Source organism: Paraplanobispora siamensis (assembly GCF_016863175.1).
GTDB classification, from domain to species: Bacteria; Actinomycetota; Actinomycetes; order Streptosporangiales; family Streptosporangiaceae; genus Planobispora; species Planobispora siamensis.
Window position 1 is genome coordinate 1 of sequence record NZ_BOOJ01000037.1, and the last position, 113450, is coordinate 113450.

The window sequence follows — 113450 nt, forward strand, 5'->3', positions numbered from 1 at the left end:
AAGGTGCGGGGACTCGCCCCGCACCAAGAACATTAGCAGCCTTTCCGACAGGCTTGAGCCATTCGCCGGTAACGAGTAAGTCTTCCCTCCCTTCTACAGCCCCAAACATGAGACCCCGGAGTCAACGGACTCCGGGGTCTCACTCAAGGACCGGCATGCAAGAACCCCAAACATCCGGGGCGTGCCGTGCCACGGCGTGTCAGCTCGCCGGCAGGGCCTCCAGCTGGGCCGTCAGGCGTGCGATGTCCTGCTCGGCCTGCTCCGCCCGGGCGCGCACCTTGGCCACCACGTTGTCCGGCGCCTTCGCCATGAACTGCTCGTTGCCGAGCTTGGCCGCGACCTGCTCGGCCTCCTTGCGCGCCGCGGCGAGGTCCTTCTCCAGCCGCTTGCGCTCGGCGGCCACGTCGATCGTGCCCGCGGTGTCGATCTCCACGAGGACACCGCCCACGTCGAGGCGGGCCGTCGCGTTGAACGACTCGGCCGGCTCGTCCAGGCGCAGCAGCGAGCGGATCGCGCTCTCGTGCGCGGCGAGAGCCGTACCGGCCAGGGACAGCCGGGCGGCGACGCGCTGGCCGGGCTTGAGCCCCTGGTCCGAGCGGAACCGTCGGACCTCGGTCACCAGCGTCTGCATCGCGAGGACCTCCTCCTCCGCGGCGCGGTCGCGCAGGGACTCCTGGACCGTGGGCCACGGCGCGACGGCGACGGACTCGCCACCGGTGACGGCCCGCCACAGTTCCTCGGTGACGAACGGCACCAGCGGGTGGAGCAGCCGCAGCAGCGCGTCGAAGACGTGCCCGAGGACCAGGCGGGTGTGCTCCTGGCCGGCGGCGAGCTGGACCTTGGCCAGCTCGACGTACCAGTCGCAGACCTCGTCCCAGGCGAAGTGGTAGAGCAGGTCGGAGACCTTGGCGAACTCGAACTCCTCGAAGGCCTCGTCGACCGAGGAGACGACCTCCTGGAGGCGGGAGAGGATCCACCTGTCGGCGGCGGTGAGCTCGGCCACCGGCAGCTCGCCGACCGCGGCGCCGTTCATCAGCGCGAAGCGGGTCGCGTTCCAGATCTTGTTGCAGAAGTTCCTGGAGCCTCCGGCCCACTCCTCGCTGATCGCGACGTCGGAGCCGGGGTTGGCCCCGCGCAGCAGCGTGAAGCGGGTGGCGTCGGCGCCGAAGCGCTCGATCCAGTCGAGCGGGTCGACGACGTTGCCGAACGACTTGGACATCTTCTTGCCGAACTGGTCGCGGACCATGCCGTGCAGCGCGACGGTCCGGAACGGCGGCTGGCCGTCCATGGCGTACAGGCCGAACATCATCATCCGGGCGACCCAGAAGAACAGGATGTCGTAGCCCGTCACCAGCACCGAGGTGGGATAGAACTTCTCCAGCTCGGGCGTGCGCTCCGGCCAGCCCAGCGTGGAGAAGGGCCACAGGCCGGAGGAGAACCAGGTGTCGAGGACGTCGGGGTCCTGGACGTAGCCCTCGGGCGCCTGCTCGTCCGGGCCCACGCAGACGACCTCGCCGTCCGGGCCGTACCACACCGGGATGCGGTGGCCCCACCACAGCTGGCGCGAGATGCACCAGTCGTGCATGTCGTCGACCCAGTCGAAGTAGCGCTTGGCCAGCTCCGGCGGGTGGATCCTCGTACGGCCGTCGCGGACGGCGTCGCCCGCGGCCTTGGACAGCGGCGAGACGTTGACGAACCACTGCAGCGACAGCCGCGGCTCGACCACGGTCTTGCAGCGCGAGCAGTGCCCGACCGAGTGCAGGTACGGGCGCTTCTCGGCGACGATCCTGCCCTGCTCGCGCAGGGCCGCGACCACGGCGGGCCGGGCCTCGAAGCGGTCGAGCCCCTCGAACGGGCCGTGGGCGGTGATCACACCGCGCTCGTCCATGACCGTCAGCGACGGCAGGGAGTGGCGGCGGCCGATCTCGAAGTCGTTCGGGTCGTGCGCGGGGGTGACCTTGACCGCGCCGGTGCCGAAGGACGGGTCGACGTGCTCGTCGGCGACGATCGGGATGCGCCGGCCGGTCAGCGGGAGTTCGACCTCCTGCCCGACCAGGTGGGCGTAACGCTCGTCGGAGGGGTGGACGGCCACCGCGGTGTCGCCGAGCATGGTCTCGGCCCGGGTGGTGGCGACCACGATGGAGTTCTCGCCGTCGCCGTAGCGGATCGAGACGAGCTCGCCCTCGTCCTCGCTGTGCTCGACCTCGATGTCGGACAGCGCGGTCAGGCAGCGCGGGCACCAGTTGATGATGCGCTCGGCGCGGTAGATGAGCCCGTCGTCGAAGAGCCGCTTGAAGATGGTCTGCACCGCGCGGGAGAGTCCGGGGTCCATGGTGAAGCGCTGGCGCGACCAGTCGACGCCGTCGCCGAGCTTCTTCATCTGGCCGAGGATCCGGCCGCCGGACTCCTCCTTCCACTGCCACACGCGCTCGACGAACGCCTCACGCCCGAGATCGTGGCGGGACAGCCCCTCCTTGGCGATCTCGCGCTCGACGACGTTCTGGGTCGCGATGCCCGCGTGGTCCATGCCCGGCAGCCAGAGCGTCTCGTAGCCGCGCATGCGGGCGCGCCGGGTCAGGGCGTCCTGGATGGAGTGGTCCAGGGCGTGGCCGATGTGCAGCACGCCGGTCACGTTCGGCGGAGGCAGGACGATGCTGTACGGCTCGCGGTCGCTGCCCGGATCCGCGCCGAAGTAGCCCTCGGCTACCCAGCGCTCGTAGCTACGGGTCTCCACATCGGCGGGTGTGTACTGGGTGGGCAGCTCTGACATCGTCACGGTGTCCAATTCTAGGGACGTTCGAATGGGTCGAGGTTCCGGTGGGTCGGTGTTCTACCTACGGCAGCGCCCCCGCGGAGTGTCTCCGCGGGGGCGCCGGCCGTACTGGTGTGTGAGGCCTATGCCGACTTCTCGCGCGGAGTGCGCTGCTTGGCCAGCTGGTCGCGAGGTACGAGCGTCGGGTTGACGTGCTCCAGGACGGACTCCCGGGTGATGACGACGCGCGCCACGTCCTCGCGGGAGGGTACCTCGTACATCACCGACAGGAGGACCTCCTCCAGGATGGCCCGCAGGCCGCGCGCGCCGGTGCCGCGCAGGATCGCCTGGTCCGCGATGGCCTCGAGGGCGTCGTCGGTGAACTCCAGCTCGACGTTGTCGAGTTCGAACAGCCGGCGGTACTGCTTGACGAGGGCGTTGCGCGGCTCGGTCAGGATCTGGATGAGCGCGTCGCGGTCGAGGTTGTGCACGCTCGTGATGACCGGCAGACGGCCGACGAACTCGGGGATCATGCCGAACTTCAGCAGGTCCTCGGGCATGACGTCACCGAAGATGTCGGAGGCGTCGATGTCTTCTTTGGAGCGGATGACGGCGTTGAAGCCGATGCCCTTCTTGCCGACCCGGGACTCGATGATCTTCTCGAGGCCGGCGAAGGCTCCGCCGCAGATGAACAGCACGTTGGTGGTGTCGATCTGGATGAACTCCTGGTGCGGGTGCTTGCGACCGCCCTGCGGCGGCACACTCGCCGTGGTGCCCTCCAGTATCTTCAGCAGGGCCTGCTGCACGCCCTCGCCGGAGACGTCGCGGGTGATCGACGGGTTCTCGCTCTTACGGGCGATCTTGTCGACCTCGTCGATGTAGATGATGCCGGTCTCGGCCTTCTTGACGTCGTAGTCGGCGGCCTGGATCAGCTTGAGAAGAATGTTCTCGACGTCCTCGCCGACGTAGCCCGCCTCCGTCAGGGCGGTGGCGTCGGCGATGGCGAACGGAACGTTCAGCATCTTCGCCAACGTCTGGGCGAGCAGTGTCTTGCCGGAACCGGTCGGGCCCAGGAGCAGGATGTTCGACTTGGCCAACTCCAGGCCGTCGTCACGCCCGCGCTCTCCGGACTGCACCCGCTTGTAGTGGTTGTAGACAGCGACCGACAGCGCCTTCTTCGCCTTGTCCTGACCGATGACGTAGGCGTCGAGGAATTCGTAGATCTCCCTCGGCTTGGGCAGGCTGTCCCACTTGAGTTCGGAGGACTCGCTGAGCTCCTCCTCGATGATCTCGTTGCAGAGATCGATGCACTCATCGCAGATGTATACGCCGGGTCCGGCGATGAGCTTCTTGACTTGCTTCTGGCTCTTCCCACAGAAAGAGCACTTCAGCAGGTCTCCCCCGTCGCCGATGCGTGCCACCCCAGATACTCCTTTGCGTGGGACCGCCCTGGCTGCCGCGGTCCGTTTCTTCTGACCGGCCCGATCCCGGTACGAAAAGCCATCCCGCTCAGGTTTCGACGTTACCGTCTTCTGAGCCCTCAGTGAGCCCCCTGGCGGCGAGTCGCACCGGAAGGTGCCCAATTGGGCACCGTTCCGATGCAATCTACCTCCCTCAGGAGGCGACAGCCTTGGCGAGCTTCTTGCGTGACGGGATGATGTCGTCGATCAACCCGTACGCCTTCGCTTCCTCGGCGTCAAGAATCTTGTCGCGTTCGATGTCCTTGCGGACCTCGTCGGGCGTCTTGCCCGAGTGCCGCGCGACGAGGGTCTCCAGAAGCGCGCGCATCCGCAGGATCTCACGCGCCTGGATCTCGATGTCGCTTCCCTGACCGCCGCCCTCGGTGGAGGGCTGGTGGATCAGGATGCGGGCGTTCGGCAGCGCGAACCGCTTGCCCGGCGTGCCGCCGCCCAGCAGGATCGCCGCGGCCGAGGCCGCCTGCCCGAGGCAGACCGTCTGGATCTCCGGCCGGACGAACTGCATCGTGTCGTAGATCGCCGTCATGGCGGTGAACGAGCCACCCGGCGAGTTGATGTAGATGCTGATGTCGCGGTCGGGGTCGAGCGACTCGAGCGTCAGCAGCTGCGCCATGACGTCGTTGGCCGAGGCGTCGTCGATCTGCACCCCGAGGAAGATGATGCGGTCCTCGAACAGCTTGTTGTACGGGTTCATCTCCTTGACGCCGTACGACGTGCGCTCGACGAAGGAGGGAAGAACATATCGGCCGTTGATGTCTCCCGGCCGGATCAACTCACTCACCTTGTGCCCCTTCAGGAGACGGCGCCCGCTGAGGGCACCTGCCGAGCGCTGCGCACGACGTGGTCGATGAAGCCGTAGTCCTTGGCCTCCTCGGCCGTGAACCAGCGGTCCCGGTCGGAGTCGGTCTCGATCTGCGCGAGTTCCTGTCCGGTGTGGAAGGCGATGCGCTCGGCGAGAGTCTTCTTCACGTAGAGCATCTGCTCGGCCTGGATGGCGATGTCGGCGGCGGTTCCTCCGATCCCGCCGGACGGCTGGTGCATCATGATGCGGGCGTGCGGCAGGGCGTAACGCTTGCCCCGCTCACCGGCGCACAGCAGGAACTGGCCCATGGAGGCGGCCAGGCCCATCGCGACGGTGCACACATCGTTCGGCACGTACTCCATCATGTCGTAAATCGCCATGCCGGCGGTCACCGATCCGCCCGGCGAGTTGATGTAGAGCCAGATGTCCCGTTCGGAGTCATCGGCCGCCAGCAGCAGCAGCTCGGCACAGATTCGGTTGGCGATCTCGTCGTTGACCTGGGTGCCCAGCACGATGATGCGCTCACGCAGCAGCCGCTGGTAGAGCTGGTCTTCGAGCCTGAACGAGCCGTTCGGCTGGCTCATCGACTCGGGCCCGGAGCCGGTCGGCTGGTAGAAGGTCGGCGGGCTGGTCACAGCGTCACCTTCCGATGCGTCGTTATCGATTGGCTTTGCTTGTGACCTTAACGCGCGTCGCCGACCGGACATGCCCCCTCCACGGGGTGTTCGCCGACAGCGCATGATGGCCGAGATCGTCTCCGGTCGTCCCGGGGGGCGGTTTTCCCGGCTCCGCCGGACCCCCGGAGGAGCCTGCGGGCCCCTGAGAGCCCCGCAGGCCTCCCGGGAGCCCGCGGGTCCCGGGACGGCGACGCCCCCGCCGTGCGGGGCACGGCGGGGGCGTTCGGCGCGTTCTCGGACGTCTCGGGCAGGCCTACCGCTTTCCGGTCTCCTCGCCCTCCGTCCGGGGCGGATCCGCTACTTGTCGGCCTCGGCGGTCTCGTCGCCCTCGTCCTCGTCGGCGGGGACCTCGATCGGCTCCTCACCGTTGATCTCGGTGTAGATGGCCTTGAGGTCGACCTCGTTGCCGGCCTCGTCGGTCACCTTGGCGGCGTCGCCGATGACGCTCTTGGCCTTGTCGCGGACGATCTCGACCATGGCGAGGGTGAGCTGGTCGTTGTCGGCCAGGTGCTTGGCGAGCACGTTCGGGGCGACGTTCATCTGCATGGCGCGGCGCACCACGAAGTTGGTCAGCTCCTGCTCGCTGACGCCCAGCTCCTCGGCCTTGACGATCTTGTCGAGGACGAAGCCGGTCTTGAGCGCCTTGGCGGCGGCGGCGTCGAACTCGGCGTGACGCTCCTCCTCGGTGGTCTGGTAGAGGCGGAAGTACGCCTCCTTGCTCAGGCCACTCTCGGCGATCTGGTGCTCGAGGTTGTGCTTGCGGCTGTCGACCTCGACCTTGAGCGCGCTCTCCGGCAGCGGGATGTCGATCTTCTCCAGCAGCGCGTCGAGGGCGTTCTCGCGGGCCTGCACGACCTGGTCGACCAGCTTGTTGCGGCGGGCCTGCTCGCGGATGCTGTCCTTGAGCTCGTCGAGGGTGTCGAACTCGCTCGCCAGCTGGGCGAACTCGTCGTCGAGCTCGGGGAGGACCTTCTCCTTGACGCTCTTGATGGTGATGGTCACCACGGCCTCCTCGCCGGCGTTCTCGCCGCCGACCAGGTTGGTGGTGAACTCCTTGACGTCACCGGCGGACATGCCGGCCAGCGCGTCGTCCAGGCCCTGCAGCACCGAGCCGGCGCCGACCTCGTAGGAGACGTCGTTGGCCTGCTGCTCCTCGATGTTCACGCCGTCGATCGCGGCGGCGAGGTCCATCACCACGAAGTCGCCGTTGGCGGCGGGGCGCTCGACGCCGGTCAGCGTCGCGAAGCGCTGGCGCAGGCCGTCGAGCTGCGTGTCGACGTCCTCGTCGGTCACCTCGGCGGTCGGGACGGTGACCTCGATGCCCTGGTAGTCGGGCACCTCGAAGTTCGGGCGGATGTCGACCTCGGCGGTGAACTCGACCTGCTCGCCGTCCTCGATCTTGGTGACCTCGATCTCCGGCTGGCTGACGGGGAAGATGTCGCTCTCGTCGACGGCCTGGCCGTACAGCTTCGGCACCGCGTCGTTGAGGGTCTCCTCCAGCACCACCGCGCGGCCGAAGCGCTGCTCGATGATGCGGGCCGGAACCTTGCCGGGGCGGAAACCGGGGACGCGCACCTGCTGCGCGACCTTCTTGTACGCCGCCTGCATGCTCTCGCCGAGCTCCTCGAACGGCACCTCGACAGTGAGCTTGACCCGGGTCGGGCTGAGCTCCTCGACAGCGGTCTTCACGGGGTGGTCTCCTTGATCAAGCTTCGAGTGATCGCGGGCGCGCCAATTTCGTACGGCTACCGCGGCAAGCTCGCGCGCCGCGCCCACATGAGCGGCACCGGGCACAGCCGTCGAGACATGCGAGCTAAGGGCATGCTCCACTGTGGCGGGTGTCCAGCGCCGCATGTCAGTCTAGGGCAGACGCGCACCTCGCAGCGACCGGCGCCCGCCTCAGATCTCTTTGATTATCCGGCGGAGGATGTCGACGGTCTCGTCGGGAGTTGTGCTCACCGCGCACAGCCGCTCCATGACCTCGCTGTATCTGTCGACATCCTCACGTTTGTCGAGATAAAGCGCGCTGGCCAGCTGCTCGACGTAGACCACGTCGGGCAGTTCCCTGTCCTGGAAGCGCAGGATGCTGAAGGCGCCGCCCTCCGCGCTGTGGCCGCCGAAGCTGAACGGCATCACCTGGATCGTGATGTTCGGCTGGCGCATGAGGTCCATCAGGTGCTCCAGCTGGGCCCGCATCACGTCCGCGCCGCCGATGGGACGCCGCAGCGCCGCCTCGTCGATGACGGCCCAGAAGAACGGCCCGTCGGGCCGCTCCAGGACGCGCTGGCGCTCGATGCGCAGGTCCACGCGGCGGGAGATCTCCTCGGGCGCGATGCCGGCGCCCCCGGCGGTGATGACGGCCCGGGCGTACTCCTTCGTCTGGAGCAGGCCGGGGACGAACTGCACCTCGTAGGTGCGGATGCGGGAGGCCGCCTCCTCCAGGCCGACGTAGGTCTGGAACCACCCGGGCAGCAGATCGTTGAAGCGGTGCCACCAGCCGGGCTCGTTCGCCCTGTTCAGCAGGTCCATCACGGCCGCCCGCGCATCCTGGTCCTCGACGCCGTACAGGGTGAGCAGGTCCGCGACGTCGCGTTCCCGCAGGCCGACCCGGCCGAGCTCCATCCGGCTGATCTTGGATTCGGAGCCTCGGATCCGTTCGCCGGCCTCCTCACGGGTGAGCCCGCGCTCCTCGCGAAGTCGACGCAGTTGGGAGCCCAGGAGGATACGCAGAGCAGTGGGACCCGAGCCCGGTTGAACCTGCGTCACTTCGCCTCCCTCTCCCATTGGGGCCAGCGCACACAGTGTCACCACTTCCGGCCTTCGTGACAAGGTCTCATACCGATGACCGAATCGCCGATTCCCCTACGCAGTCGCCCATGCGGCTGCACGTGGCACTTGCACGTGCATTTGGGTCTTGCAGAGGACGTTCCGGTGACCCATGATGGCCTAGTGCATATTGGGCTAATGGTGCACAAGCTCTAAAAACTCGCAACCAGCACGGAGACTCACCATGACAGCGGGAGGTACCGGCAGGATGGTGGAGGAGCCAAAATCGGCTGCCGACTGCCTGCAGGCGACCCGCGAGGTCGGCTTCGACGAGTTCCTGCGCGCCGACCGTTCTGACGCGACGGCGTGCCCGCTCCCCCGGCAGGCCGACTCGGTCAAGACCGCCAGAGACGTGACCCGCTCCACCTTGAAGTCGTGGGGCCTGTCCGAGCTCAGCGATGACGCGGCACTGGTGGTCTCGGAACTGGTGACGAACGCGGTCCGCTATGCGCTGTGCCCGCCCAGCAGGGTCGAGGCCAAGCCCATCACCCTGATGCTCCTGCGCCTGTCGCCCCACGTGCTCCTGGCCGTGGCCGACCCCAGCGACGAGGCGCCCACCCCCAAGGAACCCGACTTCATCTCCGAGAACGGCCGCGGGCTGTACATCGTGGAGACCTACAGTCAGTGCTGGGGCTGGGACCACCTCAACCGCGGCGGCAAGGCCGTCTGGGCCCTGTTCAGCGGAACCACCGCCTGAGGCGTCCGAGGCTTCCCCGTACGGCTGCGCGCACCGGCGCGGCCTCCGGCGTCCGCCCGGAACCGGGCGGGCCACCACCTATCGGGAGAACCAGCGCATGTCCTCTGCCCTGACGCCCCGTCCCTGGGTTCCCGCCGCCTCCGAGGAGCGCGTGCGCTCCGTCTCCGCCGCCGTGGCGGACCTGCCCGCCTCGGCGGCGCAGAAGGAGATCGAACGGCTGGCGGCCGACAACCACCGCATCCACGACGTGGAGTCGGTCAACCTCAACCCGGCCACCAACATCATGAACCCGCGGGCGGAGGCGCTGCTCTCGGCCGGTCTGGGCTCACGGCCGTCCCTGGGCTATCCCGGCGACAAGTACGAGACGGGCCTGGAGGCGATCGAGCAGATCGAGATCGTCGCCGCCGAACTGGCCGCGCAGGTCTTCGGGGCCGGCTACGCCGAGGTGCGCGTCGGCTCCGGGGCGCTGGCCAACCTCTACGCCTTCATGGCCGCCTGCCGGCCCGGTGACACGATCATCGCCCCGCCGCCGAGCGTCGGCGGCCACGTCACCCACCACGGCCAGGGCGCGGCGGGGCTGTACGGGCTCACCACCGTTCCCGCCCCGGTGGCCGCGGACGGCTACACCGTGGACGTCGATGCCCTGCGCTCGCTGGCCGAGGAGACGCGGCCCGCACTGATCACCGTCGGCGGCAGCCTCAACCTCTTCCCCCACCCCGTCGCGCGGATCCGGGAGATCGCCGACTCCGTGGGCGCCCGCGTGCTCTTCGACGCCGCGCACCTGTGCGGCATGATCGCCGGCCGTACCTGGCCGCAGCCGCTCGACGAGGGCGCCCACCTGATCACCATGAGCACCTACAAGAGCCTGGGAGGCCCTCCCGGCGGGCTCATCGTCACCGACGACGCCGAACTGGCCGAGCGCCTGGACGCGATCGCCTACCCGGGCCTGACCGCCAACTTCGACGCCGGCAAGACCGCGGCGCTGGCCATGACGCTGCTCGACTGGAAGGCCGCCGGTCAGGCGTACGCGCAGACGATGGCCGCGACGGCGCGACGCCTGGCGGAGGAACTGCTCGCCCTGGGCGTCCCGGTCTTCGCGGCCGAGCGCGGGTGCACCCGGTCGCACCAGTTCGCGATCGAGGCCCACCGCTACGGCGGCGGCCAGCGGGCCGCCCGCAGGCTGCGCCGGGCGAACATCCTGGCCTGCGGCATCGGCCTGCCGGCCGGCCCGGTCGAGGGCGACGCCAACGGGCTGCGCGTGGGCACCCCCGAGATCGTCCGGCTCGGGATGACCGAGGAGGACATGCCGGTCCTCGCCTCGTTCGTCGCCCGGGGCCTGGACGAGGACGTGGACCCGGCCACCGTGGCCGCGGAGGTCACCGCATGGCGGGGACGCTTCTCCGGCGTGCACTTCACCGCCGACCACCCGGCCTGAGACGGCTCAAGGCCACTCCCGATCTCGGGGAGTGGCCTTGCATTGTCCGGAGAGTCGGGGCGACAGGATTTGAACCTGCGACTTCTTGCTCCCAAAGCAAGCGCGCTACCAAGCTGCGCCACGCCCCGTCGCGCCGGGTACGCGCACGCTCCGGAACTCCGGTACGATTACGCCCTGACGACCGGAAGAAGTCTAGACCAGACCAACACCGGATCGCGCGGACGTAGCTCAATGGTAGAGCCCCAGTCTTCCAAACTGGCTACGCGGGTTCGATTCCCGTCGTCCGCTCTCACAGTGAAGGGCCAGGTCACCGGGCATCCGGGGACCTGGCCCTTCGGCATTCAGGAGATTTTTCCGATCTTCCGTACCCGTCGCGTCCCGCCGGCCCGGGCGAAGGAGAATTCCTTGCGCCGCCGAGGGGCGGGCTTGAGTCTCCAGCAAGGGGAGACGGGAGGGTGGGGGCATGGACGGCGACACGCTCTACTCGATCGGTGACCTGGCCCGTCGGACCGGGCTCACGGTCAAGACCATCCGGTTCTACTCCGACCGCGGGATCGTGCCGCCGGCCGAACGCGGCCCCACCGGTTACCGCCGCTACGGCGTCGACGCCGTAGCACGCCTGGACCTGGTGCGCACGCTGCGCGACCTGGGACTGAGCCTTCCCGCGATCCAGAAGATCCTGGAGCGGGAGGTCGCGCTGACCGAAGTCGCCGCGGCGCACGCCGCGGCCCTGTCGGTGCAGATCCGGACCCTGCGCCTGCGGCGTGCGGTGCTCATGGCCGTGGCGAAGCGCGGTTCCACCCCTGAGGAGATGAGTCTCATGCACAAACTGGCCAAGCTCTCCGAGGACGAGCGCCGACGTCTGATCGACGATTTCCTCGGCAGCGCCTTCGACGGACTGGACCCCGATCCGGGATTCGCCGGAATCAGGCGCTCGATGACCCCGGAACTGCCCGACGACCCCGATCCCGGGCAGGTCGAGGCGTGGGTGGAGCTGGCCGAGCTGTCCCAGGATCCGGATTTCCGCGTCCTCATGCGCCGTACGGCCGAGCAGTACGCCGCCGAGCGCGCCATGGGCGGAACGGCGGGCGTGCGGCCCGACAGCGTCGCGATCGTCCGTGACCGGGTGGGCCCGGCCCTGGCCGCCGGCGTCGACCCCGTCTCCTCCCGGGCCGATCCGATCGTCTCGGCCGTGACGACCCGATGCGCGGACATCGCCGGCCGGCCCGATGACGCCGATTTCCGGCGCCGGCTGCTGGCCCGGCTGGAGACCGCCGGCGACCCTCGCCGGGAGCGATACCTCCGCCTGCTCGCCGTGGTCAACGGCTGGCCCGCTCCGGAGAGCCCGGCACCGGCCTCCGACTGGTTCGCCCGGGCCCTGCGCGTCCGGCTGGGGGGCGAGGGCCCGGAGGCGGACGCCTCGACGACCGGCTGAGCCCGGCCGCCTCCACGTCCGCGACCAGCGGGAACCGGCATCCGCTCCCGCCGGTTCCCGATGATCGCAAGGGCCCCGCAAGGGGTCTGCGAGAAGGACAGCACAAACGGGCAAAAGGGCAAGCCTCTCAAGGGTGGACTACACGGGGTAATGCATCGGATACTGAGAGCACCGAGACACCGTGAGCGCTCGATCCCCCCGGAGGCGAACCGTGTCCGCTCAGACCCGCACGCCGACCCGCGGCCGGACGCCGCGCGCCGAACCCCGGCGCCCGCGTCACCGCCCGGACGCCCCCTTTCCGATCCGCCCCGATCCCCCCGGCGACCCACCCGCATCTGACAAGCGCGCGTACCCGGTAGTCAATCTCTCTGACGCTCGGGGAGCCCCGAAAAAATCAGGAAATATAGCGGCTTCTCCGGCGAACGGGACCCCTGACCGTAGATCGTTCTTTACGCTCTACTCAGAGCCGTAGTCAAGGCGAGCGGAGAAGACCGTGACCGAGTTCGACGGCATCGTCATCGGCGGAGGGCACAACGGACTCACCTGCGCCGCCTATCTCGCCCGGGCCGGGCTGTCCGTCGCGGTGGTCGAACGCAACGACGTGGCGGGCGGCGGCTGCACCACCCAGGAGCTCACCCTCCCGGGCTTCCGGCACAACACCCACAGCAACTACCACTTCCTTGAGGAGGGGCCGGTCCCCGCCGACCTCGAGCTGCACCGCCACGGCCTGCGCTACGTCTATCCCGAGGTCCAGCACGCCACCCTGTTCAGGGACGGCCGGGCGATCACCGTCTACACCGACCCCAAGCGCACCTCCGACTCCTTCGCCCGCTTCTCCGCCGCGGACGCCGAGCGCTGGCTGGAGCTGCACGAGCGCTACGCCGAGGCGGCCCGGGGGCTGATGAACGGCTTCCTGTACTCCAAGCCGCTGCCTCCCCCCGTCCTGGCCGAGCGGCTCAAGGGCAACCTCGGCCGCGACCTGCTCAGCTACGTCCCGCTGTCCATCTACGAGGCCGTCGACAGGAACTTCGAGAGCGACCAGGTCCGGGTGCTGTTCAAGTCGTTCCTGCACGCGATCTCCATCGAGAACGTCCCGGGCACCGGAGGCTTCTTCCCCCGGCTCCTGTCGCGCATCGCCAGGCTCGGCCTGCCCGTGGGCGGCGCGGCGAACGTGGCGCTCGCGCTGCGCCGCGCGGTCGAGGAGCACGGCGGCACGGTGATCACCGGCCGGCACGTCGAGCGGATCCTGGTCGGCGACGGCCGGGCCACCGGGGTCGGGCTGGCCGGCGGCGGCGTGCTGACCGCCCGCCGTTTCGTGGTCAGCGCGGTCGACGCCCCCCAGACGGTACGGCTGGCGGGCCCCGACGTCTTCGGCGCCGAGATCGCCGCCAAGGTCGCCGCCTACCGGTGGGCCGGGCACAGCCTGGTATCCCTGCACCTGGCCCTGGACGAGGCGCCCCGCTACCGGGCCGCCGCGTTCGAGCCGGACGTGGACCGGGCCTTCCTGTTCGTGCTCGGCGCCGACGACAGCGAACAGCTGGGCCGTACCTTCGACCGGATCCACCAGGACCGGCTGCCGGACCGCCTGGCGGGCAACGGCGCCTGCCCCACGCTGTTCGACCCCTCCTACGCGCCGGCCGGCAAACACGTGGCGTTCTGGTGGCCGTGGGCCCCCTACGACCTCGACGGCGACGCGGCCGCCTGGGACGCGCGGCGCGAGGAGATCGGCGAGCGGCTGCTGGCCGAGTGGGCGGAGTACGCGCCGAACCTGACGGGCGCCGTACTGGGCAAGAGCGTCTTCTCCCCCCTCGACATCGAGCGGCACTGCATCAACATGGTGCGCGGCAGCCACCACGTCGGCGCCTACGAACCCGCCCAGCTGGGCGGCAACCGGCCCGTCCCCGAACTGGGCCGCTACCGCACCCCCGTCACCGGCCTCTATCTGTGCGGCGCCAGCAGCCATCCCGGCGGCTCGGTCTCCGCGGCCCCCGGTTACAACGGCGCGAACGCCATCGCCGAGGACCTCGGGATCACCCCGTGGTGGACGCCGGTGCCCGCCCCCCGGTGGGACGAATGAACCGTCGTTTCGTGACCGCGTCACCGGGGGCGGGCGAGCCGCGGGTCGGCAGCCCCGCCTCGCTGCACGAGCGGCTCTCCCTGCTGAACGCGGCGAGCACCCGGATCGGCAGCACCCTGGACCTGTTCGAGACGGGCCGGGAGCTGATGGAGGTGTGCGTACCGCGCTTCGCCGACGCGGCGGGCATCCTGGTGCAGGACCGGATCGTCACCGAGGGCGAGTTCCCGCACCGCACCACCGACGGCTCGGCCCTGGTGCGACGCATCGCGGTCGGCGTGGCGGCCCCCTCGGCGGGGCAGTACGCCGAGGCCTTCCCGGTGGACGAGGTCGTCGTCTACGAGGCCTGGACGCCCTACGCCACCTGCATGGCGACCGGCACCTCGATCCTGTACCCCCGGCTGGACTCCGGGACCGCCGCCAGGATCGGGCGGTTCTGGAAGCGCGACTCGGTGGCCCGCGTCCTGCAGGACAGCTCGTTCCTGGTGGTCCCGCTGAAGGCGCGCGGCCAGGTTCTGGGCTTCGTCGTCTTCACCCGCACCCCGCAGAGCGCCCCCTTCGACGAGCAGGACGTGACGCTCGGCGAGGACCTCGCCGCCAGGACCGCCGTCTGCCTGGACAACGCGCGGCTCTACGGCCGCGAGCGCCGTACCGCGCTGACCCTGCAGAGCAGCCTGCTGCCGTCCGACCTCTACCGGCCGCTGGGCCTGTCGATCGCCTCGCGTTACCTGCCGGCCAGCGATCTGGCGGGCGTCGGCGGCGACTGGTACGACGTGATCCCGCTGCCGGGCTGCCGGGTCGCCCTGGTCGTCGGCGACGTGATGGGGCACGGCATCAGGGCCGCCGCCACGATGGGCCAGCTCCGCACCGCCGCCCGCACGCTCGCCGGCCTGGATCTGGGCCCCGGGGAGGTGCTGTTCCGGCTCAACCGGATGAGCCAGGATCTGGACTCCGCCCAGATCGCCACGTGCGTCTACGCCACCTACGACCCGGTCACCCGGCTGTGCTCCCTCGCCAGGGCCGGGCACGTGCCGCCGATCATCGTGCGGTCCGACGGCGGGACCGAGGTGGTCGAGCTGCCCTCCGGCCTCCCCCTGGGCATCGGCGACGCCCCGGCCGAGACGGTCGAGACCGTCCTGCCGCCCGGCGCCGTGCTCGCGCTGTACACCGACGGGCTGGTGGAGAGCCGCGACCGCGACATCGACGAGGGCATCGGCGAGCTGCGCCGGCTGCTCGCCGAGAGCACCGCGGATCTGGAGGAGGTCTGCGACCGCACGATCGGCGCGCAGCGCCCGGGACACGAGCGCGACGACATCGCGCTCCTGCTGGCCCGGGTCAGCGAGCTGTCCTCCGAGGAGGTCGCCGAGATCACCCTCCGTCCGGAGAGCGGGTCGGCGGCCGGCGCCCGCCGCTTCGCCCGCGCCACGCTCTGCGGCTGGAACCTGCGCTCGCTCGCCGACACCACCGAACTCATGGTCAGTGAGCTGGTCACCAACGCGATCCGGCACGCCGGGGAGGGCCCGATCGGGGTGCGGCTGCTGCGCGGCCCGACGCTGGTGTGCGAGGTCACCGACGCCTCCCCCGTGGCGCCGGTCATCCGCCAGGTCTCCGGCGCCGAGGACGGCGGCCGGGGTCTGCGGCTCGTCAACCGGGTCGCCCGGCGCTGGGGCTTCCGGCCGGTCGCCGAAGGAAAGATCATCTGGGTTGAGCTGAACCTGCCGTGATCCCTCCCGCCGTGTCCGCGACGCCCCGGGCCGGTGGTGGGCATCCCGTACGGCGCGCGCCGTACGGTCATGCCCAACGAGTGCGCTGACTACTGGCCGCCCAGAGGTTACGGTCGGATTGACGACTCGGGAGGGCACGATGATCATCGACATCCGCGAGGCATACCGCCGCGCGCTGGACGATTTCGGCGCTCTCGTCCACCGGATCGCACCCGAACAGTGGGAGAACGCGACGCCGTGCGTGGACTGGAACGTCCGCGCCCTGGTCAACCACGTGGTGGGCGAGAGCCTCTGGGTCCCCGAACTCCTCGCCGGACGCACCGTCGCCGAGCTCGGCGACACCTACGACGGCGACCTGCTCGGCGACGACCCCGGCAAGGCCTTCGACGCCGCGGCCTCGGCCGCCGTGCACGCCGCCAGCGCCGACGGCTCCCTGACCTGCGTCACCCACCTGTCCTTCGGGGACGTGCCGGGCAGGGAGTACATCACCGAACTGTTCGCCGACGCCCTGATCCACACCTGGGACCTGGCCCGCGCGATCGGCGCGGACGACCGGCTCGACCCCGAGCTGGTAGAGACCTGCGCCGACTGGTTCGCCGGGGCCGAGGACGGCTACCGCCAGGCGGGGGTCATCGGGGAGCAGCAGCCGCTGCCCCCCGATCCCGACCCCCAGACCAGGCTCCTGGCCTCCTGGGGCCGCCGCACCTGAACCGCCGCACCTGAGCCTGAGCCTTCGCGCGGCCCGGGGCCCTCTCACACGCCCGCCTTCACGCGGTCACCGCCGCGCGGCGCCTCAGCGTGCCGCGGGGCGCTTGCCGTGGTTGGCCTTCCTCTTCTTGCGGGCCCGGGCCTTGCGTGCTCGTCTCGCCATTCTCGGCCGCCTCTCGTCCAGGGGGATCAGGTCTCCACCGTCCTCCCGGCGGGCATGCCGTACAAGGCCCAAACCGGCGGACACCCTAAGCTCCCGCCATGAGCTCACAGTTGCTGGAACGCTGGCGGGAGCTGGCCGGCCCGGAGGCCGACCATCTGGGACTGGATCTGATCGCCCGGTACGGCGAACCGCACCGCAGATACCACACGACCGCCCACCTGACGGCGGTGCTCGACCACGTCGACGCCCTGGCCGGGCACGCCGGCAACCCCGACCTCGTACGGCTCGCCGCCTGGTTCCACGACGCCGTCTACGACCCGCGGCGCAGCGACAACGAGGAGCGCAGCGCGCGGCTGGCCGAGCGGGCCCTGCCCGAGCTGGGCCTGGACCCGGAGGCGGTGGCCACGGTGGCCCGGCTGGTCAGGCTCACGGTCACCCACGACCCCGAACCGGGCGACGCCGACGGCGCCGTGCTGTCGGACGCGGACCTGGCGATCCTGGCCTCGCCGCCGGAGGTCTACGCCGCGTACGCGGCGGCCGTACGCGAGGAGTACGCCTTCGTGCCCGACGAGGCCTTCCGCACCGGCCGCGCCGCGGTACTGCGCTCGCTGCTCGACCTGCCCGCCATCTTCCGGGTGGCCGGTCTGGAGGAGGCGGCCCGGCGCAACCTTCACGCGGAGCTTGACCGGTTGTGAGGGATTATTCCGCACAATCAAACACGACTCTCGGGATCGTTTGTGGTAATTTGGAGGAAGATGTTTGATTAAGGAGTGGGTGGATGCTGGCCCAACAGCGGCAGCAGGCGATCCTCGAACGGGTGCGCAACCACGGGGGTGTGCGGGTCGCCGACCTCGTGCGCGACCTCGGCGTCTCCGACATGACGATCCGCCGGGACCTGGAGGTCCTGGCCGAGCGCGGCCTGCTGGAGAAGGTCCACGGCGGCGCCACGGCGGCCGGTCCCGGTTCGACCGAGGAGCCCGGCTTCGCCGCCAAGTCGGTGCGCCAGCAGGCGGAGAAGGAGGCGATCGCCCGGCAGGCCGCCACGCTCGTCCGGCCCGGCACCGCCATCGCCCTGTCGGCCGGGACCACCACCTGGACGCTGGCCCACCTCATCGTCGACGTGCCCGAGCTGACCGTCATCACCAACTCGATCCGCATCGCCGACGTCTTCCACCGCTCCCCCCGCCCGGACCGCACGGTCGTGCTGACCGGCGGCGTGCGCACCCCCTCCGACGCCCTGGTCGGCCCGGTCGCCGTGGCCGCGATCCGCGGGCTCCACGTGGACACGCTCTTCCTGGGCGTGCACGGGATGAGCGTCAGGGCCGGGTTCACCACCCCCAACCTGCTGGAGGCCGAGACCAACCGCGAGCTGGTCGCCTCGGCGCACCGCCTGGTGGTGCCCGCCGACCACAGCAAGTGGGGGACGGTCGGGATCAGCACCATCGCCGGACTGGACGAGGCCCACGTCGTCATCAGCGACTCCGGCCTGCCGGAGGAGGCTCGCGAGGAGCTCTCCGCCCGGGCCGGGGAGCTCATCATCGCCGAGAGCGCACCGGAGAGCCGGGTGGCGGAGCAGTGAAGCGGACCCTGACCCACCTGGCCGACGGCCGGGAGCTGATCTACTTCGACCGCGACGACGGCGCGGACCGCGGCGCGGTCGACACCCGGGAGCTGCCCGCCCGGCCGGTCGCCTCCGAGCTGCGCTACGACCCGCTCACCGAGGAGTGGATCGCGATCGCCGGGCACCGGCAGGGCCGCACCTTCCTGCCCCCCGCCGACGAGTGCCCTCTGTGCCCCTCCTCCCCCGGCCGCCTCACCGAGATCCCCGCGGCCTCCTACGACGTGGTCGTCTTCGAGAACCGCTTCCCCTCCTTCTCCGCCCAGATCGGCGACTACGAGCAGGCAGGCGGGCTGAGCGAGGTCCGCGCCGGCATCGGGCGCTGCGAGGTGGTCTGCTTCACCTCCGACCACGACTCCTCCTTCTCCCGGCTCTCCCCCGAGCAGGTCGAGCTGGTCATGGAGGCCTGGGCCGACCGTACGGCGGAGCTGTCGGCGATCCCCGGCGTGGAGCAGGTCTTCTGCTTCGAGAACCGGGGGGCGGAGATCGGCATCACGCTGGCCCACCCCCACGGCCAGATCTACGCCTACCCCTATGTGACGCCGCGCACCAAGCTCACCCTCGGGGCCGCCGAACGCCACCGCGACCGGACCGGGCGCAACCTGTTCGCCGACGTGCTGGCCGCCGAGCGGGAGGCGGAGGTGCGGGTGGTGGCCGCCAACGAGCACTGGACCGCGTTCGTCCCGGCCGCGGCCCGCTGGCCGTTCGAGGTGCACCTCTATCCGCACCGGCGGGTGCCCGACCTGGGCGGGCTGGAGCCGGAGGAGCGCCGCGCCTTCGGTCCCCTCTACACCGAGGTGCTGCGCCGCCTGGACGGGCTGTTCGGCGTGCCGATGCCGTACATCGCGGCCTGGCACCAGGCGCCGGTGAACACCGGCAGGGACCTGGCCTACACGCACCTGGAGCTGTTCAGCATCCGGCGGGCGCCGGAGAAGCTGAAGTACCTCGCCGGCTCGGAGTCGGCCATGGGGGCATTCGTGAACGATGTCCTGCCGGAGGAAGCAGCACGGCTTTTGCGCGTTGTTGTCACAAGCTGATCACTGCTTTGTATCGGCTTGAAGTCGCATGACCATCGGTTTACCACTACTATCCTTCAGCACGTCGGCTTTAACAGCCGATATGCCTAATCTTGGGCACCTTGCCCAAGAACCGGGGAACCACCGCAATTGGGGTGAACCACGCATGTGGAAGGACTTCCTCCAGTCCGAACCCGTCAGCTAACCCGGTCGGCTGAAGGAGAGGAGAGTTCGTGGCGGCTGCGTCCCCCGCGTCCCCCACGTTCCACCGGGTCGCCGTGGCCGTCTGCCTGCTCTCGGCACTCGGGTTCACCCTCGGGATTCCCACCGAGGGCAGCGCGGCGCCCAAGCCCACCGAGGCCGAGCTGCGGAAGGAACTGTCCAAGCTCAACAAGCGGGTGGACAGGCTCATCGAGGCCTACGCGGCCAAGCGCGAGTCCCTGCGCAAGGCGCAGAAGGCCGAGGGCGTGGCCAAGGCGAACCTGCGCAAGGCCGAGGAGACCTACGCCACCGCCAAGCAGGAGGTGGACTCCATCGTCCAGCTCCGCTACCAGAGCAGCTCCGGCGGCATACCGGCGCTGCCGTTCGGCGGCGGTGAGGGCGACATGAGCGCCGCCGCGGTGATGGAGCAGCTGACCGCCCAGCAGAGCGCCTACCTGGAGGGCTTCGCGCAGAGCCGCGACCGCAGGAAGCAGGCCGCCGAACGGGCCGCCGACCTCACCGAGGAGATCCGCCAGGAGGCCGACGAGGTCGAGGGCCAGCGCGAGGACGCCGAGGACCTGATCCAGGAGATCAAGCGCAAGCTCGACAAACTCGTCCCGCTGGGGTCGGGCCGCCGCTCCGACGGCAGCTGGCTCCCGCAGCTGCCCAACGGCGCCGACAACATCACCGACCGGACCAGGAACATGCGCGACGCGATCATGCGGCGCTTCAACCTGCCGTACGCGGTGGGCTGCTACCGGCCGGTCAACGACGGCGGCGAGCACCCGCTCGGCCGCGCCTGCGACTTCATGATGAGCACCGGCGGCACGATGCCCACGGCCGCCAACATGAAGCTCGGCGACGAGATCGCCGCCTGGGCGATCAAGAACAAGGGCAAGCTGGGCGTGAAGTACGTCATCTGGCGTCAGCGCATCAACCACGGATCAGGCTGGCGTTTCATGTCCGATCGCGGCGGCGTCACCGCCAACCACTACGACCACCCGCACATCTCCATGTACTGAGACGCGCCGAGATGCGGCGGCGAGCGCTCCGGGCCGCCGGGACCTTGATCGTTTCTTCTTGCCCGCCGGTGCTAGACTGGCCGGTGATTCCGACAAAATGCCATAAAAGGTCGCATAACAGTCGATCGGGATAGTCGGCCGGGCGGTGGACCCGCCCGGCCCGTGACGGGTCCCGGAGGAAGGAACGACCGAGCCGCCCGGCCTCTCCGCGAGAGGCGCCCGTACGCGACCCGGAAGACATGGATGGGTCTCCACCATGACCGAGTACCGCGATTCCAGCCAGCTCATGCTCCCCGCCTACCTGCTGCGCGCCGCCGCGGGCGTGGCCCTGGTCGCGGGAGTGGCCCCCGTGGGCATCCCCGCGCTGGGGCCGGACACCCTCGCCCGGACCTCGGCCGAGACCCGTCCAGCGGCCGCGGCCTCCGCCGCGACGCCGGCACCCGCCCCCGGGAAGCCGCGCCGTACGGGCGCGACGGCGGCGGACATGATCCGGGTGGCCGAGGGGAAGATCGGTGTCAAGGAGGACGCCGACGGCGGCGGCACCGAGTTCCACGCCTGGTACATGGACTCGTCCCGGGCCTGGGAGACCCTGGCCCGCGACGGCGGCGTCATGGAGAAGTACACCAACGCCCCCTGGTGCGCGATGTTCATCTCCTGGGCCGGCGCGCAGCTGGGCCTGCGGCGCACGGTCGGCGCGGACGCCTACGCCGTGGCCTGGGCCGGATGGTTCCAGGACCGCGACCGCTGGGGCGACACCCCCAGACCCGGCGCCCTCGTCTACTTCGACCTCGACGACGACGGCGGTTCGGGCATCTACCGCATCGACCACATGGGCCTGGTCAAGCACGACAACGGCGACGGCACCATCACCACGGTCGAGGGCAACACCGACCGCGGCCGGGTCGAACACCGCGTCCGGGACGCCTCCGAGGTCATCGGCTACGGCTACCCCGACTACCCGGGCAACCGCCCCCGCCCGACCACCGGCCCGCCGTCGCGATAGACCGCGGGCTCCCGCCGCCGGAGGGCGTGGCGGAGCGGGAACCGGCAGCGGCGGGAGCAGTGGAGCGAGAACCGGCAGCGGCGGGAACGGCGGAGCGGGCACGGTCAACGACGGCGGGCGCGGTAGGTCAGGGCCGCCAGGGCGACGGCGGCCAGGAGCACTACGGCCACCGTGTACGGCGGGCGCCACCAGGACTGCGCCGGTTCGACGACGGCGACCGTGGTCGTGTCACCGGTCACCCCGGCGGCGTCCGCGGTGTCGCCGGGCGGCTGCGCGGCGCCTCCGGCGGGGGTGGCGGACGCGGTGTCGGAGGCCGCGGGGGTGGCGGCCGGCTCCGGCGACACCGAGGCGCGCGGATACTTGCCCGGGGGGATGCCCGGCGGGCGGATCACGCCCCAGTAGTCCGCGCGGTGGCTCTCCTGGCCCTCGATCATCCGCTGGATGTCCGCCGGGAGCGGAGCGATCTTCAGATCACCCGGCACCGTGAGGGTGCCGATCTCGTGGGGCGCGAACCAGCCCTGGATGGCCTTCACCTGCCAGGTGCCCGCGGGCAGGGAGACAGCCGCCGCGTAATGGGCCGGCTCCGCGAGCTCCGTGCCCGCGAAGCGGACGGTCTTCTTCTCGCTGGTGAACTCCAGGGCGACCTCGCCCAGGTCGTCGCCGTAGTAGGGGTGCGTGCCGTGCTGGAGCAGCCAGAACCCCACCGTGTAGGTCGTGTCCGGGCGGACCCCCGTGGGGACGGGGTCCATGAGGGTCAGCGCCCATCCGCCCGCCTGCGCCGGCGCCCCCAGAGCCAGCACGGGGAAGACGATCGCCAGGATCAGCAGAATTCTTCTCATGCCCACAGGTACACCGCCCGCTCCCATCGGGTTCCCGTACCACCCGATCCCGTCGGAGGGATCTCACCGCCCGAACAAAAGAGACTCCTCCGCCAAACAGGGAGAAATGACATGACAGAGGACAGCTGCTGGGACAGGATGGGCCCCCATGACTGACAACCGCGTAGATCCGCCCTTCATCGCCGACGAGGCGTCCACCCTGCACTCCTTCCTGGACTGGCACCGCGAGACGCTGGCCGTCAAGTGCGAGGGCCTGTCGGAGGAGCAACTACGGCTCCGCCCCTCCACGCCCTCCACGCTCTCCCTGCTCGGCCTGGTCCGCCATCTGAGCGAGGTCGAGAGGCACTGGTTCCGCAACATCCTCAACGGCGAGGGCGTCCAGGCGCTCTACTGGACCGACGACAACCCCGACGGGGACTTCGACGACATCGCCGACGCGTCGGCCGATGAGGCCTTCGCCCGCTGGCGGGCCGAGATCGAGAACGCCCGCGAGCTCTCCGCCGGGCTCTCCCTGGACACGGTCGGCAAGTCCCTGCGCCGGGGCGAGGAGGTCTCGCTCCGCTGGATCCTCGTCCACATGATCGAGGAGTACGCCCGGCACAACGGCCACGCCGACATCATCCGCCAGCAGATCGACGGCGTCACCGGAGAGTAGGCGCCGGCCGGGGATCACCTCCCGCGAGCGCGCCCGTCGCCTTCCCGGGTCCCGCCGGCATTCACACCCTCGCCGGCCTCCGCGACCTCGCCGATCTCCGTGACTTCGCCGGTCTGCGCGGTCCCACCCGCCTGCGCGACCTCGCCGGCCTCCGCGGCCCCGCCGTTCCGCAGGGCTTCGGCGATCACGCGGTCGAGGCCGGTGAGGTCCGCCGGGCGGGCGATGGCCGCCTCGGCGAAGCGGGTGAGCAGGCGGGCGAAGTCCTCGCGGTCGGCCCGGTCCCATTCGGCCATGAGGCCGTCGAGGTAGGCCCGCCGATAGCGGACCACGGCCTCCAGCACCCGGCCGCCCGCGCCGGTCAGCACCAGCCGGGCCCGCCTGGCGTCGACGGAGGACTCCTCGCGCTCCACCAGGCCCGCCGCGATGGCGTCGTTGACCAGCCTGCTCGCGGTCGAGGGGTCCACGTCGAGCTGCTCGGCGACGGCCCCCACGGTCACCTCGGGGACGTCCAGGCTCAGCTTGTGCACGGCGTGCACGACCATCACGTTGGACATCTGGACCGGCCGCTGCGGTTCGGCGGCCTTGCGTGCACGCAGGGGACGCGCCCAGATCCGGCGTAACCGGAACAGTGCCACATCGATCGCCGCCCCCGGCGTGCCCTCTTCCACGGGGCAACCATATCGGCGGGTACGGCGTGCGCGCCGTACCCGCCGGAGGATCAGCCGGCCAGCCGGATCGGGTTGACCAGGTCGGCGTACATGAGCAGGCCGGCCATGATGATCATGGTGAAGGCCAGCGCGTAGGTCAGCGGGAGGACCTTGGCGATGTCCACGTGCGCCGGTTCGGGCCTGCGGGTGACGCGGGCGAAGCCGCGCTTGACGCCCTCCCAGAGGCCGCCGGCGATGTGCCCGCCGTCCAGCGGGAGCAGCGGGATCAGGTTGAACATGCCGATCGCCAGGTTGAAGCTCGCCAGCAGGCTGATGAAGATGCTGATCTTGTTCTCCAGCGGGGCGTCGGAGGCGGCGATCTCCCCGCCGATGCGGCTGACGCCGATGACGCCGATGGGGCCGTTCTTGTCGCGCTCCTCGCCGGAGAAGGCCGCGTGCCAGACCCCGACCATCTTCTCCGGGAAGCGCAGCAGCGCGGCGGCGGTCCGCGAGGTGAGGTCGCCCATGTGCGCGACGACGGCGCCGAAGCTCTGCCGCTCGATGACCTGCGTCGGGCTGACGCCGAGATAGCCGACCCGCTCCATCTTGCCGGGCTCGTCGAGCGACTCGCGGTCCTGGGCGATGAGCGTGGCGTTCAGGGTCATGTTCTGCCCGGCCCTGACGATCCCGATCTCGACCGGGCCCGCGCCGTTGCCGCGGATGGCCCGGGTGGCCGCCTCCCACGTGGTGACGGGCCTGCCCGCCACCGCCACGATGACGTCGCCGGGCCGCAGCCCGGCCGCGGCGGCGGGGCTGGCCTGGTCGGCGGAGGTGCAGTTGGGGTTCTTGGCGTACTCGGCGGCGGTCTTCACGCACTCCGGGACCGTGGAGATCTGCGGCTTCTGCACCGTGACCCCGAAGCCCATGAGCACGATCGCGAACAGGATGAAGGCCAGCACGAAGTTCATCGCCGGACCGCCGGCCATGATGATGACCTTCTGCCACCAGGGCTTGCGGTAGAAGACGCGGTTCTCGTCGCCCGGGCGGACCTCCTCGAGCGCGACCTCCCGGGCGCTCTCGATGAGTCCCTGCCAGGGACCGGTGGAGACCGAGCGGACCGTGCCGGGGGCGTCGGTGCGCCGGGGCGGCAGCATGCCGATCATCCGGATATAGCCGCCGAACGGGATCCACTTGATGCCGTACTCGGTCTCGCCCTTGCGCCGCGACCACATCGTCGGGCCGAAGCCGACCATGTACTGCGTGACCCTGACGCCGAACCTCTTGGCCGGAACCAGATGGCCGATCTCGTGCAGGCCGATCGAGACCATCAACCCCACGAGGAAGATGACCACTCCGATCAGGAAAGGCCAGTCCACAGGTCCCCCAGTAGCGGATTCATCAACAATGCCCCATAAGAGACTAGCCGACATACCGACCTCTCCACCGGCCTTCACTTCAAGCCTTCCAGCCGGGTGACTTGCGCACGCTTTGCCGAATGGAGACACTTTGTTAACGGTACGCAATCACACGGTCACCACGTGACACATCACCCGGGAGGGTGCCTTGATCGGGATCCTGGTCGCCCAGCAGCTTCCCCTGGTCCGCCTCGGTCTGGTGGCGTCACTGGACGGCGAGGCCGACCTGAAGGTGGTGGCCGACCTGGACACCGGTGACGACGTCGTCTCCGCCGTGCTGCGGCACGAGCCGGACGCGGCGATCATCGGACTGGATCTGCCCGGCGCCGACGGCTTCTCCACCGCGCTCCGGCTGCACGAGAGGGTCCCCTCCTGCCGGGTGCTGATCCTGTCCCGGCAGCCGACCCCGGGCCAGGTCCGCCGCGCCTTCGCCGTCCACGCCCTCGGGCTCATGAGCCTGGAGGTGGGGGCGCAGGAGGTCGCCGAGGGCGTGCGCCGGGTCGCTGCCGGGCGCCGGGCGGTGGACTCCGACCTCGCCGTGGCCGCCCTGGGCCCGGAGGAGACTCTCCTGACCCCGAGGGAACTGGACGTGCTCCGGCTGGCCGCGCGGGGCGCGCGGTCCGATGAGATCGCCGAGGAGCTCTTCCTGTCCGTGGGGACGGTCCGCAACCACCTGTCACGCATCATGTGCAAGACCCGGGCGCGCAACCGGCTCGACGCGGTGCGCATCGCCGGCGAGGCCGGCTGGCTGTGACGGCCGGCCATGCCGCGGCGGCCGGTCACACCGTCGGTCGTACCGTGACGACCGGTCACAGCGTCGGTCGTACCGTGACGACCGGTCACAGCGTCGGCCATTCTCCGAGAGGTGAGGATCGGTCACGCCGTGCCGTACCGGCCGGATATCCGCTGACGAGCGGTCGCGACAAGGGGTGTCCCGATCGGTCGTGAGCACGGATATCGGCGAACGCACCACCTGAAAGCTTCGCGCGTGAAAGAGTGTGAGCAAGGGCACACCGGCCGCGGCCGGTGCGACCACTGAAGATTCCGGACTCCGGAACAACCGCGCCGTTCCCCGGAGCCCGGAATCTTCAGTGCTCGCACCATCAGCGATGTGATCGTCGGCTATGCGGAGGCCGGCAGGTCGTGACGGGCGTCCTCACCGTCGAGATCGGCCACGAAAGCCCACCCGCTCCTCCGGTCGGTGGAGTCGATGCGCCGCTTCGCCTCTCCGGGGACGCGCTCGGGCAGCCCGTTCAGGCCTGGCACCCCGTGCCCCGCGACATCGTGAGATTCCACGAGACGACAGGGTCCGGATCGTCTGTCCACGGTATGCGGTTCCTTTTCACCCCGTTGCCGGAGAATCCCCCGGGTCTTCGGCATTCATCTGGATAACTGATACGAGAATCTCAGTCAGGTTCCGCACTCGCCAGTGACCAGCTGCACGATGACACCCATGTGGTTTGTCACGGTGCGCATTCATCCGAACACCGTTCGTGTCCGGGCTCAGGGCCGCCAGATGAGGATCAGGGCGCAGTCGTCGTTGTGCCCGGCCGACATGGAGTTCACCAGGGTGCGCGCCCCGGCGGAGAACCCGGAGGGCAGCAGGCGCTCGGCCTCGCCCAGCAGGCGGTCGAGACCGGCGTCGATGTCACGGCCGGGCTGCTCGATCAGCCCGTCGGTGTAGAGCATGAGCGCCTCGCCCTTGCGGAGCACCCCCTGGTCGGGCTCGCAGTGCAGGTCCGGGACGACGCCCAGGACCACGCCCTTGGCCGGGGAGACCCGCCAGGTGCCGGTGCCCGCCTCGAACTTGACCACCGGCGGGTGACCGGCCGAGGTGATGACGTACTCGCCCGTGGCGAGGTTGAGCCGGACGTGGACGGCGGTGACGAACCCCTCGGCCTCGCGCTGGCGGTGCAGGTAGGCGTTGCACACCGGCAGGAAGTCGCTCACCGAGCCGAGCAGCCCGCCGAATGCCCCCGAGAGCATCAGCGCCCGGGTGCCGGCGTCGACGCCCTTGCCGGAGACGTCGACCAGGGCCAGCTCCACCGTGTCGCCCTCGCGCGAGGAGACCAGGAAGTCACCGCCGAAGGAGGAGCCGCCGGCCTGCTTGAGCACCACCTTGGTGCCCCAGTCCTTGGGCAGCTGGGGCAGCTCGCTCTGCTTCTTGAGCCGCTCGCGCAGTTCGAGGAGCATCACGTCGCCGCGCAGCCCCTGCACGCCGAGCTTGCCCCGGGTGCGGGCCATCACCCCGGCCAGCACCGAGGTGAAGCCGAAGGCCGCCAGCAGACCCGGGCCGATGTAGCCGAAGCCGCCGGTGACGCCCACGTAGACCAGCGCGACCGCGATCGCGGCCAGCAGTACGGCGAGGCTGCGCAGCCGGAGCTGGAGGCCGCCGACGAGAATGATCGGGATCATGAGGGCGGGCGAGAACCACTCGACCGAGACCCGGGCGGCCAGGATCCCGAGGGCCAGGCTCAGCACGATCAGCGTGATCATGAGGTTGCGGTCGCGGGCCAGCGGTCCGCGCCGGAGGAACCGCACCGTGGGCACCAGGAAGGGGACCCGCACCAGGAACGCGCGGAGCCCTGGAGGGATCAACGGCACCGGACGGGAACTCATGATGCGCCTGACTGTAGCGCTCCACCCCCGCTTTGGGCAGCCCACTTGACCAACGCCTAGATCATCCGGCACGGATATTGAATGGCCGCCGTGGTACGGCTCACCTACCGTGGGGAAGATGACTTTCACCCTGCGCCCGATGACCGAGGCCGACTGGTCCGACTGGCTGGCGGTCGACGATGAGGCGTTCGGCAGCACCATCCCCCCGCACCGCGCGGAGCTGTTCAAGGGCAACACCGAGTTCGAGCGCTCCCTGGGCGCCTACGACGGTGACCAGCTGGTGGGCGTCACCGCGGTGTGCAGCTTCACCATGACGGTGCCCGGCGGGCCCATCCCGGTCGGCGGCGTCACCGCGGTCGGCGTGCTCCCCTCGCACCGCCGGCGGGGCGTACTGTCCGCGTTGATGAAGCGTCAGCTCACCGACCTGCACGAGCGGGGCGAGGCGGTCGCCGCGCTCTACGCCTCCGAGGCGGTGATCTACGGGCGGTTCGGCTACGGCAGGGCCGCCGACAGCCTGATCTTCGACATCCCCCGGCACGGTGGCGCCCTGGCTCCGCACGCCCCGGCCGACCCCTCGCTGCGGCTGCGGATCGTCAAGCCCGCCGAGGCCAGGGGGATCTTCGAGAAGGTCTTCGACGCCGTGCTCGGCAGCCGTCCCGGGCTCTACGCCCGCACGCCCGCGCGCTGGGACGCGGCGCTGTCCGACCAGGAGGCCGACCAGGGCGGCGCCGGGCCGCTGCGCGCCGTCGTGGTCGAGGACGGCGACGGCCCGCGGGGTTACGCGCTGTTCCGGATCAAGGCGAGCTGGAACGACCAGGGCCTGCCGGACGGCGAGCTGCGGCTGCGCGAGCTCTTCGGTCTCGACCCGGCCGCCTACGCGCTGCTCTGGCGGCACGTGCTCGACCGCGACCTGGTCTCCCGGATCAAGTCCTGGAACCGCCCCGCCGACGACCCGCTGATCCACCTGCTGGCCGACCCCCGCCGGCTCAACGCGACCTGGGTGGACGACCTGTGGATCCGGGTGGTGGACGTCGACCGGGCCCTGACCGCGCGCCGCTACGCGGCGCCCGTGGACGTGGTGATCGAGGTCGACGACCCGGTCTGCCCGTGGAACGCCCGCAGCTGGCGGCTGTCGGCCGACGCCTCCGGCGCCCGGTGCGTGCCGGTGGACGACCCGGCCGACGTCGCGCTCCCGGTGAGCGCCCTGGGCGCGGCCTATCTCGGCGGGCGACCGCTCACCCCGCTGCAGGAGGCGGGCGTGGTGCGCGAGGCGCGGGCCGGAGCCGTACGGGAGCTGTCTACCGCGCTGTCGTGGGAGCCGGCGCCCTGGGCGGGCCTGATGTTCTGACGGAGCCCGGGCTCGCCGGACCGGACCGCGGGAGGGAAACGTGCCCGCCGGCGCGGCGGGCAGGCCCGCAACCTTCGAAAGGGGTGTGCCCGCGGGTTATCGTGGCGGCATGGCACTGCAGAGCTTGCAGATCACCTCGCTCACCGCGATGCGGGCCCGGGACGTGTCCCGGCCCTCCCAGGAGCAGCAGGAGGCCGCGGACCGGCGCCCCCTGCGCGATGAGACCCCGCGCAGGGAGCAGTCGCGCCGCGGCCGCGACAACAACAAGTGAGCCCCGCCGGCCGGGCCCCTGCGTAGGAGCGGCCGGCCGGGACGGTCAGGGCGGCCGAAGGGTCAGGGCAGCGGCGGGAGCTCGCCCGTCGTCTCGTACGACGACAGCTGGTCGATGCGGCGGGTGTGCCGGTCGGCGCCGGAGTACGGCGTGGCGAGGAAGATCTCGACGAACCGGGTCGACTCCTCCTGCGGGTGCATCCGCGCGCCCACGCTGATCACGTTGGCGTCGTTGTGCTCCCTGGCGAGCTTGGCGGTGTCCTCGCTCCAGGCCAGCGCCGCGCGGATGCCGCGCACCTTGTTGGCCGCGATCTGCTCCCCGTTGCCCGAGCCGCCGATGACGACCCCCAGGCTGCCCGGGTCATTGGCGACGCCCTCGGCCGCGCGCAGCACGAACGGCGGATAGTCATCCTCGGCGTCGTAGACGAAGGGACCGCAGTCCGTCACCTCGTGACCGCGCTCCTTCAACCAGGAGACGAGGTGGTTCTTGAACTCATAGCCGGCATGGTCGGCACCGATGTAGACACGCACCCGCCCAGTTTCGCAGGTATGGGTGGCCCCCTCGACGCCCACCCCGGCTAAAGTAATAGCCGGTCCGCTATTGGAACCCTTACAAGAGAGAGCCCCACATGCGTGACATCCGAGTGATCGGGGATCCCGTCCTGCGCACGCCCGCCGAGCCGGTCACCGAATTCGACCGCGACCTGCGCCACCTGATCGACGAGATGTTCGCCGCGATGTACGCCGCCGACGGCGTGGGGCTGGCGGGTCCGCAGATCGGCGTGTCCAAGAGGTTGTTCGTCTACGACTGCAGCAACCGCAAGGGCCACGTGATCAACCCCGAGCTGACGATCGACGACGACACCGTGGTGGTCGACGAGGAGGGCTGCCTGTCGGTCCCCGGCCGCGACACCGGCAAGCCGATCTACGCCAAGACCCCCCGGGCCGCCGGGGTCACCGTCACCGGCGTGGACCGGCTGGGCCGCCCGGTCCGGGTCAAGGCCCGAGGCCTGCTGGCCCGCTGCTTCCAGCACGAGACCGACCACGTGAACGGCTCGCTCTACGTCGACCGGCTGGCCAAGGACGCCGCGCGGAAGGTCCTGCTGCAGACGCCCTGACCGGCGCCGCGGGCCCTCACATCTGCAGGGACTTGGTCTCCAGGTACTCCTCCAGGCCGAACTCGCCCAGCTCGCGCCCGATGCCCGACTGCTTGTACCCGCCGAAGGGCGCCAGCGGGTTGAACCGGCCACCGTTGATCGCCACCTGGCCCGTGCGCAGGCGCCGGGCCACGGAGACGGCGTTGCTCTCGTTGTCCGCCCACACCGCGCCCGCCAGGCCGTACGGCGTGCCGTTGGCGATGGAGACGGCCTCGTCCTCGCCCCGCGTGTAGGGGATGACCGCCAGGACGGGACCGAAGATCTCCTCCTGCTCGATCACCATGCCGGGCTCCACCCCGGCGAAGACCGTGGGCTCCACGTAGAACCCCCGGTCGAGCGGGCGGTCGGTGCCGCCGGCCACCAGCCGCGCGCCCTCCTCCTGGCCGCGGTTGATGTAGCGCACGACCCGGTCGCGCTGCACGGCCGAGACCAGCGGGCCGAGCCTGGTGCCCTCGTCGAAGGGGTCGCCCACGGTGTACTTGGCCGCGGCCTGGACGGCGAGGGCGACGGCCTCGTCGTACTGGTCGCGGTGGACGATCATGCGGGTCCAGGCGGAGCAGGTCTGGCCCGAGTTGATGAAGGCGTTGGCCACCGTCGCCTTGACCGCGGTCTGCAGGTCGGCGCTCGGCAGGATCACGCTGGCCGACTTGCCGCCGAGCTCCAGCGCCACCCGCTTGACCGTCTCGGCGGCGATCGCGGCGACCCGGCGGCCCGCGCGGGTGGAGCCGGTGAAGGAGACCATGTCCACGTCGGGGTGGGCGGCGATGGCCTCGCCGATCACCGGCCCGTGACCGCTCACCATGTTGAACACGCCGGGGGGCAGACCGGCCTCGTCGAAGATCCCGGCCAGCGCGAAGGCCACCAGCGGCGCCACCTCGCTGGGCTTGAGCACGACCGTGCAGCCCGCTGCGAGCGCCGGCGCGACCTTGCACACGATCTGGTGGAGCGGGTAGTTCCACGGCGTGATGGCGCCGACCACGCCGACCGGCTCCCGCAGCACCCAGGAGTTGCCGATCCGCTTGGTGTCGAAGTCGTAAGTTTCGGTCAGGCTCGCGTAGGAGGCCAGGACCCCGGCGGGCATCAGCGTCTGCACCTTCATCGCCAGGCCGTACGGGGCGCCCATGTCGGTGGAGATGATCCTGGCGATCTGGTCGGCGCGCTCGTGCAGCAGGTCGGCGGCGGCGGCCAGGAACTTGCCCCGCTCGGCGGGGGCCGTGGCGGACCACATGGGCAGGGCGGCCCTGGCGGCGGCCACCGCGGCCTCGACGTCCGCGGGCGATCCCGCCGGCACCCGATCGATCAGCTCCTCGGTGGCGGGGTTGACCACGTCGATGCTCTCGCCCGAGGCCGAGGCCTGCCAAGCTCCGTTCAGGTAAAGGTGACGCATGCCTTCATCCTTGCGCGCGGAACGTGAGAAGGCGAGAGCTCCATTGATTACTCAGCGTGTCGTCTGCATTACACACAGTAAGTACGCCCCTCGCCGAAGCGGACCCGTGGCCGCCTCCTGACAGGAGCGTACGACGAACTGTCCAGATCCGGAGGAAATGCCGAGGATCCTTAAAAAGTCGTAATGTCCAGACCTGCACCGTGGCGGGGCGGACGCCCCGCCACGGCCACGCGGCTCAGTCGAAGATCGGCGGCCGGGTGCGGGAGCGCTTGAGCTCGAAGAAGCCGTCGAAGCCGGCGACCGTGTGGACGCCGTCCCACAGGCGACCGGCCTCCTCGCCCTTGGGAGCGGGCGAGATGACGGGACCGAAGAAGGCGACGTCGCCGACCGCGATCACCGGGGTGCCGACCTCCTGGCCGACCCGGTTGATGCCGTCGTTGTGCGAGGCGCGCAGCGACTCGTCGTAGTCCTCGGAGTCCATGGCGTCGGCGAACGAGCGGTCCAGCCCGGCGGCCTCCAGGGCCTCCTCGACCGTCTCGCGCAGGGTGTCGAGCTGCTTGATCCTGCCCTGGTTGTGGAAGCGGACGCCGAGCTCGGTGTACAGGCGGCCGACGGTCTCGGAGTCGTACTTCTCCTGGACCGCGGCGACCACGCGGACCGGCCCGATCGCCTTGGCGATCATCTCGCGGTAGGCGTCGGGGACGTCCTTGTCCTCGTTGAGGATGTTCAGGCTCATGATGTGCCAGCGCGGCTCGACGGGCCGCACCTTCTCCACCTCGAGCAGCCAGCGCGAGGTCATCCAGGCGAAGGGACAGAACGGGTCGAACCAGAGGTCGACCGGCGTGCGCTCAGTCATGTGTCCAGCTTCCTCGTCAAGGAGACATTCCGCCTCGCAACAACCTGAGGGCCTCGGCCCGTATTCCGCGTCGGATTATTGCCACGTCCCTCCCCTTTATCCTCATATGTAGTGATCAATCGGTGGGTACGCCTCCGGGGCGGCGTTCTCCCGCCTCCCATGGCAGGATTCAGGCAGCCCTTCGCAAGGGAGCGGAGGACGTCGTGACGAGGGAGCGGTAGTGGCAGGCAATCTGACCCGTGACGAAGCCCGCGAGCGCGCACGGTTGCTCAGCGTGCAGTCGTATGCGGTGGAGCTCGACCTGACCGAGGGCGAGGAGCGCTTCGAGAGCATCACCACGGTCCGCTTCACCAGCAGCCGTGCGGGTGCGGAGACGTTCATCGACCTGGCCGGCGCCAAGCTGCGCAGCGCCGTGCTGAACGGCGTCGAGCTGGACGTCGCCACCTACGACCTGGAGACCGGGCGGCTCCCGCTGCCGAACCTGGCCGAGGAGAACGAGCTGCGCGTCGACGCCGACTGCTCCTACATGCGCACCGGCGAGGGCCTGCACCGGTTCGTCGACCCGGTCGACAAGAACGTCTATCTGCACAGCCAGTTCGAGACGGCCGACGCGCACCGGATGTACGCCTGCTTCGACCAGCCCGACCTGAAGGCGACCTTCGAGCTGACCGTGCTCGCGCCCTCCTACTGGGAGGTCGTCTCCAACGCCGCGGCCGACCGGATCGAGGATCTGGAGGGCCACCGCGGCAAGCACGGCGCGCTCCAGGACGCCAGGCGCTGGCACTTCCCGCCGACCCCGGTGATGTCGACCTACATCACCGCCCTGTGCGCGGGGCCGTACCACAAGGTGACCTCCGAGCACGACGGCATCCCGCTGGGCCTGTACTGCCGCGCCTCGCTCGCCGAGCACCTCGACGCCGACAACCTCTTCGAGATCACGCGGCAGGGCTTCGACTTCTTCCACCGGATCTTCGGCATCCGCTACCCGTTCGGCAAGTACGACCAGCTGTTCGTGCCGGAGTTCAACGCCGGCGCGATGGAGAACGCCGGGTGCGTGACGTTCCTGGAGGACTACGTCTTCCGCTCGCGTGTGACCGACGCCGTCGTCGAGCGCCGCGCCGAGACGATCCTGCACGAGATGGCGCACATGTGGTTCGGCGACCTGGTCACCATGCGCTGGTGGGACGACCTGTGGCTGAACGAGTCCTTCGCCACCTACGCCTCGGTGCTGTGCCAGGCCGAGGCCACCCGCTGGGGCCAGGGCGCCTGGACGACCTTCGCCAACGTGGAGAAGGCCTGGGCCTACCGCCAGGACCAGCTGCCCTCCACCCACCCAATCGCCGCCGACATCGTCGACATGCACGCGGTCGAGGTCAACTTCGACGGCATCACCTACGCCAAGGGCGCCTCGGTCCTCAAGCAGCTGGTCGCCTACGTGGGCCTGGACAACTTCCTGGCCGGCGTGCGCGACTACTTCAACGAGCACGCCTGGGGCAACACCGAGCTGTCGGACCTGCTGTCGGCGCTCGAGCGCACCAGCGGGCGCGACCTGTCGTCGTGGTCGAAGGAGTGGCTGGAGACCTCCTGGGTCAACACCCTGCGCCCGGCCTTCGAGGTCGACGACGAGGGCCGCTTCACCAGCTTCTCCGTGCTGCAGGAGGCCCCGGCCGACTACCCGACGCTGCGCTCGCACCGCGTCGCCATCGGCCTGTACTCCCTGCGGGACGACGCCCTGGTGCGGGTCAAGCGGGTGGAGCTCGACGTGGTCGGCGCCCGCACCGCCGTGGCCGAGCTGGTCGGCGAGGTCCAGCCCGACCTGGTCCTGCTCAACGACGACGACCTGACCTACGCCAAGATCCGGCTGGACGAGCGTTCGCTGCGCACCCTGGTCGAGGGCGGCATCGCCAGGTTCACCGAGTCCCTGCCCCGGGCGCTGTGCTGGTCGGCCGCCTGGGACATGACCCGGGACGCCGAGATGTCCACCCGCGACTACGTCGCGCTGGTGCTGTCGGGCATCGAGTCCATCAAGGACATCACCGTCGCCCAGACCGTGCTCCGCCAGGCCCGCCAGGCCACCCAGCAGTACGCCGACCCCGCCTGGCGCACCGAGGGCCTGGCCCTGCAGGCCTCCGCGCTGCGCTCCCTCGTCGAGAGGGCCGCGCCCGGCTCCGACCACCAGCTGGCCTTCCTCAACGCCCTCACCGCGGTGGCCTCCTCCCAGGAGGACCTGGCGTTCCTGAAGGGCCTGCTGGACGGCACGACGGTGCTGGAGGGGCTGACCGTGGACGCGGACCTGCGCTGGACGCTCACCCAGGCCCTGGTCTCCGGCGGCGTGTTCGGCGACGAGGAGATCGCCGCCGAGCTGCTGCGCGACGCCACCGCCACCGGCGAGCGCTCCGCCGTCCTGTCCCGGGCCGCGATCCCGACGGCCGAGGCCAAGGCCGCCGCCTGGCAGACCATGACCGAGGGCAAGCTGAGCGGCGCCCTGCTCCGCTCGACGATCCTCGGCTTCATGGACCCGCGCCACCCGGAGCTGCTGGAGCCGTACGCCGACCGCTACTTCGCCGAGATCGGCCGCATCTGGGAGGCCTGGACCTCCGACAGCGCCCAGAACTTCGCCAACGGCTGCTACCCGGCGCTGGCGATCTCCCAGGAGACGGTGGACAAGACCGAGCGGCTGATCGAGGAGAGCCGGCCGCCGCACGCGCTCAAGCGCCTGCTCGTGGAGGGCGCCGACGGCGTGCGCCGCGCCCTGCGCGCCCAGGCCAAGGACGCCGCCTCCTAGCGCAGGACAGGGAGGACAGGACAGTGTGACGCCCCCGCCGCCGACGGCGGGGGCGTCGCCGTTCCCGCATAGCATTCCCGGTGACGGGCGCGGGGAGGCGGGCCCGCTCTCCCCGTGAGGACCTCGGAGAACGTGAGATCGTGAACTCGGTACAGGACCTGCTGGTCACACTCGCCAGACGACACGCCTTCGCCGACCTGGAGGTCCTCACCGAGGACCTGGAGATCATGGCGGTCTGCGAGTTCGGGCAGCGGCTGCTGTCCCTCGACGCGGAGGACTTCGCGGTCGAGGCGCGTGAGGTGCCGCCCGCCCTGCGGCGCCGCGCGCGGGCCTGCACCATGCCGCAGACGCCCAGGGAGCAGCCGCGCGGCGCGCTGGAGTCCCTGCGCCCGGCCTACGGGCTGCTGCTGGAGGTGATCGCGGTCCGGTGGCACCGGCGCGAGCTCAGCCCCATGGTCGCCGCCCTGCACATCGCCAGCGAGTATCTTCCGCTGCTGGCCTTCGAGCCGGTGCTCGGCCACGCGGGCGACCCGGTCCGCTGGCCGGTGGGGCTCGGCGCGCCCGGCAGCCGGTTCGGCGTGATCGGCGACCGCGAGTGCGACCACACCAAGGCCGAGCAGTCGGCCGCCAACCGGAGCCTGCGGGTGGCCGGGGAGCCGGCCGAGGGCTGGCGGGCCTACTTCGACCGGCAGCACAGCCAGGTGGCCGGGGCGCTGGCGACCTGCGTCGCCTCCTGCCGCAACCCCTGCTCCGCGATGGAGTGGGTCGCGCCCGACCTCCGCGACGACCTGTCCCTGCGCGCGCGGGTGGCGCTGGCCTTCGCCGACACCCCTCTGGTACGGCTGCGCCACGCCGCCCCGGTGGGGCACGGTTTCGGCGTCCCCTCCCCCGAGGAGGTCCTGGAGGCCTGGGAGCGCAGCCGGCTCGCGCTGGCCAAGACCGAGGTGGGCAAGGCGGCCGCGGAGGAGGACGGCTTCCCCCTTCCGGGGCTGCCGAGCCTGTTCTCCGCCGTGGCAGGCGCCCCCGTCCCGGTCTCGACCCTGCTGGACGACATCGCCGCCCACCTGGTGACCCTGCTGCGGGCGCGGGTGCCCTGACCCGGTCCGCCCGCGGCGGGGGCCGGTTCACCAGGCCGGCGGCCTGCGCCCCTTCCAGAAGCCTCCCCTGGCCGCCTCGACCTGGGCCGACAGCGAGATCAGCGTACCCTCCTCACCGAAGCGCCCGGCCAGCATGACCCCGATCGGCAGGCCCTGCTCCGTCCAGTACAGCGGGAGGTTCACCGCGGGCTGGCCGCTGACGTTGTAGATGGCGGGGAAGGCGGCGAAGCGCTTCATCCGCTCGAAGGTCTCCTCCGGCCCGTCCACGTCCTCGAACCAGCCCACCGGCCGGGGCGGGGCGGTGACGGTCGGGGTGAGCACCGCGTCGTACTCGTTGGTCACCATCAGGCCGAACCGGGTGGCCAGCTGGAGCGCCGACTGGGCCTGGAGGAAGTCGGGCGCCGGGGTCGCGAAGCCGCGCTCGCGCAGCCAGGCGGTCAGCGGGCGCAGCCGGTCCTGCTTGGTGAGGTCCACCGGGTGCATGCACGCGAAGGCGTACCAGAGCGTGACGAACTGCGGCACCGTGTCGGTCGAGAACGGCGGCGCGATGTCGACCACCTCGTGCCCCAGGGCGGCCAGCTCCGCCGAGGCGTGCTCGTAGGCGGCGAGCACCTCGGGGTCCAGCTCCGCGCCGGGGACGACCGACTCGCAGTAGCGGGCGATCCGCAGCCGGCCCGGGTCCCTGCCGGCGTAGGCGGTGAAGGAGCCGAGCTCCGGCGGCGGCGCGTGGTAGAGGTCGCCGGGGTTGTTGTGCGTCATCACGTCGAGCAGCGCGGCGGCGTCGGCGACGTTCCTGGCCAGCGGGCCGTTGGTCGACAGTCCGGCCAGGTCGGGGATGATCGGGGCGAAGCTGATCCGGCCTCTGGTGGGCTTGATGCCGTACAGCCCGCAGACCGAGGCGGGGATCCTGATCGAGCCCGCGCCGTCGCTGCCCTGGGCCGCCGGCGCCAGGCCCGCCGCGACCGCGGCCGCGGCGCCGCCGCTGGAGCCTCCGGCCGAGCGGGACAGGTCCCACGGGTTGCGGGTCGGCGGCGAGACGGAGGTCTCGGTGTAGCACGGCATGCCGAACTCGGGTGTGGCCGTCTTGCCCAGCATGATCGTCCCGGCGTCCCTGAGCCGCTCGACCACGCTGTCGTCCACCGGGGCGACGAAGTCGTCGTAGGTCGCCGAGCCGAAGTGGATCGGCACGTCCTTGACCAGGTTGAGATCCTTGATCGGGATCGGCACCCCGAGGAGCGGCGAGGCGTCGTCCCCCGCCTGCGCCCTGGCCTCGGCCTTGTGCGCCTGCTCCAGCGCGAGCTCGGGGGTCACGGTCACGTAGGCGCCGACCTCGGGGTCCAGGCGCGCGATGCGGTCGAGGTAGTGCTCGGTGATCTCGACAGGCGAGATCTCCCTGTGCCGTACGGCCGCCGCCTGCTCGAGGGCGGTAAGATCATGTATGTCAGCCACGCTCCGCACAGTAGGCGCAGGCGGCGAGGTTATCTAGAGAGATATGTATAGATACCCGCTCCCGTGCACTGGCATGCGGGTGACAGTGGTCACAAAAGTGTGAGTTGCGGAGTACTAGGCACTCGGTTTAAGGGTCAGCTACCGTGAGTTACGTGGATTCCGGTCAGGTGCCAGAAGACGGTAACACTACGTCACCGATTTGGGCCGGTGACCGCTCGGCTGAAGCCAAGCCGACGGCTCGCCCCGCCGCGCCCGCGTCTACGTACGCGCCCGTCGAACGCGTCTCTCTGCTGAGTCTGCTCGGCCAGCCCCGATACCGCCCCCTGCTGCGCCGCGTCGTCATCGCGGTCGTCGCGGGGATCGTGGTCGGAGTGCTGCTGAAGATGTGGCAGGCCGGCGTCACCGCCGCCGTGGTGGCCGCCATCGCCGACACGGTGGTGCGCGCCCGCTCGCACTCGACGGTCCCCGCCTGGCGGCGGGCCTCGGTCGCGGAGCGGCGCACGGAGGCCCAGCTCAAGAGCCTGGAGCGCAAGGGTTACCGCACCCTGCACGCGCGTGCGATCCCCGACAGCGACGCCCAGATCGACCACCTGGTCATCGGGCCCACCGGGGTCTACGCCGTCGACTCCGAGAAGTGGGACAAGCGGCTGCCGGTGCGCGCCCAGTCGCACCGCAAGCTGTTCCTGGGCCCCTTCTCCCAGAAGGCCCGCCTCGACGAGGCCCGCTGGGAGGCGAGCCGGGCCGCCGAGCTGATCGGCGAGCTCCTCGGGCGCGAGGTCATGATCATTCCATCGCTGGCGATCTACGGCCCCTCCATCCCGTGGAAGGTCCTCAACGTGCGCGAGGTCGACGTCTTCGACGGCAGCCACGTCCGCAAGTGGATCACCAAGCGGGAGCGGTCGCTGACCGAGGAGGAGATCGAGAAGATCTACGAGATCGCCGACAAGGTCCTGCCCGCCCGCTATCCCGAGTCCCCGGCGCCTGACGCCCCGGTGCGGGCCCGGCGCGGCGCCGAGCAGGTCTCCTCCGACCGCTGACCCGACTTCCCCGACTTCCCCGAGAACGCCCGGCGGCCTGCCCGCCGGGCGTTCCGCGTGTCTCCGGGCGTCCGATGGATGGACTCCAGGTCTCAGCAGGCGGGCGGTGGCCGTACCATTTGAAGACTCAGCTGAAGACTCAGCGCCGATGATGGGAGAAGCGTCATGCCCGCCCTCAGGTCTCGTACGGTCACTCACGGCAGGAACATGGCCGGAGCCCGGGCCCTGCTCCGGGCGACCGGTGTAGCCGGCAGCGACTTCGGCAAACCCATCATCGCGGTGGCCAACAGCTTCACCCAGTTCGTCCCCGGGCACGTGCACCTGCGCGAGGTCGGCGACGTCGTCGCCGGGGCGATCCGCGAGGCGGGCGCGATCCCGCGCGAGTTCAACACCATCGCGGTGGACGACGGCATCGCGATGGGCCACGGCGGCATGCTCTACTCGCTGCCCAGCCGCGAGCTGATCGCCGACGCGGTCGAGTACATGGTCAACGCCCACTGCGCCGACGCGCTGATCTGCGTCTCCAACTGCGACAAGATCACCCCGGGCATGCTGCTGGCCGCCTTCCGGCTCAACATCCCCACGGTCTTCGTCTCCGGCGGGCCGATGGAGGCTGGCAAGACGCCGGGCAAGAAGCTCGACCTGATCGACCCGATGATCGCCTCCGCCGACGACAGCGTCTCCGACGAGAAGCTGCTGGAGATGGAGGAGAACGCCTGCCCGACCTGCGGCTCGTGCAGCGGCATGTTCACCGCCAACTCGATGAACTGCCTGGCCGAGGCCATCGGCCTGGCCCTGCCGGGCAACGGCACGATCCTGGCCACCCACAAGGCCCGCAAGAAGCTGTTCCAGGACGCCGGGCGGCAGCTGGTGGAGATCACCCGCCGTTACTACGAGCAGGACGACGAGAGCGTGCTGCCGCGCAGCATCGCCACCAAGGAGGCGTTCGAGAACGCCATGGCGCTGGACGTGGCGATGGGCGGCTCGACCAACACGATCCTGCACATCCTGGCCGCGGCCCGCGAGGCCCAGGTCGACTTCGGCCTCAAGGAGATCAACGAGATCTCGCTGCGGGTGCCGTGCCTGAGCAAGGTCGCCCCCGCCACCGACAAGTACCACGTCGAGGACGTCCACCGGGCCGGCGGCATCCCCGCCATCCTCGGCGAGCTCGCCCGGGGCGGCCTGCTCCACCTGGACGCGCGTACCGTCAACGGCGGCACGATGGGCGACTATCTCGACGCCTGGGACGTGCGTTCGCCCAACGCGCTGCCCGAGGCGCTGGAGCTGTGGCACGCCGCCCCCGGCAACGTCCGCACCGTCAAGCCCTACTCCCAGGACGCCCGCTGGGACTCCCTCGACCTCGACCGCGAGGGCGGCTGCGTGCGCGACATGGAGCACGCCTACACCCGCGACGGCGGCCTGGCCGTGCTGTACGGCAACATCGCCGTCGAGGGGTGCATCGTCAAGACGGCCGGCGTCGACGAGTCCATCTGGAGGTTCTCCGGGCCCGCCGTGGTCTTCGAGTCCCAGGAGGACGCCGTCGAGGGCATCCTGAACAACCGGGTCAAGGAGGGCGACGTCGTCGTCATCCGCTACGAGGGCCCCAAGGGCGGCCCCGGCATGCAGGAGATGCTCTACCCGACCTCGTTCCTGAAGGGCAAGGGCCTGGGCAAGGCCTGCGCCCTGATCACCGACGGCCGCTTCTCCGGCGGCACGAGCGGCCTGTCCATCGGCCACGCCTCCCCCGAGGCCGCCGAGGGCGGCACCATCGCCCTGGTCGAGGACGGTGACATCATCGAGATCGACATCCCGGGCCGCTCGATCAAGCTGAAGGTGGCCGAGCCCGACCTGGCCGCCCGCCGCGAGAAGCTCCTGGCCGACCTGGGCGGCTACCGCCCGCGCGACCGCCACCGCCCGGTGAGCGCCGCGCTGCAGGCCTACGCCGCCCTGACCACCTCCGCCTCCACCGGCGCCTCCCGGGACCTGTCCCAGCTGTCCCGCTGAACCAGCCGTCCCGCTGAGAACCGTCGGCTCCCGCCGTACCGGCCCGTCCAAGACGCCGGTACGGCGGGAGTCTTCACCCGTCCCCCCATCACCACGGGGACGGGAGACACCCCGTTCCTCTTATCGAACACGGGAACGAGAAACACCGCACCCGCCGACTTGCCGCGCCTTCCTCACGGCGCCGGCACGGAGAGCGGGTTCACCTGGGGTTCCGATGCCGTCGTACGGCGCGCGGCAGGCTCCGCCGGGCATGTTGCCGCGGAGCCACAATCCTGAGAACCCGTCATCTTTGTTCGAAAAATGTCGGTGCTCGTCCGTATTCTGTGGGTATGGCTAACGTCATGAAGCCCTCCGCCAGCCCGTTGACGACCGCCGAGATCGCCGCCCTCGCCCTGTCCCTGGCACACCTGGGCTCGGGCCCTCAGGCCAACGCCGCCCGGCACGGCCTGCGCCACGCCTTCGAGCACCTCGACCTGGACGACGACGTCGTCGCCGCCACCCTGACCACCCTGACCGCCCCGCTGCCCGACGAGGTCGCCGACCGGGCCAGGACGATCGCGAGCTGCATCACCTCACGGCTCGTGATCCGCCTGCACTATCGCGACGTCTCCGGCCGGGTCACCGTCCGCGACGTCGACCCGGTGACCTGCATGGTCCACCGTCAGCACTGGTATCTGGTCGGCATGTGCCGCATGCGCAGGGCGATCCGCGCCTTCCGCTTCGACCGGATCATCGCCGCGGAGCAGACCTTCCTGCCCGCCCGGCCGCATCGGCCCGAGGGGTTCCTGCCCTTCCAGGGCAAGCGGGCGGCATAACGCACGACGAGGGACGGCGGTCGCGCGCCCGCCCCTGAAAGGACGGGCGCCGCACCGATCAACCGCAGCAGCCGCCCCCGCAGCAGCCGCCGCCTCCGGCGGGCCTGGGCGCGGAGGCTCCCCCGGTCACGGCGATCGTGGACAGCAGGCGCACCGTGTCGTCGTGGCCGGCGGGGCAGGGGGCGGGGTCGTCCGACTGGGCCATCGGACGCGACAGCTCGAAAGTGGAACCGCAGGCACGGCAGCGGAAGTCATAGCGCGGCATGGCACCAGATTACCCAGCCGCACCGCCGGAGAACGACAGGTGCGGCGGTGCGTGCCACGGAGGAGGACGGGTGCCGCGGAGGACGACGGATGCCGTCCGGACTGGCAGGACCGAAGGAATCCTGCCGGGGCCGGGCGCCGGCCATCACCGGCGCCCGGCCCGCCGGGCTTCAGGCCTGACGGCCGGGGCCTCGGGACACGCTCCCGCCGAAGCGCCGGCCCCCGGAGCTCGGGCCCGTGGACTTCAGGCCGCGCTCTCCGCCAGGTAGGGCGCCCACTGGGGGTCGCCGACGACGTGCGCGCCGATCAACCGCCAGTGCACTCCCCTCGGCACGACCGGGGCGACGTTCAGCGTCCACCCCAGCTCCTCCAGCAGCCGGTCCGCCTTGCGGTGGTTGCACGTCGTGCAGGAGGCGACGCAGTTCTCCCACGTGTGGGTGCCACCGCGGGAACGGGGGATCACGTGGTCGATCGTCTCGGCCTTCTGACCGCAGTAGGCGCACCGGTAGTCGTCCCTGCGCATCAGGGCGGTGCGGGTCAGGGGGATGCGCGAACGGTAGGGGATACGGACATAACGGCGAAGCCTGATCACCGACGGCACGTCCAGGGTGCGGCTGGCCGAGCGGAGCACGGCGCCGCGCCCGTCACGGTGGACGACGTCTGCCTTCTCCCTGAGCACCAGCACGACGGCGCGGTGCAGGGAGAGGGTGGTCAAGGGCTCGTAAGTGGCGTTGAGTAGCAGGACTTGGCGCATCAGCGGGCCTTTCCCCGCACGCTGTGCGTCTGGGTCGGGGGCACGATGTCGCGTGCCCCGGTTGGCGGCCCCTCTTGGGGCCCGGGCGCTTCCGTCACGATGACCTCCGCCGGACGGCCCAGCGGATGGTCACCACGGCACCGTCCTGGACCAAGTTTGGCTTCTCCGTCGGCATGCCCGCCACCCATAAATGACTGGAGGGACTCCTGATGTGTTTTATGCCCGCATTACCTGTTCTTCACTCCTCCGAAGCACGCCTCACCTCGCCCTCTCGTGACAGGCGCCCCACCGTCGGCCGGAGGCCGTAGGGTTCGAGCCATGACGCGACAGCCGTACCCACCCGCCCGCCGTGACGACGTCGTCGACGAGTTGCACGGCACCTCCGTCCCCGACCCCTACCGCTGGCTTGAGGACTCCGACGATCCTGTGACCAAGGAGTGGCTGGAGGCGCAGGAGTCCCTCTTCGCCGCCGAGGTGAAAGCGCTTCCCGGCCGTGAGCGGTTCAGGGAGCGGATCGCCGAACTGCTGAAGTCGGGCTCGGTTGGGGCGCCGGTCTGGCGGGGCGGGCGGCACTTCTTCATGCGGCGCACCCCTGAGCAGGAGCACGCCGTGCTGTACACCGTCGATCCCGACGGCACCGAGCGGGCGCTGCTGGACCCGATGCGGCTCGACCCGACCGGCCTGACGACCCTCGACGCCTGGCAGCCCGACAAGGAGGGCCGCCTGCTGGCCTACCAGATCTCGGTGGGCGGTGACGAGGAGTCCAACCTCTATGTGATGGACGTGGCCACCGGCACCCGGGTCGAGGGGCCGATCGACCGGTGCCGCTACTCCCCCGTCGCCTGGCTGCCCGGCGGCGAGGCGTTCTACTACGTGCGCAGGCTGCCCGCCACGGAGGTGCCTCAGGGAGAGGAGCAGTTCCACCGCCGGGTCTACCTGCACCGCGTCGGCGTCTCCACCGAGGACGACGTCATGATCTTCGGACACGGCATGGAGAAGACCAACTACTACGGCGTCGCGGTCTCCCGCGACGGCCGGTGGCTGCAGATCTCCGCCTCCCGCGGGACGGCGCCGCGCAACGACCTGTGGGTCGCCGACCTGCACGCCTCCGCCCACGAGGCGCCGGAGCTGGTCGTGGTCCAGGAGGGCGTGGACGCGCAGACCGGCCTGCACTTCGGCCGCGACGGCCTGCTGTACGTCTTCACCGACCGCGACGCCCCGCGCTCCAGGATCTGCGTGACCGACCCCGCCACCCCGCAGGTCGAGCACTGGCGCGACCTGATCCCGCAGGATCCCGAGGCGGTGCTGTCGGACTTCGCGATCCTCGACGACCTCGACCGGCCGGTCATGCTCGTCGGCTGGACCCGCCACGCGATCAGCGAGATCTCCGTCCACGACCTGCGCAGCGGGGAGCGGATCGGCTCGGTGCCGACCCCGGGCCTGGGCACCATCGGCGGCATCAGCGAGCGCCCCGAGGGCGGCCACGAGGCGTGGTTCGGCTACACCGACAACACCACCCCGCCCACCATCCAGCGCTACGACGCCCGCACCGGCGAGACCACGCTCTGGGCGGCCTCCCCCGGCGCCGTCGAGGTGCCCCCCGTCACCGCCGAGCAGGTCGTCTACCGCTCGGCCGACGGCACCGACGTGCGCATGCTGATCATCTCCAAGCCCGGCACCGAGGGTCCCCGGCCGACGATCCTGTACGGCTACGGCGGCTTCGGCATCTCCATGACCCCCGGCTACTCGGCGTCGATCCTGACCTGGGTGGAGGCGGGCGGCGTCTACGCCATCGCCCAGCTGCGCGGCGGCGGCGAGCGGGGCGAGGACTGGCACCGGGCCGGGATGCTCGCCCACAAGCAGAACGTCTTCGACGACCTGCACGCCGCGGCCGAGCACCTGATCGCCACCGGCGTCACCGCCCCGGACCGGCTGGCCATCTCCGGCGGCTCCAACGGCGGCCTGCTGGTCGGCGCCGCCCTCACCCAGCGGCCCGACCTCTACGCCGCGGTGGTCTGCTCGGCCCCGCTGCTCGACATGGTCCGCTACGAGCAGTTCGGTCTCGGCGCGACCTGGAACGTCGAGTACGGCTCCGCCGAGAAGCCCGAGGAGTTCGCCTGGCTGTGGTCGTACTCCCCGTACCACCACGTCCGCGAGGGCGTGCCGTACCCGGCGACGATGTTCACCGTCTTCCAGTCCGACACGCGGGTCCACCCGCTGCACGCCTGGAAGATGTGCGCCGCCCTGCAGCACGCCCAGGCCGCCGACCGGCCGATCCTGCTGCGCAACGAGGCCGAGACCGGCCACGGCGCCCGCGCGGTCAGCAAGACCGTCGAGCTCGCCGCCGACCAGCTCGCCTTCCTCGCCCGCCACACCGGCCTGACCGGCTGACCCTCCGGACGGCCCGCCGCCCCCGGCGCCTTCGCGCGGCGGGAGGTTGTCGGTCGCGGTGGTTACCATCCCTTCCGTGGACGATGCCGCCGTGGCCGACGGCCTGACCTTCACCCCGGGCAGGCCGAGCGCCCTGCTGCGCCCCTACGTGACGGAGCTGACGGCCTACACCGAGCGCCACGAGGAGCCGCGGACACGGCGGCAGCCGCCGTTCTCCGGGGTGGTGGTGATTTTCGGGTTCGGTGAGCCGCTCGGGCTGAGCGGGCCGGGCACCCGGGAGCGGCTGGCCTCCTTCTGCGGAGGGCTGCACGACGTCTACGTCGACACCACCACGGCCGGGGTCGCCGAGGGGGTGCAGGTCAACCTCACCCCGCTCGGCGCGCGGCGGCTGTTCGGGATGCCGATGAGCGAGCTGGCCAACCGGGTGGCCTCCCTGGAGGACGTGCTCGGCCGGTGGGCGCGGGAGAGCGTCGAGCGGCTGGCCTCGACCCCCGCCAGGCACGACCGGCTCACGCTGCTGGACGACCTCCTCACCCGGCGGATCCGGGCCGCTCCCGATCCCGACCCGCGGGTCGGCCGGGCCTGGAGGCGGCTGCGCGTCTCCCGGGGCGCGCTCCCGATCGCGGAACTCGCCGGAGAGCTGGGGTGGAGCCACCGTCATCTGGTCTCCCGGTTCCACGACCAGATCGGGATGGCGCCCAAGGCCGTCGCCCGGGTGCTGCGCTTCGAGCACGCCGCCGGGCGCCTGCGGGCCGGGCTTCCCCCCGCCGACACCGCCGCCGTCTGCGGTTACTACGACCAGGCCCACATGAGCCGCGACTTCCGGGCGCTGGCCGGGGTCACGCCCCGCGAGCTGGCCTCGCCGCGGCACCCGATCGCCGTCGCCGGCTGAGGCCGGAGCCGCCGGTCGAGGTCAGATTTTTCGAGGTCAGATTTTTCCAAGCCTCCACCCCCTCCGCCGGGAGATCGTGGTCCCACCGGACAGTGCCACCAGGCGGTGGTCCACCAGACAGGGAGAGGCGAACATGCGAACGGTGTATCCACTGGTCCGCTATCGGGACCCCGATGCGGCGATCGAGTGGCTCGGCAAGGCGTTCGGGTTCGAGGAGCACGGGGTCTCCAGGGACGAGGCGGGCGTGGTCAAGCACGCCGAGCTCACCGTCGGCACCGGCATGGTCATGCTGGGGAAGGGCGACCCCGGCGGCCCGGGGATCTACGTCGCCGTGGACGACCCGGACGCCCACAACGACAGGGCGGTGGCCGCCGGAGCCCGCATCACCATGGAGCTGACCGACCAGTCCTACGGCTCACGCGAGTACGCCTGCGAGGATCCCGAGGGCAACATCTGGTACTTCGGGACCTACCGGCCCTGACGGCACCGCACCCGCCCGCCCGGACGGCCGGCACGGAGCCCGCACAGGCGGGCGGAATCCGCCGCGCGGGATCCGCCCTGACCGGACAGGGGCCGGACAGGAGCCTGGTAAGAGCCGGACAGGAGCCTGGTAAGGGCCGTTCAGGGGCCGGACAGGGCGGGGGCGGCGTGCAGCAGCTCGCGTGCCAGCCCGGCGTCCCCCTCCACCCCGGCCGCGAACCCGCCGGGATCTCCCCTGCCTCCCACCAGGAAGCAGAACTCGACCACGTCGCAGGTGACCGTCGCCTCGGCCGGGCCGTCGCCGCGCACGGCCCGGCCGCCGAGGTGCAGCGGCACGTGCCACAGCCCGCCGCCGGGACCGGTCAGCGCGAGCCGCACGGCCCGGCCCTCCGGAACCCGGTGCCCGCTCAGCCGCATGGCCAGGGGCATGAGCCGCGCGCACAGGTCGGCGGTGACCTCGACGTGGCCGGGGACGGGGTGGGGCAGCGAGACTCCCAGCACCCCCGCGGCGTCCGCGGTGTGGATCCAGGTCTCCAGACCTCTGGCCAGCAGGTGGTCGACCACCGGCATGGTGAACCCGCCGGTCTCCGAGGGGGTGTCGGGCGCGACGGAGGCGAGGTGCCGGCAGAGCGCGTCGGCCTGGGTCCGCCAGTCACGGCGGGTCTGGTCGGGCGCCCGGCGGCGTTCGTACTCCTGCAGCTCCGCCGTCCGGGCCAGCCCCTCGTTCACCGTGACCGGCGGGCCGAGGACGGGGGCGTCCACCGACAGCGAGACCAGCCCGTCCTTGGCCGCCAGGTGGGCCAGCAGCTCCTGGAGGGTCCAGCCCTCCACGACCTGCCGACCCCAGTCCTGATCGGTCGCCTCACCCAGGACGGCGTCCATGGCGGCGATCCGGCCGGCGAAGGGGGCCGTCCAGCCCGACGTCGCGGCGGCGGGCCGGCGCCGGGCACGGGCCGCGGTGAGCACCAGCGGACGCAGAGAGGTCTCCGGCGGCTCGGTCCCCTCCATCAGTGCGTCGAGATACAGACGCCGCGTCGGGTCGTCGTTCATGCTCCCTCCTCGGCCAGCGCGTCGGCGAGCCTGCGCAGTCCCATTCTGATCCTGGACTTGGCGGTGCCCTCCGGCAGCCCGAGGTCGTCGGCGACCTGACGGTAGGTGCGTCCCCGGTAGTAGGCCAGCTCGATGACCTCCCGCAGGTCGTCGGGCAGCTTGCCGACGGCCGTTCGCACTCCGTCGGCCTCGTACCGGGACAGCACGGCGTCCTCCAGCCGCTCGGGCTCGGGCTCCAGCAGGCGCGGGCCGATGACCGAGGCCTTGCGGCGCTCCTGGGTGCGGACGTGGTCCACCGCCCTGCGGTGGGCGATGGTGGCCAGCCAGCCGCGGAGCGACCCCCGTCCGGGGTCGAAGGCCAGCGGGCGCTCCCAGAAGGTGATGAACACCTCCTGGGTGATGTCCTCCGAGACCACGCGGTCCCGGGTGATCCGTACGGCGAGGCCGAAGACCAGTGGCGCGAACCGGTCGTAGATCTCGCCGAGCGCCGTCTCCTCCCCGCCCACGACCCGCTGGTGGAGCAGGCGGTCGTCCTCGACAGGTGCCTCCATGGCACCACACTCCCGACAGTCGGCTGGAAATCTGAGCCTCTCACCATCCGGACCGGATGTGGAGAGGACGGCCGTCATCGGGAAAGCCCGCGCCCGCCGCGTCGGGCAGCACCGCGCAGGTGAAGAGGTGGTGCTTTCGCATCGGGTTCCTCCGGTGCCGGATATTTGAGACTTGTCAGGCGGCTGTCTGTCATTCGCCCCCGGACCCGGCCCGGATGTCCCCGATGCGATCGGTTATCGGGGGAAGATGATCGTCTTGTGCCCGTCGAGCACGACGCGCTGCTCGGCGTGCCACTTCACGGCCCTGGCCAGGGCCACGCACTCCAGGTCACGGCCGATGGCGACCAGGTCCTCCGGGGAGTGGCTGTGGTTGACCCGGGCGACCTCCTGCTCGATGATCGGGCCCTCGTCCAGGTCGGACGTCACGTAGTGGGCGGTGGCGCCGATCAGCTTGACTCCGCGGGCGTGGGCCTGGTGGTACGGCTTGGCGCCCTTGAACGACGGCAGGAACGAGTGGTGGATGTTGATCGCCCGGCCGGCCAGCTTCTCGCACAGCTCCTCCGACAGGATCTGCATGTAGCGGGCCAGCACCACCATGTCGGCCTGGTAGTGCTCGACCAGCGTCATGATCTCCGCCTCCTGGCGGGCCTTGCCCTGCGGGGCGATCGGCAGGTGGTGGTAGTCGATGCCGTACGACTGCGTGAGCGGGCGCAGGTCGGGGTGGTTGGAGGCCACACCGACGATCTCGATGTCCAGCAGGCCGGAGCGGACCCGGTAGAGCAGGTCGTTCAGGCAGTGGTCGAACTTGCTGACCAGGATGAGCGCGCGCGGCTTGACCGCCGCGTCGCGCAGCCGGATCTCCATGCCGAACTCGGGGGCCAGGGCGGCCAGGCCCGCGCGCACCTCGTCCTCGGGGATCGGGGCGGAGAACTGCACGCGCATGAAGAAGCGCCCGGCGTCCCGGTCGCCGAACTGCTGGCTTTCGATGATGTTGCAGCCCTTGCCGGCGAGCAGCCCGGAGACGGCGGCGACCACGCCGGGGCGGTCCGGGCAGGACAGGGTCAGAACATACTCGGCAGAACTCATGTCTTCACCCTTGGGGAGATCGGGTCGTACGGCGCCGCGAGGCTGGTCTGGGCAGGGTACAGCGTCCTTCGCCCGAGGCGGGATTCACCTGCGGCGGAGGTCCATCATCCGTCCGATCGCGGGTAGGTACAACGACATCGACGCCTTACGGGGGTGATCGGCGCGACGACCGTCCGCCTGCGGCCTCCTCGGCCGGATTCGGTTCCGCCGTCCCCCCGGAGCCCGCTGAGATGGAGGATTGTGAGCTCGCTTGCCCTGACCGCGCTCGCCGGTCTGTTCGCGGTCGTCTGCGGGATGAACGACGGCGGGGCGCTGCTCGCGACCGGGCTGAAGATCCCCAGTGTCCGGCCGGTCACCGGCGTGCTCATGATGATGGCCGCGCTCACCCTGGTCCCCCCGGTGGCCCACCAGGTCGCCCTCACCTTCACCACCCGGCTGACGACCATGGACGGTCCGGAGGGCCGGCTCGTGATGGCCATCGCGGTGCTCTCCGCGCTGGCCGTCGTGATGTTCCTGAGCAGCCGGGGGCGGCCCACCAGCCTGACCCTCGCCATCGTCGGCGCCCTGACCGGCGCCGACCTGGGCTGGGGCCTGCCGGTCGCCTACGAGTACGTGCTGTTCGTGCTCGCGGTCGCGCTGGCCGCGCCGTTCGTGGGGGCGCTGCTGGCCGTCCCGGCGGGCATCCTGCTGGTACGCGTGGCGCGCGGCCGCCGGCTGCGGCACTGGCACCGTGCCGGTTTCACCCTGCAGTGCCTGGCCTACGCGGCCAACGACGGCCAGAAGATGCTGGCCGTCTTCATGCTCGCCCTCGGCATCTCGGGGGCGCCGCTGTCCACCTGTTTCGCGATGGCCGGCCTCTTCGGAGCCGGTGCCGTGTACGGCCTGCCGCGTGCCGGCCGCCTGCTCAGCCGGGAGATCATCGTCTCCCGTCCCCTGCACGGGGTGACGGCCGAGCTGTCCACCGGCACCGCGGTGATCGGCTGCGCCGCGCTCGGCGCGCCGGTGAGCATGACCCAGACCATCGCCGGGGCCCTGATCGGGGCGGGGATGACCGAGAGCACCGGCCGGGTGCGCTGGCACGCCGCGACGAAGATCGTCATGGCCTGGGCGCTGACGTTGCCGGTGAGCGGGCTGCTCGCCGCGGCGGCCGCGCTCATCGTCCGAGGGTTGATCGCTTGAAGACCGTCAGAGGAGTGATCTTTTGAAACGGCTCCGCCGGGTTCGGGACCTGATGACCGGCCAGATGGACAGCGCCCTCACCGAGGCACTGATCGGGCAGCTGGAGGCCACCAAGGAGGGCGCCTGGCTGGCCATCGCGATGATCGGCGGGGACACCCGCCGGGCCGACGCGCACGAGGAGATGCGGGAGATCGAGCACCGGGGCGACACCCAGCGCGCCCGCCTGGTGGAGGAGCTGTCCGGATCCCTGATCACTCCCATCGACCGGGAGGACATCTTCCGGCTGTCCCGCTCGATCGACGACATCCTCGACTCCCTGCGCGACTTCGTCCGCGAGTCGCACCTGTACAGGGTCAGCGAGCAGCACCGCTTCGCCCCCATGCTCGACCAGGTGATCATCGGCATCGAAGCACTGGAGACCGCCGTCCACGACCTGGCCTCCGGCCCCTCGGTGGTCGCCCACGACGCGCTGCAGATCAAGAAGGCCGGCAGCACCCTGCAGCGCATGTACCAGTACGAGATCGCCCGGATCTTCTCCGGGGAGATCACCTCCGAGTCGATGAAGGAGCGCGAGCTGGTCCGCCGCCTGGAGATCGTCGGCACCGCGATCAGCGAGGCCGCCGACGCCATCGCCGACGGCGCGATGAAACGCTGAGGCCCGGCGGTGGTAGCGTGCCCGGCATATGAGCGACTCCGAGGTGAGCGACCGGCCCGCGGCGCGGGTGGTGTGCGTGGACGGCCGGGGACGGATCCTGCTGATGCGCTGGCACGACCCGGTCGGCGGCCAGGAGTTCTGGGAGCCCCCGGGCGGGGGGATCGACCGGGGCGAGACGCCCGCCGAGGCCGCCCGGCGGGAGCTGGCCGAGGAGACCGGGCTGCCGGGCGAGGCGGTGCTGGACAGGTGGGTGCCGGTGCGCCGGGAGTTCACCTGGCTCGGCGTGCGCTACGCCAAGACCGAGCGGTTCTATCTCGCCCGCTTCACCGGCACCCCCGAGGTGGCGCCCGGCGCGCTGACCTCGGAGGAGGACGGCACCTACCGCGGGTTCGGCTGGTTCTCCCCGGAAGAGCTGGCCGGGCTCGCCGACCCGCTGGAACCCCCGGACCTGGTCGCGGTCGTCTCCCGGCTCACGCTGCTGGGATGACCCGGCCGTCCCCGGAGCGCCGCCGGGGTGACCGGACCCGGTCGCTCCCCTTTCACGCCGCCGGGACGATGCTCCCGCTCAGGCGCCTGAACGCGCGGCCGGTGATCGCGCCGGAGCCGGGCAGGTCCGCCAGGCGGAACAGCCCGTTGCGTACGGAGATCCGCCAGGCCCGGTGCGGGACCATCCAGCCCGCGGCGGCGCGGCCGCTCTCCTGCTTGCCCTCGACGAACGGGCGCATCCGCCGCTCGTAGCGCTCCAGCGCTTCGCCGACGTCCGCGCCGAGCAGTTCGACGGCCAGCGTGTAGGCGCCGCCCATCGCCGTCGAGGCGCCCTGGCCGGCCATGAGCGAGACCGCGTGGGCGGCGTCGCCGATCAGGATGGTCCGGCCCCTGCTCCAGCGGGGCATCCGGATCTGGGCGACGCAGTCGTAGTAGGGGTCCTGGGGACAGTGGGCCAGCACCCGGTCCACCAGCTCCCCCATGCCCCGGTAGCGGGCCGTGATCTCGGCGTGCGGATCGGCGGGCGGCGCCGTACCGCCGCGGGCGTGCACCAGGAAGGCCGCCAGGCGGCCGTCCCGCACCGGGTAGAGCCCGGCCTGCCGGTCGGGCACGTTGACCAGCATCGCCCGCCTGCCGACCCGCCCGGCCAGCTCGTCGTCACTGATCAGATAGGAGGCGGTGTGATAGCCCAGGGGGTGCAGATAGCGCTCCTCGGGCCCGAACACCAGCCGGCGGACCACCGAGTGGATGCCGTCGGCCCCCACCAGCAGGCCGGCCCGGCTCACCGTCCCGTCGGTCAGCTCGACCTCCACCCCCTCGGGGACGTCGCGCACCGCGCTGACGCTGGTGCCGTACCGGATCTCCACGCCGGGGTCCAGCGACGACCGCAGCACCGACTCCAGGCCGCCGCGCATGACGCTGAGCACCCGGCCGCCGACCGCCGCCGAGGCGGAGGCGTACCGCAGGCCCCCGGCCCGCCTGCCGTTCCCGTCGAGGTAGACGAGCTCCTCGATGCCGGCGGCGATCCCGCGCAGCTCACCGAGGACGCCCATCCGCTCGGCCACGTCATACCCCGACCCGAAGAAGTCCATCATGTAGCCGTCGCTGCGCGGCCCGGCCGCCTTCTCCACGACCGTTACCTCGGCGCCGCCGCGCCGCAGCCACCAGGCCAGCGTGAGGCCGGCGATGCCTGCGCCGCAGATCAGGACTCTCATGAGGGTTCCCCTTCCGTGCCGAACAGTCCGTTGCGGTAGATGTCCAGCACTTCCTCGGCCCAGCGGGCCGCGCCCTCGGCCCCGAGGGGATCGACGCCCAGGACGTCGGCGAGCTGGTCCCGCAGGAGCAGCAGCATCAGGTCGCCGACCATCACGAAGGCTGTGCGGACCGCGGGGTCGCGGCCGGGCGCCATCAGGCCCCGGGCGACCAGCGCCTCGGTCGCCGCCGCGCCGGCCGCGAACCAGCGCCGGAAGATCGTGGTCCCCGCGGCGTCACCGGCCAGCAGCAGGCGGCGCAGGTAGCCGGGGATCGACGAACCGGGCGGGAGGTTCTCCAGGAGCGTCTCGGCGAAGGACCCGCCGTCCGACATGTCGAGCCCACCGGCCTCCGCACGGGCGAACAGGCCGTCGAAGACCGCGGCCACGTGCTCGTCCACCGCGGACCGCAGCCCCTCCTTGGAACCGAAGTGGTGGATGACGAGCCCGGGTGAGACCCCGGCGGCCGAGGCGATCTGGCGGACCGTGACCGAGTCCGGCCCCTGGGCCGCGAACAGTTCCAGCGCCCGGTCCCGGATGACGGCCCGGGCGGTGCGATCGTCATGTGCTGAACGCATGTTCAGCATACTAAACACATGTTCAGTCGATGGTCAATCGCGGTCCCGCGAGCAGGGCGCGGGGGCATACGCCGTCACTCCAGGACAAGACACGCCCACCCGAGAGGGGAGTATTGACTCCTTGGGAGGAAAATCTTCATACCTCCTCACCTCCGGGAGAAAACAGCCGATTGGCGGTGGAGAAATTTCTACCTCCCACCCGGAAGTCGGAGGATCCTCCTCCCGCATATCAGTGTTTCCCTTCCGGAATGAAAGTCTTTCCACCCGATGCCGGAAATAAGGGATAAGGGGGTATTTTCCCATCTGTGAAGCAGGGACATTCCACCGGCGGACCACGCCGGCGATCGCGTGCGGTCTCCCTCAGAAGTCCAGGGCGGCCCGGATGTCCGGGTCTCCGGGGTCGAGGTCGAGGGCCCGCCGGATGTCCCGCCTGGCACCTGCCTCGTCACCCAGGTCCCGCAGGGCCATGGCCCGGTTGAAGTACAGCTCGGCGCTCTCGCCGAGTTCTATCGCCCGTCCCAGGTCGGCCGCGGCACCCGCGGGGTCGCCGAGCCGATAGCGCAGGATCCCCCGGTTGGCCCAGGCCGCACCGAGCCCGGGCTCCCGGGCCAGGGCGGCGTCGAAGGCCGCCGCGGCCTCCTCGAACCGTCCCGCCTCGACATCGAGCTGTCCCCGGACGGTCAGCAGGTGGGGGTGGCCGGGGGCGAGCCCCAGCCCCGCCGCCACGTCGTCGCGCGCCCGGGCCTCGTGGCCCAGCATCGCCAGCACGCCGGCCCGGTTGACGTAGGCGTCCAGGTAGCCGGGGTCCAGCTCCAGGACGCGGTCCAGGTCCGCCCGGCCGCTCTCCAGGTCCCCCGTGACGAGGTGGAGCTCGGCCCGGTTGTAGTACGCCTCGGGCAGGGGCGGGCTCACATTGATCGCGGCCTCGTAGTCGGCCAGGGCGTCCTCGATGCGGCCGAGCGACAGCAGGAGGTTGCCCCGGTCCAGGTAGTAGTCGGCGAACAGGGGGTCGACGGCGATCGCGGCGCCGTACTCCTCCAGGGCCTCCTTCGTACGGCCCAGCACCGCCAGGAGCTGGCCCCGGTTGGCGTGCAGCACCATGCGGTGCACCGGATGCCTGTCCCCCAGCTCCGCCTCGGCCAGCGCGATGGCCGACTCGACCAGCGCGAGCGCCCGCGCCGGCCTCTTCTGGCGCATCTCGATCAGCGCCTGGCCGTTGCGGTCGAAGCCCAGCTTGAAGGCGCGCTCCCGGGGATCGGGCAGCAGCGAGGAGATGGCGATGGCCTGGTTGATCCATCCGGTGGCCCGGCCCAGGTCCCGGGCGGCCGGGTCGGGGTGGCGGGCGTCGAGCATGGCCGTGCCGTACGCGCAGGCCGCGTGCACGGCCGGGTCCTGGCTGACCCTGCGGACGTACTCGTAGAGGTCGCGGGCCTCCTCCTGCCGCCCCAGAGCGCCCAGGGCCGTGGCCGTGCGCTGGGCGAAGCGCCACCACTGCTCCGAGCCCCGCTCGGCCAGGCGCAGCCCGCGCACGCCGAGCTCGATCACCGCGGCGAGGAACCCCTCGTGGACGCAGTGGTCGACCGCGGTCCACAGCGCCGCGGCCCCCAGACCGGCGGGGTCGGAGCCTCGCTCGCGATGGAAGGGGACGGCCCCCAGCCGCAGGGAGAACTCACCCGCGGCCTCCAGCTCCCCGGCCCGCAGGTCGTGCAGCCGCGCGCGCTCGGCCGGGGAGGCGGCCTCATAGGCGGCGCGCGAGCGCTCGTCGGTGCACTCGGAGGCCACATGGGCCGCCGCGTCCCCCGGGGCGAGCCCGTCCCGGCCGGGAACCGCACCGGCGGCTCCGTCCCGCTCCGAGATCGTGACGCCGGAGAGCCACCCGGGCAGCGGGGCCCCGGGAGCGGGCACCAGGCCGCGGAACCAGGTCGGCGGCGCTCCGGCGCCCAGGACCACCACGGTCAGGACCGCCGGATCCAGCCGTCTGACCAGGATCTCGACCAGCTCGCGATCGGTCGGATCGGCCCGGTGGAGGTTGCGCACCACCAGCGTGAACGGCGCGGCGACAGGCGGGCGGCACGCGGGAAGGCACTCCGCGAGGAACTCCGCCACCCCGTTGGCGAGCCTGAGCGTGCGCCGGGGGGCGGGCACGAGGATGCGCTCGTCCTCCTCCAGCCGCGCCTCCATGCCCTCCCATCGCGCGATCACCCGATCCCGCAGGTCGGGAGCCACGCTCCGGATCTCTATGTCATGAGAAGCGACATGTCCGGGAATGCTCTCCAGCGCCTCGGGGACGACCCTGCGGAGCAGGGCGCCACCTACGGTGTAAGGGCCACGAAGACGCCGGTGCCCGTCCACGACGAGGCGGGACGGGGCCGGACGATCACCGAGAATCTCTCCACCGGTCAGCCAAAGATGCTCTCTCACCCCTTGTGGATGACGCTCGAAGCACCACTCAGCCTGGTGGTTCCGGGCTTACGGACAATGATCTTCTTCATCGTGTCCCCTGAGAATGAGCTATGGGTACGAAGAACAAGTATTGTGCTATTTCACCGAATCGCAATGCCCGATAATGGAATAGTTTTGAATTTGCGACTATTTGGGCAGGGGGGACATGACCCCAAGTAGATCTTTTTCCCCGTATACCACGACACATCCGCCGCGTTCTTCGCGACGGACCTCGTGCCAGCCGTACTTGCGGTAAAGCTCGATCGCGGCCGGCTGGTTCAGTGTGGTATCCCCCCGCAGACGCGAGTAGCCCAGCGCGATCGCGCGGATCTCGAGCGCCGAGACCATCCGCGCGCCGTACCCGCGCCGCTGGAACTCCGGATGCACCCGCATCCTGCACATCTCCGCGGTCGTGTCGTCGACCCGCCTGAGGCCGCCCATCGCCACCACGCGGCCGCCGGGGATCTCCCCCACGAGGAACTCCCCACGATCGGCGAGGTAGATCTCGTTGATCCGGGGGAAGTCGTCGTCGTACCAGACACCGTCGCCCGGCTGGAGCCCGACCTGGGCGAGGCAGATCTGATGCAACGCCCAGACGGCTTCGAGGTCAGACCAGCGGTATCGCCTGATCCCCAGATGGCTCATACATCGACACCCCTCGGCATGGCCGCCTCGGTCGCCGGGGCCGCGTGCAGCGCGTCCAGATAGGCCCTGAGCTCAGGATGGTTGGGATCCTTGCTCTCGACCGCCTTGGCCACCTCGTATGCGCGCTGCATGAGAATGTCGGGCCTGCATCCCTCGCCCAGTCCCTCGACCGTGACCCGGGCGATCCTCAGGGCCTCCTGGAGGTCGCCCTCGATCACCTTGCACTTGGCCCGGTCGAGCTTGATGAGCGTGGGGTCGAGCCAGTCGGACGGGCCGTACTTGGTCAGCGCCTGCTCCAGGATGAGATCGGCCTCCATCGCCTGTCCCAGCCTGACCAGGGCGTCGCCCTGGTGGAAGTAGAGCTGGCGCTCGGTGTAACCGAAGGCCGCGTCGTCCTGGTCGACGGCGGGCATCTGGGAGAAGGCCGCCCGCGCCCGGGACAGCGCCCGTTTGGCCTGGTCGACGACGTCCTTCTTGCCCGCGCCCGAGAGCATCGCAAGCGCCCGGGCCTCGACGACCGGCGCCATCGCCTGGGCCGCGCAGGGGGTCTGGCCCGCCATGTCGCGGCTCTTCTTGGCCAGGTTGAGCGCCTCGCGCGGATCGCCGTAGTAGAGCGGGACCAGGGCCTCCCTGGCCGTGACCCAGGCGCGCAGGGCGCGGTCGCCCGTCTCGTCGGCCGCCGTCCTGCCGGTCCTGAAGAAGGACCTGGCCATGCGGTGGTCACCGAGGTTGATCATGATCATGCCGCTGAGGCCGGCCAGCTGGGCCGCCATCCTGCACAGCCGTTCCTGCAGGTCGACGGGCTGACGCCGTTCCATCGCCTTGCGCACGGCGCTGAACTCCAGCAGAACGTCGCACAGCAGCCGGAGCGGCGGGGTGTTCATGTATTGGCGGCCGAATCCGACCGTGGCCTCCTCCCACTGGTCGAGCATGGCGGGGGAGACCGTCGCCGACACCAGCGTGTCGTCCATCCTCCTCCTTATGCTCTCCACAGAGCCGAGCACCTGTCCGTCCAACGCGACGGTGCTACCGGCCAGGAGCCCCAAAAGCGTTCTCCGTAGCACGTTCTCGTCCTCCTCGCCCCCGGCCGCAGAGGAGTTGCTGTCGATCTGCTGAATCCACAGCTCACGCGGTCCGGGGGAAGTGTCGGGTCTTCCCTCCTGGAGATCGCCTCGGACGACACCGGGCATCTTGTGGCCGTGGCCGCAGATGCACGGACCCTCGTATCCAAGGGCGACCGGTTCAACCCGGTAGACGGTGCACAGATAGTGGAGGTATTCGGGGCCGGGTCGCTTCAGCCCGCTCTCGTACGCGGACAGAAGGGTCTCCCCGATGCCCGGCGCCGGCTTCGCGTCGCGTTCGAACAGCGCCCTGACCTGCTCGATCACGTCCGCGAGAGCGATGCCGTGCGCGAGACGGTGTCCTTTGATCCGTGTGGTCCCGAACTGAGCCCCGCACTTCTCGTAGATCTCCTCGGCGATCTGAGCCGAAGAGCGTCCCGCAGCCAGGCCTCGCGCCCGGATCTGCCGCGCCAACTCTGTCTCTCTGTGCTGCCTGCCGGACATACCGGCCCCTCTCTCGTGGCCAGCTGGGCGGGCTGGCACACTATGTCCCGACCGGTCCTCTCCCGCTGACTCAGTGTGATTCAGGTGTCGCACTGCGCCTACCCAGAATGATGGACCACCTTTGACTCATCCGGAACCAGCCAATAGAGCCCTTGGCTAAGGATCGTCTCCCCCCGGACTGTTTCTTTCAACCTACTTGGGACAAGGCCCACCCTGACCTCGTTATCCGTGACGTTGACCCCTGAGCCCAGGTGAGTCATCTTGGGCCCACCAGCATCGAATTGACGCGGTCACCAGAACCGAATTCGGTGCGATAGGGGACCTAAAAAGGAGGCGAACGAGGTGCAGGGAGACGACTTCGGGCACCTGGAGCGGTTGGTGTCAGAACTGGACGCTCGCGGGTTGCACGCCCGGGTAGTGCGGACCCACTCGGGCCGCGTGTTCGTCCGTGTGATCAACCCGAACGCGACCAGTCTGGCGGAGAACGTCACCTGCCGAGCCCAGGCCTCCGCCCCCAGCCACCCGGATTGGTACTACTGGTGGTCCTGGGGCGAGAAGATGCACACGGCGGAGGACCCCGCCGGTGCCGCGACCAAGGTCGCACGCGTACTCGCCGCGGTGGGCGAATGATGACGGCGACGATCCCGGACGGAGCGCAGCCGTCCCGGCTCGTCGCCACCACCGCGGCTCGACGGAGCCGGCGGGGTGGCCGGTGCGGAGCGTCCCCGGACGCTGGACACCCCGCCGGCTTCGAAACCTTCGAAGCCGAAGCCGCCGCCCGGACTCGTCCGGGCACCGAAGCCACCGCCCGGGCTCGTCCGGGCGGTGATCGGGGGGATCCCCCCACGGAAACGGCACGGGACACGCTTCCGGGTGCGTGCCCCGTCCGAGCCGTACGTCACCGGAGCGTCAGGACTCGCCCCCCGCGGCCCCGGGTCCCGATGTCCCCGTCTTCCCCGGCGTGATGTGACGGCGGCCGGTTCGGTCGGCAATATGGGTACGGTCGATGACTTGACCCCATATTTGCCGACCGACCCGATCCGGGAGGGATCCTCTCCGTGTTCTTGCTGTCTCCCACTCCCACTCCCAAGCCGAACCCAAGCTTTCCTGATCTAAGCCAGATGGAGGCGGGTTTGACCAGCGAGTGCAGCGGCAGCGGCAGCGTAATCTGCGACGTCATGGAAGTAGTCCTTCCCGCCAGGTGGGCACCCCTGGTCTCGGGCGTCCTCGCCATCCTGCTCATCGTGCTCGTCGCGCTGATCCTGCGGAAAGTGGCCCACCGCCTGATCACCCGGGTGGTACGGCGGGCCTCCTCGGGCGTCGGCGGCGGGCTGGCCGGGCGCCTCCGCGGCCGGCAGACGGTGCAGCCCGAAGGACTCGACGCCGTCGCCGCCGAACGGCGCAGGCAGCGCGCCGAGACCATCGGCTCGGTGCTGCGCCCCCTGGCCTCGATCATCGTCCTCGGCACCGCGGGCCTGACCGTCCTGGACCGCCTGTCCGTCCCGATCGCCCCGCTGCTGACCAGCGTCGGAATCGTGGGCGTGGCCATCGGCTTCGGCGCCCAGGAACTCGTCAAGGACTTCATCGCCGGCATGTTCATGCTCCTGGAGGACCAGTACGGCGTGGGCGACGTGATCGACGTGGGCTCCGCCGTCGGCGCCCCCACCAGCGGCACCGTCGAGGCCGTCACCCTGCGGATCACCCGCGTGCGCGACGCCGACGGCCGGGTCTGGTACGTGCGCAACGGCACCATCACCCGCGTGGGCAACGAGTCGCAGGGCTGGTCCCGCGCCACCGTGGACGTCCCGGTCGCCTACACCGCCGACGTCCCCGCGGTCCGCGAGATCCTGCAGCGGGTCACCGAGGACATCTGGGAGGACCCGGACTTCCGCGACACCGTCATCGTCGAGGAGCCGCAGGTCTGGGGGATCGAGCAGATCTCCGACACGGCCGTGGTCTTCCGGATCAGCGCCAAGACCATCCCGTCCCGCCAGGCCGAGGTCGCCCGCGAGCTCCGTCTCCGGGTGAAGGCCGCCCTCGACCGCGAGGCCATCACGATCGCCGGCTGACGCCCTCGTCTCCCCCGGCGGCGGACGGCTTGTCCCGGACACCCCTTAGGCTGGAAATGTGTCAGGTAGCACCGAGGAAACCCAGTCCTTCTACGACGCCGTCGGCGGGGAGGAGACCTTCCGCCGTCTCGTCCACCGTTTCTACGAGGGCGTCGTCGAAGACCCGCTGCTGTGGCCGCTCTACCCCCAGGAGGACCTGGCCGGGGCCGAGGAACGGCTGCGCCTGTTCCTGATCCAGTACTGGGGCGGGCCCGGCACCTACAGCCAGCAGCGCGGCCACCCGCGGCTGCGGATGCGGCACAACCCGTTCGTCATCGGCGGCGCCGAACGCGACGCCTGGCTCAAGCACATGCGCGACGCGGTGGACTCGCTGGGGCTGCCCGCCGAGCTGGACAAGCGGCTGTGGGACTATCTCGTCTACGCCGCGCACAGCATGGTGAACGCCCCCGACGCATAAATCTCACCGCGCGGGGGCAACTCATCACACATGGAAGCCCCCTGGTGGCGTGAGGCCGTCGTCTATGAGATCTACGTCCGCAGCTTCGCCGACGCCTCGGGAGACGGCGTCGGCGACCTGGCCGGCGTCCGGCAGCGCCTGCCGTACCTCGCCGAGCTCGGAGTCGACGCGATCTGGCTGGCGCCCTTCTACCGCTCGCCCATGACGGACGGCGGCTACGACGTGGCCGACTACCGGGACGTCGACCCGCTCTTCGGCACCCTGGCCGACTTCGACGCGATGGTGGCCGACGCGCACGAGCTCGGGCTGCGGGTGATCGTGGACATCGTGCCCAACCACAGCTCCGCCGAGCACCCGTGGTTCCAGGCCGCCCTGCGCGGCGAGGGGCGCGAGCGCTATCTGTTCCGGGAGGGCGGGACCCGGCCGCCGAACAACTGGCAGTCGGTCTTCGGCGGCCCGGCCTGGACCCGGCTGCCCGACGGGCAGTGGTACCTGCACCTGTTCGACCCGTCCCAGCCCGACTTCAACTGGCGCAACCCCGAGGTGCACGCCGAGTTCCTCGACGTGCTCAGGTTCTGGCTGGACCGGGGGGTGGACGGGTTCAGGATCGACGTGGCGATGGGCCTGTACAAGGCCGAAGGGCTGCCCGACACCCCGCCGGGCAAGCAGGCGTTCAAGGCCGAGTCGCCCATCTGGGGGCGCCCTGAGGTCCACGAGGTCTACCGGCAGTGGCGCAAGGTGCTCGACTCCTACCCCGGCGAGCGCATGGCCGTCGGCGAGGTGTGGACCGACTCCGCCGAGGATCTGGCCCTCTATCTGCGCCCCGACGAGCTGCACCAGAGCTTCAACTTCGCCTGGCTGGAGGCACCCTGGTCGGCCACCGCCTTCAGGACCGTCATCGACGACACCATGGTCACCGGGACCGCCCCCACGTGGGTGCTGTCCAACCACGACGTGGTGCGCCCCGTGACCCGCTACGGCGAGGGGCTGGTCAACTCCACCACCGGCCTGGCCCGGGCCAGGGCGGCGCTGCTGACCATGCTCGCCCTGCCGGGGTCGGCCTATCTCTACCAGGGTGAGGAACTCGGCCTCCCCGAGGTGAAGGATCTTCCCCCGGAGGTCCGCCAGGATCCCGTCTTCGCCCGCTCGGGCGGGAAGATCCCCGGACGGGACGGCTGCCGGGTCCCCCTGCCCTGGTCGGGGATCGCCGAGCCGTACGGCTTCTCCCCCGAGGCTGTCGACCCCTGGCTCCCGCAGCCGCCCGAATGGGCCGCGCTGACCGCCGAGCGCCAGTCCTCCGACCCCGGCTCGACGCTGGCCTTCTGCCGGCAGGCCCTGCGGATCCGCCGCGAGCTGCGCGCCTCGCTCCCCGACCGCATCACCTGGCTGGACTCCCCCGAGGACGCCCTCTTCTTCACCCGGGACTCGCTGACCTGCGCCGTCAACTGCGGCACAGATCCGGTACGGCTCCCGCCGCACGAGGAGCTCCTGATCTCCAGCGCCCCGGTGAACGACGGCATCCTGCCCCCGGACACCGCCGCCTGGCTGCGCACGCCGTAGCGGACCGCCTATCCGGCCTCGGCGGCGAACCTGCGCAGATAGGCGAGCTCGTCCTCGTTCAGCCGCCGGGGAGCGGACTTCTGCACGTCGTAGGCGACGAGGACCGAGCGGGCGTGGACGAAGACCTCGTGATCGTCACGGATCTCGTAGTCGAGCGTGAAGCGCACCGGGCGGATCTCACTCACCCAGGTCTCCACCCTGACCGGGTCCGGCCGGAAGGTGAGGGGCCTGCGGTAGTCGATCTCGTGCCGGGCGATGACGAGCCCGCGGAAGGGGTCCAGTCCCTCCCGGTGCGGGTCGATGTGGAACATCGCCAGGCGGGCGTCCTCGAGGTAGTCGAAGTAGCGCACGTTGTTGACGTGGCCCAGTGAGTCGATGTCCGCGAACCTGACGGCCCTGGGGAAGACATGCCGATGACCGCGGCTCACGCCGTCCAGGCTGGTTTGTCCGAGCACACCGGAAACCGTAGCGGCCCCCGGATCCTCGCCGGACGGCGGGGTTCCGGGGGCCGCGTAGGCCGGTGCCGGTCACGGGCGGACCTGTGGCGGATCGCCCGCTCCGGCTGACACCGGTCACGGGCGGGCCCGTGGCGGGCCGTCCGTCGTGGCCGGTGTCAGTCGCGGGTGAGCTTGCGGTAGGTCACGCGGTGCGGGCGGGCCGCCTCGGCGCCCATGCGCTCGATCTTGTTCTTCTCGTAGTCGGCGAAGTTGCCCTCGAACCAGAACCAGTTCGAGCCCTCCTCCCACGCCAGGATGTGGGTCGCGATGCGGTCGAGGAACCACCGGTCGTGCGAGGTGATGACCGCGCAGCCGGGGAAGTCGAGCAGCGCGTTCTCCAGGCTGGAGAGCGTCTCGGTGTCGAGGTCGTTGGTGGGCTCGTCGAGCAGGAGCACGTTGCCGCCCTGCTTGAGGGTCAGCGCCAGGTTGAGGCGGTTGCGCTCGCCACCGGACAGGACCCCGGCCTTCTTCTGCTGGTCCGGGCCCTTGAACCCGAAGGCGGCGATGTAGGCGCGAGACGGCATCTCGACGTTGCCCACCTTGATGTGGTCGAGCCCGTCGGAGACGACCTCCCAGACGTTCTTGTTCGGGTCGATGCCGCCGCGGCTCTGGTCGGCGTAGGAGATCTTGACGGTGTCGCCGATGATGATCGAACCGCTGTCCGGGGTCTCACCGCCGGTGATCATGCGGAAGAGCGTGGTCTTGCCGACGCCGTTGGGGCCGATGATGCCGACGATGCCGTTGCGCGGCAGGTCGAAGGTGAGCCCGTCCATCAGGAGGCGGTCGCCGAAGCCCTTGGTGAGGTTCTCGGCCCGGATGACCGTGGTGCCCAGGCGCGGGCCCGGCGGGATCTGGATCTCCTCGAAGTCCAGCTTGCGGTACTTGTCGGCCTCGGCGGCCATCTCCTCGTAGCGCTGGAGACGGGCCTTGCTCTTGGCCTGGCGGGCCTTGGGGTTGGAGCGCACCCACTGCAGCTCCTCCTCCAGGCGCTTCCTGCGCTTGGCGTCCTTCTGCCCCTCGACCTTCAGACGGGAGGCCTTGGACTCCAGGTAGGTGGAGTAGTTGCCCTCGTAGGGGTAGCAGCGGCCGCGGTCGAGCTCGAGGATCCAGGTGGCGACGTTGTCCAGGAAGTAACGGTCGTGGGTGACGGCCAGGACGGTCCCGGGGTACTTCTCCAGGTGGGACTCCAGCCACTGCACGCTCTCGGCGTCGAGGTGGTTGGTGGGCTCGTCGAGCAGGAGCAGGTCGGGCTGCTCCAGCAGCAGCTTGCACAGGGCGACCCGGCGGCGCTCACCACCGGAGAGCTTGGTGACCTCGGCGTCCGGCGGCGGGCAGCGCAGGGCGTCCATCGCCTGCTCCAGCTGGCTGTCGAGGTCCCACCCGTTGCGGTGGTCGAGGGCGTCCTGGAGCTTGCCCATCTCCTCCAGCAGCTCGTCGCTGTAGTCGGTGGCCATCAGCTCGGCGATCTCGTTGAACCGGTCGAGCATGGCCTTGGTCTCGGCCACACCCTCCTCGACGTTGCCGAGCACGGTCTTGGACTCGTTGAGCGGGGGCTCCTGCTGGAGCATGCCGACGGTGAAGCCGGGCATGAGCCGGGCGTCGCCGTTGGACGGCTGCTCCAGGCCCGCCATCATCCTCAGCAGCGTCGACTTCCCGGTGCCGTTGGGGCCCAGGACACCGATCTTGGCGCCCGGCAGGAACGACAGCGTCACATCGTCGAGAACAACCTTGTCGCCGTGCGCCTTGCGCACGCGCTGCATCGTGTAGATGTACTCCGGCATGCCCCCTAGCTTAGGGCCTGTCACCAAACCCTCGCTCGCTCACGACCACCCGGCCCGGCCTGCCCGTCTTCCCCCTGCGCCTGCCGTACGGCTTCGCCCCCGCTGTCCGGTATTTCCCCGCGCAATCCAGGAGCCTGACCCACTCGTGGAGTCGGGCCGCGAGATCAGCCGGGCGCCACCTCGGGATCGGGCGGGCAGACCGGAGGGGCGGGGAGCACGGGGAGGCAGACGCGGTTGCGGCCGAGCTCCTTGGCCCGGTAGAGGGCCAGGTCGGCCGCGGCCAGCAGTTCGATGAGGTCGTTTCCGTGCACCTTCATGATCGCGATTCCGGTCGAGACCGTCACGGTGATCTCGGTGCCGTCGGTGGGGATCCTCATCCGGGCGATGCGGACCCGCAAGCGCTCGGCGACCCGCTGAGCCTCGCTCGCGTCGGCCCGGGGAAGCAGGACCACGAACTCCTCCCCGCCGAACCGGCCCACCACGTCGTAGTCACGCAGCTGGTTGCGCAACGTGCCCGCCACTCCGATGAGGACCTGGTCTCCGAGGAGGTGCCCGTAGGCGTCGTTGACCCGTTTGAAGTGGTCGATGTCGATGATCAGCATGGCGAGGCACTCACCGTTGCGCCTGGCCCTGCTGATCTCGGTGTCCGCCTCCCGCTGCCAGGCCGCGGCGTTGAGCAGGCCGGTCTTGGAGTCGGTGCGGGCCGCGGCCTGGAGCTGGGCGTGTAGGAGACTCCGCTGGAGCAGGACCACCGGCGGCAGCGCCAGCACCAGCAGCACCAGGTTGATCCCGCACGTGATGGCCACGATGACGCCGAGACAGAGCTCGACCACGTCGAGCAGGAGGGTCTCGCGGTCCCACAGCACCTCACGCCAGTGGCTCTCGGGATCCGCGGCGTGCGCGGCGACGGCGATCAGCCCGGTGTTGACCAGGGCGAACAACACCGCGCACCCGATCGCCAGGAGGATCGGCCACCCCGTCCCGCCGCTCAGCGCGGATTGCGGGCCCCCGGCCGCGTGGAACAGCACGGAGGCGGCGCACCCGGCCAGCCCGATGGCCGCGCAGGTGAAGATCCTCCGGTGGACGAACGTCTCACGGACGCGTTTCTGCAGCAGGATCTGGAGAGGGATGGGGGCCAGCAATGCGTAAACCGGCGGCAGGAGCAGCGCGATCGGCAGCCACCACGCCGACAGCATGTCCCGCGAGACGCCGGCCGGTATGCCGAGCCTCCGGGTCGCCTCGATGCAGACCGCGCCGCACAGCAGCAGCGCCGTGAAGGTCAGCAGGTCGTTCCAGCGGAACTCGGTCGCCCCGGCGAACAGGACGATCGCGACCAGTGCCAGCGCTATGACCCCGCACAGGTAGACGACGAGCGGGCGACGCTGCCCGAGCAGAGGCCACCGGCCGGCCAAGGTCGCCACGCCTTCGCGCGACTTGACCGAGGTGTGACTGGGCACCGCCATCCCGCCCCCCTCTTTGACTAACGATGTGTAACACAATAGTTGCGGAGTGTGCGGTGCGCGATGGGAACCGCTACCTTTGCTCACTGAGCTGTCCTCTCGGCGGCTCGTCACCGGAACCGCTCTCTCCGCGAGCGGTCCTGCGGGAAAGGAGCAGCCATGCTGCGGGGCGTGACCTGGATCTGACAGGTGCCTCGGCGTCTGACATGGGCAAGACCCATCGGCGGATCTCCTCGGTGTCACCGAACCTCACCAGTGGGGCACCGGCCGTTCAGCCGATGCCCCCTCCTTCCCAGATCCGCACGGCTTGACCCCGGGGACACCCGGAACCTCCGAGCCGACCGGCGTCAGACCACCGGCATCAGCCGGACATGTCGTCCGGTGCCAGACCACCATCCGCGCGTCAACGACCACGGCGCCCGGCCACGGCCGCCGCTTCCCCATTGGCCGGACACGCCACCCGGCTCAGGACATCGTCACTCCATCCGCCGACACGGCATCCGATCCAGAGCACCATTACCCCACCGGCCGGACACGGCACGCGGCGCAGAGCGCCATCACCCATCCGCCGGACACGGCATCCGGCTTTTGCGTGGCCCACTTCCCGTCGGCCGCGCCCGACCTCAGGCCGCCGCCTCCGCGCCGCCCGGCCACGGCGTCTCGTCCTTCGCCGTCCATGCGAGCACCTCGCCGCCCTCACCCTCGCTCTCGGCGTCGGCCTGGTCGTCTCTCTCCGTGACCTCCGCCACGACCTCTCCTTCGTGGATCCCCATGACGTCCTGCCGCTCCGCCTCGCCCGGTGAGCGGAGCGCCGCGGGGTCGGATCCGCCCAGAGCCCAGTCGTGGGTCTCCCGGTCGAGCTCGTCGCGCTCCTCGCTGCCCAGCGCCGGAGCGGCTCCGCCGCGCTGCGGTCTGCTGAAGCTGCCCAGCCCCCAGCGCAGATCGTGTCCGAGCGAGCTGGCCTCCACCTCCGCCATGAACCGGCGCTCCCCCTCGTGGACGAACTCCCGGATGCGCAGCCGTCCCTGGACGACGACCGGCTGGCCGGTCTGAACGGACTGGGCGACGTTGTCGGCGAGCCCTCGGAAGCAGCGGATCCCGAAGTAGGTCGTCTCCCCGTTGCGCCACTCCTGGATGCGCCGGTCGAAGTAACGGCTCGTCGAGGCCACCCTCAGCGAGGTGACCCGTGACCCGTCGGGAAAGGTGTGCTGACGCGGCGGGGCTGCGACGTTACCGGTCAGCGTGACGTAGATGTCGTTCATCGTGCCTCCCATGAGAGCGGGCGGGCTGCCCGCGCTGTGAAGACACAGTGGCCCGTGCCGCATCCGGCACGGGCCACCGAACCACGCTCTGTGGATGACCTCCCGCGGACGCCCGGGGGCTGTGGACGACCACGCCCCGGCAGGTCCGATCGGGGAGTCAGCCCCGCACGCTCCTCATCGCTCCGTAGAACTCGTTGTAACGGGCCAGCTCGCGCTCGACGGGTTCGATCACCATGCCCTCGGCGACCGAGCCGATCCTGCGGCGCATCTCGCGCTCGAGACGCTCGCGCTCGTTCGCGGCCCCGAGGACCACGACGTTCCTGGCGGCCACGGCAGTGAGCACTCCCAGGCCCAGCACGGAGGCCATCATCAGCCCGACCCACGGCAGGGAGGCCGCGTCGCCGAACATCTCCAGGCTCTCCGGCAGGGTGCCGATCTCGAACACCCCGTAGGCCAGGGCCGTACCGACCCAGACGAGACCGGCGACGAACAGCAGGACCAGCAGGTACTGCCAGACCAGCAGCAGACGCCACCATGCGGGGACCCGGTCCAGAGAGGGGGCCACCTCGGTCAGCTCCTCCGAGAGCACCTGCGGCAGCTGGGCCGAGCGGGAGCGCGCGGCGTCCCGGACACCGTTCTGCCAGGCCTCGTGCATGCCGGTGGTGAGCCCGTCGGCCAGGGCCTGGATCGCGTTGTCCACCTCGGCGGGCTGCGCGCTGACCGAGCCGCCGGTCAGGCCGCGGATCTCGTCCTTGAGGTCGCCCAGGCGCAGGCTGCTGAGCGGGTCGGGGCGGAGCTTCTTCGCCCAGCGGGCGTACGGCCAGCCGACCCACTCCACGGACCGCACGCCGTACACGTTCTCCATCGCCTCGCCGACGGCGGGCACGCCGACGGCGTCGCACAGCGCGTCGGTCAGGCCGATCCTGCGGGCGTCGTCGATGGCGGCCGGCGGAGGCGGGGCGTCGTCGTCGGGCATGATCTTGCCCAGGCGCCGGGTCAGCCGGTCGAGGTCGGCCTCAAGACGCTGGATCGCGGCCCGGCGCCTGGCCACGGTGTCGGCCAGGACGACCTTGAGGTTGTCCACGCCCTTGCCCGTGACCGCGGAGGTGGTCACGATGACGGGGTTCTCGACGCCCTCGCGGCGCAGCAGGTCGTCCAGGTCCGTGACGCACTCGGCCAGTTCCTCCGGGGCCAGCCGGTCGGCCTGGTTGAGCACGAAGACCGTCACCGTGTCGTGCCCGGCCAGTTCGGTCACGTAGCGCCGGTGGGTGGAGGCGTCGGCGTACTTCTGCGGGTCGAGCACCCACACCACCAGGTCGGCGACCTGGATCAGCCGGTCGGCCTCGGTGTCGGTGAGGGCCCGGATCGAGTCGTGGTCGGGCAGGTCGAGCAGGATCAGCCCGTGCAGCCGGCTCTCTCCCTTGTCCAGCGCGCTGGCCCTGGCGAACCGGTGCCGCCACTGGATCTGCAGCCAGTCGAGCAGCGGCCCGGCGCCCTCCAGGCCCCACACGCAGGCGTGGGTGCGGGCGGTGGTCGGGCGGCGCACGCCGGTCGGCGACAGGTCGAGACCGGAGATGGAGTTGAACAGCGACGACTTGCCGCTGCCCGTCCCCCCGGCGAGGGCGACGACCGTGTGGTCGGAGGAGAGCTTCAGGCGGTCGCCGGCGCGCAGCAGCAACTGGCCGGACTCGGTGAGGAGTTTGGGGTCGACCCTGCCCGGTCCGAGTTCCACGATCCGGGTCAGCGCCGCGAGCCTGCTGCCGAGGCCCTGGCGCGTCTGGGGGGTGCCTATGCCTACGGTGGTCATCGGTCGCCTGCCACTCCTTGTTCCTCGCACACCGCCGTACCGGGGGCACGTACGGCGCGCACCGCGCTCGCCGCGTCGGGCTCGCTCCTCATCGGGCAACCTCGAGGTTGTACGTCGCCTGGTAGAGACGGGTGGCGGCGGCCTCGTCGGGGATGCCCGCGCTGTCGAGAGCGTGGATGTAACGCGACGTCTCGTCGTCGAACAGCATGCCGATCCGGGCCCGCAGGTCGCTGCGCGCCTTGGCGGCGATGTTCCGCAGGGACTCGGCGCCGAGCAGCGCGTGCAGCAGCCGCTGGGGCAGCGCGCCCTTGCCCGCGGCCTCGACCTCCGTGGTGCCGTACCCCAGCAGCCCGATCGCGAAGATCAGGGCCAGGGACTCGACGTCGAAGGAGACCAGGCGGGCCACCGTCCGCTTCGTGACGCCCTCGGTGCGGATGAGCTGGACGATGTGCTCCTGCCAGGCGGCGACCGTACGGCCGGCGCGGCGCACGAAGTCCTCGGACGGACGGCCCAGGCCCGGCGTGGCGGCCAGCGTCTCGCCCGCCCCCGGGCGGTTGAGCCAGCGCGCCACCACTTCCTCCGAGGCCCGCTGCGCGGCCGAGACGATGACCGACTCCAGGGCGGTCCGCAGGGCGGTCTTCAGCGCGCTGAGCCGTTCGGGGCCCTGGTGGCTGGCCTTGCCCGCGAACCGGCCGGGCCGGCGCAGGTGCAGGGTGCGCATGAGGTCGCCCGACCCGGTGAAGTCCTGCCACCTGGCGAGCACCTCGCCGCGCAGCAGCGAGCCGTTGCCGGCGGCCTCCTCGATCTCGACCATCGCGGCGGCGTAGGCGGTGTCGACGTCGCGGCGCAGCTCGGCCCTGAAGGCCACCTGGGCCTCCAGGTGCCTGGCCAGGGCCGGGACCCGCGTCCTGAAGCTGTCGAGCACACCGGTCAGCGTCGACTGCACGGCCTGCGTCCGGCGCTGGTCGTCCACCGACAGCTCGGCCAGCCAGAGCCGCAGCTCGGTGACCTCGTGGTCGGGCAGCATGCCGTCGGTGACCTTGCTCTCGTTGATCACGAACCGCTCGACCTCGCCGAGGCCGTACTCGGTGAGCATCCGGACGAAGTGCTTGGTGACCACCTCGCGCGACTTGGGCGGGACGCGGGACAGCACGATCGCCAGCCGGGCGCCGCGCTCCTTGGCCAGCCGCAGCAGCCTCCAGGCCGGGGCGTCGGCGTAGCGGGCGGCGGTGGTGACGAAGATCCACAGATCGGCGGCGTCGAGCATGCGGTGCGCGATCTCGTGGTGGGTCTCGACGACCGAGTCGATGTCGGGGGTGTCGAGCAGCGCCACGCTCTGCGGCAGGCGCTCGGTGGAGACCAGGACGAGCCCGTCCGTCCCGGTCTTGTGGCTGGGCGCCTCCAGCCGCTCCAGGCCGCCGAGCAGGTCGCCCTTGGCGAACCACTCGTAGTCGTCGGGGTGGCAGGCGAGCACCGGGGTGGCGGTGGTCGGGCGGCGCACGCCGGTGGCGCTGACCCGCGCGTTGGCCAGTGTGTTGAGAAGCGTGGACTTGCCCGCCCCGGTGGAGCCCGCGACGACGATGAGCGCCGGCGCGGTGCTCATGTGGATCCGCGGGATCACGTAGTCGTCGAGCTGCGTCAGGATCTCGGCCTGGGCCCGCCTGGCCTCCTCCACCCCCGGGAGGTCCAGCCCGAAGCTCAGTCCGGTGACGCTCGCCCGCAGGGCCGCCAGGGCGTTGGTCAGCGCCTCGGAGACCTCGTCGGGCACCGGGGTCTCACGGACCCGCGTCCCGTCGGAGGCCGCCGCGGTAGGCCAGAAGCCGTCCTCGTCCTCGTCGTCCTCCGCCGGATCGGCGTCCTCGCCGGAGGAGGCGTCGTCATCGGCGGCGCCGGAGCCGTCCTCGCCGGAGTCGGCGGGCCGGATCGACAGCTCGGGGTTGGCGTCCCCGTCCGCCGGGGCGTCGTCGTCCGAGAGCTCGGCCTCGCCGGAACCGGAGCTCTCGCCGGCGCCGGAGTCCTCCTCGCCGGGCTCGCCGGATTCGACGGGCCGGATCGACAGCTCGGGAGCCTCGTCGTCCCGGCCCGGAGACCCGGCGTCACCGTCACCGTCATCGGAATCCCCGTCGTCCGCGGCGGCCGGCCGGATCGACAGCTCGGGAGCCGCGTCGTCATCCGAGGGCTCCTCGTCCGAGGACTCCGCCTCGTCGCCCTCATCCCCCGGATTTCCTGCGTGGGCGGCGACATCGTCACCACCGCCGGGGGCGGCGGCGTCACCGTCCTCCCCGGGAGCGGCGGGGGACGCCTCGTCGTCCTGCACGGACTCGTCCTGCTCGTCATCCTGCACGGACTCGTCCCGCTCGTCATCCTGCACGGACTCGTCGTCCTCGACCGAGACCACGTCGTCGTCGCGGATGGCGCGGAAGGCCACGGTCTGCTCACCCAGGGACTCCGGGTGCTCTTCGGGCGCGCCGCCGGACGCCTGCGGGGAGGCGTCGCCGAGCCGGGGGTCGCCATCGCCCGGATGTGCGGGCCTGTTGGCAGCCGATTTCACGGAACCCGCTCCGCTCGAACCATCTCGACCTCCTGGCCGACCTTCACGACGTCGCCGACGATCACGATCGCCGGTGGCCGAATCCCAGCCGCGGTCACGCGCTCCGCCACATCGGTAAGCGTGGCGTAAAGAGCTCGCTGCGTGGGAAGAGTACCGTCCTGTACCACCATTACGGGAGTTTCCGGCGAACGTCCTTCGCGGATCAGCGTCTCGGCGATCACCGCGATCCGCTCGACCGCCATCATGAGGACCAGGGTTCCGGCGGAATGCGCCAGATTCGACCAATTCACGGTGGATGCTGGGTCGCCCGGCGGGACGTGCACCGAGATCACGTGGAACTCCTGGCTGACGCCCCGATGCGTCACCGGCACCCCCGCCGCGCCGGGCACCGCGACCGGGCTGGTGATCCCGGGCACCACGACGACCGGGATGCCCTCGCGGGCGCAGGCGAGCATCTCCTCGCCGCCCCGGCCGAAGACGAACGGGTCGCCGCCCTTGAGCCGGACCACGAACTTGCCCTGCTTGGCGTGCTCGACCAGCAGCTCGTTGATCCGCTCCTGGGCCATGTAACGGCCGTAGGGGATCTTCGCCGCGTCGATCAGCTCGACGTCCGGGGGCAGTTCGTCGAGCAGGGCCTGCGGGGCCAGGCGATCGGCGATGACCACGTCGGCCTGGGCGAGCAGCTGCCGCCCGCGGACCGTGATCAGGCCGGGGTCGCCGGGGCCGCCGCCGACCAGGGCGACGCCGACCGGCTTGGTACGGCTGCGGCGGGCGTCGACCGTGCCGTCGCGCAACGCCTCCACCACGGCGTCCCGGATCCCGGCGGCCCGCTGCGGGTCGCCGCCGGCGGTGATCGCCACCCCGATCTCGCCGACCCGCCCGCTGGCCGGGGTCCACGCGGCCGAGGCGTCCTTGTCGTCGGCGCGCACGCACCAGATCCGCTTGGCCTCCGCCTCGGCGGCGATCGCGGTGTTCACGGCTCTGTCGTCGGTGCAGGCCTGCACCAGCCAGGCGCCGTCCACGTCTCCCACCTGGTACGGCCGGGCCTCCCAGGTGACGCGGCCGCTCGCGATGAGGTCGTCGAGCGCGTGCGTGACGCTGGTCGAGACGATGGTGACCAGGGCTCCGGCGTCCAGCAGGGCCGGCACACGCCGCTGGGCGACGCGGCCTCCCCCGACGACGAGCACCCGCCGCCCGGAGAGGCGCAGACCGAGCAGGTAGGGCGACATAGCGACAGATCTCCTGTTCGCGACGAACGGTGAAGCAGGGCGTGTTCGGAGGTAAACCTACCGGCTTGCAGGACGCCGTTTGATGTCACTGTGTTAACAAGCTTGACATCATCACCACCCTGAAGAGGCGAAATCATGTCAAGCCGTATCCACCTGGTGAGATCGCGGGCCGGCCGTCTTCCGCGCACGGGAGCCGGCCCGCGACCCGGCCGGGTCAGACCTCCTTCTCGCTGACCCCCGCCGAGTCGAACGTCGCCACCTCGTGCATGACCCGGACCGCCGCGCACACCAGGGGGTGGGCGAGCAGCCCGCCGGTGCCCTCGCCGAGCCGGAGCTCCAGCTCGACCAGGGGACGCAGGCCCAGGTGCGCCAGCGCGAGGGCGTGCCCCGGCTCGGCCGAGCGGTGCCCCGCCACGCAGTGGTCGACTACGTCGGGTGCCAGCGCCGCCGCGGCGAGAGCCGCCGAACCGGAGATCACGCCGTCGAGGATGACCGGCACCCGCAGCGCGGCCCCGCCCAGGATGAACCCGGCGATGGCCGCGTGCTCCAGCCCGCCGACCGCCGCCAGCGCCCGCAGCGCGGGCGAGGCCTCCGGCCCGCCCGTCCCCGGGGCGGCCACGGCCTCAGACCCGCCATCCGGTCCGTCCGCCGCCGGGGCGGCTACGACCCCCTCGCGGTCCGGCCCGTCCGCCCCTGCGGCGGGTACGGCCGGCCCGCCTTCCAGGCCGTTCACCCGCAGGGCCCGGCGGACGACCTCCACCTTGCGGGCCAGGGTGTCGTCGTCGACGCCGGTCCCCCGCCCGGTCGCCCCGGCGGCGTCCTGTCCGGTGAAGGCGCAGATCAGAGCGGCCGAGGCGGTGGTGTTGGCGATGCCCATGTCACCGGTGATCAGGCAGCGGGCGCCCCGCTCGACGAGTTCGCGGGCCACCTCGATCCCGGCCTCCAGCGCCGCCACGGCCTGCTCGACGGTCATCGCGGGCCCCAGGGAGAGGTCCGCGGTGCCGTGGGCGACCTTCCTGATCGTCAGGCCCGGGGCAGCGGGGAGGTCGGCCGCGACGCCGACGTCCACGACGGTCACGGTGGCCCCGATCTGGGTCGCGAAGGCGTTGGCCACGGCGCCGCCGGCCAGGAAGTTGCCCACCATCTGCTGGGTGACCTCCTGCGGCCAGGGGCTCACGCCCTGGGCGTGCACGCCGTGGTCGGCGGCGAAGATCGCCAGTGCGGCCGGTGCGGGGACGGGCGCGGGGCTGACGCCCGCGGCCCCGGCCAGCCGTACCGCCACCTCCTCCAGGACTCCCAGCGCGCCCCGGGGTTTGGTCAGCCGGTCCTGGTGGGCTCGGGCCTCCGCGACGGCTCCGGGGTCCCGGGGCCGGATCTCGGCGATGGTCCGCTCAAGAGTGATCATGCCACCAGTGTCCACGAAGGGCCGGGCGGATCACCAGGCGGCGGCCCTGAGCGCCTCCTCGTAGCGCTCGATGACCACGTCGGCCAGGGCCTCGCAGTCCCCGATGGCCTCGGCGCAGCGCACGTCGAGGTCCGGGTGACCGGCGGCGTAGGACATGGCCTGGGCCCAGACCCTGTCCAGCAGGCCCCCGGCGAACAGCAGGTAGGGCACGACGATGACGCGCTTGGCGCCCAGGCGGCGGCAGCGCTCGATGCCGCCGGGCACGCCGGGCGGGGTGAGGGAGGCGAAGGCCGTCTCGACCGTCATGTAGTCGTGGGCGTGGGTCTCCCAGAACAGGCGGGAGACCCGGTGCACGTCGGCGTTGGAGGTCGGGCAGGTGGAGCCGTCGCCGACCAGCACCACGGCGGTCTCCCCGGGCTCGACCCCCTCGGGCTCCTCCTCCAGCGGGCCCCCGGACGCGGCCACCAGGCGGAGCCTGGGGACCTCGGTGGCGGCGTCGGCCAGCCGCTCGGCGAGCAGGGCGAGGACCCGGGGGTCGGATCCCAGCGGGCGGCCGTAGTCGCAGGTGAGCATGGGGTGGCGCTCCTGCTCGCGGGCCATCGCGGCGGGGATGTCGGCGCCGAGGCGGGTGTCGCCGGTGAGCATCAGCGGCAGCGCCACCATGCGGTGGTGGCCGCGTGCGACCAGCGAGGCGATCGAGTCACTGAGACGCGGCCTGGCCCGGGCGATGTATCCGCCGGAGACGTCGGCGGCGGTCCGGTCCAGGCGGCATCGGAGCCTGTGGACGAACCTGCCGAACTCGGCCGATCCGTTGTCATCATGCGAGCCCTGCCCGATGAGCAGCAGCGGCGGCTTCATAGAAAAGGACTCCAATGACCTTGACCTGGTGTTACTCAGCGGCGCCTCGCGAGAATAGCCGATGACGGTGGCTTGGCGACAGGTTACGGATCCACAACATTCATCCGCTCATGGTTTGGACTCACCCGAACGCGATCGGGAAGAGTGCACGACGAAGACCGGATCGGCGGCGGCCAGACCGTGGGTTCCGTCGGGATGCAGGACCAGCCGGGATGACTGGATCTGCACGCCTTCGGCCTGATAGCCGTGCCGGCGCAGGATCTCCAGCACCGTGACGACCTGCTCGACGGTCCGCAGCGCGCACACCAGGACCCTGGGGTTGCGGGCCGCGCAGACCTCGACCACGTCGGCCCCTCCCCCGCCGACGAAGACCGCGTCCGGGTCGGCCAGCGGCTCCAGGGCCGGCGGCGCCTGCCCGCGGGTCAGGGCGACCTTCACGCCGTGGGCGATGACGTTGCGGCGCAGCCGGGCGCAGGACTCCTCCTCGCGCTCCACCGCCACCACGGCCGCGCCGAGCCTGGCGCACTCCACCGCGATCTCTCCCGAGCCCGCGCCGACGTCCCAGACGAGGTCGCCCAGCCGGGGGCCGATCTTGGCCAGCACGAAGGCCCGGACCTCGGGGCTCAGCCCGCCGCCGTCGAAGTCCAGCGCCCACTCCGGGGGTCCCGGCCGGGCCCCGGCGACCCAGCCCGGCTCGTACGGCCGGTGCAGCGGGTCCAGCACGAGCACCACGTCGGGGTCCTTCCACGGCCGCGTGGTGGCCTCGCCCATCCGGCTGTGCGTGATCCGCTCGTCGGGCCCGCCGAGGTCCTCGCAGACGATCAGCGCGCGGGGCGTGGTGGGGGCCAGCTCTCTGGCGATCTCGGCCGGGCCGATCCCGGGGCCGACGAGCACGGCGACCTTGTGGTGGGCGCGGCAGGCGTTCACCACCCGGTCGAGCCGTTCACCGGTGACGACGAGGGCGTCCTCCCAGGCCAGCCCGGCCTTGGCGAAGGCACGCGAGGCGAGCGGGAGCGCGGGCAGCACTTCGGGCATGACGCCGTGCCCGCGTAGCTCCTTGACCACGTCGAAGAAGCCGGGATCCCCCTCGGCGAGCACGACCAGCCGGCCCTCGCCCTCCTCCAGGTGGGCGTCGACGACCTCCAGCAGCGGCCCGTCCAGCCGCCTGGCCCTGACGGGCGCCGGGCCCAGCCGGCGGAAGGCCCGCTCCGGTCCGGTGACCGCGACGGCCTCGTCCAGTCTGGCCCGCGCGACCGCGGACAGTTCCGATCCGTCCACCCCGACCACTGTGATCATCGTGCTCACCGCCCTCGTCTCCAGAGTGACGGCTCAGCGCGGATCAGACCAGGTGCGTGCCCTGCTTCCCTGGGGATTACGGCTGGTGCCGTAATCGATCTCGTAATGCGCCGGTCAAGGCTGACCGTGCGGAGGCAAGCCCGCGTAACCACGATGTTTGTCACCGATCGGCCGGGTATGGGGGCAATCACCTGTGTGAAAGGGGTGACGACCATGGAACGCGGAAGCGCCAAGCACGGCTCGCGTCTGGACGATCAGCAGAAGCACGAGACCGAGGGGATGACCCGAGGCGGAGGCACCACCCACGCGGAGGAGTGGAAAGAGCCCGAGCCCATGCCCGCGGTGGCGGAGGACAGCATGACGCGATCCCCGTCCCGGCCGGCCGACCGCGAGCCGGGCACGCCGATCGGCATGACCCCTTATGACGTGGAGCGCCGCGGCAACCTCGCCAAGTGGATCAGCGGGACCAGCGTGTTCCCCGCCGACCGCGACGCCCTCCTGTCCCGTGCCGAGATGGAGGGCGCGCCCGATCCGGTCATCGAGGAGCTCCGGTCGCTGCCGAACGCCACCTACACGAACATGGCGGAGGTGGCCGAGGCGCTCGGGTACGGCAAGGAGGAGAGGAGGCAGTAATGAAACTTGACGCCTTTCAGTACCTGTATGAGCGTCAGGGGCCCTTCGCATCGGTCTACCTCGACACCAACCGCGCCATCCCACAGGGCGAGCAGGAGGTCGAACTCCACTGGAAGGCGGCGGCCGAGCGTCTGGAGGGCGCCGACAAGGCCACGCTCCAGGCGCTCGAGGCTCTGATCACCTCCGTCGGCGCCGCGGCGCCCGGCCGAGCGGTCTTCGCCGCCGACGGCGAGGTCCTCTACACCGAGGCCCTGCCCGACAAGCCCCGCAGGGAGACCACCCGCTGGTCCCCGCTGCCGCACCTCATGCCGTTGCTGGCCCAGCGGGGCGAAAACGTGCCCCATGTGCAGGTGCTCATCGACCGCGCGGGCGCGGACGTGATCGTGGTCGGCGCGGGGGCGCCCCGCCGTACGGAGGTGCAGCCGGCCGAGGACTGGCCGCTGCAGAAGACGGGCAAGGGCGGCTGGTCCCAGCGGCGTTACGAGAACAGCGTGGAGAAGGCCTGGGAGCACAACGCCAAGATGGTGGCCGAGGAGGTGGACCGGGAGGTCCGCCGCACGGGCGCCGAACTGGTGATCGTGGCGGGGGACCCGAAGGCGGTGCCCCTGCTCAAGTCGCATCTGGGCCATGAAGCCGCCGAACGCACCGTGGTGGTGGAGCACGGCAACCGGGCCGAGGGCAGCGATCCCACGATGTTCGGCAAGGAGGTCGAGGCGACCGTCGACGAATGGCTCGACCGCCGCCGTGCCCAGCTGCTGGAGCGCTTCGGGGAGGCTCTCCCCCGGGACCTGGCGGTCACCGGCCTGGACGCCGTCGCCAAGGCCTTCCGGGAGAGGAGGGTGGACACTCTGCTGATGGTCGACGACTCGACCGCCGACGGCATGATGTGGATCGGGCCCGGAGGGGACCAGCTGGGGCCCGACCCGGAAGAACTGCGCACGTGGGGCGTGAGCGAACCCGTGGAGGAGCGCGCGGACGCCGCTCTGGCCCGGGCGGCCGTCATGACGGACGCCCAGCTGATCTTCGTGCCCAAGCTCGACACCCGGGACGAGGTCGCCGCACTGCTCCGCTTCTGACCGGGGCCCGCGCCCGGGCGCCCCGCGATCGGCCGCGACGCCGGTCAGAACGCTCCTGGCCGGGCTCCGCTCCCGGCCGGGTCCGTTCTCGTGCGGGTCCGTTCTCGTACGGAATCGTTCTCGTACGGAATCGTTCCTGTGCGGCCCCGCTCCCGTACGGCTCAGCGGATGACGATCACCTCCAGCGTGCGCGGGCCGTGCACGCCCTCGACCCGGTCGAGTTCGATGTCGCTCGTCGCGGACGGGCCGCTGATCCAGGTCAGCGGCCTGGCCGGGTCGAGCGCGGCGACCGCCTGCGGCACGCCCGCCACGATCTGCCCGGCCCTCACCAGGCAGAGGTGGTAGTCGGGCATCAGGGTCAGGGCCCTGCGTCCCTGGCCCGGCCCGGCGTCCAGCACGATCGTGCCGGTCTCGGCGACGCCGGCCGCGCATCCGGTGACGACCCCGTCGACGGCGTCCAGCTCCGCTGCCGACAGCGGCGGGTCGTCCGTCACGACCTCGCACCCCGGGTGGTCCCGCACCGCCCGCTCCCACTCCTGCGGCAGCCCGCCGGGCACGACGACGCGGCGGGCCCCGCGCCGGGCCAGCGCCTCGGTGATCACGGCGTCCTCCTTGCCCGGGTCGACCACGTGCACCACGGCCCGGTAGTCGGCCACCCGCTCGGCGAACAGCCCGATCTCCCGTCCGGTCGCGGCCGCGGCCGGGCGGGAGGGGACGAGCGGGACCTGCGGCGCCCCGGCGACGGCCGTACGGATCCTCGCCAGGATGCGTTCGCGGGAGTTCACCGGGTGCTTCCTTCGGTGCGGTCCCACCAGTCGCGGAAGGACTCGGCGGGGATGTCGGGGATGTCGCGGGTGTCGGTCCAGGCGGCTCCGGGGCCGGGCAGGCGGCCCGGCACGAACCTGCGCAGCCGGCCGCCGAAGCGCTGGGTGCGCGCCAGCCGTACCGGGCGGTCGAAGATCCATCCGGCGGCGCGCATGGCCAGGCGTTCGGAGCGCGGGTGAGGGGCCTTGGCCCGCAGGTGGACCAGGACCTCGGGGATGTCGATGGCCACCGGGCAGGCCTCGAAGCAGGCGCCGCACAGGGACGAGGCATAGGGCAGGGAGGCGTCCAGCTCCGAGATCCCGCGTCCGTGCGAGGCGGGGGTCGCGCGGGTCATGCCGTGCAGCTGCGGCGTGAGGATGGCCCCGATCGGTCCGGGATAGACCGATCCGTAGGCGTGGCCGCCCACGCGCTCGTAGACCGGGCAGACGTTCAGGCAGGCCGAGCAGCGGATGCAGCGCAGGGCCTGCCGCCCGACCTCGTCGGCCAGGACGTCGGTGCGGCCGTTGTCGAGCAGGACGAGGTGGAACTCCTGGCCCTCGGCCGCGCCGGTCCAGGTGGAGGTGTAGGGGTTCATCCGCTCGCCGGTGGAGGAGCGCGGCAGCAACTGGAGGAAGACCTCCAGGTCCTGCCACCTCGGCAGGAGCTTCTCGATGCCGACCACGCTGATCAGCGTCTCCGGCAGGGTCAGGCACATCCGCCCGTTGCCCTCGGACTCCAGCACCACCAGGGTGCCGGTCTCCGCGATCATGAAGTTGGCGCCGGAGATCGCGACCTTGCTGGACAGGAAGCGCTCGCGCAGGTGGAGCCGGGCGGCCTCGGCCAGGGCGCGGGGCTCGTCGGTCAGGTCCTCGGGCGCGGCCCGGCCCCACTCCGCCATCTTCTCGCGGAAGATCTCACGGATCTCCGAGCGGTTGCGGTGGATCGCCGGGACGAGGATGTGCGAGGGCCAGTCGTCACCGAGCTGCACGATCAGCTCGGCCAGGTCGGTCTCGTAGGCGGTGACCCCCCGCTCGGCGAGGGCCTCGTTGAGGCCGATCTCCTGGGTGGCCATCGACTTGACCTTGACCACCTTCGTCTCGCCGGTCGCCTCGACCAGCTCCGCGACGATCCGGTTGGCCTCCGCGGCGTCGGCCGCCCAGTGCACGCGGCCGCCGGCCCTGGTCACCGCCTCCTCCAGCTGGAGGAGATAGCGGTCCAGGTTGCGCAGGGTGTGGTCCTTGATCTCCTTGCCCGCGGCGCGCAGCTCCCCCCAGTCCGGCAGCTCGCCGACCACGGCGGCCCGCTTGCCGCGGATCGTGCGGGTGGCCTTATGGAGGTTGAACCTGAGCTGCGAGTCGCGCACGGCCGCCGCGGCGTTGCCGGGGAAGGCGGGCATGCCCAGGAAGGTGCCGCTCATCGCGCGCCCCCCGCCCGGCCGCCGGTCGCCTCCCCGGCGGGGAACGGCGCGTCCTGCTCGGTGGCGGCGAGGATCTCGGCCAGGTGCATGACCCCGACCCCGGAACGCTGGCGGCCCAGGGTCCCGCCGATGTGCATCAGGCAGGAGTTGTCGGCGGCGCAGAGCACCTCGGCGCCGGTGGCCATGACGTTGTGCACCTTGTCGGCGCACATGGCGGCCGAGACCGCCGGGTTCTTGACCGCGAAGGTGCCGCCGAAGCCGCAGCACTCCTCCGCGCCGGGCAGCGGCACCAGCTCCAGGCCCCTGACCTCGCGCAGCAGCCGGGCGGGACGGTCGCCCAGGTGCAGCCCGCGCAGCGAGTGGCAGGTCGGGTGGTAGGTCACCCGGTGCGGGAAGTAGGCGCCGACGTCGGTCACCCCGAGGACGTCGACCAGGAACTCCGACAGGTCGTGGACCTTCGGCGCCACCTCGGCCACCTCCCGCTCGAAGGCCGTCTCCCGCTCGGAGGCCGCTGCGGCGGCGCGGGCCAGGCGGGGGTACTGCTCGCGGACCATGGCGGCGCAGGAGCCCGAGGGCGCGACCACCGCGTCGTATCCGGCGAAGACGTCCACGAAGCGGCGGGCCAGCCGGGTCCCCTCCTCGGGGTATCCGGTGTTGACGTGCATCTGGCCGCAGCAGGTCTGCTCGCGCGGGAAGTCGACCTCGCATCCCAGGCGGCGCAGCAGCCTCACGACCGCCCGTCCGGTTCCGGGGAACAGCGTGTCGTTGACGCACGTGATGAACAGGGCGACGCGCACGGCGCTCCTTCCGCTCAATGGTCAGACCACAGTATGGTCAGACCATACGTCGCCACAAGCCACCGGAGGAGACCTCATGGGATGGGAGCCGGTCCGGCGCACCCGCGCGTTCGAGGACGTGATCGCCCAGATCGAGCGGCGCATCGCGGACGACGGGCTCACGGTCGGCGACCGGCTGCCGGGCGAGCGGCAGCTCGCCGAGCAGCTCCAGGTCAGCCGGGCCTCGGTGCGCGAGGCGATGCGGGTGCTGGAGACGCTGGGCGTGATCTCCTCGCAGGCCGGGCGGGGCCCGGACGCGGGGGCCGTGCTCACCTCCCGCCCGGCGGGGGCGCTGGCCGACCTGCTTCGCCTGCACGTGGGCCTGTCCAGCCTCTCCATGCGCGAGGTGGCGGAGACCCGGATGATGATCGAGCAGTGGGCGGTACGGCACGCCGCCGGGCGCGCCTCCCCCGAGCAGCTGGAACGGCTGCGCGAGGCGATCGGCCGCATGGAGCGCGCCGCGACGCCGGAGGAGTTCGTCCTGCACGACGCCGAGTTCCACCTCACCGTCGCCGGGCTGTCCGGCAACCGCCTGCTCGCCGCGACGATGCAGGCCCTGCGCGTGACGGTGCGGACCTACGCGGTCCAGGCGGTGCACCGGCTCGGGACCACCGACCTGCTCATGGACGACCACCGGAAGATCTACGAGGCGATCGCGGCCGGCGACCCGGAGGCCGCGGCCACGGCGATCGCCGGCCACCTGGCCCGCGCCTATCCCGGGGACGGGCCGTCCTGACGGCCCCCGCCGGCCGGACCGGGCCTCATCCCAGGTCGGGCCCCCAGCCGGGCGGCGGGACGGGGAAGGAGGGCGGCGGCGCCGCGTCGGCCGCCCGGCAGGAGGCGCCCGAGCAGGAGACCAGGGCGTCGAGCTGACGGTCGAACTCCTCGATCACGGACGGTGCCACCCGCCCGGCGAGGTTGTGCAGCTGGTAGGGGTCCGTGCCGAGGTCGTAGAGCTGGTACTCGCCGGTCTCGTAGCGCACGAAGGTGTGCCAGGCGGTGCGCATCGCCCGGTAGGGCGGGACCGGGGTCTGGCGGGCCGAGTCCTCGTCCTGGGGGCGGTTGAACTCGATCAGCACGTTCTGCCGCCATCCGGCCGGGACCCAGCCGCGCAGCAGGGGCAGCAGCGAGCGCCCCTCCACGAAGTCCGGCACATCGGCCCCGGCCAGATGGGCGAAGGTCGGGGCCAGGTCCACGGTGGAGGCGACCTCGCCGATCACCCCGCCGGGCTCGATCCCGGGCCCCCGCACGGCCATCGGGACCCTGACGGCCTCGTCGAAGGGCGTGGTCTTGCCCTGGGCCAGCCGGTGCTCGCCCAGGTGGAAGCCGTTGTCGGAGCCGAAGAACAGGTAGGTGTCCTCCAGCTTGCCCGTCGCCCGCAGGGTCTCCACCAGGGAGCCGACCAGGTCGTCCACGCCGAGCATCGCGCGCAGCCGGTCGCGGTACATCTCGTCGATCTTCGCCTTCGTCCCCTCGCCGAACCTCTCGCGCGAGCGCAGCCACTCGGGCTCGGCGGAGAGGTCCTCCTGGTCGAAGGAGGGGCCGCGGGGCGCGGTGAGCCAGGAGAAGGCCCCGGCGTGGCGGGGGGCGTGGTTGGCAGGCAGGTGCGGGGCGACAGGCGTCAGATAGAGGAAGAACGGCTCGCTCCCCTGGGAGACGAAGGCGTTGGCCTTGGCGCTCAGCACGTCGGTCAGATAGTCGCCGGCCGCGGAGCCGTACTCCTTGAGCGTGCCGTTCTCGTTGAGCGTGTAGTCGTACTCCTCGTACAGGCGGCGCACCGGCACGTCCCACTCGTCCCAGCCCGGGGGCACGTAGGTGGGCGGAGCGGCCCCGCCCGGATAGTGGTTGAGGTATTTGCCCATCAGGGCCGTGCGGTAGCCGGCCTCCTGCATCCACACCCCGATCGTGGAACGTTCCAGATCGGAAGTGTGGAAACTGGTGAAACCACCCTCGGGCGCCGTGTTGGTCAGAACGCCGTGACTGTGGACGTACTGGGAGCGCAGGATGGAGGCCCGGGAGGGGCAGCACCAGGAGTTGGGGACGAAGAACCGCTCGAACGTGCTCCCGGCGCTGATGAACTCGTTCCAGATATTCGGAAATTTCTCCAGATCTCCGGTTCCCAGGTCATCGGCGAGGATCAGGATGATGTTCGGCCGCTCCCTCATCTGCGCCACCGCGGGAAGGGCTCCCTGGGCCCCGAGCAGGAGAAGGAGTGACACGCACAGCACCTTGCGGACAGCGTTCAGCACACGTTGACGTTTCCCCAAAGGCGGATCGGCAACACACCATCCTCGACCAAATAGATAGAACGTGTTCTAATTGCAGGGCCGTACCCGTACGAAGGGGCCCATATGAGCACCGACCTGAGGCTTGGCCTGAACCTCGGCTACTGGCAGCGCGACGCCGTCGACGCCACCGAACTCGTCCAGGCGGCCGAGCGGCTGGGATACGACTCCGTCTGGACGGCGGAGGCCTACGGCAGCGACGCCTTCACCCCCCTGGCGTGGTACGGCGCGCGGACCTCCCGCATCAAGCTGGGCACCTCGGTGGTGCAGCTGTCCGCCAGGACCCCGACGGCGACCGCGATGACCGCGATGACGCTGGACCACCTGACCGGCGGCCGGCTGATGCTCGGCGTCGGCGCCTCCGGGCCGCAGGTGGTCGAGGGCTGGTACGGCAGGCCGTTCGGCAGGCCGCTGGCCCGCACCCGCGAGTACGTCGAGATCATGCGCAAGGTCTGGCGCCGCGAGGAGCCGGTGACCAGCGACGGCGAGCACTATCCGCTCCCCCTGCCGCCGGGGTCCGGCGACGGCGTCACCGGCCTCGGCAAGCCGCTGAAGCTCATCACCCACCCTCTGCGCCCGGAGATCCCGCTCTACCTGGGCGCGGAGGGGCCGAAGAACGTCGCGCTGGCCACCGAGATCGCCGACGGCTGGCTGCCGCTGTTCGTGTTCCCGGAGAAGATCGAGCGGATGTACGGGCCGTCGCTGGCGGGGGCCGGCCCGGACTTCGACATCGCGGCCATGGTGATGACCGTGATCACAGACGACGTCCGGGCCGCGCTGGACGGGGTGAAGATGATGCTCACCCTCTACATCGGCGGCATGGGGGCCAAGAGCCGCAACTTCCACGCCGACATCATCGGCAGGATGGGCTACGCCGAGGCCGCCGAGGAGATCCAGGCGCTCTATCTGTCCGGGCGCAGGGACGAGGCGTTCAAGGCCGTCCCCGACGAGCTGGCCGACGGCATCTCCCTGCTCGGCCCGCCCGGCCGCATCCGCGAGCGCCTGGAGCTGTGGCGCGCGAGCCCGGTGCGCACCCTGCTCGTCATGGGCCCCCACGACGAGCCCTCCCTGAAGGTCATCCGCGACCTCGTCCTGGGCTGAGGCCGGTCACCCCGCCCCGGGGCGGTCGCCGGGGGCGCCGACCCAGCCGGAGGACTCGTAGGCGACCTTGAACCCCTTGCGGAAGGGGATGTGCACGCTGCGGTCCGCGCTCCGGGCCTCCTCGTCCGGGCCGTGGTACTCGAAGGCCAGCAGGCGCGCCCCCGACTCGTCGACGACCAGCCGGACGTCACCGCTGCCCGTGGTGATCGCCGAGCCGGTACGGCCGAGCGGATCGGTGGCGCCCCGCTCCAGGACGAGTCCCGGCTGGGCGGCGAGGATCCGCAGCGTCGCGGCGCGCGTGGCCGGGGAGGCCGGGGACGACAGCAGGTAACGGACGGCGCCGAACACGAAGTCCGGGAAGGGGCCGTCCCGGTGGACCGAGCGCAGCCACCGCTCCAGCCCCTCGGCGTCGCCGGGCAGCCGCCGGACCTCCTCCATCGTCAGCGACGCGGAGCCGACCCCCCACCTCAGGGACATCCGGGAGAAGTCCCGCCTGCCGGGCGCGGGCCACAGGGCCGGGGAGCCCTTCCTGCGCCACGCGGCCTCGTCGCCCTCGTCGGCGAAGGTGACCTCGACGTCCTGGTTGAACAGCCCGCGGCCGTCGCGGCCGTCGTACCAGACCTCGTCGGAGTGGGCGACGACCGCGCCGGAGGCCACCGGCTCGAAGGTCCGGGTCCGCTCGAACCAGTAGCGGCCCCGCGCCCCGGTCTCGGCGGCCACCCGCTCGGCCCCCGCCAGCAGGAGCGAGCGGGCGTCGAGCACCACGGCGGGCTCGGCGGACGAGCCGGGCGAGCCGGGCGCGTCGGAGGAACCGGGAGAGGCGTGCGCGACCTGCCCCGAGGGTCCGGTGGACCGGCCCTCGCCGGGCCCGCCGGGCATCGCCGTACCGGTCAGGGCCGCCGGGACGGTCACGGCAGCGACCAGCCCCGCGGTGACCGTGCCCGCCAGGGCCAGCCGCGCCCCCACCGGCAGGCGTGCTCCCACCGGCAGGCGTGCTCCCATCGGCGGGCGCGTCCCCGGCAGCAGAGCGCGGAGCCGCAGCGCGGTACGGCCCGGCCGGGGTGTGGCGAAGGCGCGGGCGAGGTCGGCCTCGCGCCGGCGCCGGTAGCTCTCCTCCAGGACATGATCGGGGCGCAGGCCCGCGATCAGCTCGTCGTTCGTCATCTCTGCTCCTGCAGGGTCGTCCGGGTGAGGCTCAGCGCGTCGGCCAGGCGCCGCCGCGCGCGGTGCAGGCGCACCGTGAACGCGCGGGCCGAGCAGCCCGCGACCTGGGCGGCCTCGGCCGGGCCCAGGCCGTACCAGCTGGCCAGGATCACCGCCTCGGCCTCGTGTTCGGGGAGCGTGGCGAGCGCCTCCAGGGCCGCCCGCCGTTCGGAGACCTGGTCGGCCACGTCGCCCTCCTGGGCCAGCACCGCCAGCCGCTCGGCGGAGGTCGCCCACTGCCGCCGGCGGTCGTGGTGCTTGCGCAGCAGGTTGCGGGCCACGCCCAGCAGCCAGGGCAGCGGCCGCTCCGGTAATACCGGTCGTACAGCGCGGTGAACCGCGCTTCGGGATCGTCCACGCCCAGTAGTCCCTCGACGGAGCCCTCGATCACCGGTCCGGACGAGAAAATTCTTCCGGACCGGATCCTCAGTCCGGGCGCGGGGCCGGGTTGGCGGTGACCGACCGCAGCAGCGGGGCGCTCGCGGCGCCCGCGCCGGCCACCCCGGCGAAGCCGAGGACCACGCAGGCCAGCAGGACGGTCAGCCCGCTGACGTTCATCGCCGAGAAGGAGAACGGCACCGCGCAGAACATCCCGACCACGATGGAGCCGCCGCCCATGACCGCCAGCGGGACGAGCGTCTCGGCGCGGCGGGCCCGGTTGAGGACCTCCAGCGGGGTGCCCGCCAGGCGGAGCAGGGCGTAGGTCTGCCTGCGGTCGAGGACCGAGGAGGCCGCGGTGATGCCGGCGCTGACGATCGCGACCAGGAACGAGACGGTGAGCACGACGACGGTGCCGGTGCCGACGTCCTCCAGCAGCAGGACGCCGAAGAGCTCCTCGTCGGCCTCGGAGGTGGCCCCGCGGCCGGGGACCATCCCGTCGAGCGCGGTCCTGGCCCGGTCGATCACCGCCTCGTCCACCCGCGCCGCCTCGGTGACGGTGACGGCGAGCGTCCTGTCCCCGCCCTTGCCCGTGACCTCCACCCGGGCCGGGACGCCCGCCGCCGACAGGCGTTCCCGCGCCTCTCCGGTCAGCTGCGACACCTGGGCCGCGGGGACGGTGAGGCGCAGGGTGGTGGCGTCGGCGTCGCCGAGCAGGCCGCTCCCCGGGCTCAGGAGCCCGATGAACCCGGCCACGAACCCGGTCATGGCCACGCCGCTCACGGTCCGCCAGGCCGCCCTGGGGTCGTCGATCAGGCGGCGCCCGGCCAGCAGGCGGGCGGGCCGTCGGGCCGTGCGGGCGGTGATCCTGCCGATCAGCCCGACCACCCAGGGGCCGGTCAGGTTGATGGCCAGGAAGGCCAGGCCGAGCACGACCGCGACCACTCCGGCCGCGGTGCCGGCGCCGAGCGTGGGCACCACGGCCAGGACGGCCAGCAGCGCGAGGACCCGCACGACCCGCATGGCCGGCGGGGTCTCCCGCCTGGCCACGCCCAGCGGGCTGACCACCACCCGGCGCAGGCCGACCACGGCGGACAGGCCCACCAGCAGCGGCACGGCCACCAGGACGGCCATGGTGTACGGCACGCCCGGCCACAGGTCGGCGGCGAACCAGGAACCGCCCGCGATCTCGATCCCGCCCAGCAGCGGAGTGAGCAGGCCGTACAGCGCCACGCCCGCGACCGCGCCGGCCGCAGCGGTGATCACCGCCTCGGCGACGGTCATCAGGACCACCTGGCCGGGTGTGGCGCCGACCAGCCGGAGCGCGGCCAGCCGCTGGTCGCGCCGGGCCACGGTGAGCCGGGCCGCCGCGCCCCCGAACACCAGCAGCGGCACGGCCATGAGCACGGTCGCGATCAGCGCGAGCGCCTGGTAGGCCTGCGCGTCACCGGTGGGCTCGCCGGTGAAGCCGGCCACCCGCGTCGGCGCGGTCCCGGTCAGCGGGTCCTGCGCGGCCTTGACGGTCATGACCGGGGAGCCCGGCTCCTGACCGCGGACCGCGACCAGCTCGCCGGGGTGGACCAGCGCCTCGTCCCCGACGGTCCCCCCGATCTTCTCCGGGAACCGGTCGGCGAGCTCCCCGGCCGGCAACTCCCGGACGAGCTCCGCCAGCGCCGGGGAGAACCAGACCTCCCCCGGCGCCGGGAAGCGCTCCAGGCCGGGCGGCGGGGCCGCCGCGGGCTTCAGCGCGGCGACGTCCACGACGGTGACGCCCCGATCGCGCACGTAATCCCTGCGCACGGCCTGGACGGCCACGGCGTCCGCGTCCGCCGCGACCGGGTTGCGCCACGCCTCCCGCTCGGCCCGCCCCTGGAAGGCCAGGTTGGCCGAGACGGCGAAGAGCAGCAGCGCGGTGGAGACGGCCACCGCCACCGCGGTCAGCCCCGCGCCCAGCAGGCCGCCGCGGCCCCCGCCGCGCAGCAGCCGCCAGCTCAGTCCCAGCAGGCCGGTCATCCGTTCACCCCGGGCAGGATCCGGGTGGCGGTCCCGTCGGCCCCGGAGACCCCGGAGACCCCGGAGTCGCCGAAGTCGCCGAAGTCGCCGAAGTCGCCGAAGTCGCCGGAGTCGCCGTACCCGCCGGCCCCGTGCCCACCGGGCGGCAGGGGAGCGCCGTACCCGGCGGATGCGAGCACCTGCCCGTCGCGGACCTCGACCGTGCGGTCGCACCAGCGGGCCACCTGCGGGTCGTGGGTCACCACCACCAGCGAGGCGTCGTTGCCCCGGGTCGCCTCCACCAGCAGCCGCATCGTGTCGTGGCCGGTGGCCTGGTCGAGCGCGCCGGTCGGCTCGTCGGCGAAGACCACCGCGGGCCGGGTGGCCAGCGCGCGGGCGATCGCCACCCGCTGGGCCTGGCCGCCGGACAGCTCCCCGGGCCGCCGCCCCTCCATCCCGCCCAGGCCGAGCGGGCCGAACCACTCGCGGGCGCGCCGTACGGCGTCCCCCCGTGACACCCCGCCGAGCATGAGCGGCAGCGCGACGTTCTCCTCGGCCGGGAGCTCGGGCAGGAGCTGGCCGAACTGGAACACGAACCCGAAGCGGGTACGGCGCAGCGCACTGCGCTCCCGCTCCCGCATCGTGTCGATGCGCTGCCCGAGCAGGTGGACCTCGCCACCGTCGGGCTTCATGATCCCCGCCAGGCAGTGCAGCAGGGTCGACTTCCCCGACCCGCTCGGCCCCATGATGGCCACGGCCTCGCCGCGGCCGACCCGCAGCGCCACGCCTCCCAGTGCCACGGTCGCGCCGAACCGCTTCACCAGATCGAATCCCTCAAGGACAGCAGTCATGGTGACGACCATCTCTCGCCGGGACATATCGGTGGATCGGCCGCGCGTCCCATCTGCGCGCGGGAGCATCGGCCGAACGGCCGATGGCCTGGTACGACCCGGTTGCTGGCAGAATCGATCACGTGACGATTCGGGTGCTCATCGCCGACGACCAGGAACTCGTGCGGACAGGATTCAAGATGATCCTGGACGCCCAGCCGGACATGGAGGTCGTGGCGACGGCCGCCGACGGCGCCGAGGCGGTCGAACACGCACGGCGGCTACGGCCCGACGTGTGCCTGCTCGACATCCGGATGCCCCGCCTCGACGGGCTGGAGGCCACCAGGATCCTGGCCGGGCCGGGGACCGCCGACCCGCTGCGGGTGGTCATCGTCACGACCTTCGACCTGGACGAGTACGTCTACGGGGCGCTGCGCGCCGGGGCCACCGGCTTCCTGCTCAAGGACAGCGGGCCGACGCTGCTGATCGAGGCCATCCGCGCCGCGGCGGCCGGGGACGCACTGGTGTCGCCGTCGGTGACCGTGCGGCTGCTCGAACACCTGGCCCGCCCCGCCCCCGGGGCCGGGGCCCGCCCGCCCGCCGAGCCGCTGACGGAGCGGGAGCTCGACGTGGTCCGGCTGGTGGCCAGGGGGAGGACGAACCAGGAGGTCGCCGCGGAGCTGTTCGTGTCGCTCTCCACGGTCAAGACCCACCTGGGAAGCGTCCAGGCAAAGCTCGGGGCAAGGAACCGTGTGGAGATCGCCGCATGGGCGTGGGAGTCCGGCGTGGTGAGTTGATTGGCGGAGGTCCCGGCGGGATAGAAGAAGGTCAGGTCCTTCAGCGCATGCCGGGGGGAGCTTCACATGCGCCACGCGTCGTCCCCGCGCAAACAGCCGGTCACGGCCGTCTACGCGACTCTCGCCGCCCAGGTGGCCGCGACCGCGGCACTCGTCGTGTTCGAGCACGCCCGCGGATCACGCCTCGCGCGTGAGGTGTCGGCCTTCAGCGGCGACACCCACGCTCCCGGCGCGCAGGCCCTGATCGGCGCGGCCACCGTCTTCGCCATCCTGATCATCGCGGTGACCGTGACCACGGCCGCCGCGGTCGCCGTCTATCTGGTCTGGCTGACCCGGACCTGGCGGACCGCCGGCCCCCCGGGCCTGCCCGTGCGACGGCTCCTGGCGGGCTGGCTGGTGCCGCCGCTGAACCTCGTCGCCCCGCCGATATTGCTGGACCGTCTCTGGCGGGCCTCGCACCCGCCCGCCGGACGCCGCGGCCCGTGGCTGGCGCTGCTGACGGCCTGGTGGCTGAGCTGCCTGGCGCTGCTCGTCATGATCGCGCGCCGGGCGCTGCCCGGCTCGCCGGCGGAGGCGGGCCTGACCGGTCTCGGCCCGGCCGAGCTGGCCGCGGTGGCCATGGCGTGCCTGCTGTGCGCGACGACGGTCAGGCAGATCAGCGGGGCCCAGGCCGAGGCCCGCCACCGGCGCCGGGCGTCGTCCCGGGCCACCCGCCCCACCACGCCCCAGGCCGCCACGAACTGATCGGCGCCCCTGTCCGACCGACGTCCCCGAATCGATCGGCGCTCCCGGACCCGTACCGCCACGCGTCGTTCAGCGCTCCCAGGCCCGCACCAGCAGCCAGCCGGAGCCCGCGGTGTCGAAGCGCAGCTCGTAGGTGCCGAGCTTGCGGCCGGGGCTGGCCTCGACGCGCCAGAAGCGGCGCTCACCGGGGTCGTCGTCGCTCGTCTTCCACCACTCGCGGGCCACCACCCAGTGATCGACCACCCGGCGCACGGCGTAGAGCCGGTCGTGCCAGACGAACTGGATCGGCACCCCGTCACGGGTCCAGACCTCGATCGGGTCGCCGTAGAGTCTGCTCAAGACGGTTCTTCCCCCCGCGGCTGTCGGATGAGCACCCGGGGGAAGACGGGTCTGTGCAGAGTCGAACATACGTTCTTACGATGACGGGCGCAAGTCCCCCACCTGCCGGACGAGCGGGTTGGCGTCCACCGAGTTGCGGATGCTGAACGTCACGCTGCCCGCGCGGTAGCGGTCGTCGGACCACTCGACCGGACGGCCCTCGGGGGTGGTGGTGACCCGGCGCTGGCGCAGCAGCGGGCTGCCCCGCCGCACCGACAGCAGCCGCGCGTCCTCGGTGCCCGCCGCGACCGCGTCGATGAGGTGCTCGCCGTAGGCGAAGACCAGGCCGACGCTCTCGTAGAGCGCCTGCGTGACGGACTCGCAGTCGGCGGGCAGGCTCTCCACGGCCGGGGCGATCCACCCGGCGTAGACCGTGCGCTCCAGCAGCACCGGCTCGCCTTCGAGCGAGCGCACCCGCAGCACCCGCAGCACGGCGTCCCCCGGCTGCAGCGCCAGCCGGGTCGCCTCGGTCACGTCCGCCGCCCGGCGGCGCTGCTCCAGCACCAGGCCGGTGACCCGGTGGCCCGTCGACCGCGCCCACTGGGCGAAGCTGTGCAGCTCGGCGAAGCTCTGGCTGCGCTCACGCCCCAGCACGATGCGCCGGGCGCCCTGCCGGGAGCCGACCAGTCCCTCGGCGGCGAGCACGGCGACCGCCTGGCGGACGGTCCCGCGGGAGGCGGCGAACCGGACGGCGAGCTCGGCCTCGGAGGGCAGCTGCGCGCCCACGTCGTAGTCCCCTCGCATGATCGCCTCGCGCAGCTCTCCGGCGATCCCCGCATACCGGGCAGTCATGGCTCCCTCGCTGTGCACACCGGCCGGCCGGTCCCGCCTCCACAGTAGGCAATGATCGATCACCCACAAAGCGCGGGTTCTCGCATTCCGCCGGCGTACTCCGAGCGTTCATCCGGCGGAAACCGCACAACGGTGCACTGGGCCTAGCTTGTTTGAACAAGTTCGCCTACTTTCATGACATATCGCGCGACACCCCCGCTGGGAGACACCGTGATCGCATCCCGAATCCGTTCCGCAGGCCTGGCCGCGTTCCTCCTGGCAGGGGTCGCGGCGTGCGGGGCCGCACCGACCGCCACCTCCTCCCCCGCCGCCTCCGGCAGTGGCTCCGCAGCCGGCGTCGACGCCAGGGCCGCCACCTCCGCCGCCGACTTCGGCGGGATGGAGCAGCTCGTCGCGGCGGCGAAGAAGGAGGGCAAGCTCCACGTCATCGCCCTGCCGCACGACTGGGCCAACTACGGCAAGATCATCGAAGCCTTCAAGGCGAAGTACGGCATCGAGATCGAGGAGGAGACCCCCGACGCCTCCAGCGCCGACGAGATCAACGCGGTCAAGACCCGCAAGGGCCAGGACCGCGCCCCCGACGTGCTCGACATCGGCCAGTCCTTCGCGATCAGCGGCGCGGCCGAGGGCCTGTTCGCGCCCTACAAGGTGCAGACCTGGGACAAGATCCCGGAGAACCAGAAGGAGCCGGGCGGCCTCTGGTACAACGACTACGGCGGCTACGTCTCGATCGGCTGCGACGCCAAGAAGATCGCCAAGTGCCCGGAGACCTTCAAGGACCTGCTCAAGCCCGAGTACAAGGGCAAGGTCGCGCTGAACGGCAACCCGACGCAGTCCGGCTCGGCCTTCGGCGGCGTCTACGCGGCGGCCCTGGCCAACGGCGGCTCCTTCGACGACATCCAGCCCGGCCTGGACTTCTTCAAGAAGCTGAAGGAGGTGGGCAACTTCAACCCGGTGGAGACCACCCCGGCCACCATCGAGAAGGGCGAGACCCAGATCAGCATCGACTGGGACTACAACAACGCCGCCTACGGGCCCGTGATGGCCGGCAAGGGCATCGACTGGAAGACCGTCGTCCCGACCGACGGCAAGTACTTCCAGCTCTACGCCCAGGCGATCAACAAGGACGCCCCGCACCCGGCCGCCGCCCGCCTGTGGCAGGAGTTCCTCTACAGCCCCGAGGGCCAGAACCTCTATCTCGGCGGGTTCGCCCGCCCGGTGCTGCTGCCGGCCATGCTGGCCGACGGCACGGTGGACAAGGCCGCCGCGGCCAACCTGCCCCCGGTCGAGGGTGAGCCCACCTTCCCGACCGAGGAGCAGATCAACAAGGCCAAGGAGGTCCTGGCCACCGGCTGGGGCGCCGCGGTCGGCGGATGATGGTCTCGATCACCGGAGACGCGGGTGAGCCGGCCGCCGCACCCCGCGGCGGCCGCGCCCGGACCGGCAGCTGGCCGGCGGCCGTGCCCCTGCTCGCCTTCACGGCCCTGGCCTTCGGGATCCCGGCGGTCGCGCTGGTGCTCGGCGCCTTCACCGTCCGGGACCCGCAGACCAGGACCTCCGCCTTCAGCACCTCGAACCTGGTCGAGAGCCTGCAGGGCAACTATCTGGCCACCCTGGTCAGCAGCGTGCAGCTGTCGGCCGTGGTGGCCCTGCTCGGCGCGGTGCTGGGGGCCTTCCTCGCCCAGGCGGTGGTCACCTCCCGGTTCCGGTCGCTGCGCGAGTCGGTGCTGACCGCCTCCGGCGTGCTGGCCAACTTCGGCGGCGTGCCGCTGGCGTTCACCTGGGTCGCCACGCTGGGCAACTCGGGCGTGCTGACCCAGGCGCTCGGGCTGGGCGAGTACGGCTGGAGCCTGTACACCTTCTGGGGCCTGGTCGTGGTCTACATGTACTTCTCCATCCCGCTGATGGTGCTGGTCATGGTGCCCGCGATGGACGGGCTGAAGCCGCAGTGGCGGGAGGCGGCCGGCAACAGCGGCGCCACCGCCTGGCAGTACTGGCGGCACGTCGGCATCCCGGTGCTGGCGCCCGCGCTGCTGGGCGGCACGGTCCTGCTGTTCGGCAGCGCGTTCGCCGCCTACGCCACCGCCAGGGCGATGGTGGGCAGCACGGTCCCGCTGGTCACCCTGCAGATCGCCGACGCGCTCACCGGCGACGTGCTGATCGGCCACGAGAACATCGCGCTCGCGCTGAGCCTCGACATGATCGTGGTCGCGGCTCTGGTGATGGCGGTCTACCTGCCGCTGCAGAGGAGGAGCAGCCGATGGCTGCGGTGACCCCGATCCTGCCCACCGGGACGGCCGATCCCGCGGCCCCCGCCCCGGCCTCGTCCCCGTCCTCGCGCCCGCGCAGGATGCGCCTGTGGCGCGGCGTGGTGCTGGGCGCCGCGGCGGTCTACTTCCTGGTCCCGATGGCCGCCTCGTTCTGGTTCACCGTCCACAGCGAGCAGCGGGGCTTCTCCCTGGCCACCTACGGGGAGATCCTCACCGCCGAGGGCTTCGCGACGAGCATGCTGCTGTCCCTGGCCCTGGCCGCGGCCACGATCGTGGTGGTGCTGGCGCTCACCCTGCCCGCGCTGCTGGCCGTACGGCTCGGCGCGTCCGGGCTGCGACCGGTGCTGGAGGTGATCTGCACGATCCCGCTGGTCGTGCCTCCGATCACCTTCGTGACCGGGATCAGCACCGTGCTGCGCTGGGGGCCGGACTATCTGGCCACCACGCCGTTCTGGGCGACGCTGATCGCGATCCAGGACGAGACGTTCCCCGTGGTGCTCGTGCTGGCCTACGTGGTGCTGGCCCTGCCGTTCGTCTACCGGTCGCTGGACGCGGGGCTGCGCGCGATCGACGTGCGCACGCTCGTGGAGGCGGCCCGCAACCTGGGCGCCTCGTGGCCGCACGTGATGTTCCGGGTGATCATCCCCAACCTGCGCTCCGCCATCGCCAGCGCCTCGTTCCTCGCTCTCGCTCTGGTGCTCGGCGAGTACACCGTCGCCGCGCTCCTGGGCTATCAGACCTTCCCGGTCTGGATCGTCACGATCTCCGGAGCGAACGGCCGGCTGTCGGTGGCCGTCTCCATCCTCAGCCTGCTGATCACCTGGTTGCTGCTGCTGATCCTGTCCGGCGCGGGCGCCAAGCGAAAGGACTCACAATGAAGACCTCCGGCGTCGAGTTCCGGGGACTGCGCCGGGTGTTCGGCCGTACGGTCGCCCTGGACGGGCTGGACCTCGCCATCGAGCCCGGCGAGTTCATGGCGCTGCTCGGCCCGTCCGGATGCGGCAAGACCACGGCGCTGCGTTGCGTGGCTGGCTTCGAGCACCCCGACGCGGGGGCCGTGCTGATCGACGGCAAGGACATCACCCGCCTGCCGGCCAACCGCAGGGACGCGGGCATGGTCTTCCAGTCCTACTCGCTGTTCCCCAACCTGAACGCCCGCGACAACGTGGCCTTCGGCCTGCGGGTGCGCAAGGTGCCCGCCGCCCGGCGGCACGCCCGCGCGGCCGAGCTGCTGGAGCTGGTCGGCCTGCCCGAGCACGGCGGGCGCTACCCGCACGAGCTGTCCGGCGGCCAGCAGCAGCGCGTCGCCCTGGCCAGGGCGCTGGCGCTGGAGCCGCGCGTGCTGCTGCTCGACGAGCCGCTGTCGGCGCTGGACGCCAAGGTCCGCGTCACGCTGCGGGAGGAGATCCGGCGGCTCCAGCTCGACCTCGGCATCACCACGATCTTCGTGACGCACGACCAGGAGGAGGCGCTGTCCATCGCCGACCGGGTCGCGGTGCTCCGTGACGGGCGGCTGGAGCAGGTCGGCCCGCCCGCCGAGGTGTACGACCGGCCCGCGACGCCGTTCGTGGCGGAGTTCGTCGGCACGATGAACCACATCCCCGGCCGGCTGTCCACCGGTTCCGGCACGTCCGGCGTCTCTGAAGGCTCGGGAACCTCGGCAACCTCGGGAACCTCTGGAGCCGAGGTCACGGTCCTGGGCCGGCCCATGCCCGTGGACGGCCCGGTGCCGGGCAGCCCCGAGGTGGACGTGCTGGTCCGCCCCGAGGCGGTGATCGTCACCCCCGAGCCCGACGGCCGGGCCCTCGTGGTGGCCTCCTCCTTCCGCGGCTCCTCCGCCCGCCTCCGCGTCCGCCTCGGCGACGCCCCGGACGACCTGGAGATCCTCGCCGACGTCCCGGGCCACGACGCGGTACGGCTCGCCCCCGGCACCCAGGTGACCGTCACCCTCGTCCAGCGCCCCGTCCTCGTCTCCCCCCGCTCCACCCCCGCTGTCCACCCCGCTTCCCCCGACCCGGCCGCCACCCCTCCCACCTCCCCGGACTCCACCGCCTCCCCGGCCGTTCCGTCCACTTCCCAGGACCCGGCCGCCACTCCGCCTGCTCCCTCTCCGGAGGCCGCTCCCACCCTCACCGCCACCCCGGCCACCTCCTCCGACGGTGCCGGTACGGCGGGCACCACCGCGGAGGCGACCGGCGCCGCCGTACGGCGAGACGGGCGGTGAGCCTCCGGGCCGTCCTGTTCGACATGGATGGAACGCTCGTGGACACCGAGGGCCTGTGGTGGGAGGCGTGTGTGACGGTCGCCGCGGAACTGGGCCTGGAGCTGGACGACTCGGACAGCGCCGACGTGTTCGGCCGGCTGGTCGAGCACGTCGCCGCCCATCTCGTCCGGCGCTCCCGGACCGGGACGGGTAGACCCGCTCAGGAGGCGGTCGCCGTACGTCTCGCCGACGAGTTCGCCGGGCGCGTCGCGGGCGGGGTGACCCCTCTTCCGGGCGCGCTGCGGCTGCTGGACGATCTCGGCGCCGCCGGTGTGCCGATCGCCCTGGTCAGCGCCTCCCCCCGGCGGGTCGTGGACATCGTGCTGCGCACCGTCGGAGCCGACCGCTTCCGTCTCGTGGTCGCCGCGGAGGACACCGAGCGCGGCAAGCCCCGGCCCGATCCCTACCTGAAGGCCGCCGCCGGGCTGGGCGCCGAACCGTTCCGCTGCGTGGCCGTGGAGGACAGCCCGACCGGCATCGCGGCGGCCGGGGCCGCCGGGTGCCGCGTGATCGCGGTCCCCCCGGGCGGGACCGCGTCCACGACGTCTCCTGACGGGGCGGCGCCGTACGGCGTGCTGACCGTGGACAGCCTGGAACAGGTGGATCTGCCGATGCTGAGGATGCTGGCCACCGGTCAGATCTCGGTAGGCTGAGCCACCACCCAGGCGACGGTAAATGCGGTTAGGTAATACGGTGAACAACCTCAGTCCAGGCGAACCCCTCCAGATCGGGCATTACCGTGTGCTCAGCCGGCTGGGCCGGGGCGGCATGGGCACCGTCTACCTCGGCCAGGCGCCCGACGGGCAGCGGGTCGCCATCAAGGTGATCAATCCCGAGTACACCCAGCACGAGCAGTTCCGCATGCGCTTCCGCCGGGAGGCCGACGCCGCGCGGCGGGTCCGGCGGTTCTGCACCGCGGCCGTGCTGGACGCCGCCCTGGACGGCGAGCAGCTCTACGTGGTCACCGAGTTCGTGCCCGGTCCCAACCTGGAGGAGGCCGTACGCTCCGACGGGCCGCTGCGCGGATCCAGCCTCGACGCGCTCGCGGTCGGCGTGGCCACCGCGCTGACCGCGATCCACGGCGCCGGGATCGTCCACCGCGACCTCAAGCCGTCCAACGTGCTGCTCTCCCCGGTCGGCCCGCGGGTGATCGACTTCGGCATCGCCCGCGCCCTCGACACGCTCAGCGGGGTGACCGGGACCGGCGAGGTCATCGGCACCCCGCGCTACATGGCGCCGGAGGTGCTGCGCGGAGAGCCGGTCTCCCCCGCCTGCGACGTGTTCTCCTGGGGCTGCCTGGTGGCCTTCGCCGCGAGCGGCCGGGCGCCGTTCGGCGGGGAGGCCCTGCACGCGGTGCTCTACCAGGTGCTCAACACCGAGCCCGTCCTGGAGGGCCTGGAGCCGGGCCTGCGCGAGCTGGTCGGCTACGCCATGTCCAAGGACCCCGGCCAGCGTCCCACCGCCCAGCAGCTCCTGGACCACCTGGTCGGCCGCTCGGCCGCCCCGGAGCAGGCCGCCCACTCGGTGCAGACGGTGTGGCAGCAGAGCCCGCCCACCCTGCACTCGACCGCGCAGTGGACGGCGGGCGCGCCCGCCGGATCCCCGGGACACACCGTCCCCGCCGGACCCGCCGCGCACCCCGGCCACACCGTCCCCGGCGCACCGCCCACCCAGCCCGGGTACGCCCCACCGGCCGGGCCGCCCGCCCACACCGTCCCCGCCGCCCACCTCGGTCAGAGCGGCCAGACCGGCCCGTTCGGGCAGCCCGACCCGCACGGGCGGACCGGGCCCGCCTCCGCCTGGCCCCAGGGCGACACGCGGGCCTCCGGCCCCGGGCCCCGCGACGGAGCCCCGGCCGCGTCCGTCAGGCGCAAGAAGCTGATCGCCGGGGCGGTCGCCGCCGCCGTGGTAGCGGTGGCCGGCGGCGTCGGCGGCTACGTCGCGCTCAGGTCCGGCGGGCCGCCGGACGACCTCGCCCTGCTCTACCAGGACGACTTCATCCAGAGCGGCACCGGCTGGGGCGGCGGCGGATACGACCCGGCGACCAGCAAGTACGGCTACGCGCCCCAGGGCTACTACGCCGTCGACGTCACCGGCGACGACCCCGTCCGCCGGGAGACCGCGCCGATCCCCTTCGTGGTCGCCCCTCCCGCCACCCCGGACCCCTCGGCCACGCCGACCCCGGTCATCCCCGACCGGCTGCTGCTGGGGGTCTCCCTCGGGGTCCGCAACGGCAGCAGCGGCGTCGGCGAGTCCGGACTGTTCTGCCGCGGCGACGACGACTACAAGGCCACCCGTTACGAGTTCCTGGTCGACACCACCGGCAAGGCCCGCATCCGCAGGACCGTCAAGAGCGCCGGCGGCGACCTCGGCGAGCCCGTCCAGCTCGATCTGCCCAAGGGCGAGCCCGTCCGGCTGCAGGCCGAGTGCAGCGGCAACGGCGACGGCGTGCGGCTCACCATGTGGGTCAACGGGGAGCAGACGCACTCCCTGCTGGACTCCAACCCGCTGCCCGCCGGCGAGGTCGGCATGATCGCCCGGGTCGGCGAGAACAGCGGGGCCGTGCTCAAGGCCTCGTTCGACAATTTCACGATGCACGGCCCCGCCTCAGCCAAGAAGCCGTAGGAGGAACAAGGATGATCGGCTTCGGGTTGGGGAGGATCGAAGCACCCGTCCGAGCGAAGGAGTCAGCGCGATGCACGCCATAGTCGTCTCCGCCACCGGTGGTCCCGAGGTCCTCACCTACCAGGAGTGCCCGGAGCCGGAGCTGAACCCGGGCGACGTGCTGGTCGACGTCGCCGCCAGCGGCGTGAACTTCATCGACGTCTACCACCGGATGGGCCGATATCCGCTCTCGCTGCCGTTCACCCCCGGCAACGAGGGAGCGGGGACGGTCGCCGCCGTCGGCGAGGACGTGCAGGGGCTGTCCGTCGGCGACAAGGTGGCCTGGGCGAACGTGACGGGCAGCTACGCGGAGAAGGTCGTCGTACCGGCCTCCCACCTGCTCGCCGTGCCCGACGGGGTCGCGCCCGAGGTCGCCGCGGCCGTCACCCTGCAGGGACTCACCGCGCACTACCTGACCCACTCGGTGCACGAGGTGAAGGCGGGCGACGACGTGCTGGTGCACGCCGCCGCCGGCGGCATGGGCCTGCTGCTCACCCAGATCGCCAAGCTCAGGGGCGCCCGGGTGATCGGCACGGTCTCCACCGAGGAGAAGGAGGAGCTGGCCCGCCAGGCGGGCGCCGACGAGGTCCTGCGCTACAAGGGCTTCGCCGACGCGGTGCGCGACCTGACCGGCTCCGGCGTGCACGTCGTCTACGACGGCGTGGGCGCGAGCACCTTCGACGAGAGCCTCGCCTCCCTGCGCCCGCGCGGCATGATGGCCCTGTACGGCCAGGCCAGCGGTCCCGTCCCGCCGGTCGACCCGCAGGTCCTGGCCAGGGGCGGCTCGCTGTTCCTGACCCGTCCCTCCCTCGGCGCCTACATCGCCACCCGCGAGGAGCTGGCCTGGCGCGCCTCCGACATCTACGGCTGGCTGGCCGACGGCAGGCTCAGGGTGCACATCTCCCGCCGCTATCCCCTGGCCGAGGCCTCCCGGGCCCACGAGGACCTCGAGGCCCGCCGTACCACCGGAAAACTCCTGCTCGTCCCCTGACCTCCCATCTCAGGCTCCGTACGGCCGCCGCCCCCGCCCGGGGCTGCGGCCGTACGTCATTCCGAGGGGTCCGGGGCGCCGAGACCGACCGGGAAGGCGTCGAAGGCGACGATGACCCGTGCGGTGCCCGGCGTGCTCTCCTCCCGGTCCTTCACCCGGTCGCGGTGGGCCTCGATCACCCGGGAGACCTCCCGGACGAGATCGGCGAGCTCGTCCCGGGTGAGGCGCATGACGGTGTGCGAGTTGAGGGTGGCCGTGACCCATTCGCGCGGGGCGTGCCGCGACTCCTCAAGCCAGCGGCCGAGTTCGGCGCTCCGCTGCCGGAGCAGGTCGGCGAGCAGGAGCTCCGCCGCCTGCGCCGTGTCGGGGTCGCGGCGGAAGCGGTCCCCGTCGAATCCGAACGAGGAGGCGCGCCACCAGCGCTCCTTCCCCTTCCCCCGGCCGGGAGCGTCCTCGATGAGGCCGTGGCGGGCCAGCTGGCGCAGATGGTAGCTGGTCGAACCGGTGCTCTCCCCGCTCTTGGCGGCGAGCTGGGTCGCGGTCGAGGGGCCGTCCAGCTCCAGCAGTTCCAGCAGGCGGAGCCGGATCGGGTGGGCGAGCCCCTTGAGCGCGGAGGCGTCGAGCTCGCGGGTCGAGTGCCGGACGACCGGTGAGTCACCCGGCTCGGGGGTCTTGTCATCCATGGTTTGCAGCCATATCTTTGCAAAGAGAGTTTTGCACACTTTCCTTTACACGCTACCGGAGGTACCTGTGCCCGGGCGATCCTTCCGCTGGTTGTGGGCCTCCTCGGGCCTGTCCAACACCGCCGACGGCGTCGTGCTCATGGGAGTGCCCCTGATCGCGGTGACGCTGACCCGCTCGCCGCTCCTGGTCTCCCTGGTCACCGCGGCGGTGACGCTCCCCTGGCTGCTGTTCTCCCTGCACGCGGGGGTCTTCGCCGACCGGTGCGACCGGCGCCGGATGATGGTCGCGGCCGTCTGGGCCCGGGCGGGCGTGCTGGCCGTACTGGCTCTGACGGCCTGGCTGGGGATGCTGAACCTGCCCGTGCTGCTGGCCGGGGTCCTGCTGCTCGGCGCGGGCGAGGTCTTCGCCGACAGCGCGGCGCAGGCGGTGGTGCCGATGACCATGCCGCGCGAGCGGCTCACCGACGCCAACGGCAGGCTCGTCGCCACGGAGACGGTCGGCAACAACTTCCTCGGCGCCCCGCTCGCCGGGATCCTGATCGGGCTCGGCGCCACGCTCGGGATCACCGCCACACTCGGGGCTCCCGCCCTGCTGTACGCGGCGGCGGGCCTCGCCCTGCTCGGCATGCGCGGGCGTTTCCGCCTCCAGACTCCCTCCTCGGGCCCGCTCCGCGCCGACATCGCCCGGGGGTTGCGCTTCCTGTGGGGGCACCGCGTCCTGCGGAGCCTGACCGTGTTCGGAGGGGTGTTCAACTTCGCGAACGACGCCTATTTCGCGGTCTTCGTCCTGTGGGTGGTCGGCGAGGAGTCGCGGGTGAGGCTCACCCCCAGCGGGTACGGCCTCCTGGCGGTGGCGCTCGCCCTCGGTGCGATCGCTGGCTCGCTGGCCGCCGGACGGCTGGCCCGGCGCGCGGGCCAGGCCGGGACGCTGGTCGCGGTCAACCTGGTCAACGCCCTGCTGCTGCTCGTCCCGGTCCTCGTCCCCACCGTCGCCGCCATCGGCGTGACGGCCGTGCTCCTCGGCGCGACCAACGCCGTCTCCAACGTCCTGCTGGTCTCGCTGCGCCAGCGGCTCGTGCCCGAGCGGCTGATGGGCCGGGTCCACGCGACCGTCCGCCTGATCGGCATGGGGGCCAGGCCTCTGGGCGCGGCGGCCGGCGGGGTCCTCGCCGCGGTCGCCGGGCTGCCCGCCGTGTTCTGCGCCGCCGCGGGCCTGTGCGTCCTGACCATCCTCCTGGTCTCAAGGACCGTCACGGCCCGCGCGGTGGCCGCCGCCGAGGCGGAGGCCGAGTCCGGGAGCGGGGCGGTGTCAGATGCGGGGGTGGGAGGCGAGGGGCTGGGCGGGCCAGTCGAGGAGACGCGCGCCCAGCACGGCGGTCTCCAGGGTGAAGCGCTGGGTGGGGTCGTCGGGGGAGAATCCGGTGAGCCGGCGGATGCGCTCCAGCCGATAGGTCACCGCCCGGGTGCTGACGCCTAACTTGCGTGCGGCCGCCGTCTGGTTCCCCTGCGCGGCGAAGACGGCCTCCAGCGTGGCGAGCAGCGGCTCCGGACCGCCCCGCGCCTCCAGCAGCGGGCTCAGCACGGTCGTGACCAGGTCGTCGATGGCCTCCCGGTCGCGTAACAGCACCGGGAAGACCAGCAGGTCGGCGGCCTTGAGCACGGGTGCGCGCAGGCCCAGCCGGTCGCCCAGCTCGATCGCGTTGCCGGCCTCACGATAGGAGCTGACCACCCCGCCGGGCCCCCGGTGCGGGCGCCCCACCCCGACCCGCCAGCCCGGCTCCATGGCCTGCCGCACGTGATGTGTGAACTCCCCGGTCGCCGCGCCGAGGCCGCCCGGCGCCACGCAGACCATCATCCCGTCCCGGACGGCGACCAGCACGTTGTGCGACCCGAACCGGGTGATCATCGCCTGCTCGATCCGCCGCACCGTCGGGTCCCCGTCCCCTCGCAGGGCCGTACCGGCCGGGCGGGCGACCGCGACCACGTAGGACTCGGCGAGCCGGAGCCCGAAGTGCGCGGCGCGTTCGGCCAGCCGGTCCGAGCGGCCCTGGAGAAGGTCGTCCACGAACTCCCTGCGGGCCGCCTCCTCCTGGCGGACGGCCAGCCGCTGGGCGTTCTCGTAGCCCTCCATGAGGGCGGAGACCGCGCGCCGCAGTATCGGCAGCAGCGCCGTACCGGCGGCCCGGCCCGGCCCGTTCCGCTCCGCCGGCTCGGCCATCGCCAGTGCGGCGTCGATGAGGTCCCGCAGCGGCACACCCAGCTCGGCGGCCCGCGCCCCCGCCGTCCGGTAGGCGTCGAGCGCCTCGCGGCCGGGCAGCCGCCCGGTGGCGGCCGCCTCGTCCAGCACGCGAAGGTGCCCGCCGAGCAGGTCGGCGGGCACCTTCATCACCGCTGTCCCTTCGCCCGATCGCATGCCGGCTCCTGCGATCTCGTCCATCAGACTCCCACGTCGCGCCGATCGAAGGCGAGGACCGCGGTGATCAGCAGCACGACGGTCGCGCCGGCCAGCACGAGGTAGTCCCCCACGGGGAACCCCTGGTAGAGCGGCTTGCCGTCCAGGTAGTAGTGGAAGGGCGAGAGCCAGCGAAGCCAGGAGATCCAGTCCACGTTCCTGCCCATGGTCTCCACGATGTAGCCGCCGACCGCGACCACGCCGACGACCGCCATCGCCGTCCCCTTACGCCCGGTGGCCGCGCCGACCGCCAGCGCCAGCACGCCGAAGAACAGCCCGAGCAGGAAGACCCCGGTGTGCGCGGCGAGGATCCGGTCGGCGGGGACGTCCATGTCGGAGACGATCGACAGCACCCAGACGAGCAGGAACGTGGCCGCCGCGACGGCGAGCAGGCCGAGTGCGAGGGCGACGAAGCGCTCGAAGACCAGCCGCCTGCGGTCGATCGGGAGCGTGACGGTCAGCTCCAGCGTGCCCGCCTCCTCCGGCTGGGCGATCGCCCGGTTGCCCAGGAGCATCGCGCACACCACGAACAGCATCGGCCCGAACAGCTGGTAGACCACGCTGCTCAGGTAGCCGGCCCCGGAGGTGAAGTCCTGCAGACCGCCCAGCAGGTCGCGCAGCGCGCCCGGATACTTCTCCAGCGCCTGCTTGCCGTAGATGTCCTTGTTCTGGGAGATGTTCGGATAGATCGACAGGTAGAGCGTGAAGAACGCCCCGATGCCGATCGTCCAGCGGATCAGCGACCTGCGGTAGTCACGCAGGCTCTTGGACACCAGCGCGGGCATGACGTCCCTCCTCCTCGCTCTCGCTGTAGTAGGTCAGGAAGATCTCTTCCAGGTCGGGTTCGGCGCTGACCAGGTGCACCACGGTGAACCGCGCCGCCGCCTTGATCAGCGCGTCCGGGCGGCCGTCGATCGTGCAGCGCACGCCGGCCCCCTCCACCCTCAGGTCCCGCACGCCGGGCAGGTCCTCGAAGGCCTCGCGCGGCACGGGCGCGTCGAAGTGGAGCTCCACCCGGCGCACCGCCTTCTCCCGCAGGGCCGCGATGTCCTCGACCGCGACCAGCCGGCCGCTCCGGACGATGCCGACCCGGTCGGAGACGTGCTCCACCTCGGCCAGCACGTGGGAGGACATCAGCACGGTCCGCCCGCTGCTGCGCACCTCGCGGACCATGGCGAGGAACTCCTGCTGGACCAGCGGGTCCAGTCCGCTCGTCGGCTCGTCCAGGATCAGGAACTCCGGCTCGTGCATGAACGCCTGGATCAGCCCGACCTTCTGCTTGTTGCCCTTGGAGAGCTTGCCCATCGGCACCGACAGGTCGGCCTCCAGCCGCTCGGCGAGCGCCGTGATCCGCTCCCCGGGTACGCCGCCGCGGGCGCGTCCCAGGAAGCCGAGGTATTCGCTCGCCTTCTCCCGGCCCTCCAGGGCCAGCTCTCCGGGCAGGTAACCGATCCGGCCGCGCACGGCCGGATCGCGGGGGTCCATGCCCAGCACGCTCATCCGGCCCCGGGTGGGGCGGATCACGTCGAGCAGGAGCCTGATGGTCGTCGTCTTGCCCGCGCCGTTCGGGCCCAGATACCCGAACACCTCTCCCGGCCGGATCTCCAGATCGAGGTCCTCGAGCCCCCGGCGCTTACCGTAGAACTTGGTCAGTCCCTCGGTCTCCACTACCGCTGTCATGCTCCCGATCGTGCCCCCGCACCGATCACCGGGACCATGACCCGATCACAACACTTCCCCGCTTCTTCGTTTCCCGCTTCCGGAAACGACCCGGGATGACCGGAACAGCCGGGGTATCCGGGGCGTCCGGGACTCAGTGGAGTTTGCGGCGCTCGATCCAGGCGACGATCGCCGCGGCGATCTCTTCGGGCCGGTCCTCCGGCGCGTGGTGGCCGGCCGGGCCGCAGTGCTCGATCTCCAGGGCGGCGATGTTCGCCGCGCACCAGGCGGCCATCTCCTCCCCGATGAGCAGGGTCGGCGCGGAGTCGAAGGTGAGCAGCAGCTTGGGGACGTCGTCGCTGCCCGCCAGCCACGCGCCGTAGCCCTCGATCCGGCGGGCCACGTCGGCGGGCTCCCCGTCGAGCGGCAACGATCGCGCCCACTGCAGCAGGGGGCGGCGGCTGTCTCGGGTGGGGTACGGCGCCAGATAGGGGGCCATCTCCTGCGGGTTCAGCGCCGTCAGCACACCGCCGGTGAACGCGGTCTCCACCAGGAAGTTCCGGTCGAGCACCAGCGCCTCCCCCTCCGGTCCGCGGATCCTCTCACCCCGGGAGCGCGGCCCCTCGCCCAGTTCACTCCAGCTCATCGGCCGGACGAAGGTCTCCATGAAGGCCACGCCGCGAACCCGCCCGGGATGCCGGGCCGCCCAGTCGAAGGCCAGCGCCCCGCCCCAGTCGTGGCCGACCAGGATCACCTCCTCCAGGCCGAGCGCGTCGAACCAGGCGTCGAGATAGCGGGCGTGGTCGTCGAAGCGGTAGCCGAGGGCGGGCTTGCCCGAGCGGCCCATGCCGATCAGGTCGGGGGCCAGCACCCGGCCGGGCCCGCCGACGCGGGGCAGCACGTTCCGCCACAGGTACGAGGAGGCGGGGTTGCCGTGCAGGAAGACCACCGGAGTCCCGTGCTCCTGCCTGCTCCTCTCTATCTCCTCGTAGTACATCGTCGAATCGAGCACATCGATGGTCGGCATCGGGTCGCCCGTCCAATCCGTTTGTCCAACTAACGTTTGTGGCACTAACGAATCTAAATCGTTAGGACGGCTAACGCAAGGGATAAGATCGACGGCATGGACGACAGTGCCACCGACATGCCGCACACCGGCGACGACCAGGCCACCCCCGCCCGGCTGCGGACCCTGCCGAGCAGACTGCTGGGAATGGCGGCGGCGCACGCCGAACGGCTGGTGAGCAGGAAGCTGGCCGAGGAGGACGCGCGCAGGTGGCACTACGCCGTGCTCGTCACACTCCGGGAGTCCGGCCCGGCCAGCCAGGCGACGCTGAGCCGCCGCACCGGCATCTACCGCAGCGACCTGGTCGCCGTGATCAACGAACTGGCCGACCGCGGCCTCATCGAGCGGGCACCCGACCCCGCCGACCGCCGCCGCAACGTCATCACCGTGACCCCCGAGGGCCGCAGCATGCTGACCCGGCTCGACGCCCTCCTGGACTCCCTCCACGAGGACCTGCTCGCCCCGCTGACCGGCCCCGAACGCGAGCAGCTGGTCGACCTCCTGACCCGCCTGGTCGACCACCACTCACACCAGGCACCCCCCGGTGACCGGCACGCCTGAGGCGTGCCTCTCCCTGGTCGTGCCCGCTCCTACCAGTCCTGGGAGAGACCGGACATGCGGCGGAGGTATTCGTCCTCGTCGATCTCGCCTGCGGCGTAGCGACGCCGGAGGATCTCGCGGGGGTCGTCGGGCGCGGGCAGGGCGGAGGAGCGCCTCCTGGCGGTGTGGACCATGAGGGCGACGCCGAGCACCACCGCGGCGATCACGGCGATGACGAAGAGGACCAGAACCATCCGGGTGATCATCGTTCACCGTCCATATCACCATTGTGCGAGAAATTCGGCGCTCCGGGGAGGGAACCGCCCGGCGGCAGCATCGGAAGACCCCGCGGGGCTCCGCCGTCCAGGAGGCGGAGCAGGGCGTCGGTGTCCACGTGCTGCTCGATCAGGTCGCCGAGGGCGTCCAGGCGCTCCTCGCGCAGCGCGGCGAAGCCGGTCCCCGGCGCGGGGGTGAAGTCCCGGCCGGAGGCGGCGGCCACCTCGGTCAGGAAGGCCCGCCGGAAGTCGTCGTTCTCCAGGGCCCCGTGCCAGGTCGTCCCCCATACGGTGCCCGACCGGCAGCCGTCCAGGAAGGGAGTGCCTCCCTCGACGGTCACCACCCCGTGGTGGATCTCATAAGCGGCCACGTGACAGCCGTACGCGCTGCCGGCCGGGCGGCCCAGCGTCTTCTCCCTGGCGAACTCCACCGTGGCGGGCAGCAGCCCGAGTCCTTCGACCCGCCCGGCGCCCGACTCGACCTCGTCGTGGATGGTCCGGGCGAGCATCTGGTAGCCGCCGCAGATGCCCAGCACGACCCGGCCTGGCAGCGCGTCGGCCAGGCCGGTGGCGCGCAGCCAGGCCAGGTCCGAGACCGTGGCGCGGGAGCCGGGCAGGACCACCAGGTCGGCGTCGTCGAGCTCGGCCGGGGAGGTCACGAAACGCACGACCACGCCGGGCTCGGAGGCCAGGGCGTCGACGTCGGTGAAGTTGGAGATGCGCGGCAGCCGGACCACCGCCACCCTCAGGGTCTGCCTGCCGTACGGCGTGCGCGCGGCGGACGCGGGCCGGTTGTCGAGGGCCAGGGAGTCCTCGACGTCGAGCCAGATGCCCTCCAGCCAGGGCAGCACGCCGTACACCTCGCGACCGCTCAGCTTCCTGATCATGTCGAGGCCGGGTTCGAGGAGCTCGCGCGCGCCCCGGAACTTGTTGATCACGAACCCGGCGATGAGCGCCTGGTCGGCCGGCTCCAGCAGGGCCACCGTCCCGTACAGCGAGGCGAAGACCCCGCCCCGGTCGATGTCGCCGACCACGATGACCGGCAGGTCTGCCGCCCGGGCCAGGCCCATGTTCGCGATGTCGCCCCGGCGCAGGTTGATCTCCGCCGGGCTGCCCGCGCCCTCGCAGACCACCACGTCGTAGCGGGACCGCAGCCGCTCCAGCGCCTCGACGGCGATGTCCCGGAGGCGGTCCTTGACCTGCCAGTACTCCATCGCGTCGACGTCGGCCAGCGGCCTTCCCATGACCACCACCTGGCTGCGCCGGTCGCTGCCCGGCTTGAGCAGGATGGGGTTCATGTCGGCGCTGGGCTCCAGCCAGCACGCGGCGGCCTGCATCGCCTGGGCCCGGCCGATCTCGGCGCCGTCGGCGGTGACGAAGGAGTTCAGCGACATGTTCTGCGCCTTGTACGGCGCGACCTTCACGCCCTGGCGGGCCAGCCACCGGCAGATGCCGGCGGTGACGATGCTCTTGCCCGCGTCGGAGGTGGTCCCGGCGACAAGGAGAGAACCGGTCACCCCCGCCGCGCCGCCCGTTGTGCCTGCCATGACCGCCTTCCCCGCCGATGCCGGGCCCGTACGCCACGGGGGTTCCCGGGCGTCGCGGCACCGCCGTCGGTCCGCACCGCGCGAAGGTCGGCCTCGCAGGGCGGAGGTCGGCTTCGCGGAGCGGAGGGATCACCCGCGGAGCGCGGCGAGGACGGCGAGTCCCGCAGCGGCGAACCCTACCGCGCGCGCCAGCCGTACCGAACGCCGGATGTCCCTCGCCGACGGTTTCGGCCCGTCGCCCAGCTCCGGCCGGTGCTCCACCCGGTTGCCGTAGACGTTCGTCCCGCCGAGGGTGACATCCAGCGCCCCGGCGAAGGCCGCCTCGCACCGGCCCGCGTTGGGGCTGGGGTGACGGTGGCCATCCCGGAGGAGTACGGCCGCCGCCCGCCGTACCGAGCCCCCGGCGACCGGGGCGGCCAGGACCGCCAGCACCCCGGTGAGCCGGGCCGGGACGGCGTTGGCGACGTCGTCGAGCCGCGCCGCGGCCCAGCCGAAGCGCTCGTAGCGGGCGTTGCGGTGGCCGATCATGGCGTCCAGCGTGTTGACCGCCCGGTAGGCCAGCAGCCCCGGCACCCCGGCGACCGCGCCCCACAGCAGCGGCGCCACCACGGCGTCGGAGGTGTTCTCGGCGATCGACTCGACCGTCGCCCTGGCCAGCTCCGGCTCGTGCAGGTTCGAGGGGTCCCGGCCGCACAGGTGCGACAGCCGCCCGCGCGCCCCGGCCAGGTCGCCGTCCTCCAGGAAGGCCGCCATGGCCGCGCCCTCGCGCCCGAGCGTCGTCCCGCCGAGCACCGCCCAGGTCGCCACGGCGCTCACCGCGCCCCGGGCCAGCGGATCGCGCACCCGGCCGGCGGCCGCGCCGAGCAGCGCCACGGACCCGACGCAGACGGCGACGTGGACGACCCCGTCGGCCCGGGCGTCGCCGTACAGCCGCCTCTCCAGCGCGGCGGCGGCCCGGCCGAACAGCGCGACCGGATGTCCGCGTCGCGGGTCGGCGAGTACCGCGTCGAGGACGACCCCGGCGAGCATCCCGAGGGCATGGGCCCCGGCGGAGGTCTTCGCCGCTCGTGACACGTCTGTGAGGCTCCACGCTCCAAAGGCCCGCGCCGGGGCACCGCCGTCAGACGAGATGGGCATGGAGCTCGTCCTGGTGGGCGTCGAGCCAGGCCCCGGCCCGGCGGATGCGGCTGCCGGCCCCCTCGGCCCACATGCGGGCCCAGCCGCCGCCGGAGGCCGCCCTGGCGCGCATGGCGATGTAGGAACGGCTGAATCGCAGGCGGGCCAGGTCGAGCAGGCGACGGCGGTCACGGGGCGCCAGGCCGTACGCGTCACAGAACAGGCGCAGGCGCGGACCCGCCTCCAGCTCGCGCTGGAGCGGGTCGAGGTCCACCGGATCGGCGAGGGGCGCCCAGTGGCGCAGGGTGGTCACGATGTCGAACAGCCGGGTCGTCGGCCGGGCCAGGTCGAAGTCGATCAGGCCGTACGGCAGGCCGTCACGGAAGATCACGTTGTCGAGGTTGACGTCGCAGTGACCCACCAGCTCGGGGGCCTGGTCGTCGTTGGAGCCGTTCTCCCAGATCGCCTGCCGGGGCGGCCGGAAGGAGACGGCGGCGTCGTGGAAGCGCCGCAGCAGCCCGGCGAGGGCGGTCAGGGCCTCGTCGGTCACCGCGTACGGCGGAAGCGGCCGGGCGCCCGACTCGCCCTCGAGATAGGTCAGGATCTCGCGGCCCTGCTCGTCGAACCCCACCACCCGGGGAGCCCCGTCGAACCCCGCCGCCTCCAGATGGCGCAGCAGCGCGTGCACGGACGGCGTGGACGGCCGGGTGGGCCTGCGGACGGTGTCACCGACCCGCACCACCCCATCCGTCACGTCACCCCCTGTCAGGGGGATCTCCTCGTGAACCGTGGTGACGAACATGCCAATTGAGCCTAGACCGACCGGCCTCGTGACTGTGACCGTTTGCAGCAGACCGTTATGCCCTTTATGTGAATTCATGGCTCACGCGTACGTACGGCAGGAGCGCCGGGGAGGGCTGAGGGCGGGAACGGCGGCGACCCCGGTGACCCCGTATCGGTGACCCCGTATCGTGGAACCGCCTTGTAGCGAGGCCGGGTTTCGCCTCCGCGCGAGACCGTCAGGTCCCCGGCGCGGTGTTGCCGCACCCGCCGGGGACCGCCTGTCAGGTGGCCGGCGCCTCAGGGTCGTCGCCACCCGTGGAACCGGCGGAGTTCGCCGCGCCGTAACCGGCCGCCTCCAGACCTGGTGGCTCAAGACCGGCGGAGCACCGTTCGTGCCAGATCCGCCAGTAGTCCAGGCCCTCGAACGCGCCCTCCCGAAGCTCGTCGACCAGCCCCCTCACCCAGTCGAGCTCGGCCCGGCGGAGCATCCTCTTGTACTCCCACTCGATGAGGAGCAACCGGGGCAGCCCCTGCTTCGCCGTGACCTCCCAGAGCGCCTCATCCATGTGCAGCTGCTGCTCCAGCCGGAGCACGCGTTCCTCCAGCAGACGCACCGCCTCCTCTGGCAGCAGCACCGGCAGCAACGACAACCCGGCCTCGAAGGAGGTGTACTCCCTGGCCGGAGTGCTGACCAGCTCACTGAGCCAGTCGAACAGCTCCAGCCTCCCCGGCTCGGTGAGCTCGTAGACCGTCCGCTCCGGCCGCCTGCCCTCCCGGAGCACCCCCACCGCCTCGATCAGCCCGTGCTTCGTCAACCCGTCCACGACCGAGTACAGCGAGCCGTAGTTGAGCTTGATGCTCTCCTCCTTGCGCCGGGCACGCATGGTCGAGGCCATCTCATACGGATGCATCGGCCGCTCGAACAGCAACGCCAGCACCGCCAACGCCAGCGGATTCCCACGCCTGCGCGCCACACGCCACCTCCAGCGATCACCCGTCCCCGAGTATTCGCCGTCATCACGACCTATCGCAATCCTCCCCCGAGACCCCCTACCGCCGAACCGCCCTCACCCGACCCTCGCAAACCCCCCGAACAGTGATCCTCCCGACCCAGAAGGAGAACCCATGCATGAGCACTCCCCGGATCATGCACAATTAGGCAAGAGCGCCCTTAGCTCAGCTGGATAGAGCACCGGACTTCTAATCCGACGGTCGCAGGTTCGAATCCTGCAGGGCGCGCCGCCGAGACCAGGTCATTTGCTCTGTGACCTGGTCTTTTTTCATGCCACCGTTCCATCCCTCCCGTTCAGCCACAGACAGGCGGATGCAGCCGTTCGCGGGACATACGTGGGATGCTCTTGGTCGCGTCCGCCCAGGTCGTCCCGGGAGCTTCGGAGGTCCGCTCGACGATTCGGGGACCGGGAACGCCAGAGGGACCCAGCGACGAACCGGAGCCCTTCATGCCAACCCGGATTACTGCGCTACGCCTACCATCGGCCCTCATGCCGAGACGTCTGTTCGCGGCTTCGACGATCTTCGCGGCTTGTCCCCGAAGCTCGTCGTCGGTTGGCGGCTCTGTACGACACCGCGCTTGCCAGTCCTCTATGAGAATCATGAACTCCGTGACCTCACTCGGATGCCCGCATTCACTCATGGACTCCCAGATCAGAAAGCTCGTACCCTGCGAGATGGGCAATGAGCCCTCTACGATGCCCTGCGCCACGTCACGGGCGACGGCCCAGGGATCACGCTGGACATCGATGGGCGGGAAACCGGCGTCAGTCAGTACTTGGCGAACCAGCGTTTCCACTTCGGACATCGGCCCGATGGAAAGCGTCTGCTCGATCAGGGCCTGAACCGCAGGAGTATCGAGGCCCGCCTCCAGCAGATCGCAAGCCAGCCAGCCGGCCTCCGGTACGGTCCCCTGCAAGCGTCGTTCCAAGAGGAGATCACCCCTCAGCGCAGCCAGACGTTTCCTCAGGTCAGCGGAGAGTTCCACTCCAGCAGTATCCCTGGCCTGGCCATTCACGCTACGAGCGCTCCTTCTGTCCGCACCGCCGCATCGCGCAGGTCGTACGGCCGGGCCGCCGGTGGTGAGGTGACCTGCTCAGGGGCGAAGGCATAGTTTCGAGCCTCCTTACCTGTGGCATCATCGCGATGAGGTCGCCCGCACAGTAAAGGACGGGACCCGGGGTACGGACATGGCCGACAGTATCAACGAGCTTGGTCGTACGTTGATCTACCGGTGTTCAGCCGCCTCGTTCACCCCCCTGACGCCATGGGCCGCTCCGCAGCGGGGTCGGGGACGGCCTGCACGATGCGGCCGATCGCGGTATGAGAGCGGCGGGCCTGCAGGTCGGCTTTTTGCAGGAGATCGGCCATCCGTTCCCGAGAACTTGAACGCAGAGGCGAAGAAAGAGATCATCCGCCGCCCAGGTCAGCATTTCTCCAGCTCAGGTGGCTCGATCTTGAAAGAGTTCCCAAGCTGATGGCTTCAGCCCGCCGAGCGTGACAGCTTCGGGTAGTGCAGGACCTCCACGAACATGATCCGCTCCTCGACGACGTCCAGGATCAGATCACCCTTCCGCGGGGTCAGCGCCACGCATCTGTGCCCCGGACCGTACCCCCCGTCCGGGGGCTCGGCCGTGTAGAAGCTCTGGCAGAAGTCGTCGTCGCATCCGCACTCCTCATAGAACCGGATGTCCCAGGCGGAGACGGCGAGGCCTTCCTCTTCTTCCTCTCTCAGGCACGCGATGAGCTCCGTGATGAGATCGGGAAACAACTCGCGTACGAGCGGCCGCTCGGTCTGGCTCATGCCGCACAGTCTTCCAGTCTTCCTCGGAAGCGTCGGCGAGATCCGGACCATGCACGGAACGCCCTCCCTGGTCAAGGACGAAACGATCCCCGGAGCCCCGGCTCAGAGGACTGAACGAGCCGCATGAAGTCCTCCTCTTTCAATCCGCATGTTGTTGTCCGCCGTCAGGTGGAAGCACGCTGCAAGTGCTGTCGATCTCTCCTGTCGCGATCATGTCCCGCACGGCGTCGATCATCGAGGTGAAGCCCGGCTCACGGATGACGATCAGGTCGGAGCACCGGAAGTACCGGCCGCCGAGGTTCTCGCCCGTGCTCTTCCAGCGGTCCATGACCCTACCGACGACATCGAGGGTCATGAAGGTGGCGTAACGACGAGTGCCGTCCGGAAGGGTGACGGTCGCGTCGGCCTCCTCGGCACTCTCGGGTTCCTGCCCCTCCCATCGAGGGATCAGCATCTCGAAGCCGGGCTCGCTGACCCGATAGAAAGGGCCGTCGATCTCGATCATGCGGCTCACTCTGCCTACGGTGCCGAGGTACTGCAACAGAGGCA

At 71.4% G+C, this 113450-nt stretch carries 104 protein-coding genes, 3 tRNA genes, 1 pseudogene and 1 riboswitch; of the genes and pseudogenes, 48 read left to right on the plus strand and 60 right to left on the minus strand.

What is annotated here, in order from left to right:
• Positions 1-199: 199 nt before the first annotated feature.
• From Psi01_RS23065 to Psi01_RS23090, 6 genes are all read right to left on the minus strand, one after another.
• Complete coding sequence (locus tag Psi01_RS23065) at positions 200-2770, minus strand: valine--tRNA ligase (protein WP_204066293.1); 2571 nt, start codon at positions 2768-2770, stop codon at positions 200-202.
• Between the two features lie 125 nt (positions 2771-2895).
• The gene (gene clpX, locus Psi01_RS23070) at positions 2896-4173 is read right to left on the minus strand and encodes an ATP-dependent Clp protease ATP-binding subunit ClpX (RefSeq protein ID WP_203878077.1); all 1278 of its coding nucleotides are present in this window, start codon (positions 4171-4173) and stop codon (positions 2896-2898) included.
• A gap of 193 nt (positions 4174-4366) precedes the next feature.
• A complete protein-coding gene (locus Psi01_RS23075) occupies positions 4367-5011 on the minus strand; it encodes an ATP-dependent Clp protease proteolytic subunit (protein WP_203878076.1) in 645 nt (214 codons plus the stop codon).
• 11 nt (positions 5012-5022) lie between these two features.
• Entirely contained in the window at positions 5023-5667 is a 645-nt protein-coding gene (locus Psi01_RS23080; RefSeq protein ID WP_373872511.1) for a ClpP family protease, read from the minus strand.
• A gap of 339 nt (positions 5668-6006) precedes the next feature.
• Positions 6007-7398: a trigger factor gene (gene tig, locus Psi01_RS23085; RefSeq protein WP_204066166.1), complete on the minus strand. Its 1392-nt coding sequence runs from the start codon at positions 7396-7398 to the stop codon at positions 6007-6009.
• A gap of 210 nt (positions 7399-7608) precedes the next feature.
• On the minus strand, positions 7609-8475 hold the full coding sequence (locus Psi01_RS23090; RefSeq protein ID WP_239127938.1) for a Sco1979 family transcriptional regulator: 867 nt from the start codon (positions 8473-8475) through the stop codon (positions 7609-7611).
• Between the two features lie 244 nt (positions 8476-8719).
• Between Psi01_RS23090 and Psi01_RS23095 the strand changes: the two genes are divergently transcribed.
• A complete protein-coding gene (locus tag Psi01_RS23095) occupies positions 8720-9232 on the plus strand; it encodes an ATP-binding protein (protein ID WP_239127939.1) in 513 nt (170 codons plus the stop codon).
• 97 nt (positions 9233-9329) lie between these two features.
• On the plus strand, positions 9330-10667 hold the full coding sequence (glyA, locus tag Psi01_RS23100; RefSeq protein WP_204066168.1) for a serine hydroxymethyltransferase: 1338 nt from the start codon (positions 9330-9332) through the stop codon (positions 10665-10667).
• Between the two features lie 54 nt (positions 10668-10721).
• On the opposite strand, the gene Psi01_RS23105 is transcribed toward glyA, so the two are convergent.
• Positions 10722-10795: transfer RNA gene (locus Psi01_RS23105), tRNA-Pro, on the minus strand.
• Positions 10796-10884: 89 nt separating this feature from the next.
• Between Psi01_RS23105 and Psi01_RS23110 the strand changes: the two genes are divergently transcribed.
• The 5 genes from Psi01_RS23110 to Psi01_RS23130 all read left to right on the plus strand — a co-directional run bounded on the left by Psi01_RS23110 (position 10885) and on the right by Psi01_RS23130 (position 16609).
• Positions 10885-10955 (plus strand) — tRNA-Gly (locus Psi01_RS23110).
• A 175-nt stretch (positions 10956-11130) separates the two neighbouring features.
• A complete protein-coding gene (locus Psi01_RS23115) occupies positions 11131-12102 on the plus strand; it encodes a MerR family transcriptional regulator (RefSeq protein ID WP_204066169.1) in 972 nt (323 codons plus the stop codon).
• Between the two features lie 493 nt (positions 12103-12595).
• Positions 12596-14179: a phytoene desaturase family protein gene (locus Psi01_RS23120; protein WP_204066170.1), complete on the plus strand. Its 1584-nt coding sequence runs from the start codon at positions 12596-12598 to the stop codon at positions 14177-14179.
• An 11-nt stretch (positions 14180-14190) separates the two neighbouring features.
• Positions 14191-15900 (plus strand): SpoIIE family protein phosphatase, encoded by a 1710-nt coding sequence (locus Psi01_RS23125; RefSeq protein ID WP_239127940.1) that lies wholly within the window; start codon positions 14191-14193, stop codon positions 15898-15900.
• Between the two features lie 139 nt (positions 15901-16039).
• The gene (locus tag Psi01_RS23130) at positions 16040-16609 is read left to right on the plus strand and encodes a TIGR03086 family metal-binding protein (RefSeq protein WP_204066172.1); all 570 of its coding nucleotides are present in this window, start codon (positions 16040-16042) and stop codon (positions 16607-16609) included.
• Positions 16610-16693: 84 nt separating this feature from the next.
• Here Psi01_RS23130 and Psi01_RS44585 read toward each other — a convergent pair whose 3' ends face one another.
• On the minus strand, positions 16694-16771 hold the full coding sequence (locus Psi01_RS44585; protein WP_373293985.1) for a 50S ribosomal protein bL37: 78 nt from the start codon (positions 16769-16771) through the stop codon (positions 16694-16696).
• 98 nt (positions 16772-16869) lie between these two features.
• On the opposite strand from Psi01_RS44585, the gene Psi01_RS23135 reads away from it, so the two are divergent.
• From Psi01_RS23135 to Psi01_RS23155, 5 genes are all read left to right on the plus strand, one after another.
• On the plus strand, positions 16870-17466 hold the full coding sequence (locus tag Psi01_RS23135; RefSeq protein ID WP_204066173.1) for an HD domain-containing protein: 597 nt from the start codon (positions 16870-16872) through the stop codon (positions 17464-17466).
• Positions 17467-17549: 83 nt separating this feature from the next.
• Positions 17550-18350, plus strand: coding sequence for a DeoR/GlpR family DNA-binding transcription regulator (locus Psi01_RS23140; RefSeq protein WP_204066174.1), 801 nt, complete (start codon positions 17550-17552; stop codon positions 18348-18350).
• Positions 18347-19426 carry a galactose-1-phosphate uridylyltransferase gene (gene galT, locus Psi01_RS23145; RefSeq protein WP_204066175.1) on the plus strand — a complete coding sequence of 360 codons (1080 nt, stop codon included), beginning with the start codon at positions 18347-18349 and terminating at the stop codon, positions 19424-19426. Before Psi01_RS23140 ends, galT begins: the two co-directional genes overlap by 4 nt.
• 73 nt (positions 19427-19499) lie before the next feature.
• Positions 19500-19635, plus strand: a riboswitch (cyclic di-AMP (ydaO/yuaA leader).
• 3 nt (positions 19636-19638) lie between these two features.
• On the plus strand, positions 19639-20628 hold the full coding sequence (locus Psi01_RS23150) for a coiled-coil domain-containing protein (protein ID WP_204066176.1): 990 nt from the start codon (positions 19639-19641) through the stop codon (positions 20626-20628).
• Between the two features lie 256 nt (positions 20629-20884).
• Positions 20885-21631: a CHAP domain-containing protein gene (locus Psi01_RS23155; RefSeq protein ID WP_239127941.1), complete on the plus strand. Its 747-nt coding sequence runs from the start codon at positions 20885-20887 to the stop codon at positions 21629-21631.
• A 104-nt stretch (positions 21632-21735) separates the two neighbouring features.
• Here the strand turns inward: Psi01_RS23155 and Psi01_RS23160 are convergent, their stop codons facing one another.
• Positions 21736-22470 (minus strand): hypothetical protein, encoded by a 735-nt coding sequence (locus Psi01_RS23160; RefSeq protein WP_204066177.1) that lies wholly within the window; start codon positions 22468-22470, stop codon positions 21736-21738.
• A 148-nt stretch (positions 22471-22618) separates the two neighbouring features.
• Here Psi01_RS23160 and Psi01_RS23165 point away from each other — a divergent pair, with 148 nt between their 5' ends.
• Positions 22619-23125, plus strand: coding sequence for a DinB family protein (locus Psi01_RS23165; protein ID WP_204066178.1), 507 nt, complete (start codon positions 22619-22621; stop codon positions 23123-23125).
• Between the two features lie 14 nt (positions 23126-23139).
• Here Psi01_RS23165 and Psi01_RS23170 read toward each other — a convergent pair whose 3' ends face one another.
• A complete protein-coding gene (locus Psi01_RS23170) occupies positions 23140-23793 on the minus strand; it encodes a MarR family winged helix-turn-helix transcriptional regulator (RefSeq protein WP_239127942.1) in 654 nt (217 codons plus the stop codon).
• Between the two features lie 50 nt (positions 23794-23843).
• Positions 23844-25148, minus strand: coding sequence for a M50 family metallopeptidase (locus tag Psi01_RS23175; RefSeq protein ID WP_239127943.1), 1305 nt, complete (start codon positions 25146-25148; stop codon positions 23844-23846).
• Positions 25149-25335: 187 nt separating this feature from the next.
• On the opposite strand from Psi01_RS23175, the gene Psi01_RS23180 reads away from it, so the two are divergent.
• The gene (locus tag Psi01_RS23180; RefSeq protein WP_204066180.1) at positions 25336-25941 is read left to right on the plus strand and encodes a response regulator transcription factor; all 606 of its coding nucleotides are present in this window, start codon (positions 25336-25338) and stop codon (positions 25939-25941) included.
• A 368-nt stretch (positions 25942-26309) separates the two neighbouring features.
• On the opposite strand, the gene Psi01_RS23185 is transcribed toward Psi01_RS23180, so the two are convergent.
• Positions 26310-26483: a hypothetical protein gene (locus tag Psi01_RS23185; RefSeq protein WP_204066181.1), complete on the minus strand. Its 174-nt coding sequence runs from the start codon at positions 26481-26483 to the stop codon at positions 26310-26312.
• A 207-nt stretch (positions 26484-26690) separates the two neighbouring features.
• A complete protein-coding gene (locus Psi01_RS23190) occupies positions 26691-27806 on the minus strand; it encodes a PP2C family protein-serine/threonine phosphatase (protein WP_204066182.1) in 1116 nt (371 codons plus the stop codon).
• 118 nt (positions 27807-27924) lie between these two features.
• Between Psi01_RS23190 and Psi01_RS23195 the strand changes: the two genes are divergently transcribed.
• Both Psi01_RS23195 and Psi01_RS23200 read left to right on the plus strand, forming a co-directional pair.
• Positions 27925-29154: a GNAT family N-acetyltransferase gene (locus Psi01_RS23195; protein ID WP_204066183.1), complete on the plus strand. Its 1230-nt coding sequence runs from the start codon at positions 27925-27927 to the stop codon at positions 29152-29154.
• A 109-nt stretch (positions 29155-29263) separates the two neighbouring features.
• Positions 29264-29425 carry a hypothetical protein gene (locus Psi01_RS23200; protein ID WP_204066184.1) on the plus strand — a complete coding sequence of 54 codons (162 nt, stop codon included), beginning with the start codon at positions 29264-29266 and terminating at the stop codon, positions 29423-29425.
• A 62-nt stretch (positions 29426-29487) separates the two neighbouring features.
• On the opposite strand, the gene Psi01_RS23205 is transcribed toward Psi01_RS23200, so the two are convergent.
• A complete protein-coding gene (locus Psi01_RS23205) occupies positions 29488-29955 on the minus strand; it encodes a ribose-5-phosphate isomerase (RefSeq protein WP_204066185.1) in 468 nt (155 codons plus the stop codon).
• 98 nt (positions 29956-30053) lie between these two features.
• Here Psi01_RS23205 and def point away from each other — a divergent pair, with 98 nt between their 5' ends.
• Positions 30054-30542 carry a peptide deformylase gene (def, locus tag Psi01_RS23210; RefSeq protein WP_204066186.1) on the plus strand — a complete coding sequence of 163 codons (489 nt, stop codon included), beginning with the start codon at positions 30054-30056 and terminating at the stop codon, positions 30540-30542.
• Positions 30543-30558: 16 nt separating this feature from the next.
• On the opposite strand, the gene Psi01_RS23215 is transcribed toward def, so the two are convergent.
• Complete coding sequence (locus Psi01_RS23215) at positions 30559-31968, minus strand: aldehyde dehydrogenase family protein (RefSeq protein WP_204066187.1); 1410 nt, start codon at positions 31966-31968, stop codon at positions 30559-30561.
• A gap of 235 nt (positions 31969-32203) precedes the next feature.
• Positions 32204-32824: a mycothiol-dependent nitroreductase Rv2466c family protein gene (locus Psi01_RS23220; RefSeq protein ID WP_204066188.1), complete on the minus strand. Its 621-nt coding sequence runs from the start codon at positions 32822-32824 to the stop codon at positions 32204-32206.
• Positions 32825-33044: 220 nt separating this feature from the next.
• On the opposite strand from Psi01_RS23220, the gene pepN reads away from it, so the two are divergent.
• Entirely contained in the window at positions 33045-35609 is a 2565-nt protein-coding gene (gene pepN, locus Psi01_RS23225; protein WP_204066189.1) for an aminopeptidase N, read from the plus strand.
• A gap of 140 nt (positions 35610-35749) precedes the next feature.
• Positions 35750-36706, plus strand: coding sequence for a hypothetical protein (locus Psi01_RS23230; protein WP_204066190.1), 957 nt, complete (start codon positions 35750-35752; stop codon positions 36704-36706).
• 27 nt (positions 36707-36733) lie between these two features.
• Here the strand turns inward: Psi01_RS23230 and Psi01_RS23235 are convergent, their stop codons facing one another.
• Positions 36734-38155, minus strand: a complete 1422-nt coding sequence (locus Psi01_RS23235; RefSeq protein ID WP_204066191.1) for an amidase — start codon at positions 38153-38155, stop codon at positions 36734-36736.
• Between the two features lie 167 nt (positions 38156-38322).
• Here Psi01_RS23235 and Psi01_RS23240 point away from each other — a divergent pair, with 167 nt between their 5' ends.
• The 3 genes from Psi01_RS23240 (at position 38323) to Psi01_RS23250 (ending at position 42011) form a co-directional block, all read left to right on the plus strand.
• The gene (locus tag Psi01_RS23240) at positions 38323-39192 is read left to right on the plus strand and encodes a nuclease-related domain-containing protein (protein WP_239127944.1); all 870 of its coding nucleotides are present in this window, start codon (positions 38323-38325) and stop codon (positions 39190-39192) included.
• A 165-nt stretch (positions 39193-39357) separates the two neighbouring features.
• Complete coding sequence (ilvD, locus tag Psi01_RS23245) at positions 39358-41196, plus strand: dihydroxy-acid dehydratase (protein WP_204066193.1); 1839 nt, start codon at positions 39358-39360, stop codon at positions 41194-41196.
• Positions 41197-41525: 329 nt separating this feature from the next.
• A complete protein-coding gene (locus Psi01_RS23250; RefSeq protein ID WP_204066194.1) occupies positions 41526-42011 on the plus strand; it encodes a helix-turn-helix transcriptional regulator in 486 nt (161 codons plus the stop codon).
• A gap of 58 nt (positions 42012-42069) precedes the next feature.
• On the opposite strand, the gene Psi01_RS23255 is transcribed toward Psi01_RS23250, so the two are convergent.
• Both Psi01_RS23255 and Psi01_RS23260 read right to left on the minus strand, forming a co-directional pair.
• Positions 42070-42276 carry an FmdB family zinc ribbon protein gene (locus Psi01_RS23255; RefSeq protein WP_204066195.1) on the minus strand — a complete coding sequence of 69 codons (207 nt, stop codon included), beginning with the start codon at positions 42274-42276 and terminating at the stop codon, positions 42070-42072.
• Between the two features lie 243 nt (positions 42277-42519).
• Complete coding sequence (locus Psi01_RS23260; protein ID WP_203878041.1) at positions 42520-43029, minus strand: HNH endonuclease; 510 nt, start codon at positions 43027-43029, stop codon at positions 42520-42522.
• Positions 43030-43347: 318 nt separating this feature from the next.
• On the opposite strand from Psi01_RS23260, the gene Psi01_RS23265 reads away from it, so the two are divergent.
• The 3 genes from Psi01_RS23265 to Psi01_RS23275 all read left to right on the plus strand — a co-directional run bounded on the left by Psi01_RS23265 (position 43348) and on the right by Psi01_RS23275 (position 46793).
• Positions 43348-45420: a prolyl oligopeptidase family serine peptidase gene (locus Psi01_RS23265; RefSeq protein ID WP_204066196.1), complete on the plus strand. Its 2073-nt coding sequence runs from the start codon at positions 43348-43350 to the stop codon at positions 45418-45420.
• Between the two features lie 76 nt (positions 45421-45496).
• On the plus strand, positions 45497-46312 hold the full coding sequence (locus tag Psi01_RS23270; RefSeq protein ID WP_204066197.1) for a helix-turn-helix domain-containing protein: 816 nt from the start codon (positions 45497-45499) through the stop codon (positions 46310-46312).
• 133 nt (positions 46313-46445) lie between these two features.
• Positions 46446-46793: a VOC family protein gene (locus tag Psi01_RS23275; protein ID WP_204066198.1), complete on the plus strand. Its 348-nt coding sequence runs from the start codon at positions 46446-46448 to the stop codon at positions 46791-46793.
• Positions 46794-46933: 140 nt separating this feature from the next.
• Here the strand turns inward: Psi01_RS23275 and Psi01_RS23280 are convergent, their stop codons facing one another.
• The 3 genes from Psi01_RS23280 to purU form a co-directional block, all read right to left on the minus strand.
• Entirely contained in the window at positions 46934-47842 is a 909-nt protein-coding gene (locus Psi01_RS23280) for a maleylpyruvate isomerase family mycothiol-dependent enzyme (protein WP_204066199.1), read from the minus strand.
• The gene (locus Psi01_RS23285; RefSeq protein WP_204066200.1) at positions 47839-48393 is read right to left on the minus strand and encodes a sigma-70 family RNA polymerase sigma factor; all 555 of its coding nucleotides are present in this window, start codon (positions 48391-48393) and stop codon (positions 47839-47841) included. Before Psi01_RS23285 ends, Psi01_RS23280 begins: the two co-directional genes overlap by 4 nt.
• Before the next feature lie 234 nt (positions 48394-48627).
• Complete coding sequence (gene purU / locus Psi01_RS23290; RefSeq protein WP_204066201.1) at positions 48628-49479, minus strand: formyltetrahydrofolate deformylase; 852 nt, start codon at positions 49477-49479, stop codon at positions 48628-48630.
• A 240-nt stretch (positions 49480-49719) separates the two neighbouring features.
• On the opposite strand from purU, the gene Psi01_RS23295 reads away from it, so the two are divergent.
• From Psi01_RS23295 to Psi01_RS23305, 3 genes are read left to right on the plus strand one after another with little or no spacing between them, the layout of a single operon-like run.
• Entirely contained in the window at positions 49720-50658 is a 939-nt protein-coding gene (locus Psi01_RS23295; RefSeq protein ID WP_204066202.1) for an inorganic phosphate transporter, read from the plus strand.
• A gap of 52 nt (positions 50659-50710) precedes the next feature.
• Complete coding sequence (locus tag Psi01_RS23300; protein ID WP_239127945.1) at positions 50711-51313, plus strand: DUF47 domain-containing protein; 603 nt, start codon at positions 50711-50713, stop codon at positions 51311-51313.
• A 28-nt stretch (positions 51314-51341) separates the two neighbouring features.
• Positions 51342-51800, plus strand: coding sequence for an NUDIX hydrolase (locus Psi01_RS23305; protein WP_204066204.1), 459 nt, complete (start codon positions 51342-51344; stop codon positions 51798-51800).
• Positions 51801-51852: 52 nt separating this feature from the next.
• Here Psi01_RS23305 and Psi01_RS23310 read toward each other — a convergent pair whose 3' ends face one another.
• The 5 genes from Psi01_RS23310 to Psi01_RS44765 all read right to left on the minus strand — a co-directional run bounded on the left by Psi01_RS23310 (position 51853) and on the right by Psi01_RS44765 (position 58279).
• Positions 51853-53013, minus strand: a complete 1161-nt coding sequence (locus Psi01_RS23310) for an FAD-dependent monooxygenase (RefSeq protein WP_204066205.1) — start codon at positions 53011-53013, stop codon at positions 51853-51855.
• On the minus strand, positions 53010-53627 hold the full coding sequence (locus Psi01_RS44160; protein ID WP_204066206.1) for a TetR/AcrR family transcriptional regulator: 618 nt from the start codon (positions 53625-53627) through the stop codon (positions 53010-53012). Before Psi01_RS44160 ends, Psi01_RS23310 begins: the two co-directional genes overlap by 4 nt.
• Before the next feature lie 360 nt (positions 53628-53987).
• Complete coding sequence (locus Psi01_RS23320; protein WP_239127946.1) at positions 53988-55853, minus strand: tetratricopeptide repeat protein; 1866 nt, start codon at positions 55851-55853, stop codon at positions 53988-53990.
• Between the two features lie 363 nt (positions 55854-56216).
• Positions 56217-56714: a GNAT family N-acetyltransferase gene (locus tag Psi01_RS23325; RefSeq protein ID WP_239127947.1), complete on the minus strand. Its 498-nt coding sequence runs from the start codon at positions 56712-56714 to the stop codon at positions 56217-56219.
• Positions 56711-58279: an NsdA family TPR-like regulatory protein gene (locus Psi01_RS44765; RefSeq protein ID WP_204066208.1), complete on the minus strand. Its 1569-nt coding sequence runs from the start codon at positions 58277-58279 to the stop codon at positions 56711-56713. Before Psi01_RS44765 ends, Psi01_RS23325 begins: the two co-directional genes overlap by 4 nt.
• Positions 58280-58717: 438 nt before the next feature.
• On the opposite strand from Psi01_RS44765, the gene Psi01_RS23335 reads away from it, so the two are divergent.
• The 4 genes from Psi01_RS23335 to Psi01_RS23350 all read left to right on the plus strand — a co-directional run bounded on the left by Psi01_RS23335 (position 58718) and on the right by Psi01_RS23350 (position 62365).
• A complete protein-coding gene (locus Psi01_RS23335) occupies positions 58718-58909 on the plus strand; it encodes a hypothetical protein (RefSeq protein ID WP_239127949.1) in 192 nt (63 codons plus the stop codon).
• 548 nt (positions 58910-59457) lie between these two features.
• Positions 59458-60348, plus strand: coding sequence for a mechanosensitive ion channel family protein (locus Psi01_RS23340; protein ID WP_239127950.1), 891 nt, complete (start codon positions 59458-59460; stop codon positions 60346-60348).
• Between the two features lie 58 nt (positions 60349-60406).
• Positions 60407-60805, plus strand: coding sequence for a globin (locus tag Psi01_RS23345; RefSeq protein ID WP_204066210.1), 399 nt, complete (start codon positions 60407-60409; stop codon positions 60803-60805).
• Between the two features lie 30 nt (positions 60806-60835).
• Complete coding sequence (locus Psi01_RS23350) at positions 60836-62365, plus strand: glycoside hydrolase family 13 protein (RefSeq protein ID WP_204066211.1); 1530 nt, start codon at positions 60836-60838, stop codon at positions 62363-62365.
• Positions 62366-62373: 8 nt separating this feature from the next.
• On the opposite strand, the gene Psi01_RS23355 is transcribed toward Psi01_RS23350, so the two are convergent.
• The 10 genes from Psi01_RS23355 to Psi01_RS23400 all read right to left on the minus strand — a co-directional run bounded on the left by Psi01_RS23355 (position 62374) and on the right by Psi01_RS23400 (position 76511).
• Positions 62374-62820, minus strand: a complete 447-nt coding sequence (locus Psi01_RS23355; protein ID WP_239127951.1) for an acyl-CoA thioesterase — start codon at positions 62818-62820, stop codon at positions 62374-62376.
• 158 nt (positions 62821-62978) lie between these two features.
• Positions 62979-64643: an energy-dependent translational throttle protein EttA gene (ettA, locus tag Psi01_RS23360; protein WP_204066212.1), complete on the minus strand. Its 1665-nt coding sequence runs from the start codon at positions 64641-64643 to the stop codon at positions 62979-62981.
• 164 nt (positions 64644-64807) lie between these two features.
• Positions 64808-66106 (minus strand): GGDEF domain-containing protein, encoded by a 1299-nt coding sequence (locus Psi01_RS23365; RefSeq protein WP_204066213.1) that lies wholly within the window; start codon positions 66104-66106, stop codon positions 64808-64810.
• Positions 66107-66726: 620 nt separating this feature from the next.
• Positions 66727-67365, minus strand: coding sequence for a single-stranded DNA-binding protein (locus Psi01_RS23370; RefSeq protein ID WP_204066214.1), 639 nt, complete (start codon positions 67363-67365; stop codon positions 66727-66729).
• Positions 67366-67522: 157 nt separating this feature from the next.
• Positions 67523-69172, minus strand: a complete 1650-nt coding sequence (locus Psi01_RS23375; RefSeq protein WP_204066215.1) for a GTP-binding protein — start codon at positions 69170-69172, stop codon at positions 67523-67525.
• Between the two features lie 88 nt (positions 69173-69260).
• Positions 69261-71723 (minus strand): dynamin family protein, encoded by a 2463-nt coding sequence (locus Psi01_RS23380; RefSeq protein ID WP_239127952.1) that lies wholly within the window; start codon positions 71721-71723, stop codon positions 69261-69263.
• Positions 71720-72952, minus strand: a complete 1233-nt coding sequence (gene cobA, locus Psi01_RS23385) for a uroporphyrinogen-III C-methyltransferase (RefSeq protein WP_204066216.1) — start codon at positions 72950-72952, stop codon at positions 71720-71722. The genes Psi01_RS23380 and cobA overlap by 4 nt, the downstream gene beginning before the upstream one ends.
• A gap of 214 nt (positions 72953-73166) precedes the next feature.
• Positions 73167-74357, minus strand: a complete 1191-nt coding sequence (locus Psi01_RS23390) for a nicotinate-nucleotide--dimethylbenzimidazole phosphoribosyltransferase (RefSeq protein WP_204066217.1) — start codon at positions 74355-74357, stop codon at positions 73167-73169.
• A gap of 30 nt (positions 74358-74387) precedes the next feature.
• Entirely contained in the window at positions 74388-75215 is an 828-nt protein-coding gene (locus tag Psi01_RS23395; RefSeq protein ID WP_204066218.1) for a sirohydrochlorin chelatase, read from the minus strand.
• 108 nt (positions 75216-75323) lie between these two features.
• Positions 75324-76511, minus strand: a complete 1188-nt coding sequence (locus Psi01_RS23400; protein WP_204066301.1) for a bifunctional cobalt-precorrin-7 (C(5))-methyltransferase/cobalt-precorrin-6B (C(15))-methyltransferase — start codon at positions 76509-76511, stop codon at positions 75324-75326.
• A 213-nt stretch (positions 76512-76724) separates the two neighbouring features.
• On the opposite strand from Psi01_RS23400, the gene Psi01_RS23405 reads away from it, so the two are divergent.
• Positions 76725-77144 carry a DUF2795 domain-containing protein gene (locus Psi01_RS23405; RefSeq protein ID WP_204066219.1) on the plus strand — a complete coding sequence of 140 codons (420 nt, stop codon included), beginning with the start codon at positions 76725-76727 and terminating at the stop codon, positions 77142-77144.
• On the plus strand, positions 77144-78220 hold the full coding sequence (locus Psi01_RS23410) for a baeRF2 domain-containing protein (protein ID WP_204066220.1): 1077 nt from the start codon (positions 77144-77146) through the stop codon (positions 78218-78220). The genes Psi01_RS23405 and Psi01_RS23410 overlap by 1 nt, the downstream gene beginning before the upstream one ends.
• 161 nt (positions 78221-78381) lie before the next feature.
• Here the strand turns inward: Psi01_RS23410 and Psi01_RS23415 are convergent, their stop codons facing one another.
• From Psi01_RS23415 to Psi01_RS23425, 3 genes are read right to left on the minus strand one after another with little or no spacing between them, the layout of a single operon-like run.
• Entirely contained in the window at positions 78382-79005 is a 624-nt protein-coding gene (locus Psi01_RS23415) for a LutC/YkgG family protein (RefSeq protein ID WP_204066221.1), read from the minus strand.
• On the minus strand, positions 79002-80441 hold the full coding sequence (locus tag Psi01_RS23420) for a lactate utilization protein B (RefSeq protein WP_204066222.1): 1440 nt from the start codon (positions 80439-80441) through the stop codon (positions 79002-79004). The genes Psi01_RS23415 and Psi01_RS23420 overlap by 4 nt, the downstream gene beginning before the upstream one ends.
• Positions 80438-81238 (minus strand): (Fe-S)-binding protein, encoded by an 801-nt coding sequence (locus Psi01_RS23425; protein WP_204066223.1) that lies wholly within the window; start codon positions 81236-81238, stop codon positions 80438-80440. The genes Psi01_RS23420 and Psi01_RS23425 overlap by 4 nt, the downstream gene beginning before the upstream one ends.
• A gap of 76 nt (positions 81239-81314) precedes the next feature.
• Between Psi01_RS23425 and Psi01_RS23430 the strand changes: the two genes are divergently transcribed.
• The gene (locus tag Psi01_RS23430; RefSeq protein ID WP_204066224.1) at positions 81315-82013 is read left to right on the plus strand and encodes a FadR/GntR family transcriptional regulator; all 699 of its coding nucleotides are present in this window, start codon (positions 81315-81317) and stop codon (positions 82011-82013) included.
• A 25-nt stretch (positions 82014-82038) separates the two neighbouring features.
• Here the strand turns inward: Psi01_RS23430 and Psi01_RS23435 are convergent, their stop codons facing one another.
• The gene (locus Psi01_RS23435; protein ID WP_239127953.1) at positions 82039-83496 is read right to left on the minus strand and encodes a sulfatase family protein; all 1458 of its coding nucleotides are present in this window, start codon (positions 83494-83496) and stop codon (positions 82039-82041) included.
• A 132-nt stretch (positions 83497-83628) separates the two neighbouring features.
• On the opposite strand from Psi01_RS23435, the gene Psi01_RS23440 reads away from it, so the two are divergent.
• On the plus strand, positions 83629-84663 hold the full coding sequence (locus Psi01_RS23440; protein ID WP_204066226.1) for an LLM class F420-dependent oxidoreductase: 1035 nt from the start codon (positions 83629-83631) through the stop codon (positions 84661-84663).
• Between the two features lie 6 nt (positions 84664-84669).
• On the opposite strand, the gene Psi01_RS23445 is transcribed toward Psi01_RS23440, so the two are convergent.
• The 4 genes from Psi01_RS23445 to Psi01_RS23460 form a co-directional block, all read right to left on the minus strand.
• Positions 84670-85827, minus strand: a complete 1158-nt coding sequence (locus Psi01_RS23445) for a hypothetical protein (protein WP_204066227.1) — start codon at positions 85825-85827, stop codon at positions 84670-84672.
• A complete protein-coding gene (locus Psi01_RS23450) occupies positions 85824-86147 on the minus strand; it encodes a sigma factor-like helix-turn-helix DNA-binding protein (RefSeq protein WP_204066228.1) in 324 nt (107 codons plus the stop codon). The genes Psi01_RS23445 and Psi01_RS23450 overlap by 4 nt, the downstream gene beginning before the upstream one ends.
• A 145-nt stretch (positions 86148-86292) precedes the next feature.
• Complete coding sequence (locus tag Psi01_RS23455) at positions 86293-88257, minus strand: FtsX-like permease family protein (protein WP_239127954.1); 1965 nt, start codon at positions 88255-88257, stop codon at positions 86293-86295.
• Positions 88254-89087 carry an ABC transporter ATP-binding protein gene (locus Psi01_RS23460; protein ID WP_204066229.1) on the minus strand — a complete coding sequence of 278 codons (834 nt, stop codon included), beginning with the start codon at positions 89085-89087 and terminating at the stop codon, positions 88254-88256. Before Psi01_RS23460 ends, Psi01_RS23455 begins: the two co-directional genes overlap by 4 nt.
• A gap of 122 nt (positions 89088-89209) precedes the next feature.
• On the opposite strand from Psi01_RS23460, the gene Psi01_RS23465 reads away from it, so the two are divergent.
• Entirely contained in the window at positions 89210-89863 is a 654-nt protein-coding gene (locus Psi01_RS23465; protein WP_204066230.1) for a response regulator, read from the plus strand.
• Positions 89864-89929: 66 nt separating this feature from the next.
• Positions 89930-90607 carry a DUF4328 domain-containing protein gene (locus Psi01_RS23470; RefSeq protein WP_204066231.1) on the plus strand — a complete coding sequence of 226 codons (678 nt, stop codon included), beginning with the start codon at positions 89930-89932 and terminating at the stop codon, positions 90605-90607.
• A 69-nt stretch (positions 90608-90676) separates the two neighbouring features.
• Here Psi01_RS23470 and Psi01_RS23475 read toward each other — a convergent pair whose 3' ends face one another.
• Together Psi01_RS23475 and Psi01_RS23480 are read right to left on the minus strand one after the other, a co-directional pair.
• Positions 90677-90946: a DUF6504 family protein gene (locus Psi01_RS23475; RefSeq protein WP_203878002.1), complete on the minus strand. Its 270-nt coding sequence runs from the start codon at positions 90944-90946 to the stop codon at positions 90677-90679.
• A 75-nt stretch (positions 90947-91021) separates the two neighbouring features.
• Positions 91022-91777: a GntR family transcriptional regulator gene (locus Psi01_RS23480; protein WP_204066232.1), complete on the minus strand. Its 756-nt coding sequence runs from the start codon at positions 91775-91777 to the stop codon at positions 91022-91024.
• A 210-nt stretch (positions 91778-91987) separates the two neighbouring features.
• On the opposite strand from Psi01_RS23480, the gene Psi01_RS23485 reads away from it, so the two are divergent.
• The 7 genes from Psi01_RS23485 (at position 91988) to Psi01_RS23515 (ending at position 99965) form a co-directional block, all read left to right on the plus strand.
• A complete protein-coding gene (locus tag Psi01_RS23485; protein WP_204066233.1) occupies positions 91988-93154 on the plus strand; it encodes an ABC transporter substrate-binding protein in 1167 nt (388 codons plus the stop codon).
• A complete protein-coding gene (locus Psi01_RS23490; protein ID WP_239127955.1) occupies positions 93151-94050 on the plus strand; it encodes an ABC transporter permease in 900 nt (299 codons plus the stop codon). Before Psi01_RS23485 ends, Psi01_RS23490 begins: the two co-directional genes overlap by 4 nt.
• Positions 94038-94925, plus strand: coding sequence for an ABC transporter permease (locus Psi01_RS23495; RefSeq protein ID WP_204066234.1), 888 nt, complete (start codon positions 94038-94040; stop codon positions 94923-94925). Before Psi01_RS23490 ends, Psi01_RS23495 begins: the two co-directional genes overlap by 13 nt.
• Positions 94922-96271 (plus strand): ATP-binding cassette domain-containing protein, encoded by a 1350-nt coding sequence (locus Psi01_RS23500; protein ID WP_239127956.1) that lies wholly within the window; start codon positions 94922-94924, stop codon positions 96269-96271. The genes Psi01_RS23495 and Psi01_RS23500 overlap by 4 nt, the downstream gene beginning before the upstream one ends.
• The gene (locus Psi01_RS23505) at positions 96268-96963 is read left to right on the plus strand and encodes an HAD family hydrolase (protein WP_275424590.1); all 696 of its coding nucleotides are present in this window, start codon (positions 96268-96270) and stop codon (positions 96961-96963) included. Before Psi01_RS23500 ends, Psi01_RS23505 begins: the two co-directional genes overlap by 4 nt.
• Positions 96964-97003: 40 nt before the next feature.
• Positions 97004-98935, plus strand: coding sequence for a serine/threonine protein kinase (locus Psi01_RS43465; protein WP_239127957.1), 1932 nt, complete (start codon positions 97004-97006; stop codon positions 98933-98935).
• A 70-nt stretch (positions 98936-99005) separates the two neighbouring features.
• Positions 99006-99965 (plus strand): quinone oxidoreductase family protein, encoded by a 960-nt coding sequence (locus Psi01_RS23515; RefSeq protein ID WP_204066236.1) that lies wholly within the window; start codon positions 99006-99008, stop codon positions 99963-99965.
• A 56-nt stretch (positions 99966-100021) separates the two neighbouring features.
• Here Psi01_RS23515 and Psi01_RS23520 read toward each other — a convergent pair whose 3' ends face one another.
• On the minus strand, positions 100022-100648 hold the full coding sequence (locus Psi01_RS23520) for a winged helix-turn-helix domain-containing protein (RefSeq protein WP_204066237.1): 627 nt from the start codon (positions 100646-100648) through the stop codon (positions 100022-100024).
• Between Psi01_RS23520 and Psi01_RS23525 the strand changes: the two are divergent.
• Positions 100647-101843, plus strand: a pseudogene (locus Psi01_RS23525) (MFS transporter); the annotation flags it as partial. The gene Psi01_RS23520 and the pseudogene Psi01_RS23525 overlap by 2 nt on opposite strands.
• Positions 101844-101957: 114 nt before the next feature.
• Here Psi01_RS23525 and Psi01_RS23530 read toward each other — a convergent pair.
• The 4 genes from Psi01_RS23530 to Psi01_RS23545 form a co-directional block, all read right to left on the minus strand.
• Positions 101958-103061 carry a PucR family transcriptional regulator gene (locus tag Psi01_RS23530; protein ID WP_239127958.1) on the minus strand — a complete coding sequence of 368 codons (1104 nt, stop codon included), beginning with the start codon at positions 103059-103061 and terminating at the stop codon, positions 101958-101960.
• Positions 103062-103084: 23 nt separating this feature from the next.
• Positions 103085-103885: a DUF2705 family protein gene (locus Psi01_RS23535; RefSeq protein WP_204066238.1), complete on the minus strand. Its 801-nt coding sequence runs from the start codon at positions 103883-103885 to the stop codon at positions 103085-103087.
• On the minus strand, positions 103854-104780 hold the full coding sequence (locus tag Psi01_RS23540; RefSeq protein ID WP_204066239.1) for an ABC transporter ATP-binding protein: 927 nt from the start codon (positions 104778-104780) through the stop codon (positions 103854-103856). Before Psi01_RS23540 ends, Psi01_RS23535 begins: the two co-directional genes overlap by 32 nt.
• A gap of 133 nt (positions 104781-104913) precedes the next feature.
• Positions 104914-105786 (minus strand): haloalkane dehalogenase, encoded by an 873-nt coding sequence (locus Psi01_RS23545; RefSeq protein ID WP_204066240.1) that lies wholly within the window; start codon positions 105784-105786, stop codon positions 104914-104916.
• A gap of 96 nt (positions 105787-105882) precedes the next feature.
• Between Psi01_RS23545 and Psi01_RS23550 the strand changes: the two genes are divergently transcribed.
• Entirely contained in the window at positions 105883-106386 is a 504-nt protein-coding gene (locus Psi01_RS23550; protein ID WP_239127959.1) for a MarR family winged helix-turn-helix transcriptional regulator, read from the plus strand.
• Between the two features lie 29 nt (positions 106387-106415).
• On the opposite strand, the gene Psi01_RS23555 is transcribed toward Psi01_RS23550, so the two are convergent.
• The 5 genes from Psi01_RS23555 to Psi01_RS23575 all read right to left on the minus strand — a co-directional run bounded on the left by Psi01_RS23555 (position 106416) and on the right by Psi01_RS23575 (position 111060).
• A complete protein-coding gene (locus tag Psi01_RS23555; RefSeq protein ID WP_204066241.1) occupies positions 106416-106619 on the minus strand; it encodes an SHOCT domain-containing protein in 204 nt (67 codons plus the stop codon).
• 8 nt (positions 106620-106627) lie between these two features.
• Positions 106628-108187, minus strand: a complete 1560-nt coding sequence (locus Psi01_RS23560; RefSeq protein WP_204066242.1) for a cobyric acid synthase — start codon at positions 108185-108187, stop codon at positions 106628-106630.
• Positions 108188-108316: 129 nt separating this feature from the next.
• On the minus strand, positions 108317-109261 hold the full coding sequence (locus tag Psi01_RS23565) for a cobalamin biosynthesis protein (protein WP_275424591.1): 945 nt from the start codon (positions 109259-109261) through the stop codon (positions 108317-108319).
• A gap of 46 nt (positions 109262-109307) precedes the next feature.
• Positions 109308-110105, minus strand: coding sequence for a phosphotransferase enzyme family protein (locus Psi01_RS23570; protein WP_204066244.1), 798 nt, complete (start codon positions 110103-110105; stop codon positions 109308-109310).
• Positions 110106-110367: 262 nt separating this feature from the next.
• Positions 110368-111060 (minus strand): PadR family transcriptional regulator, encoded by a 693-nt coding sequence (locus tag Psi01_RS23575; protein ID WP_204066245.1) that lies wholly within the window; start codon positions 111058-111060, stop codon positions 110368-110370.
• A gap of 191 nt (positions 111061-111251) precedes the next feature.
• On the opposite strand from Psi01_RS23575, the gene Psi01_RS23580 reads away from it, so the two are divergent.
• A tRNA-Arg gene (locus tag Psi01_RS23580) sits at positions 111252-111325 on the plus strand.
• Between the two features lie 67 nt (positions 111326-111392).
• Here Psi01_RS23580 and Psi01_RS23585 read toward each other — a convergent pair.
• The 3 genes from Psi01_RS23585 to Psi01_RS23595 all read right to left on the minus strand — a co-directional run bounded on the left by Psi01_RS23585 (position 111393) and on the right by Psi01_RS23595 (position 113406).
• Positions 111393-112085, minus strand: a complete 693-nt coding sequence (locus Psi01_RS23585; RefSeq protein ID WP_204066246.1) for a hypothetical protein — start codon at positions 112083-112085, stop codon at positions 111393-111395.
• Between the two features lie 495 nt (positions 112086-112580).
• Complete coding sequence (locus tag Psi01_RS23590) at positions 112581-112901, minus strand: hypothetical protein (protein ID WP_204066247.1); 321 nt, start codon at positions 112899-112901, stop codon at positions 112581-112583.
• A gap of 139 nt (positions 112902-113040) precedes the next feature.
• Positions 113041-113406 carry a hypothetical protein gene (locus Psi01_RS23595; RefSeq protein ID WP_204066248.1) on the minus strand — a complete coding sequence of 122 codons (366 nt, stop codon included), beginning with the start codon at positions 113404-113406 and terminating at the stop codon, positions 113041-113043.
• Positions 113407-113450: the final 44 nt, after the last annotated feature.

Coding starts and splice junctions, on each gene's coding strand:
- Psi01_RS23065 (WP_204066293.1), bottom strand. CDS start 2,770: ATGTCAGAGCTGCCCACCCAGTACACACCCGCCGATGTGGAGACCCGT.
- Psi01_RS23095 (WP_239127939.1), top strand. CDS start 8,720: ATGACAGCGGGAGGTACCGGCAGGATGGTGGAGGAGCCAAAATCGGCT.
- glyA (WP_204066168.1), top strand. CDS start 9,330: ATGTCCTCTGCCCTGACGCCCCGTCCCTGGGTTCCCGCCGCCTCCGAG.
- Psi01_RS23115 (WP_204066169.1), top strand. CDS start 11,131: ATGGACGGCGACACGCTCTACTCGATCGGTGACCTGGCCCGTCGGACC.
- Psi01_RS23130 (WP_204066172.1), top strand. CDS start 16,040: ATGATCATCGACATCCGCGAGGCATACCGCCGCGCGCTGGACGATTTC.
- Psi01_RS44585 (WP_373293985.1), bottom strand. CDS start 16,771: ATGGCGAGACGAGCACGCAAGGCCCGGGCCCGCAAGAAGAGGAAGGCC.
- Psi01_RS23135 (WP_204066173.1), top strand. CDS start 16,870: ATGAGCTCACAGTTGCTGGAACGCTGGCGGGAGCTGGCCGGCCCGGAG.
- Psi01_RS23140 (WP_204066174.1), top strand. CDS start 17,550: ATGCTGGCCCAACAGCGGCAGCAGGCGATCCTCGAACGGGTGCGCAAC.
- Psi01_RS23155 (WP_239127941.1), top strand. CDS start 20,885: ATGACCGAGTACCGCGATTCCAGCCAGCTCATGCTCCCCGCCTACCTG.
- Psi01_RS23160 (WP_204066177.1), bottom strand. CDS start 22,470: ATGAGAAGAATTCTGCTGATCCTGGCGATCGTCTTCCCCGTGCTGGCT.
- Psi01_RS23165 (WP_204066178.1), top strand. CDS start 22,619: ATGACTGACAACCGCGTAGATCCGCCCTTCATCGCCGACGAGGCGTCC.
- Psi01_RS23190 (WP_204066182.1), bottom strand. CDS start 27,806: ATGAGTTCCCGTCCGGTGCCGTTGATCCCTCCAGGGCTCCGCGCGTTC.
- Psi01_RS23195 (WP_204066183.1), top strand. CDS start 27,925: ATGACTTTCACCCTGCGCCCGATGACCGAGGCCGACTGGTCCGACTGG.
- Psi01_RS23200 (WP_204066184.1), top strand. CDS start 29,264: ATGGCACTGCAGAGCTTGCAGATCACCTCGCTCACCGCGATGCGGGCC.
- def (WP_204066186.1), top strand. CDS start 30,054: ATGCGTGACATCCGAGTGATCGGGGATCCCGTCCTGCGCACGCCCGCC.
- Psi01_RS23215 (WP_204066187.1), bottom strand. CDS start 31,968: ATGCGTCACCTTTACCTGAACGGAGCTTGGCAGGCCTCGGCCTCGGGC.
- Psi01_RS23220 (WP_204066188.1), bottom strand. CDS start 32,824: ATGACTGAGCGCACGCCGGTCGACCTCTGGTTCGACCCGTTCTGTCCC.
- ilvD (WP_204066193.1), top strand. CDS start 39,358: ATGCCCGCCCTCAGGTCTCGTACGGTCACTCACGGCAGGAACATGGCC.
- Psi01_RS23250 (WP_204066194.1), top strand. CDS start 41,526: ATGGCTAACGTCATGAAGCCCTCCGCCAGCCCGTTGACGACCGCCGAG.
- Psi01_RS23255 (WP_204066195.1), bottom strand. CDS start 42,276: ATGCCGCGCTATGACTTCCGCTGCCGTGCCTGCGGTTCCACTTTCGAG.
- Psi01_RS23260 (WP_203878041.1), bottom strand. CDS start 43,029: ATGCGCCAAGTCCTGCTACTCAACGCCACTTACGAGCCCTTGACCACC.
- Psi01_RS23265 (WP_204066196.1), top strand. CDS start 43,348: ATGACGCGACAGCCGTACCCACCCGCCCGCCGTGACGACGTCGTCGAC.
- Psi01_RS23275 (WP_204066198.1), top strand. CDS start 46,446: ATGCGAACGGTGTATCCACTGGTCCGCTATCGGGACCCCGATGCGGCG.
- Psi01_RS23280 (WP_204066199.1), bottom strand. CDS start 47,842: ATGAACGACGACCCGACGCGGCGTCTGTATCTCGACGCACTGATGGAG.
- Psi01_RS23285 (WP_204066200.1), bottom strand. CDS start 48,393: ATGGAGGCACCTGTCGAGGACGACCGCCTGCTCCACCAGCGGGTCGTG.
- purU (WP_204066201.1), bottom strand. CDS start 49,479: ATGAGTTCTGCCGAGTATGTTCTGACCCTGTCCTGCCCGGACCGCCCC.
- Psi01_RS23300 (WP_239127945.1), top strand. CDS start 50,711: ATGACCGGCCAGATGGACAGCGCCCTCACCGAGGCACTGATCGGGCAG.
- Psi01_RS23305 (WP_204066204.1), top strand. CDS start 51,342: ATGAGCGACTCCGAGGTGAGCGACCGGCCCGCGGCGCGGGTGGTGTGC.
- Psi01_RS23310 (WP_204066205.1), bottom strand. CDS start 53,013: ATGAGAGTCCTGATCTGCGGCGCAGGCATCGCCGGCCTCACGCTGGCC.
- Psi01_RS44160 (WP_204066206.1), bottom strand. CDS start 53,627: ATGCGTTCAGCACATGACGATCGCACCGCCCGGGCCGTCATCCGGGAC.
- Psi01_RS23325 (WP_239127947.1), bottom strand. CDS start 56,714: ATGAGCCATCTGGGGATCAGGCGATACCGCTGGTCTGACCTCGAAGCC.
- Psi01_RS44765 (WP_204066208.1), bottom strand. CDS start 58,279: ATGTCCGGCAGGCAGCACAGAGAGACAGAGTTGGCGCGGCAGATCCGG.
- Psi01_RS23340 (WP_239127950.1), top strand. CDS start 59,458: ATGGAAGTAGTCCTTCCCGCCAGGTGGGCACCCCTGGTCTCGGGCGTC.
- Psi01_RS23350 (WP_204066211.1), top strand. CDS start 60,836: ATGGAAGCCCCCTGGTGGCGTGAGGCCGTCGTCTATGAGATCTACGTC.
- ettA (WP_204066212.1), bottom strand. CDS start 64,643: ATGCCGGAGTACATCTACACGATGCAGCGCGTGCGCAAGGCGCACGGC.
- Psi01_RS23365 (WP_204066213.1), bottom strand. CDS start 66,106: ATGGCGGTGCCCAGTCACACCTCGGTCAAGTCGCGCGAAGGCGTGGCG.
- Psi01_RS23370 (WP_204066214.1), bottom strand. CDS start 67,365: ATGAACGACATCTACGTCACGCTGACCGGTAACGTCGCAGCCCCGCCG.
- Psi01_RS23375 (WP_204066215.1), bottom strand. CDS start 69,172: ATGACCACCGTAGGCATAGGCACCCCCCAGACGCGCCAGGGCCTCGGC.
- cobA (WP_204066216.1), bottom strand. CDS start 72,952: ATGTCGCCCTACCTGCTCGGTCTGCGCCTCTCCGGGCGGCGGGTGCTC.
- Psi01_RS23390 (WP_204066217.1), bottom strand. CDS start 74,357: ATGATCACTCTTGAGCGGACCATCGCCGAGATCCGGCCCCGGGACCCC.
- Psi01_RS23395 (WP_204066218.1), bottom strand. CDS start 75,215: ATGAAGCCGCCGCTGCTGCTCATCGGGCAGGGCTCGCATGATGACAAC.
- Psi01_RS23400 (WP_204066301.1), bottom strand. CDS start 76,511: ATGATCACAGTGGTCGGGGTGGACGGATCGGAACTGTCCGCGGTCGCG.
- Psi01_RS23405 (WP_204066219.1), top strand. CDS start 76,725: ATGGAACGCGGAAGCGCCAAGCACGGCTCGCGTCTGGACGATCAGCAG.
- Psi01_RS23410 (WP_204066220.1), top strand. CDS start 77,144: ATGAAACTTGACGCCTTTCAGTACCTGTATGAGCGTCAGGGGCCCTTC.
- Psi01_RS23420 (WP_204066222.1), bottom strand. CDS start 80,441: ATGAGCGGCACCTTCCTGGGCATGCCCGCCTTCCCCGGCAACGCCGCG.
- Psi01_RS23430 (WP_204066224.1), top strand. CDS start 81,315: ATGGGATGGGAGCCGGTCCGGCGCACCCGCGCGTTCGAGGACGTGATC.
- Psi01_RS23440 (WP_204066226.1), top strand. CDS start 83,629: ATGAGCACCGACCTGAGGCTTGGCCTGAACCTCGGCTACTGGCAGCGC.
- Psi01_RS23445 (WP_204066227.1), bottom strand. CDS start 85,827: ATGACGAACGACGAGCTGATCGCGGGCCTGCGCCCCGATCATGTCCTG.
- Psi01_RS23455 (WP_239127954.1), bottom strand. CDS start 88,257: ATGACCGGCCTGCTGGGACTGAGCTGGCGGCTGCTGCGCGGCGGGGGC.
- Psi01_RS23460 (WP_204066229.1), bottom strand. CDS start 89,087: ATGACTGCTGTCCTTGAGGGATTCGATCTGGTGAAGCGGTTCGGCGCG.
- Psi01_RS23470 (WP_204066231.1), top strand. CDS start 89,930: ATGCGCCACGCGTCGTCCCCGCGCAAACAGCCGGTCACGGCCGTCTAC.
- Psi01_RS23480 (WP_204066232.1), bottom strand. CDS start 91,777: ATGACTGCCCGGTATGCGGGGATCGCCGGAGAGCTGCGCGAGGCGATC.
- Psi01_RS23490 (WP_239127955.1), top strand. CDS start 93,151: ATGATGGTCTCGATCACCGGAGACGCGGGTGAGCCGGCCGCCGCACCC.
- Psi01_RS23495 (WP_204066234.1), top strand. CDS start 94,038: ATGGCTGCGGTGACCCCGATCCTGCCCACCGGGACGGCCGATCCCGCG.
- Psi01_RS23500 (WP_239127956.1), top strand. CDS start 94,922: ATGAAGACCTCCGGCGTCGAGTTCCGGGGACTGCGCCGGGTGTTCGGC.
- Psi01_RS23515 (WP_204066236.1), top strand. CDS start 99,006: ATGCACGCCATAGTCGTCTCCGCCACCGGTGGTCCCGAGGTCCTCACC.
- Psi01_RS23520 (WP_204066237.1), bottom strand. CDS start 100,648: ATGGATGACAAGACCCCCGAGCCGGGTGACTCACCGGTCGTCCGGCAC.
- Psi01_RS23530 (WP_239127958.1), bottom strand. CDS start 103,061: ATGCGATCGGGCGAAGGGACAGCGGTGATGAAGGTGCCCGCCGACCTG.
- Psi01_RS23535 (WP_204066238.1), bottom strand. CDS start 103,885: ATGCCCGCGCTGGTGTCCAAGAGCCTGCGTGACTACCGCAGGTCGCTG.
- Psi01_RS23540 (WP_204066239.1), bottom strand. CDS start 104,780: ATGACAGCGGTAGTGGAGACCGAGGGACTGACCAAGTTCTACGGTAAG.
- Psi01_RS23545 (WP_204066240.1), bottom strand. CDS start 105,786: ATGCCGACCATCGATGTGCTCGATTCGACGATGTACTACGAGGAGATA.
- Psi01_RS23550 (WP_239127959.1), top strand. CDS start 105,883: ATGGACGACAGTGCCACCGACATGCCGCACACCGGCGACGACCAGGCC.
- Psi01_RS23555 (WP_204066241.1), bottom strand. CDS start 106,619: ATGGTTCTGGTCCTCTTCGTCATCGCCGTGATCGCCGCGGTGGTGCTC.
- Psi01_RS23560 (WP_204066242.1), bottom strand. CDS start 108,187: ATGGCAGGCACAACGGGCGGCGCGGCGGGGGTGACCGGTTCTCTCCTT.
- Psi01_RS23570 (WP_204066244.1), bottom strand. CDS start 110,105: ATGTTCGTCACCACGGTTCACGAGGAGATCCCCCTGACAGGGGGTGAC.
- Psi01_RS23590 (WP_204066247.1), bottom strand. CDS start 112,901: ATGAGCCAGACCGAGCGGCCGCTCGTACGCGAGTTGTTTCCCGATCTC.
- Psi01_RS23595 (WP_204066248.1), bottom strand. CDS start 113,406: ATGATCGAGATCGACGGCCCTTTCTATCGGGTCAGCGAGCCCGGCTTC.